This window comes from Anaeromyxobacter paludicola, from assembly GCF_023169965.1.
Taxonomy (GTDB): domain Bacteria; phylum Myxococcota; class Myxococcia; order Myxococcales; family Anaeromyxobacteraceae; genus Anaeromyxobacter_B; species Anaeromyxobacter_B paludicola.
Genome location: NZ_AP025592.1, coordinates 3,502,309 through 3,614,963, shown reverse-complemented (window position 1 = coordinate 3,614,963; position 112,655 = coordinate 3,502,309). Strand labels below are relative to the sequence as shown.

Genomic DNA, 112,655 nt, shown 5'->3' with positions numbered 1-112,655 from the left:
GGTGGCCGCGGGCATCCCGTCGATCAAGGTGAACACCGTGCTCCTGCGCGGGCTCGAGGACACGGAGCTCGACCGGCTCCTCGACTTCACCCGCCGCATGCCGGTGACGGTCCGCTTCATCGAGCTCATGCAGACCGGCGACAACGCCGACTTCTTCCGGCGCGCCCACCTCCCGGCCGACGAGGTCCGGCAGCGGCTGGCGGCGCGCGGCTGGGTGCCGCAGGAGAAGAGCCCCAGCGACGGCCCCGCCGCGATGTACCGGCACCCGGACCACCAGGGGAAGGCGGGGCTCATCGCGCCCTACTCGACCGGCTTCTGCGCCTCCTGCAACCGGCTCCGCGTCTCCTCCACCGGCGACCTGCGGCTCTGCCTCTTCGGCGAGGAGCAGGTGCCGCTGCGTCCCCTGCTCCAGCGGGACGATCAGGAGGCCGAGCTCTGGCGGACGGTGGAGCGCGCGGTGAGGGCGAAGCCGGAGTCGCACGCCCTGCGCGAAGGGCGCTGCGGCGTCGCCAGGAACCTCGCCGCCATCGGCGGCTGAGCCGCTGGGCGGCGCGCGCCGTCAGCCGCGGGGCAGCTTCTCGAGGTCGCTCGCCAGGAACGGGCCGGGGCACGACGAGAGGTACGGCTTCATCATGCACCAGGCGTTCGGGCAGAAGAGCTCCACCCCGATCGCGGCCGGCGGCGCGTCGGCGGGGGCGGTCTGCCACTCGTCGCCCGCCTCGATGCTGTCCGCCACCTCCTGCACGGTGCGATAGGTCCCGTCCGAGGTGAACACCCCCACGATGTGCTCGTGGGTCGGGTTCCCGGCCGGCGCTTCCTTGCGGATCTTCGTCACGTTGAAGGTGGCCATCGTTCGCTCACGCTCCTCTTTCCGAAAGCTCGGCGGCCTCGCGCAGCGCCCACGCCGGGAGCCGCTCCGCGAGCAGGCACATGGTCGCGCTGGGGAGGCGCACGTCGTTGCTGCCCACGAGCCCCACCACGCGCCCGTCCTGGTCGAACACCGGAGCGCCCGAGGTGCCCCGGCGGATCCGGCTGGCGTCGTCCCAGACGGTGATCGACGCGCCGCGCGCCAGCCCCTCCACCCAGCGCCGCTCGTGCGTGCAGAACGAGACCCGTTGCTCCGCGAGCGGGCTCCGCGCGAGAGGCAGGCGCTCGAGCCCCGCGACGATCCCGGCGAAGGAGGCGCCGGCGCCGGGCGGGACCGGGACGCTCTCCGGCAGGGCCCGCAGCAGCGCGAAGTCGGAGCACGGGTCGGCGGCGACCAGCGCCGCGAGCGCGACCTCTCCCGTGGCGGGATGGCGAAGCCGCACCGTCACCGGAGGCGCGCCCGGCGCGTCGGGGTCGGGCAGCACCACCTTCCCCTGGAGTCGCGGCAGGCAGTGGCAGGCCGTCGCGATCACGCCGTCGAGCAGCCGGAACCCCATCCCGGCGATCCGGTCGCCGACGAGCCCCTCGAGCACATCGACGAGCGCGCCCTCCGCCCGCTTCCGATCAAAGGCCATTGCAGGGGTCATTCTACCTCGAACGCGCGCGTCACAAGCCGCTCGTGCCGGCGGTTTCAGGCGGCGCCGGTGAGATAGGCGTGCGCCTCGCGCAGCCTGTCGGGAACCGGGATCCTCGCCGGGCAGACGGTCTCGCAGAGGCCGCACCCGCTGCACCGATCCGCGCCCAGCTCCGCGTCCAGGCAGGCCCGGCGGTACTCCTCGGCCGCGTCTTCCCTCGAGTCGAGCAGGGCGTCGTTGTAGAGCGAGAGGATCATCGGGATCAAGAGCTGGCTCGGGCAGAACTGGCAGACGCCGCAGCTCGTGCAGGGCACGCGCCGGCGGGTCGCGGGCGCGAGCTCCGGCGCTCCCGAAGACGTGCGGTCTTGCATCGACGTGGCCGTGGGCGCGGTCACGGGTTCTGGCGGGCCCCCACCTCGTCCCAGTCCATGCTCGCGAACGCCGCCGCCTCCGGGAGCCACTGGTCGGAGTAGAGGTAGACGGCGCCCGTGGTCGGGTGGACCAGCTTCTTGATGTCGGCGAACGGAGAGCCGGGCTCGCCGAGCGCGCCGAGGAAGCCCTGGATCTGGTCCGGCGAGAGGCCGAAGACCCGGTCGTCGAACACCGTGATCCTGGTCGGCGCGGGCATCACGCGCGAGCGGTCGCGCACCAGCTCGGCGATCGCCCAGCCCGGGTCGTTGGCCTTCGCGCGCATCATGATCTTGCCGTAGTTGCCGCTCAGGTAGGCGTTGGAGTGGTAGTAGACCTCGCCGCCCGGCCCGGTCACCGTCTGGATGTCGCCGAAGCGCGGATCGGCCTGCAGCTCGGCGAGGAGCGCGGCCCGCTTCTCCGGCTCCGGCCACGGGAAGAACCGCTCCAGATCGGCCGCGGGCGTGAGCGCGACGAACTGCGAGTCCCGCCGGATCTTCTCCACGATGGCGAGCCTGGCCTCCTCGACCAGGGCTTGCTCCGCCGCCTCGTTCCGGCCGAGGTGGGGCTCGGAGAAGAGGTAGATGCGGCCGGAGGGGGCCACGATCGCCTTGATGTCGGTGAAGCCGCCCTCGGCGGCCATCTCGGAGAGGAGGACGCTCAGCGCGTCCGCCGGCAGCTCCGGCGCCAGCGCCTGGATGAGGTGCTCCGGCGTGATCGCCCGCCTCGACTCGGAGTCCGACCGGACCGTGGCGGCGATCTGCGCCTTGAGCGCCGCCGGGTCGATCGGCGGCGCGTCCTGGGCGACGGCCCGGACGTCGGCGAACGGGGAAACGGTCGGGTCGAGCTCCTGCTCCGGCATGCACACCCCCACGCTCTGGAAACGCATCGGATCTTACCTCCGATGGGCGAGGCTCCAGCCAAGTAAAAGCCCCCGGGCCGGCCGTGGCCCGGGGGCTTTCGTGAAGAAGCTTCCTGTCGCCTACGCCGGGACGGTGATGCCCGCGGCGGTCATCTTCGCGATGAGGTCGCCGAGCCCGAGCTTGTTGAGCGTCTTCTGGGTCGGGAGGCCCGAGTTGAGATCCCAGCCGAGCTGCATGTAGGTCATGCTCTTGGCCACCTCGGTGTCGCCCACGGCCGGGATGTCGAGGTAGCTCGCCGCGGAGCCGCTGTTCCCGGCGGCGCCGCTGGTGGTGACGACCGTGCCACCAGCCCCGCTCACGGTGCTGTAGTTCCACGGGTAGGCGTAGTCGTGGCTCCACCGCATGTTGTTCCCGTCACCCTTCAGGCCGGTCGGCGCGAGCTGCGGCACGCCAGGGTTGGCCGGCAGCGTCGAGAGCGGGTTGTACTGGCTGTACACGGCGACGCCGCCCTCTTGGTAAGGCGAGGGCTGGAGCGTGTAGACGCTGTCGGGATTGGCCTTCTGCATCTGGATGGCGGTCAGGCAGCGCTGCAGGGTGAAGTTGCGGAGCGCCAGCGTCTCGAGGGCCATCATCGGCGTCGGGCTGTCCGGCACGCCGTCGATGATGGGGCTGTAGGCCGGCGCCCCGATGAGCGCCTGGACGAAGGCCTTCAGGTCCTTGCCGGTGACCGCCTCGAAGGTCTGCGCCTCGAGCGTCGGGTCACCGCGATACTTGCGCGTCGCGAGCGGGGAGGCCCAGACCGGGAGCGTGTAGTTGCACTGGGTGATGGCGTTGTGGAGCTCCATGTTCACCAGGGAGGCCGCCGCGAAGGCCGCGCGTCCCATGTTGAACGGGGTGTTGGTTCCGCTCTGGTCCCACCAGACGTACTTGCCCTGGGCCGATTCGTCGGGGCCGTTGAAGATCGACTGCCCCTTCGTGAAGAGCTCCTGGGCGATCGGCACCTTGAACGTCTTCTCGGGCAGGCCGTTGGTGTTGAAGTTCTGCAGCGTGTGGTTGTTGGCGTCGCGGTTGCGCTGCAGCATGTTGACCATGGCGCCGAGGCTGCCCTTGGTCTCGATGCCGTGGTGCTTGGTGTGCCCCATCTTGAAGGTGTTGAGGGCCGACTTGGTCTGCTGCGCGACCAGGAGCTCGGGCCAGCCGGGGAAGCCGGTGGTGTCGTCGCCCTGCGCCAGCCGGTGCGGCCCGATCCCGAGGTAGTAGCCGAGGGTGCCGTAGACCTGCACCCCGAAGGAGTTGGTCGCCGGATACACCGGCGTGTTCGGCGCCTTCACGGGCTCGTTGTTCACGCTGCTGATGTTCTTCGAGATGTAGGGGATGATGAACTGGATCCAGCGCGGGTCGCCGGCGTCGAGCAGGCCGAACGGGCTCTTGCCCGAGTTCCAGAGCGCCGTGGTGCGGAGCAGGGTCCACTCGGCGTCGGTCAGGTACTTCTGGAAGAGCGGGATCTTCGCGCCCGACGGGTTGGCGGCCGAGCCGAGCGGCGCCGGATTGTCCACCATCGCGGTGTAGGCCCACTTGAACGCGTAGATCCACCCCGCGTAGTCGTTCCAGAGCCCGTAGTCGTTCTCGAGGCTGTTGCCCGCGTAGATCAACATCATCGGGTTCGACGTCGGATCGTTGCCCGCCGTGTTGGTGTACGACGTGCCCACGCCCAGGTTACCGGCGCAGGTGTTCATGTTGTAGCGGGTGATGTTGTAGTTCTGCAGCTGCGGGTGGTCGGCCGCGATGTGGCAGCGGATGGGGCAGGCGTGGCAGCCGTCCATCCTCACCGTGCGCCGCATGCCCTCGTCGCCGTAGTCGTTGTAGCCCTTCTGCGTGCGCAGGCCGATCTTGTTGATCGGGCTCGGCGCGCCGTCGGTCGGGTGCTCGATGTCGGGGCAGTCGCCGAGGTCGCGGATCGGGGTGGCGGCGCCCCAGAACACGCCCTTGGCGCCGGTCCAGCGCGTGTTGGACGGCGAGTGCTCGGACCAGGGCTGCAGGCTCTTCGAGACCACGCCCTGGTTGTTGCAGCCCATCAGGCCCAGGTAGTAGTTCACGAGCGACTTCCACTTGGCCTTGTCGGCGGCGATGTTGACGGCGCCGGTGCCGCGCACGCCGATCGCCTTGAGCCGCTTCCAGCCCATGACGCTGCCGACCACGCCGGCGCGGTGGGAGCGGTCGGTGTAGACCGCGGAGAGGCGAACCAGGTTCTCGCCCGCCTGCCCGATGCAGGCCACGTGGGCCTCGGGCCCCATCTCGTTGACGATGTAGTTGTTGGAGAAGTAGATGCCCGAGCCCCAGATCATCGAGGCGTCCTCGAGCGTGGCCTTCCCGTCCTCGATGCGCAGCCAGACCGGCTTGGCCGACTGGCCCAGGATGACGACGGCGTCGAACCCGGCGTACTTGAGCTCGGGGCCCCAGTTGCCGCCCATCTGGCCGCCGTCCACCAGCTCGTTCGTGTGGATCGGGTGCAGGGTGGTGACCGAGGTACGCCCGGACGACGGGGAGCCGGAGCCGGTGATCGGGCCGACGCCGAAGATGATGCGGCACTGCTCGCTCCAGGACTTCGAGCCGACCGGGACCTCGTCGGTGAGGACCCGGTAGCCGATGCCGTGGCCGCCGAGGTAGGCGGTCATGTCGACCGTCCCCACCTGCTTCTCCTTCTTGTCCATCGGGTCCGACTCGTCCCAGAGGATCACGGGGAACGCGTTGGTCGGATAGGCCTTGCAGGTGCCCAGCGTGAGATTGACCCGGAGAATCTGTCCCGTCCAGCCGTAGCTCGTTGCCATTGTTCTACCTCGTCGGTAATTGAGTCAGATTGGTCGGAAAGGTCTCAGTGGCACTTGGAGCAGGTGGCCGCGACGTCCGGCGGCATCTGGATCGACGCGGGGACCGTCTGGCGCACCGGCGTGTAGGAGGTCTGGTCGGTCCAGGGCAGGTACTGCAGCGCGCCCGTGGTGCAGGCCGCGACGCACTCCGGCGCGCCGCCGCAGAGGTGGCACTTGTGCGCCTTGGTCCCCTTGGCGAGCGGCTCCCCGTCCAGCGAGGGCATCTGCCAGGGGCAGGCCTTCACGCAGACCCCGCAGCCCTGGCAGAGGTCGGTGTTCACCACCCGGGCGTTGACTGGTCCGACCACCTGGATCGCGCCGTGCGGACAGGCGAGCTGGCAGGGCACCGGGTGCGGGCACTGGAGGCAGGTGTTCTGGACGACGGTGAAGTTGCCGTAGAGCCCCTGGCCGGTCATGTCCTTGGCGCCGTTCACGCCGTAGAGCAGGTTCCGGTTGATCTTGATGTTGGAGATGGCCGGCTGCGCCATGGTGGAGGCGGCGGCGTCGGCGCCGGTGGGATTGGCCGGGTTGTTCCCCGGAGCCTGGTTGCCCTGGTTGAAGGCCACGCAGGCCGACTCGCAGCGGCGGCAGCCGACGCAGAGGGTGTTGTCGGCCACCACCAGCCCGTCGGCGTTCGCCACGAAGATCGGGCGCGGCGCGACGTTCTGGGTACTGGAGCTGCAGCCGTACTGGAAGGCGATGGCGCCCAGGCCGGCGATCCCCAGCGACTTGTTGAAGGTGCGGCGGCTGATGGTCGTGTGGATGAACTCACGAACCTGCTCGAGGGTCGTAAGCTCTTCCGGGATCGTCACGACTGGAAGCTGATCATTACCTGCCATTGGCTCTCTCCTCGCTGGGCTTCGAAGGCGGTCCCGTTGCGTCGTCGCTACGCAAGCTGCACTCGACGTGCCACGCCGCCGCACATCGAATGCGCGGCAGTTACGCTTGGTTGCGGGTGCGGGGCGAGGTGGGCGCGCGGCGGCTTCCGGCGCTAAGCCCAACTACCTGGGGATCTCACCATGTGCGTCGCCGCCGAGCGCGCGGCGCCGGCGAACGCTCACCGGCCGCGCGCCGGGACCCAGGAGATGACCGCCCAGTGGAACGTCCGCGGGCAGAGCTCGAGGCCGCCGGCGCGGGGCGAGAGCTCACGCGCGAGCCAGCCCCGCAGCCGCGCCAGCTCCTCGGGCGTGGGCTCGGGCACCATCCAGCGGAGCCGCTCCACCGCGTCGTCGAGCGTGTCGTACTGGCGGACCCCCTCCACCGCGATGAGCTCGACCGCGGCCTCGATGCCGAGCTGGCGCAGGAGGTTCGCGGGATAGACGTAGTCGGGGCCGGGGACGTAGCCGCGCCCCACCGCCGCGAGCACCCGCCGGTCGATGGGGCCGTCGCCCACCGGCGCGGTGACGAACACGCGATGGCGCGCGGCGGCGTCGAGCTTGAGGAGCGCGGCGCGCAGGTCGGGCACCGAGAGCGAGCGCGACGCCAGCGCCACGTCGCAGCTGCCGATCCCGAGCCCGGCCCAGTCGTCCTCCCAGGAGCCGAGCACCGGCGCGACGTTGTCGATTCCCTCTGCGGCACAGCGCTCCCGCAGGAGCTCCAGCATGCGCGGGGAGAAGTCGAGGGCGGTCACCGCGCGCACCCGGCGCGCCAGCGGCGCGGCCAGGGTCCCCGCCCCGCAGCCGACGTCGAGCACGGTCCAGGAGGGCTCGGGCCGCATCAGCTCGAGCATCCGCTCCACGTAGCCGCTCGCCGAGGCGTTCCGGGCGAAGGAGGGGGCGCGCCGGTCCCAGACCTCCTTGCCGCTCCGCTTCCCGGCCCGGAGCCGCGCGGCCTGCCAGGCCTCGTTCCAGTCGATCGGCGCGTCGTCCATCGCGGCGGACCGCCTCGCCTGGCGCACGGGGAAGGTGAAGTGATTCATTCTTCCTCCCTCGAACGGCCTAACCGGCCCCGGTTGGAGTATATTCGCTCACGCCGTACTGGGGGGAGCTCCGTTGAAGCGCAAGATCATCGTCGCATTGAGCGTATTCACGCTCGTCTTCCTCCTGGCCGGCGTCGATATCGCCCGCCGGATCGACGCGGCGACGACCGATCTCAATCACCTCATCACCCTCCACCAGGTCGAGATCCTGCGCGAGCAGTACCTGCTCCATTTGAAGCAGGTGGAGCTCGACTTCCTCCTCCGGAGCACCCAGGGCTCGCGCAACCTCGACGTGGTCATCGCCGACGTGGACGCGCTGGGCAAGCGCGTCGACTCCTGCTTCGCGTGCCACCACTCGGCCGCGGTCACCGAGCAGCTCAACGCGCTGAACGCGCAGACCGAGCTGTACAAGGGCGCCCTGCAGCGCAGCATGGCGCGCGCGCCGGGGCTCGCCTCGGTGGACGATCCGGCCTTCCCCATCGGCGAGAAGCTCATCGGCCAGGTCCGGGACATCGTCGACGTCACGACCGTGAGCCTGGAGCGGCAGACGCGCCGGACGGCCGAAGCCATCCGGCACGCGCAGCGCGTCCTCTACGCGCTCCTGGCGGTCGGCCCGGTGCTGGCGGCGCTGCTCGGCTACCTCTGCATCTCCGGCCTGACCCGGCAGCTGCGCGTCCTGCTCGCCTCGACGCGCAAGCTCAAGGGGGGCGACCTCGACCACCGCGTGGCGAGGCTCTCCGACGAGTTCCAGGAGCTCGCCGAGGCCTTCAACGACATGGCCGGCTCGCTCAAGGAGCACATGCTCCGGACGCAGCGGACCGAGCAGATGGTGGTGGTGGGCCAGCTCGCGGCGGGCCTGGCCCACGAGATCAAGAATCCCCTCGGCGGCATCAAGGCGGCCATGCAGGTGCTGGCCGACGAGGCGGAGCTCTCCAAGGAAGACCGCGACCTCGTGGGCGGGGTCTCCCGCGAGGTGGCCCGGCTCGAGTCGCTGATGAAGAACTTCCTCAACTTCGCCAAGCCGGGGAAGCCCCAGCTCACCGAGCTCGACGTCAACGCCCTCATCGACATGATCCTCGCCTTCCACGTGAAGACCCACGGCGGCGCGTCGTCCGGCGCCGCGCCGGTCACCATCACCCGGGACCTGCAGCCGGTCCCGGAGCTGCGGGCCGACCCGATGCAGCTCCAGCAGGTGCTGCTCAACCTCGTGCTGAACGCCGTGGACGCGATGCCCGAAGGCGGCACGCTCTCGGTCCGGACCTCCGCCACCGGGAGCGCCATCCAGATCGAGATCTCCGACACCGGGCGGGGGATCAGCCCCGAGCACGTGGAGAAGATCTTCCTCCCGTTCTTCACCACCAAGCCGAAGGGGACCGGGCTCGGGCTCGCCATCTGCAAGCAGCTCGTGGAGCAGCACGGGGGCGCCATCAGCGTCGCGCCCAACCCGGCGGGCGGCTCGATCTTCCGCGTGCAGCTCCCCAGCCCGGCTCCCACCCCGGTGGCGGCATGAAGGCCAAGGGGCGCATCTTCCTGCTCGACGACGACGAGCTCATCGTCTCGATCCTGGCGCGGTCGCTCAAGCACGAGGGCTACCAGGTCGAGGCGCGGTCGGATCCCGAGGGGGCGCTCGACCAGCTCCTGGCGTTCTCGCCCCACGTCGTCTTCCTCGATCTCAAGATGCCCGGCCGGAGCGGGATGGAGCTGCTGCAGGAGCTCATCGACGCCGGGGTGGGCGCGCAGGTGGTGATGCTCACCTCCGACGACAGCGCCGAGAGCGCGGTCCGGGCGATGAAGCTCGGGGCGGCCGACTACCTGACCAAGCCCTTCGACCTCGAAGAGGTGAAGCTGGTGGTCGCCTCGCTCATGGAGCGCGGGAGCCTCAAGCAGGAGGTGGGCTACCTCCGGAAGATCAGCTCCGGCCTCAACCAGCGGGAGCTCATCGGCACCTCCGACGCCCTCCGGCAGCTCAAGGAGAGCGCCGAGAAGCTGGCGCGGGCCGGCGTCCCGGCGGTGCTCATCACCGGCGAGAACGGGACCGGCAAGGAGCTCCTGGCGCGCCACGTCCACGGCCTGATGCACCGCGGAGAGGCGGACGATCGGGCACCCTTCATCGGCATCAACTGCGCGGCCCTCCCCGAGCACCTCATCGAGAGCGAGCTCTTCGGCCACGAGAAGGGGGCCTTCACCGACGCCAAGTCGGAGAAGAAGGGCATCTTCGAGCTGGCCTCGGGCGGCTCCGTGCTCCTCGACGAGATCGGCGAGATGAAGTGGGGGCTGCAGGCGAAGCTGCTGCGCGCGCTGGAGGAGTGGCGCTTCCGGCGCGTGGGCGGCCGGCACGACATCCCCATCGAGGCCACGGTGTTCGCCACCACCAACCGGAACCTCGACGAGGAGGTGCAGAGTGGCGAGTTCCGCATCGACCTCTACTACCGGCTCGCCACCTTCTGCCTGCGCCTCCCGCCCTTGCGCGAGCGCCCGGACGACATCCTGTCCATCGCGCAGCACTTCCTGGCCTTCTTCGGCAGGAAGTACGGCCGCTCCGGCCCCGCCGGCTTCTCGCCGGAGGCGAAGAGCCTGCTCCTCGCGCACGACTGGCCGGGCAACGTGCGGGAGCTGCGCAACATGGTCGAGCGCTTCGTGGTGCTGGAGAGCGGTCCGGTGATCACCCCCGAGCACCTGCCCCGCGAGATCGGCCGCCGGCAGGCTGCGCTCCCGGCTCAGGCTCCGGCTCCGGCTCAGGCGCCGGCTCAGGCGCCGGCGCCGGCAGCCGCGGCGGCCGTCGAGTTCAGCCTCCCCGATGGCGGGCTCTGCCTCGAGGACCTCGAGTCCACCCTCATCCTCCAGGCGCTCGCCAGGACCGGGCGCAACAAGGCCCAGGCGGCGAAGCTCCTCGGGATGACCTACGACTCGCTCCGCTACCAGGTGAAGAAGCTCGGGCTCGACTAGGCGATGGGGGCGGCGGCGATGCGCGGCACACTTTCGGAGAAGAGCGCCCTCGTCATCGGCGCGGGCGGGCCAGGCGGCGCGGCGGCGCTGGTGCTGGCGAGCGCCGGGGTGGGGCGTCTCACGCTGGTGGACGGCGGCGCCGTCGAGCCCTCGGACCTCACCCGGCAGCCGCTCTTCGGCGAGGCCGAGCTGGGGGAGCGGAGGACCGCGGCCGCCGCGCGCAGGCTCGGGCAGCTCTTCCCTGCCTGCCGGGTCGAGCCCCTCGACCGCCGGCTCGACGCGGCGAGCGCCGTCGAGCTCACGCGCGCCGTCGATCTCGTCGTGGACGGCGGAGGCGACGTCGCGGCCGCCTTCCTGGCGAGCGACGCGGCGGTCGCGGCGGGCCGGCCGCTGGTGCACGGCGGCGCGCTGCGCTACTCGGCGCAGCTCGTCACGGTGCTGCCCGGGACCACCGGCTGCCTGCGCTGCCTCTTCGAGGAGCCCCCGCCCGACGGCCCCGCCGGCTCGGGCGTGCTGGGGCCCCTGGCCGGGCTCGTCGGCGCGCTCCTCGGAGCGGAGGCGGTCCGCCTCCTCCAGGGCCGGCCCGGCACCTACGCCGGCAAGCTCGTGAGCTACGAGTCGCGCGGGGGGCGCGTCCGCGCCGTGCCGCTCCCGCGGCGGGAGGGCTGCCACACCTGCCGGACCGGCGCCGCTCCCCTCTCCGCCGTCGCAGGAGGCTGACCGTGCCCCTCTCCGAAGCCGAGGCCGCGCGCTACGCGCGCCACCTGAGCCTGCCCGGGTTCGTGCCGGTGACGCAGGAGTTCCTGCGCGCCGCCCGCGTCCACGTGGTGGGCGCCGGCGAGGTGGCCGGGCCGGCCCTGCTCTACCTCGCCGCCGCGGGGGTGGGCACGCTGCTCGTGGACGATCCGCAGGACCTCGGGCCCGAGGACGCCGCGAGCTGGCTGTACGGCGCGGGCCGGCCGGGCGAGCCGCGGGTCCTCGCGGCGATGGCGGCGGTGCGCGCCGGGACCTCGCTCTGCAAGGCCCGCCCGTACGCCACCGGCAGCGAGCCGACCGCGGCGCTCGTCTGCGCCGCCTCGCCGGCCATCGCCCGCGCCGCCGCCGCGCAGGCGAGGCTGGCCGGGCTGCCGCACGTGGTCGCGCTCGCCGACGGCGACGACGGCGAGGTGGTGACGGTGCCCGCCGGCGCCCCCTGCTACCAGTGCGCCACCCGGCTCGCGAGCGGGATGACGGCGCGGCCGGGCGCGTCGGCGGCGGCCCTGGGCGCGCTCGCCGCGCTCGAGCTGGTGCAGCTCCTGGCCGGCGTGGCCGACGGGCGCGCCGGCCGGCGCATCGATCTCGAGGCTGGGATGCCCCAGGTCTCCGCGACCGTCCGGGTCGCGGCCTGCGCCTGCGGGCGAACGAGGAAGTCGTGAGCTCGCCGGAGCGTCGCTCCGGACGAGACTGCCAGGATGCAGGACAGGAGGGTTCGATGAGCACGGCGACGCGCGGCGACAAGGTGAGGCTCCACTACACGGGGAGGCTCGCCGACGGGACGGTCTTCGACACCACCGAGGACGCCGGGAACACGAACTTCGCGAACTTCAAGGGCACCGGGGTCACCTTCGGGCCGACCGCCCTCGTCATCGGCGAAGGCGAGATGCCGCCCGACTTCGAGGACGCGCTCGTCGGGCTCGCGCCCGGCCAGCAGGCGACCATCACCATCAGGTCGGAGCGGGCCTTCGGGGCGCGCGACGAGGCGCGGGTGATGGTGCTGCCCATCGACGACTTCACTCCCCGGGAGCTCGGGCTGGAGCGCTTCCGCGTGGCCGAGGGGCGCCACCGCCCCAACAACTTCGATCCCAAGGTGGGCGACGTCTGGGAGGTGAGCGGCCCCGACGGCGCGAGCGTGCGGGCCCGGGTGGTCGCAAGGACCGACGAGACCATCACCCTCGACGCCAACCACCCGCTCGCCGGTCACGACCTCTTCTTCGACGTCCGGCTGGTCGAGATCCTCTGATGGTCCAGGGGACCGTCAAGTGGTTCGACCTCGAGCGGGGGTTCGGCTACCTCGCGCAGGACGCCGGCGGTGAGGACGTCTTCTGCCACTTCAGCGTGATCCTGGCGGACGGCTGCCACCGGGAGCTCGCCGAGGGGCAGAAGGTGGAGTTCGAAGTGTTCGACCGCGCCGAGGGGCTGGTAGCCGGCAACGTCCGCCGGGTCTTCGACGACACCGGCGCCCTCGTGACCGTGCTCTGCGGCGACGCCGTGCAGATCCGGGCGCTGCCCTACCGGCGGCGGAGCCTCGCCCCCATGGCCGAGCGGCTCCGCGCCTACGGCGAGGTCCGCGCCAGCGACTACCTGGTCCGCCTGCGCGCACCGCCTCACGAGCTGACCCTCTTCGACGACGGCCGCGCCATCATCAAGGGCACCAATGACGAGTCCCTGGCCCGGAGCCTCGTGGCCGAGTGGCTCGGGGTGCGCATCCCGGAGTGATCCCATGACGACGACCTTCCTCGAGGCGCGCGACCTCGTGCTCTCTCGCGCCGAGCCCCTGCCCTCCGAGTTCGTGCCGCTGCTCGACGCGGTCGGCCGCGTGGCCGCCGCCGACCTCACCACGCAGGTGGACTTCCCGCGCTTCGACAACTCGGCCATGGACGGCTGGGCCCTGCGCGCGGCGGACGCCCCCGGCCCGGTGGTCCTGCCGGTCTCGGGGTTCGTGCCCGCCGGCTCGCCCGGCACCATCCCGGTCGCGCCGGGCACCGCGGTCCGGATCATGACCGGCGCCCCCATCCCGCCCGGCGCCGACACGGTGGTGCCGCTCGAGGACGCGGAGGAGCGGGAGGGCGCGGTCCACCTGCCGCGGGCCCTCTCCGCCGGCGCCCACGTCCGCCACCGCGGCGCCGACCTGGGCGCGGGCCAGGTGGCCATCCGCGCCGGCACGGTGCTGGGCGCGCCGGAGGTGTCGTTCCTCGCCTCGGCAGGGCGGCTCACGGTGCCGGTCTTCCGCCGGCCGCGGGTCGCGATCCTCTCCACCGGGGACGAGCTGGTCGAGCCGGGCGCGCCGCTCGGCCCGGGCCAGATCCACGACTCGAACGCCATCGCGGTCGCGGCGGCGGTGCGGGAGGCGGGCGGTGTGCCGGTGGGGCTGGGGATCGCCCGCGACGAGGCCGAGCCGCTCCGCGCGCTCCTCACGCTCGGGCTGGGCGCCGACGTGCTGGTGACCACCGCCGGCGTCTCGATGGGCGACCGCGACCTGGTGCGCGAGCTGCTCGCCGAGCTGGGGGTCACGCCGATCTTCTTCACCATCGAGGTGAAGCCGGGCCACCCGACGGCGTTCGGGGCGCGCGGCGCCACCCTGGTGCTCTCGCTCCCCGGCAATCCGGTCTCGACGCTCATGATGTTCGAGCAGCTGGTGCGGCCGGCGCTCCTGCGCATGCAGGGCCACCGCCACGTGCTCCGCCCGCTCGTCTCGGCCGTCCTCGACGAGCAGCTCTCGCACCGGCCGGGCCGGGTCACCTTCTCGCGCGTGAAGCTCGAGCGGCGCAACGGCGTGCTCCACGCCCGCAGCGCCGGGAAGCAGGAGACCTCCTTCCTGCGCACCTTCCTCGACGCCGACGGGGTGGCGCTCCTGCCGCCCGGGCGCGCCGACGCGCCGGCCGGGATCACGGTGCCGGTCCAGCTCCTGCGGCCGGGGTTCGCCCCGGAGCACGGGTGAGGAGCCGCCGATGACCGTCGACGAGACGCGCGCGGCCGGGGCGGTGGTCGAGATCCTCGACGCGCTCAACGGCGACCGGCTGGTGGGGCTGGGGGTCGCGCTCCCCGGCGGCGCCGTCGCCACCTCCTGCCAGTGCCTGCCCCGGCCCACCGGGAACGCCACCCTCCCCGATCCCGACGCGCCCGGCATCCTGGTGCTGGTGCGGATCCGCCGGCCCGGCACCGACCGGCGCGCCTTCGCCATCGTCACCTACGCCGAGCCGTGCTCGGGGCTGGCGCTCCTCGGGAGCGCGACGGCGGCCGGGCTCACGGTGCCCGACGAGCTCAACCCGGCCCTGCGCGTCGAGGAGCTGCTCCAGGAGCTCGCGCCCGCCCTGCCGGAGCCGTCGCCGAGCTGGGAAGGGCCGGTCCGTCTCGGCGCGCCCGGTGGGGCCTTCGGCGCGGGGGAGCTCCGGGGCGCAACGCTCTTCGCGCCGGGGCTGGCGGAGCTGCTCCCGGGCGCCCCGGTCCTCGGGGAGAGCGGCCGCGCGATCGGGATCGTGAGCCACGGCGGCGCGTCCGCCGCGCTCTGCCGCTTCTCCGAGCACCTCCCCGCCGCGAGCCTCCTTGTGGCGACCCCGTCTTAATCACTCGTAAACGTTTGGTCCCTCGCGACCAGTGCATAGCCTCCCCTCTTACCGGCGCCTTTGCGCGCCGAGCGAGCCGGGCGCAATCGTCCGCCTTGGACGGTTCGAACGCCGTGCGAGCAAAGATCGGAGACGACGATGGCTCCCTCTGATTCCTCGCGACCGGAAGGCCTGCTCACCCTGCCCGCACAGCCCGGCGCCCCCCGTGATCCGACGGCCCTCTCCTGCCTCCGGTGTCAGCTGCTCGGACGGCGCAGGCTGCTGTGCACCCGCGTGGACGCCTGCCGCACCGTACCCCACGTCTACGCGGTCGGTCCGATCCTGCTCGCGGGCTGGCTCGTGACCCTGGCGGCCTTCCTGTTCGCGGTCTGGGGCTGAGGCCGCCGGTTCGGGCCCTCGTCTCCGGCGCTACCGCGGCCTCTCGAACGCCCGCCGCGCCCGCTCGGCGCTGGCCCGGAACGCGCAGCCGTCGAGGTGGTCGTTCACGATGCCCACCGCCTGCATGAAGGCGTAGAGGGTGGTGGGGCCGACGAAGCTCCAGCCGCGCCGGCGGAGGTCCTTCGAGAGCGCCACCGACTCGGGCGTGGTCGCCATGCCCCGGAGCGCTTCCCAGGTGAGCCGCCTCGGGCGCGAGGCCGGCTCCGGCTCGAACCGCCAGAAGTAGGCCGCGAGCGAGCCGGCCTCGTCGCGGAGGTCACAGGCGCGGCGCGCGTTGTTGATCGCCGACTCGATCTTGCCCCGGTGCCGGACGATGCCCTCGTCGGCGAGCAGGCGCGCCACGTCGCGGGCGCCGAAGCGGGCCACCTTCTCGACGTCGAACCCGGCGAAGCCGCGCCGGAACGCCTCGCGCTTGCGCAGGATGGTGAGCCAGGAGAGGCCCGCCTGGAAACCCTCGAGGCAGACCTTCTCGAAGAGCCGCACGTCGTCGGCGGTGGGCAGGCCCCATTCGCCGTCGTGATAGGGCAGGTACTCGGCGGCGGACGCTCCCCAGGAGCAGCGGAGCTTGCGGTCGGGGCCCGCGGCGAGCCCGGCTGGCGTGGTCACGGCCCCCATCCTAGCAGCGCGCCTCCTGGCGCGGGCGGGGGCGGCGGCGCCCGTCTCGAGCGCCGCGGCCGAGACCGCCGGCGCAAAGGCCGACCCGGGCGGCCGGAGCCGCCCGGGTCGGTACGGGCCCCGCGCGCGGGGGTAGTTGCTTGCGCGGTGCCGCGTTCTACGCGTCCTGCGTCGCGACGGACGCCGGACGCCGGGGAGCGCGCGTCAGAGCGCGCCGAGCACGGCGGACAGGATCCCGCCGAGCGCCAGCAGCGCCTGCAGGCCGCTCTTGAGACATCGCCGCTTCATGAGCCCCTCCTCACCCGCGCGCTCCGCCGCCGTCCGGGGCGGAGGCGGCCGCGGGCGGCGCCTCGGCCGCGCGGGTCCGCTCCCGCCAGCCGCCGCCGAGCGCCTTGTAGAGCTGCACCAGGTTCGTGAGCCGGGCCTGCTCGGCCTGGATGAGCGCCTGCTCGGTCCGGTACAGGTCCTGCTGCGCGGTGAGCACCGAGAGGTAGCTGTCGAGCCCCTGGCGATAGCGGAGCTCGGCCAGCTCGAGCCGGCGACGCTCCGCGCCCACCGCCCCCGACTGCGCCTTCACCTGCTCGCCGGCGAGGGCGCGCGTGGCGAGCCCGTCCGCCACCTCGCGGAAGGCGACCTGGATGGCCTTCTCGTACTGGGCCACCTCGAGCCGCTGCTGCGACCGCGCCGCGTCGAGGTTGGCCCTGTTCCGGCCGCCGGTGAAGATGGGGAGGTTGAGCGAGGGCGCGAAGCTCCAGGTCCCGGAGCCGCCCGAGAAGAGCCCCGAGAGCTGCGCGCTGCTCGTCCCGCCGAACGCGGTCAGGGTGATGGACGGGAAGAAGGCGGCCCGGGCGGCGCCGATGGAGGCGTTGGCCGCCACGAGCGCCTGCTCCGCCTGCAGCACGTCGGGCCGCTGCGTCAGGACCTCGGAGGGGACGCCCGCGGGGAGCTCGGCCAGGAGCCGCTGCTCCGAGAGCGGCCGCGGCGGCGGGAGGTCGTCCGGGAGGGAGCGGCCGACGAGGAGCACGAGCGCGTTCCGGGCCCGCGCGGCCTGCTCGGCCTGGCTCGCCACCGCGGCGCGCGCGGTCTCCACCTGCCCCTCGGCCGCGCGCAGGTCGAGCTCCGAGCGCCGCCCGACGTCGTGGGCGCGCCGGGTGAGCTCGCAGGTGGCCTGGACGGCCTCGAGGGTGCGCCGCGCGAGCGCGAGCTGCTCGTCCGTGGCGCGCTCGGCGAGGTACTGGGCCGCCACCTCCGAGACCACCGCGAGCTGCGCGGCCCGCCGCGCCTCCCCGGTGGCGAGGTACTGCGCCCGGGCCGCGTCGGCGAGGCTCCGCACCCGGCCGAACAGGTCGAGCTCGTACGCCGACACGCCGGCGCCCACGCTGAGCTGGCTCGAGGTGACCGCCTGGCCGGTGCCGCTCAGGTCGGCGGGGACGCGCTGGCGGGTGAAGCTGGCGCTGCCGCCCACGCTCGGGAGGAGCGGCGCGCGCTCGATGCGGTACTGCGCCCGCGCGAGCTCGACCCGCTCGACCGCGACGCGCAGATCGCGGTTCTCCTCGAGCGCCAGCGCCACCAGCGCCTGCAGCCGGGGGTCCTCGAAGAAGTCGCGCCAGCCGACGTCGGCGGCGGCGACGCCGCCCGCGGGCGCGGTCGCGCCGGGGGTCGCGGGCCAGTCGCGCGCCACCGGCGCGTCGGGCCGCTGGTAGCGGGGAGCGAGGGTGCAGCCCGCGAGCAGGAGCAGGCAGGGGACGATGCGGGACAGGGGACTAGACATCGGCGCGCCCTCCGGAGGCGGCGATCGCGGCCGGTGGGGGCGCGGCCACCGGGACCGGCCGCTCCGCCCCGGCGAGGCGGCGGATGACCACGAAGAAGACGGGGACGAGCAGGACGGCGAGGAAGGTGGCCGAGAGCATGCCGCCGATGAGGCTGATGCCGATGGCGTTCTGGCTGCCGGCGCCGGCGCCGCGGGAGAGGGCGAGCGGCAGCACGCCGAGGACGAAGGCGATCGAGGTCATGAGGATGGGGCGGAGCCGGAGCCGCGCCGCCTCCAGCGCCGCCTGCACCAGCGTGCGTCCCTCCCTCCCCTCGAGCTCCTTCGCGAACTCGACGATCAGGATGGCGTTCTTGGTGGAGAGGCCGATGGTGGTGAGCAGCGCCACCTGGAAGTAGACGTCGTTCGAGAGGCCGAAGGCCCAGGCGGCGCCGACCGCGCCGAGCACGCCGAGCGGCACCACCAGGATGACGGCCAGCGGGATCGACCAGCTCTCGTAGAGCGCGCAGAGGCAGAGGAACACCACCAGGAGCGAGATGGCGTAGAGCGCGGGCGCCTGCGAGCCAGAGAGCCGCTCCTCGAAGGAGAGGCCGGTCCACTCGTAGCCCACGCCCGGCGGCAGCTGGCGCGCGAGCCGCTCCATCGCCGCCATCGCCTCGCCGGAGCTCCGGCCCGGCGCGGGCGCGCCGAGGATCTCGAGCGAGGGCACGCCGTTGAAGCGCTCCAGCCTGGGGGAGCCGGTGGTCCACCGGCCGGTGGTGAAGGCGGAGAAGGGGGTCATCTGCCCCTGCGCGTTGCGGACGTAGAGCCGGCTCACGTCCTCGGGGCGCATCCGGTACGGCGCGTCGGCCTGCATGTAGACCTTCTTGATGCGCCCGCCGTCGAGGAAGTCGTCCACGTAGCTCGTGCCCCAGGTCGAGGCGAGCGTGGCGTTCACGTCGGCGAGCGAGACGCCGAGCGCCGAGGCCTTCTGGCGGTCCACGTCGATCTTGTACTCGGAGGTGTCCTCGAGCCCGTTCGGCCGCACGCCGGCCACCCCGGCCTCGCCGCGGACGGCGCCGAGGAGCTGGTTGCGCGCGGCCATGAGCGCCTCGTGCCCCACCCCGCCCCGGTCCTGGAGCTGCAGGTCGAAGCCGGTGGCGTTGCCGAGCTCCATCACCGCCGGGGGCGTGAAGGCGAAGGCCAGGGCGCCGCGGTACTGCGCGAACGCGCCCATGGCCCGGCCCGCCACCGCCGCGGCCTTTAGCCCCGGCGCCTTGCGCTGCGACCAGTCCTTCAGGCTCACGAAGGCGATGGCCACGTTCTGGCCGCGGCCGGCGAAGCCGAACCCGTCCACCACCAGGACCGACTGCACCGCCTCCTTCTCCTGCTGGAGGAAGTAGTCGCCCACCCGCCGCGAGACCTCGCGGGTCTGCTCGAGGGTGCTGCCGGGGGGCAGCATCACCTGGGCGAAGACCACGCCCTGGTCCTCGTCGGGCAGGAAGCCCGAGGGCAGGCGCAGCAGCAGGAAGGCCATGGCGCCGGCGAGCGCGCCGTAGACCAGCAGGGCGCGCCCGGTGCGGCGCAGCACCCGCGCCAGCACCCCCTCGTAGGACTCGCGGGCCCGGTCGTAGTTCCGGTCGAACCAGCCGAAGAAGCCGCCGGCGCGGTGCCCGCGCTCGACCGGCTTCAGGAAGGTGGCGCAGAGCGCGGGGGTGAGGATCATCGCAACCAGCACCGAGAGCACCATCGCCGAGACGAGGGTGATCGAGAACTGGCGGTAGATGACGCCGACCGACCCGCCGAAGAACGCCATCGGCACGAAGACCGCCGAGAGCACGAGCGCGATGCCCACGAGCGCGCCGGTGATCTGCCCCATCGACTTGCGGGTGGCCTCCCGCGGCGAGAGCCCCTCCTCGGCCATCACCCGCTCGACGTTCTCGACCACCACGATGGCGTCGTCCACGAGGAGACCGATGGCGAGCACCACCCCGAACATCGTGAGGGTGTTGAGGGTGAAGCCGGCGGCGGCGAGGACGCCGAAGGTGCCGAGCAGCACCACCGGCACCGCGATGGTGGGGATGAGCGTGGCGCGCAGGTTCCCGAGGAACACCAGCATCACCAGGAACACGAGCGCGATGGCCTCGAGCAGGGTCTTCACCACCTCCTCGATCGAGAGCCGGACGAAGGGGGTGGTGTCCATCGGGTACTGCACGCTCACGCCCGCCGGGAAGAAGGGGGAGAGCTCCTTCAGCCGGGCGCGCACCGCGTCGGCGGTGGCGAGGGCGTTGGCGCCGCTCGCGAGCTTCACGCCGATGCCCGCAGTGGGCCGGCCGTTGTAGCTGGTCTCGATCTCGGCGGTCTCGCCCGCGAGCTCCACCCGCGCCACGTCGCGCAGGTGCAGCTTCGAGCCGTCGGGGTTCACCCGCAGGAGCACGTCCTCGAACTCGGCCGCGGTCCGCAGGCGGGACTGGGCCGTCACGGTGGCGTTGAGCCGCTGGCCGGGCACCGCCGGCGCGCCGCCGAGCTGGCCGGCGGAGACGAGCGCGTTCTGGGCCTGGATGGCCCGGCTCACGTCGGCCGGCGTGAGCCCGTACTCGAGCAGGCGATCCGGCTTCAGCCAGACGTGCATCGAGTACTGCGAGCCGAAGAGCATCACCTCGCCCACGCCGTTCACGCGGCCGAGGGGATCGACGACCGACGCCGCCGCGTAGTCGGCGAGGTCGGCCCGGCCGAGCCGGCCGTCCTCCGACACCAGCGCCGCGATGAGCAGGAAGTTGTTGACCGCCTTCGTCACCCGCACGCCCTGCCGCTGCACCTCCTGCGGCAGGAGCGGCATGGCGAGCTGCAGCTTGTTCTGCGTCTGGACCTGGGCGATGTCCGGGTCGGTCCCGGCGTCGAAGGTGAGGGTGATGGTGGCGCTGCCGGTGGCGTCGCTGGTCGCCGACATGTAGCGGAGGTGGTCGAGCCCGTTCATCTTCTGCTCGATCACCTGCGTGACGCTGTCCTCGACCGTCTTCGAGGACGCGCCGGGGTAGGTGGCGCTGATGCTGATGGTCGGCGGCGCGATGGCCGGGTACTGCGCGATGGGGAGCCGGAGGATCGAGATCGCCCCCGCGACCATCACCACGATGGCGATGACCCAGGCGAAGACCGGCCGGTCGATGAAGAACTTGGACACCGTGTGCTCGCTTTCGAGGAGGGCTCAGGGCACCGCGGCCAGGGCGGGGGCCGCGACCGGGCGGACCTTGGCGCCCGGCCGGATCTTCTGCAGCCCCTCCACCACCACCCGCTCGCCGGGGGCGAGGCCCGCGGCCACCACCCAGCTCGCGCCCACGGTGCGGCCGAGCCGCACCTCGCGCGCCTCGATCTGATCTCCGGCGGCCACCACGAAGACCGTCGCCCGGGCGCGCGCGTCGCGCTGCACCGCCGACTGCGGCACGGTGAGGGCCTGCGGCTCGACCCCCTCCTCCACGCGGGCCCGGACGAACATGCCGGGCAGGAGCTCGCCCTTCGGGTTCGGGAAGAGGGCCCGCAGCGCCACCGAGCCCGTCCCCGGGTCCACCGTCACGTCGGAGAACTGCAGCGCGCCAGCCTGCGCGTACTCGGTCCCGTCCTCCAGCACGAGCTTCACGCGCGCGCCGCCGCCGGCCCGGCTCAGCCGCCCGGCCGCGAGCTCTCCGCGCAGGCGCGCCAGCTCCGCGCTCGACTGCGTCACGTCCACGTAGATGGGGTCGAGCTGCTGGACGGTGGCGAGGAGCGTGGCCTGGGCCTGCTGCGCGTAGGCGCCCTCGGTCACCGCGGCGCGGCCGATCCGGCCGGTGAGCGGCGAGGTCACGTCGGTGTAGCCCAGGTTGATGCGGGCGCTCTGGACCGCGGCGCGGGCCGCGGCCACGTCGGCGTCGGCCGCCTTCCGGGCCGCGAGGGCGTCGTCGCGCTCCTGGCGGCTCACCGCCTTCGCCTCCACCAGCGCGGCGGTCCGCTCGTCCTGCAGGCGCGCGGAGGCGGCGCTCGCCTCGGCGCGCGCGAGCTGCGCCCGGGCGCTGTCGAGCGCGGCCTGGTAGGGCGCGGCGTCGAGCTGGAAGAGGCGCTGCCCCGCCTTCACGTCGGCGCCCTCGGTGAAGAGGCGCCGCTGGACGATGCCGCTCACCCGCGCCCGGACCTCGGCGATCCGGTAGGGCGAGGTGCGCCCGGGGAGCTCCTGCGTCAGCGCGACCTGCGCCGGCTGGACGGTCACCACCGCGACCTCGGGGAGCCCGCCGGCCGGCGGCGGCGCCGCGCGCTTCCCGCCGCAGCCGGCGGCGGCCACGAGCGCGCCGGCGAGCGCGAGTCGCGCGCCAAGGCGGTGGACGCGCCGGGCGAGGCCTTTGCGCCGGGCCTGGAGCGGAGGGAGGTGGGTGCGCTGCTGCATCGGATCTTCTCCTTCGGAACGGGTCGCCGCCGCCCTGTGCACGGCACGTGCCGCGGGCGCGAGCCGCGCCGGGCGCCGCTGGGCGGCGCGGCGGGGGCCTTCACCTGCTCGCCGCTCCGACAGCCCTGTGCGCCATCCCGACACCGGGAGCCCGGCCGGACGCCGCCGCCGGAGCTACAATCGGGCCGGGGCGACGCCGCCCGGCCCGGGGCCGCGTGGCGCGCCTCCTGCACCGAGCCCGCCCATGCCCCCGCCGCGCCCCAGCCTCTCCGAGCCCGAGCTGCACGCCGTCGCCGAGGTCCTCGGGGACCCCGACGAGACGGTGCTGCGGCTGGTGCGCAGCCGCTTCGTCTGGCTCGTCATCTGGCCGATGTGGTTCGCCGTGCTCGGCTGCTTCGTGGCGGGCGGCTACCCGGTCGGCCGCTGCCTGGCGTTCGCCGGCGCCCTGATCTGCCAGGCGCCGCTCGCGATCCTGGCGAGCCGGCCGGGTCCCTGCGGCGAGACCCGGTGCGAGCTCGCGAGCGCCCTGCTCTGGACGTCCACCCTCCAGAACATCTTCATCGCTGGGGTGACCGGAGGCCTGCACAGCCCGATCGCGCTCGTGCTCTTCATGAACTTCACCTCGCTGTACTCGCGCTACGGCGGGTCGCGGGCCGGCCGCGCCGCCCTGACGCTCTCGTGCGGCGCGGTGCTCGGGCTGGCGCTCCTCCCGCGCGCCTGGCTCGGCCCGGTGCTGGCCGAGCCCTGGTTCACGGTGGCGGCCACCCTGGCCGCGCTCGGCACGCTCACGATCCACTCCCACTTCGTCGGGGCGCTGCGGCGGACCGCGGCGAGCGCGGTGCACGAGGCGCTCCGGGCCCGCGACGCGCTCGCCGAGCAGGCGCTGGCGCGCGCCCGCGAGCTCGAGCTCGTGGGGTCGAAGCTCTCGCACGAGCTCAAGAACCCGCTCACCGCCATCAAGGCGCTGGTCCAGATCGCCCACCGCTCCGCCCGGGACCCGCTCCTCGAGAAGCAGCTCGGGGTGGTGGAGCAGGAGGCGGAGCGGATGGCGGGGATCCTCCAGAGCCACCTGCGCTTCGCGCGGCCGCTCGAGCAGCTCGCGCCGGTGGACGTGGAGCTGGCCGAGCTCGCCGACTCGGCGCTGGCCCTGCTCGAGGGGCGGGCCCGGTCGGCCGGGGTGGCGCTCTACCGGAGCGGCCGGGCCCGCGCCACCGTGGACCCGCAGCGGCTCCGGGGCGCGCTCGTGAACCTGGTGGCGAACGCGATGGACGTCTCGCCGCGCGGAGGCCGGGTGGAGGTGCGGGTCTCCGAGGAGGCCGGGGCGGTCGCGCTCGCGGTCGTGGACGGCGGCCCCGGGATGGCGCCCGAGGTGCTGGAGCGCGTCGGCACGCCCTTCTTCACCACCCGCGAGCAGGGGACCGGGCTCGGCGTGGTGCTGGCGCGCTCGGCCTTCGAGCAGCACGGCGGGACGCTCGAGTACCGGAGCGTCCCGGGGAGCGGCACCACGGCGCTGGGGACCATCCCGCGCCCGCGGGCCGGGTGAGGAGGACGACGATGGCCCGCGTGCTGCTGGTGGACGACGAGCCGGGCGTGCTCTTCGCGCTCGAGTCCCTCCTGACCTCTCGCGGCGACGCGCCGGTGGTCGCGCGGAGCGGCGAGGAGGCGCTGGCGAGCCTCGACGGCGTGGACGCCGTGGTCTCCGACTTCGCCATGCCGGGGATGAACGGCCTCGAGCTCCTGCGCGCCATCCGGGAGCGCGACCCCGCCCTCCCCGTCATCCTCCTCACCGCCCACGGCTCGGAGCGGATCGCGGTGCAGGCCATCCGCAGCGGCGCGTACGAGTACGTGACCAAGCCCTTCGACATCGACGAGCTCTCCACGGTGCTCGACCGCGCCCTCGAGGCGCGGGCGCTGCGCGTGCAGAACCGGCAGCTCCAGATGGAGCGCTCGGTGGGGCGGCGCGTGGTGGGGCGGTCCGCGGCGATGCAGCGCCTCCTCGCGCTGATCGCGCGGCTCGCCCCCCGGGACCTCACCGTCCTCGTGCGCGGCGAGACCGGCACCGGGAAGGAGCTCGTGGCCTCGCTGCTCCACGCCGGCGGTCACCGCGCCGAGCGGCCGCTGGTGCGCTTCAACTGCGCCGCCATCCCGCCCGAGCTCGCCGAGGCCGAGCTGTTCGGGCACGCCCGCGGGGCCTTCACCGGCGCCACCCAGGCCCGGCGCGGCTTCTTCGGCAAGGCGGACGGGGGCACCCTCGTGCTCGACGAGATCGGCGAGCTCCCCGCCGGCGTGCAGGCCAAGCTCCTCCGCGTGCTGCAGGACGGCGAGATCCAGCCGGTCGGGACCGGCACCGTGGAGCGCGTGGACGTGCGGGTGGTGGCCTCGACGAATCGCGATCTCGCCGCCGAGGCCCGCGCCGGGAAGTTCCGCGAGGACCTCTACTACCGGCTCGCGGTGGTGGAGCTGGTGGTCCCGCCCCTGCGCGAGCGCCGGGAGGACATCCCCGAGCTGGCGGCCGAGTTCGCCCGGCGCTACGGCGAGCGGTTCGAGCTGCCCGGCGTGACCCTCGCGCCCGAGCTGCTCGACCGGCTCGCCCGCGCCGACTGGCCGGGCAACGTGCGCCAGCTCGAGAGCTGCGTCGCCCGCATGGTCGCGCTCGGCGGCGGCGAGGTGATCGGGCCGGAGGCGTTCGAGGCGCAGGAGGGCGCGGAGCCGGCCACCGGCGAGGGCACCCTCCACCAGCAGCTCGAGGCCCTCGAGCGGAGCATCCTCGCGCGCATGCTCTCGACGACCTCCGGCAACCAGTCGGAGGCGGCGCGCCGCCTCGGCGTCAGCCGCACCGCGCTCATCGACCGGATCAAGAAGTACGGGCTGTCGGGCTGAGCCCCGGGCCCGGAGTCGGCGAGAGCGGACGCGCGGCAGCGACGGTCGACGGGCGCGGCTCGCCCCTCCCCGGACCGCGCCGTTCGACGGGAGCCCGTACCATCCGGTACAGTCGTCCGCACCGCCTGGAACACCCGGCGGCGGTGGCGGCGCGCAAGTGCGCGAGATCACGTGGGCACGTGGCTTGCTCACGGTCCCTGCGAGCCGCACGGAGCGGCGTTCAGGAGAACGAGATGAACGTGAAGATCCTTCTGGCCGGCGCGACGCTGGCGCTGACCGCCTCTGGCCCGGCGCTCGCGCAGGACACCAGCGCGCCCGCGACGACGTCGCCCACCGCGATGCAGCAGGCGCACGACGCCATGCACCAGGCGATGATGGACCAGGCCGGCATGCCGATGCACGCGGCCACGCTCCCGGATGGCTCGAGCGCGGCGATGGCCGGGATGCCCGGGCGGATGGGCGCGCCGAGCGCGGCCGCGTCGGCGGATGCGATCGCGAAGCAGCACGCGATGCATCCCGGGATGACCACCGACCCCGCGCACGCGGCCGCCGCCAACGCCACGGTGATGGGCACCATGATGGGAACGCAGTCCACCACCGGCAGCGACCACATGCAGGGCAGCACCACCGCGGCCGGCATGATGCAGACGATGGGGCAGCACGGCGGCATGATGGGCGGCTCGACCCCGGGCGGCATGATGGGCGGCACCACCGGCACCACGGGCGGCTCGACGCCGGGCGGCATGATGGGCGGCACCACCGGCACGACCACCACCACGGGCGGCTCGACCCCCGGCGGCATGATGGGCGGCACCACCGGCACGACCACCACCACGGGCGGCTCGACCCCCGGCGGCATGATGGGCGGCACCACCTCCACCACCACGACCACCGGCTCCACCCCGACCGCCGGCGGCATGATGGGCAACGTCGCCGCGCCCCTGAAGTAAGGAAACACGCCGTGAGCTCCACCGCCCTGTCTCTCGCGCTCGCGCTGTCACTCACCGCCGGCGGAAGCGGCGCCGGCGAGCACCTGCTCGCCGGCGCGCGCCTGTTCCGCGACGGACGCTTCCCCGAGGCGCTGGTGGAGTTCCGCGTCTCCCAGAAGCTCGGGGCTCCCGAGGCCGCGCCCTACGTCGGGGCGTCGCTCGTGAAGCTGAACCGGCCGGAGGAGGCCGTCGAGGCGTTCGGCGGCGCGGAGGGCGGCTCCCGCGACGCCCTCCTCGACTACTACCTGGCCCTCGCCTGCTACGAGTCGCGGCTGTACCTCGCGGCCGACCGGATCCTGGCCGGCATCGGCGGCCGCTCGGGTCCGCGCATCGCCGAGCAGGCCGCGAAGCTGCGGTCGTCGATCGCGGGGGAGCTCGGCGGCAGGGAGCCTCCCCGGAGCGCCGTGGACTGGTACCTGGCCCGCTGCGAGGCCGCGGGCGCCCAGGGTCGCGCGGCGCTCGCGGAGGCGTATTGCCGCGAGGCGGCAGGGCTCGGAGCCCGCCGCGCCGACCGGTACGGGGCCGAGGGCCGCGGCCCGGCGCAGCCGGCCTCGGCGAAGTCGGCCTCGGCGAAGTCGGCCTCGGCGAAGGGCCGGCCGTGATCCCGGCCCTCTTCTCCGCGCTCCTGCTGTCGGCGCTCGATCCCTGCGCGGCGGTCGCGCCGGCCGACACCCGCGATCCCGCCGGCGCGCTCGTCTACCAGGAGGTCGGCGACTCCGAGCGCGCCGCCGGCTCGCGCGACGCGGCGGTCGCCGCGTATCGGGAGGCGCTGCGGCGCGACCCCGCCGGACGCGCGGCCCGCACCGCGCTCGACGCGCTCTGCCACGACGGGCCGCCCGCGCCCGCCGCCTTCCAGCAGGGGCTCGGCCTCATGCAGGCGGGTGACGTCCGCGGCGCCATCCCGCGTCTCCAGCAGGCCCGGGCGGCCGGCCCCGATCCCTCGGCGGCGCTCCTGGAGGGCATCTGCCACTACGAGCTCGGCGAGGACGCCGCGGCGCGCCCGCTGCTCCGGGAGGCCGAGTCGGCGCCCGAGCACCGGGACCTGGCCCGCTACTACCTGGGGCTCGTCGCGCTCCGCGAGGGCGCGAGCGACGAGGCCGCCCGGCTCTTCGACGCGGCCTCGGAGAACCCGGCCCTGGCGCACCTCGCCTCGGACCTGGCGCGGGTGGCGCACCGCGACGGCAAGCTCGTCCTCTCCGTGCTCGGCGAGTCGGGGTGGGACTCGAACGTGGTCCTCGCGCCGGGCGGCTTCGGCCCGAGCTCGGCGGAGGACGGCACCTGGGGCGTGAGCGCCACCGGCCTGTACCGCCCGCTCGGCGCCGCCGGCACGTACCTCCGCGGCTCCGGCTTCCTGCACCAGCAGTTCAGCCTGGGCAGCTACGATCTCGGCGGCCTGGACGGCGCCGCGGGGTGGCAGCTCGGGGGCCCGGGACGCGGCGCCCTGGCGGAGTACGACTTCGGCCACCGCACCTTCGGCGGCTCGTCCTTCCTCGACGCGCACCGCCTCCTCGCCTCCGGCTGGCTCACGGCCGCGGGCGCCACCTGGAGCGCCACCTGGTTCGGCCGCGTCGAGTCCTACGCGGGCCCGTGGGATCCGTTCAGCGGGTTCCTGCAGCGCGGCGAGGCCCGGGCGACCTTCGCGCTCGGGCGCCAGACCCTGGCCGGCCTCGCCTACGGCGTCTCGCGCGACGCCACCCGCCAGGCCGTGCTGGACTTCACCGAGCACGGCCCGAGCGCCCTCCTGCGCCTCGGCGTGGCGCGCCGGCTCAGGCTGGGCGTGGACCTGGGCCTCGCCTTCCGGCGGTACGGCGCCTACGACCCGGCCCTCTCGGCCCGCCGCGGCGACGCGTACCTCGACGCCGCCGCCTTCACCGAGTACGACCTGACCTCGCACCTCGTGGCGCGGGTGGCGCTCGCCGGGCGCAAGGCGTTCTCCAACGTCGCCGCCTTCGACTACGCCAAGCTCGCGCCCACGGTCGGGCTCGCCTGGATCGGCGGGTGGTGACCGCCCCCCGCGCGCTCGCCCCGCTCGCCGCCGGGCTGCTCGGGCTCGCCGGCGCCCTCGCGGCCACGCTCTTCCTGCACCGGGCGGCGCTCGACTCGCTCGACCGGGTCCAGGAGGAGCGGCTGCGCGGCGCGGGCGAGACCGCCGCCCAGCTCCTCGCGCACGTCGGCCCGGACGCGGCCTCGCTCCGCCGCGTCATGGCCGCGAACCGGCTCGAGGGCGCCTACGTCCTCTCGCCGGCGCTGACGCTGCTCGCCGACGCCGCCGGCGGGAGCGGGCCGGCCGACCTCCTCCGCGTCGACGAGGGCCGGGCTCGCCGCGCCCTCGGCGGCGAGCGCTCGGTCGCCTTCGGCTACGCGGTGGGGGACGCGCCGGTGGCGACCGGATACTTCCCGCTCACGCGCCCGGACGGCGCCACCTGGGCCGTGCTGGTGCTCGAGGCCGGCGCCTCGTACGCGGCCGGCCGGACGAGCATCCACCGGGCGCTCCTCGCCAGCGTCGGGCTCTCCGCGCTGGTGGCGCTGGTGCTCGCCGCGGCGGCCCAGCGGTGGGCGCGGGCGGAGGCGCGGCAGCGCCGGGAGGCGGAGCGGGCCAGCCGGGGCGACGCCGTGGCGCGCATGGCCGCCATGGTGGCCCACGAGATCCGCAACCCGCTCGGCGTGATCCGCGGGGCGGTGGAGCTGGTGCGCGCCCGGTCCGGCGCGCAGCTCGGCCCGCGAGACCAGGCGGCGCTCGACGACGTGCTCGGGGAGGTGGAGCGGCTGCGGGGCCTGACCGAGGACTTCCTCGACCTCGCCCGCGAGCCGGCCATCGAGACGGCCCCGGTCGATCTCGCCGAGCTGGCGGCCGAGGCCGGGAGGGGGCTCCAGGCCTCGCACCCGGCCGTCGCGCTGCGCCTCGACGAGCTGGGGCCGCTCCCCGTCGAGGTGGACCGCCGCCGGATGGCGCAGGTGCTCTTGAACCTCCTCCTCAACTCCGCCCAGGCCGGGGCCCGGACGATCCGGCTGCGGGGCGCGCGCGAGGCGGGCGGGGCGCGCCTGGTGCTGGAGGACGACGGGCCCGGGATCGCCCCGGCGCTCGAGGCGCGGCTCTTCGAGCCGTTCGTCACCGGGCGCGCCGAGGGCACCGGGCTCGGGCTCGCCATCTCGCGGCGCATCGTCGAGCGGCACGGGGGGTCGCTGCGGCTCCTCCCCACCGGCCGCCCCGGCGCCGCCTTCGAGCTGCGGCTGCCGGCCGCGGAGTAGGATGTGAGCATGGCGCGGGTGCTGGTGGTGGACGACGAGCCGAAGCTGGGCCGCTTCGTCTGCGAGATGCTGGAGCTCGACGGGCACGACGCCGCGCGCGCCGGGGGCGGCCGCGAGGCGCTGGTGCTGCTCGCGCAGCGCCCCTTCGACGTGGTGATCACCGACCTGCGCATGCCGGAGGTGGACGGGCTGGCCGTGCTGCGCGCCGCCAGGGCGCTGCCCTCCCCGCCCGAGGTGGTGATGATGACCGCCCACGGCACCGCCGAGAGCGCGGTCGCCGCCATGAAGGACGGCGCGGCCGACTACCTCGTGAAGCCGTTCGCCATGGACGAGCTGCGGCTGCGGATCTCGCGGCTGGCCGCCCAGCGCGGCGCCGAGGCACGGAGCGCGGCGCTCCTGGCGCGGCTCACGCCCGACCTCGTGGCGGAGAGCCCCGCCATGCAGGCGGTGCTCGCGGCGGCGCGCCAGGTGGCGCCCACCGACGCCTCGGTGCTGCTCACCGGCGAGAGCGGCACCGGCAAGAGCCAGCTCGCGCGCTACATCCACTACCTGGGCCGGCGCGCCGCCGGGCCGATCGTGGAGGTCCACTGCGCGGCGCTCCCCGAGACGCTGCTGGAGAGCGAGCTCTTCGGGCACGAGAAGGGGGCCTTCACCGGCGCCAGCCAGCGCAAGGCCGGGCACCTCGCCGCGGCGCACGGCGGCACGCTCTTCCTCGACGAGATCGGGGAGGTGACGCCGTCCACCCAGGTGAAGCTCCTCCGGTTCCTGCAGGAGCGCACCTTCGTGCCCCTCGGGGCCACCGAGCCGCGCACGGTGGACGTGCGGGTGATCTCCGCCACCAACCGGGACCTCGCCGAGGCGGTCCGGACGGGCGCCTTCCGCGAGGACTTCCTCTACCGGCTCGACGTCTTCGGCATCCGCGTGCCGCCGCTGCGCGAGCGCCGGGAGGACATCCTGCCGCTCGCCGCGCGCTTCCTCCGGGAGCGCGGCCTCCCCGAGGATCGCCTCTCGCCCGCCGCGCGCGCGGCGCTCGAGGCGCACGCCTGGCCCGGCAACGTGCGCGAGCTCGAGAACGCGCTCGAGCGCGCCCTGATCCTGTCCGGCGGCCGCGAGCTCCTGCCCGCGCACCTGCCCGGCCAGCCGGCGCGGACCGGGGCCCCGCCCGCGCAGGAGCGCGCCGGCGCGCTCCTCGGCGAGGGGTTCTCGCTCGACGCCTTCGAGCTCGAGCTCCTGCACGCCGCGCTGGAGCGCGCCGGGGGCAACAAGACCCACGCGGCGAAGCTCCTCGGCGTCAGCCGGCGGCGGCTCTACTCGCTCCTCGCGAGCCACGAGGAGGGCGAGGCCGACTAGTCGCCCCTCCTCCCCGCGCGGCGCACGAGGAGGTAGCCGCCGGCCACGAGCAGCGTGGCGACCGCGGTGGTGCAGGCGCGGGCCTTGCCTTCCCAGAGGCTCGCCACCCGGTCGTTCAGCTCGCTCGTCAGGACCACCGCCTTGCCGCCGATCTGCTCCAGCTGGCGCTGGTACCTCTTCGAGCGCTCCCAGGCGAGGACGTCCTCGTCCTCCTCGACCGGCGGCGCGGTCGCGTACAGCGCCACGGCGATGGCGAACCCGACGAGGAGGATGCCGGCCACGACGCGCCGCTCGCGACCGCTGGAATGGCCCTCCCTCGCACCGGCGTCCGGCATCCGCTCACGCTCCTGGCGTCCAGGTGCGCCCCGCCGGGGCGGCGGGCGCACCGGGAGCATTCCCTGGGAAGAGCCTAACCCCGCGGAGCGCCCGGGCCTATCTTCGGGGTGGGAGCCGCCGCCATGAAGCTCGTCCTGCCCGCCACGGCTGCCGTCGCGTTCGCCTCGATGGCCGGCTGCGTGACCACCCGGCCGGCGCCGGTCGTGTACCCGGAGTCGTACCCGTACTGCGGTCCGGGCGAGCAGTGCCAGGCGCCCTACGAGTGCCCGCCGGGGCAGCCCTGCCCACCCTACGAGTATGCGCCGGAGGAGTACCTGGGCCCCGTCGCCCCCTACGGGACGCCGGAAGAGTACGGGCGCGGGCCGCGCGGAGAGGACGAGGAGCGCTGGGAGCACCGCGAGGGCGCGCGCGACGACCCCCGGGCGCGCCCGGCGCCTCCGCGCGCCGACCGCGATCACCGGGAGCGCGGCGAGCCGGCCGGCGAGCCTGGCAGGGGTCGCGAGGACCGCGAGGAGCGCTCCGGCCGGTGAGCGCGTCCGGGGCCGGCACAGCACCGCCGGGCACCGCGCCTCGGCAGGCATCGTCTATATTCCGCGCGACATGCGCCCGCGCCTAGAGCTCAGCGTCCGTCACGCCCGCGCGCTCCACCTCGCGGCCCAGGGGCTGCTCGCGCCGCCCCGGCGGCGGGCCACGCCCGAGGACGTCCGGGACGCCGTCGCGCGCATGGAGCTCCTGCAGCTCGACACCATCCACGTGGTGGCGCGCAGCCCGTACCTGGTCCTCTTCTCCCGGCTCGGCGCCTACGAGCCCCGCTGGCTCGACGAGCTGCTGGCGTCCGGCCGGCTCTTCGAGTGCTGGGCGCACGAGGCCTGCCTCGCGCCCATCGAGGAGTACGCGCTGCACCGGCGGTTCCTCGAGACGCGGGACCACTGGTTCGTGAACCGGGCGCGCCGCCTCTTCCGCGAGGAGCGCGAGGCGATGGGGGCGCTCCTCGCCCACGTGGCCGAGCACGGACCGGTGAAGGCGGCCGACTTCAAGGGCCCGGAGCCGGCGCGCTCCGGCTGGTGGGGCTGGAAGAAGGAGAAGACGCTCCTCGAGGCCTGGTTCGCCCTGGGCGAGCTCATGGTCGCGCGGCGGGTGAACTTCCACCGCGTCTACGATCTGCGGCGCCGCGTCTACCCGGCCGCGGACGCGCTGGAGCTGCCCTCGGCCTCGGCGGCGCGGCGCGCGATGGTGGAGCGGGCGGTCCGCGCGCTCGGCGTCACGCAGCCGCGCTGGATCCACGACTACTTCCGGACGCGGCCTCGCCTCGGGATGAAGGAGCTCGCGCCGCTCCTCGAGGACGGCACGCTCCTCCCGGTGGAGGTGGAGGGCTGGGCGGTCCCCGGCGTCGTCCACCGCGATCACCTCGCCGCGGCGGAGCGGATCGCGGCCGGCGAGCGCGCGGCCACGCACACCACCCTCCTCTCCCCGTTCGACCCGGTGGTCTGGGATCGCGAGCGGGTCGCGGCCCTGTTCGGCTTCGACTACCGCCTCGAGTGCTACCTGCCGGCGCCGAAGCGCCGCTACGGCTACTACGTCCTGCCCATCCTCCGGCGCGGGGCGCTCGTGGGCCGGCTCGACGCGAAGGCGCACCGCGCGGAGGGCGTCTTCGAGGTGAAGGCGCTGCAGCTCGAGCCTTCGGTGCGCCCGAGCGACGCGCTCGCCCGGGACGTCGCCGGGGCCATCGCCGCCTGCGCGCGCTGGCACGGGACGCCCGAGGTCCGCCTCCGCGAGACCGTGCCGGCGGCCGCACGCGCCCGCCTGGCGGCGGCGCTCCGCGCGCGGCGCCGGACCGGGTGATCGCGTCCCGCCGCGCCGCTCAGAACCAGAGCGGCTCCGCCTCCGGCTCGGGCTCGAACAGCCAGGTCGAGAGGTAGCGCTCGCCCGTGTCGGGCAGGAGGGTCACGATCCGGCGCCCCTCGTTCTCCGGCCGGCGCGCCACCTCCAGCGCGGCCCAGACCGCCCCGCCGCCCGAGATGCCGGCCAGGATCCCCTCCTCCCGGCACAGCCGGCGCGCGGTGCGCGCCGCGTCCCCCGCGGCGACCCCCAGGACCTCGTCCAGCAGCTCGGTCCGGAGCACCTTGGGGACGAAGCCGGGCCCCCAGCCCTGGATCCGGTGGGGCCCGGGCTTGCCGCCCGCCAGGACCGGCGAGTCCTTCGGCTCGGCCCCCACGATCCGGATGCCGGGCCTCCTCTCCTTCAGCGCCTCCGCGACCCCGGTGATGGTCCCGCCGGTGCCGATGCCGGCCACGAAGAAGTCGAGCCGCCCCTCGGTGTCCCGCCAGATCTCCTCGCCGGTGGTCCGCCGGTGGATCCCGGGGTTCGCCGGGTTGTCGAACTGCTGCAGGAGGAGGTACCTCGGATCCTCCTCCGCCATCCGGCGCGCCGCCCGGATGGCGCCGCCCATGCCCTCGTCCCGCGGGGTGAGCACCAGCTGCGCGCCGAGGGCCTGCAGGAGCTTGCGCCGCTCCAAGCTCATGTCCTCCGGCATGGTGAGCGCGAGCCGGTAGCCCCGCGCGGCCGCCGCGAAGGCGAGCCCGATGCCGGTGTTGCCGCTCGTCGGCTCGAGCAGGATCGTCCCCGGGCCGATCCGCCCGGCCGCCTCCGCGGCCTCGATCATCGACACGGCGACCCGATCCTTGACCGACGCCGCCGGGTTGAAGGACTCGAGCTTCAGCACCACCTCGGCCCTCAGCCCGCGCGAGAGCCGGTTGAGCCTGACGAGCGGCGTGTTCCCGACGAGCCTGGTGACGTCCGCGGCGATGCGCATGTGCTCCCCTCGGTTGCCGCGCGGCCGTCAGCGGCCGGGCGGAGGCGCCGGCCGGAGCCACGCCTCGCGCCAGAGGATCGGCATGGCCCGCGCGCAGCCCAGGTAGCGGCGGCAGCTCACGCGCTCCAGGATCACGGTCCCGCGCACGGTCCGCAGCCGTCCCGTCGCCTCCTCGATGATCCGCTCCACCCGCGCGCCGACGCGGGCCCTGACCCCGCAGTAGTCCTCCATGTCTCCGCCGAACGCGAGCCCCTGCAGCTTGCCGTGCTCGTCCAGGGTCGCGAAGATCTCCTCGCGGCCGCGCACCTGCACCCAGTCGCCGACGCGCAGCGGCGCCGCCGAGGGCGCGGGAGCGGGCGGGGACGAGGCCCGGCGCCGCAGCACCTTCCGGACCCGCCGCATGCCGCCGGCCAGCAGCATCTCGACCACCTGCCGGGCCGTGAAGGTCCGGACCTCGACCATCCGGACGTACTGACCCGGGCTCCAGAGCGGCTCGCCGCGCGAGGTCGCCGCCGGCAGCGCGGTGCCCTGGCACTGCCAGCGGTCGGGGGCGCCGCGCGGGTGGACCGGCAGGTTCGCGAGGTCCGCCGACGCCGCCGGGCCCGCCGGGACCGCCGGCGCGGAGGGCCCGGTCACGGGCCTGAGCCAGCACTCCTTCCAGAACAGGGCGCAGCCGAGCTGGCACCCCGCGTGCGAGGCCCCGTCGCAGCGAAGGCCCTCGAGCGTCACGGCGTTACGCAGCCGCCGCAGCCTCCCCTCGGGCGGATGGACGCAGGTGTGCTCCGCCCGGAGCGCCACGCGGAGGCGCTGCCCGCACCAGGGCACCATCTCCGGCATGAAAGGGAGCCCCTCGACGGCGCCGTCGCCGTCCAGGGTGGAGGCGATCTCGGCCGGCGAGCGGACCTCGACCCAATCCCCGGGGCGCAGGCTCCCCTCGGCCGCCGGGGCGCGCGCTCCGCAAGGGGCGTCCGGCGAGACCTCGCCCCGGCACGCATCCGCCAGCTGGTCCCGCATGAGGCCCCCTCGGCGGCGCGACGCTCCCCTACCGCGGGAGAGCGGGCAGCCAGCCCGGTGACCCTATGCACGCGCGCCGCACTTTCAAGCGGGGTGGCCCCGCAGGGAGCGAGCGCTCCCCGAGGGTGACCGCCGGTCAGCCCGCGCGCGGCCGGGCCTCCGCCGCCACCTCGCGCGCGACGTCCACGAAGGCCCGCAGGGCGGGCGAGACCTGGGCGCGGCTCGGGAAGTAGAGGAAGAAGCCCGGGACGGCCGCCGCGTACGGCTCGAGCACCACGCGCAGCCGCCCGCTGCGCAGGTCGTCGGCGATGACCGGCTCGAAGGCGTAGAGGAGCCCCACCCCGGACACCGCCAGCAGCCGCATGAGCTCGGAGTCGTTGGTCGTGACCGGGCCGCGGACCGGCACGCGCCACGAGCGCTTGCCGCGCTCGAGCTCCCACGCGTAGCGCGCGCCAGCCGGGGTGGAGCGGATGCAGATGCAGTCGTGCTGCAGGAGGTCCAGGGGCCGCTCGGGCTCGCCGCGGCGCGCGAGGTACGCCGGCGCCGCGGTGACGACGAACCGGCCGGGGCCCATGAGCCGCAGCTGGACCATGTCGCGCTCGATCGCCTCCGAGAGCCGCATCCCGGCGTCGTAACCCTCGGCGACGATGTTCACGAACCGGTTCTCGGACTGGACCTCCACCTCCACCCTCGGGTGGCGCTCGAGGAATCGCGGCAGGATCCGCGCCATCACGAGCGGCACCGCCATCGACGGGACCGACAGCCGGACGCGGCCCGTGACCTCGCCGGGCCTGGCCGAGACCGTCTTGAGCGACTCCAGCGCCTGATCCACCGCCGCGCCGGCGTTCTCGAGCAGGCGCTGCCCCGCGTCCGTGAGGGCGACCGTGCGCGAGGTCCGGGTGAGCAGGGTCACCCCGAGGCGCGCCTCGAGCTGCCGGACCGACTGGCTCAGCGCCGAGGTGGACACGCCGAGGTGGCGCGCCGCGGCCGCGAAGCTGCGCTGGCGGGCGACCGCCAGGAACGAGTTCAGGGCGTTGAGCGGGGTGAAGGCCACCGTGAAGCTTTCCTACAGGAGGCGGCGGCCGGGCGCCAGGGGCGCGCCGGCGCGTCCCGGTGGCGCTCCGGCCCGCTCGCGGCAGGGTCAGCGGCCGGTGAGCTGCTCCAGGTGCTCCGGGTACCGGGCCCCTTGCAGCGGGATCTCCGCCGCGGCGCGGTCGATGTCGCGGAGGTCGTCGGGCGTGAGCTCGACCGCGGCCGCGCCGAGGTTCTCGTCGAGCCGGCCCGGCTTCGTGGTGCCGGGGATCGGCACGATCCACGGCCGCTGGGCCAGGAGCCACGCGAGGGCGATCTGGGCCGGGGTCGCCTTCTTCCGCGCCGCGAGCTGGCCGAGCAGCCCGAGCAGGCCCTGGTTCGCCTTGCGCGCCTCCGGCGTGAAGCGCGGGAGCGAGTTCCGGAAGTCGGTGCTCGCGAACGTGGTGGTCTCGTCGATCTTGCCGGTGAGGTAGCCCTTGCCGAGCGGGCTGTAGGGCACGAACCCGATCCCGAGCTCCTCGAGCGCCGGCAGCACCTCCGCCTCGGGGCGCCTCCACCAGAGCGAGTACTCGCTCTGGACGGCGGCGACGGGCTGGACGGCGTGCGCGCGGCGGATGGTCTGGACCCCCGCCTCGGACAGGCCGAAGTGCTTCACCTTGCCCTCCCAGATCAGCTCCTTCACCGCTCCCGCCACGTCCTCGATCGGCACCTCGGGATCGACGCGGTGCTGGTAGAAGAGGTCGATCGCCTCGATCCGGAGCCGCTGCAGCGAGGCCTCGGCGACCTGGCGGATGTGCTCGGGGCGGCTGTTCAGGCCGACCCAGCGCGGTCCGCCGTTCCGGTCGAGCTCGAAGCCGAACTTGGTGGCGATCACCACCTGCCGGCGGACGGGAGCGAGGGCCTCGCCCACCAGCTCCTCGTTCGTGAACGGGCCGTAGACCTCCGCGGTGTCGAAGAAGGTGACGCCCCGCTCGACCGCCGACCGGAGCAGCCGGATCATCTCCTGCCGGTCCGGCGGCGGGCCGTAGGAGAAGCTCATCCCCATGCAGCCGAGCCCGAGGGCCGAGACCTCCAGGCCGCCGCTTCCGAGTTTCCGCTTCTGCATCTCTCGCCTCCGTTCGTGGGTCACGTCGCGTCCCGTCCGGCCTGCGCGGCCCGGACGCGAGACAACCTACGCGCGCGGGCCCGTACCCGAAACCGGCGCGAAGTGCATGGGCCGTGAAGGCTCCCTTCACGATCCGCGGCCGGGAGCGGCCCACGGGCGGGGTCTGGCCCGGCCACCGCCGGCGCGGTTAGGTCCAGAGCCGGCGCGAGGCCGGAGGAGCCGTCGATGCAGCTCGGGATGGTCGGACTGGGGCGGATGGGCGGCAACATGGCGCGGCGGCTCCTGCGGGGCGGCCACCAGGTGGTGGGCTGGGACCGCGCGCCCGCGGCGGCGCGGGCCCTCGAGGCGGCGGGCGGGAGCGCCGCGGCGACGCTGGAGGCCCTGGTGGCGGCCCTCGCGCCGCCGCGCGCCGTCTGGCTCATGGTCCCGGCGGGCGCCGCCACCGAGGAGGCGACGCTCGCGCTGCGCGGGCTGCTCTCGCCCGGCGACGCCGTCGTGGACGGCGGGAACACCTTCTTCAAGGACGACGTCCGGCGCGCGCGCCTCCTCGCAGAGCGCGGGATCCGGCACCTCGACGCCGGGACGAGCGGCGGGGTCTTCGGGCTGGAGCGCGGCTACTGCCTCATGGTGGGCGGGGACCGGGACGCCTTCGAGCGGCTCGAGCCCGCCCTGCGCACCCTCGCGCCCGGGCGCGCCGCGGCGCCGCCCACGGCGGCCCGCGCGGCGGGCGGGACGGCGGAGGAGGGCTACCTGCACTGCGGCCCGCACGGCGCCGGCCACTTCGTGAAGATGGTGCACAACGGGATCGAGTACGGCCTCATGCAGGCCTACGCCGAGGGGTTCGAGGTCCTGCGCGGCGCCGCCCAGGAGGGGCTCGCCGCGGAGCACCGCTACGCGCTCGACCTCCGGGAGATCGCGGAGCTGTGGCGGCGCGGGAGCGTGGTCACCTCGTGGCTCCTCGACCTCACGGCCGCGGCGCTCGCGCAGGACCCCGGCCTCGAAGGCTTCACCGGCGCGGTGGACGACTCGGGCGAGGGGCGCTGGACGGTCGAGGCCGCGGTGGAGGAGGCGATCCCGGCGCCGGTGCTCTCCGCCGCGCTCTTCGCGCGCTTCCGCTCGCGCCAGGCGGGCACCTTCGGCGAGAAGCTCCTCTCGGCGATGCGGCGGCAGTTCGGCGGGCACGCCGAGGCGAAGCCCGGCGGAGGCGCGCCGTGACCAGCCCCGCGAGGCGGCTCCGGCCCGGCGAGCCCTGCGCCTTCGTGGCCTTCGGGGCGATGGGCGACCTCACGCGGCGCAAGCTCCTCCCGGCGCTCTACAACCTGCAGGCGAACCAGCTCCTCCCGCGCGAGCTGGCGTTCATCGGGGTGGCGAGGCGCGCGCTCGACGACGCCGGGTTCCGCGCCTACGCGGAGGCCGCGGCGCGGGCCGGGGCGGCGCGCCCGGCCGGCGCCCCGCCCGCCGCGGACTTCACGACCTGCGTCCACTACGTGCAGGGCGACTTCGAGGACCCGGCCACCTACGCCCGGCTCTCCGACGCGCTCGCCCACGCCGCCAAGGAGCACGGCACCTCGGGGAACGCGCTCTTCTACCTCGCCACGCCGCCGGGCGAGTTCTCCGCGATCGTGCGCGGGCTGGCGGGCGCCGGCCTGACGCGCCAGGACGCCGGCTGGCGCCGGGTGGTGGTGGAGAAGCCCTTCGGCCGGGACCTCGACTCGGCCCGCGCCCTCAACCGCGAGCTCACCCAGGCCCTCGACGAGGGCCAGGTCTTCCGCATCGACCACTACCTCGGGAAGGAGACGGTCCAGAACCTGATGGTGTTCCGGTTCGCGAACGGGATGTTCGAGCCGATCTGGAACCGGCGCTACGTCGACCACGTGCAGATCACCGTGGCCGAGGAGCTCGGGGTGGAGGGGCGCGGCGGGTACTACGAGCAGGCCGGGCTCGTCCGGGACATCGTCCAGAACCACATGCTGCAGCTCCTCGCGCTCGTCGCCATGGAGCCGCCCTCCACGCTCGCCCCCGAGGCGGTGCGGAACGAGAAGGTGAAGGTGCTCGAGGCGATCCGCCCGATGGAGCCGGAGCAGGTGCTCCGCGACTGCGTGCGCGGCCAGTACGGCGCCGGGATCGTCGGCGGGGCGCGGGTGCCGGGGTACCGCGAGGAGCCCGGCGTCTCTCCGGAGTCGCGGACCGAGACCTTCGCCGCGCTCCGGCTCCAGGTGGAGAACTGGCGCTGGGCCGGCGTCCCCTTCTACCTGCGCTCCGGGAAGCGGCTCGCGCGCCGCGACACCCAGATCTCCATCCAGTTCCGGCGCCCGCCCCTGCTCCTCTTCGAGGAGGCCGGGGTCGAGCAGATCGACCCGAACCGGCTCGACATCCTCATCCAGCCGGAGGAGGCGATCTGCATCTCGATGAAGGCCAAGCGGCCCGGCCCGGGCATCGTGCTCGAGCAGGTGAAGCTCGACTTCAGCTACGCGCAGTTCGGCCCGCTCCCGCCGGCGACCGGCTACGAGCGGCTGCTCCACGACGTGATGATCGGCGACGCCGAGCTCTTCCACCGGGCCGATCTGGTCGAGGCGAGCTGGCGGATCGTCACCCCGGTGCTGGACGTCTGGGCCTCGCTGCCGGCGCGCGACTTCCCCAACTACGAGGCCGGCGCCTGGGGCCCCGCCGCGTCGGCGGAGCTCCTCGCCCGCGACGGGCGACGGTGGGCGGGCCCGGGATGAGCCGGGGCAAGGACGCGCCGGCCGCGCCCCCCGGCCCCGCGCGCGGCGCGGAGCCGCTCCCATGACGCCGCCCCGGCTCCGCCGGGTGCGAGACGCCGAGGCGGTGGCGCGCGCCGCCGCGGAGGAGCTCGTCCTCGCCGCCGCGCGCGCCGTCGCCGCGCGCGGCGCCTTCACGCTGGCGCTCGCGGGCGGCACCACGCCGCGGCGGCTCTACGCCCTGCTCGCCGCCGAGCCCTTCCGCGGGCGCGTCCCGTGGGACCGGACCCAGGTCTTCTTCGGCGACGAGCGGCCGGTCCCGCCGGACCACCCGGACAGCAACTACCGGATGGCGCGCGAGGCGCTGCTCGACCACGTCCCGGTCGCGGGCGTCCACCGGATCCGGGGCGAGGACCCCGCGGCGGCGGAGCGCTACGAGGAGGAGCTGCGGCGCTGGTTCGGGATCCCGCCGGGCGGCGCGCCCCCGCGCCTCGACCTCGCGCTGCTCGGGCTCGGCGCGGACGGCCACACCGCCTCGCTCTTCCCCGGCTCGCTCGCCCTCGACGAGCGCGTCCGCTGGGTGGTGTCGCCGTTCGTGGCCCGGCTCGGGAGCCGGCGCACGACGCTCACCCTGCCGGTCCTGGACCGGGCGCGCGCGGTGATCTTCCTCGTGAGCGGCGGCGAGAAGGCGCCGGCGCTCGCCCGTGCGCTCGCGCCCGCGCCGGGCGACGAGCCGCTCCCGGCCGCGCGGGTCCAGCCGGCGGGCGGGGCCCTCTGGATCGCGGACCACGCGGCCGCGGCCGGGCCGGGTGGCCCCTGGCCGGCGTGAAGGCGCTCGCGCGCCCGCCCGTCCTCGTTCGTGACTGAGCGTGCATACCAAACGAGCGCTTACCGCACGTCGGCACCGTCTGGGGTCTCTCCCCTCGAACGGACTAGGGCTAGGCTCCGCCCCGTGCAGCTGGCGGACCTGCTCGATCTCGGGATGCTCCAGAAGCTCGCCGAAGCGAACTTCGCGGCGAGCGGCATGCCCATCGGCATCATCGACGCCGCCGACGGCTCGGTCCTCGTCGGCGTGGGCTGGCAGGACATCTGCGTGATGTACCACCGGGCGCACCCCGAGACGGCGCGCCGCTGCCGCGAGAGCGACGATCACATCAAGCTCCACGCGCAGGACGGCGCGCCGTGCGAGTACACCTGCCACAACGGGCTGCGGGACATCGGCCTGCCCATTCGCGTGGAGGGCCAGCACCTCGCCACCCTGTTCCTCGGCCAGTTCCTGTACGAGGACGAGCGGCCGGACCGGGCCTTCTTCGTGCAGCAGGCCCGCCAGTTCGGGTTCGACGAGGGCGCCTACCTCGCCGCCCTGGACCGGGTCCCGGTCTTCAGCCGCGCGGCGGTCGCCAACATCCTCGCCTACGACGCGGCGCTCGCCGCGTTCGTCTCCGATCTCGCGGAGGCGGCCGTGCGCCGCCGCCGGGCCGACGCCGACCGCGAGCGGCTGGAGCAGGAGCTCCGGGACGCGAGCCGCGCCAAGGACGAGTTCCTGGCGATGCTCTCGCACGAGCTGCGGAACCCGCTCGCCGCCATCCAGAACGCGCTCTACCTGCTCGAGCACGCGGAGCCCGCCGGCCAGCAGGCGCTGCTCGCGAAGCAGGTGGCCGGGCGGCAGCTGCGCCACCTCAAGCGGATGGTGGACGACCTGCTCGACGTCACGCGCATCGCCAAGGGCAAGGTGGAGCTCCGCCGGACCCGGCTCGACCTCGCCGACCTGGCGCGGCGGGCCGGCGAGGACCACCGGGCCCAGGCCGAGCAGCGGGGGCTCGCGCTCGAGGTCCGGACCCCGGACGCCCCGGTGATCGTGATGGGCGACGAGACCCGGCTGGCGCAGGCCATCGGGAACCTCCTCCAGAACGCGGCCAAGTTCACCCCGGCCGGCGGCCGCGTGACGCTCGAGGTCCGGACCGCGCCGGGGGAGGCGACGGTGCTCGTGCGCGACACCGGCGCGGGGATCCCCCCGGAGCTGCTCGAGCGCGTCTTCGACCCGTTCGTCCAGGCGGGCCAGTCGCTCGCGCGGAGCGAGGGCGGCCTCGGGCTCGGGCTCTCGCTCGTGAAGGCGATGGTCGAGCTGCACGGCGGCAGCGTCCGCGTGTCGAGCCCCGGCGCGGGGCGGGGCACCGAGGTCGCGTTCCGGCTGCCGCTCGCCGACGAGCCGTCCAGCTAGCCGGGCCGGTCGCGGCCGGGCCGCCCCGGGTCGCCCTCGCGCGCGATCCGGGCCGCGGCGCGATCGCCGACGGACCGCGCGAACGGCCCGAGGTGCAGGTAGAGCGCCGAGAGCGACACGGCGATCTTGAGCGCGGCCGGGTTGTGGAGGGCGCAGTCGGCGACGGTGCGCCAGAACTCGCGCCGCGCGCTCCGGTCGGCCCAGCCGAGGCGGCGCGCGATCCGCCCGAACGCCCGGAGGTCGCGGACGCGGTGCCGCCAGGCGAGCGCGACCCGGTGCCCGGAGACGTCGAGCTCCCGGCACGCCCGCCGCACGCGCCCGAAGTAGGCGGCCGGCGCGTAGATCTCCCGCAGCACCTCCCGGTAGTCGCGCAGCACCGCCGCGGCCGGGCGCCGCGTCGCGAAGTTGAGCCCCGAGGTGCACTGGTCGGCGTCGCCGTCGTCGACCGCGTACGCGCCGGCGCCGAGCCGCCCCTCCGCCTCCAGGCGCCGCGCGAGCCGGGTGCCGGGCAGCGCGTAGAGCAGGCCGACCATGCAGACCGGGACGCTGGCCCGCTCGACGAGGGCGATCATCTCGCCGGCCGCGCCGTCGCCCTCGGCGTCGAAGCCGAGGATGAAGCCGGCGTTCACGAACATGCCGGCCGCCAGGATCCGCCGGACGCTCTCGGCCAGGTCCCGCCGCGTGTTCTGCAGCTTGTGGGACTGGACCAGCGAGGCGACGTCGGGGGTCTCGATCCCCACGAAGAGGGCGAAGAAGTTGGCGGCCCGCAGCAGCGACAGGAGCTGCGGGTCGTCGGCGAGGTCGATGCTGGCCTCGGTGGAGAACTCGAAGGGGTGGCCGCGCTCCGAAAGCCAGCCGGCGAGCGCGGCGAGCAGCGCCTTCGCCGCCTTCCGGCCGCCGATGAGGTTGTCGTCCACGAAGTCCACGTGGCCCCGGTAGCCGAGGGCGTAGAGCGCGTCGAGCTCCCGGAGCACCTGCGCCACCCCCTTGGTCCGGGGGGTGCGGCCGTTCAGCTCGACCACGTTGCAGAACTCGCAGCCGAACGGGCAGCCGCGCGAGAACTGCACGCCGATGTTCAGGTACTTCCCGAGGTCGAGGAGATCGAACCTCGGGACGGGGGAGCGGGAGAGGTCGGGGAACCGCTTCGCCTCGTAGGTGCCGCGCCGCGCGCCCGCCTCCAGGTCGGCGGCGAAGGCGCCGAGGAGCTCCTCGGCCTCGCCGCGCACCTGGAAGTCGGCGGCGGCGTAGACCGCGGGAGAGGCCGAGACGTCGGCGCCGCCGACGACCGAGAGCTTGCCGGCCGCCGCGGCGAGCGCGACGATCGCCAGGGTGTCGGGCTGCTGCGGCAGCATGCCCCCGGTCATCACCACGTCGGCCCAGGCGAGGTCCTCGTCCCGGAGCTCCTGCACGTTCCGATCGACGAGGCGCAGCTCCCAGCGCGCCGGCAGGAGCGCGGCGACGGTGATGAGGCCGAGGGGAGACGCGGGATAGCGCGCGCCGACCGCGTCGCACGTCGCCTGGTAGTTCCAGAAGGACGCGGCGGAGAAGCGGGGGTGCACCAGCAGCGCGTGGACGGGAATCGGGAGCTGCCTTTCCGTGGCCACGGGGCGCCCCGGGCCGAGGCGGTCGGGCCGCCTGCTGGCTTACTACGTTAGCGCGGGGAGGAGCCCGGGCGCGGAGCGATTTTTCGGGGCGCCCCGCGCCGCGCTCAGCGCGCGTTCGCCGCCACCCGCGACAGCACCACCGCGAAGCGCTCCGGGACGAACGGCTTGCAGACGAAGGCGTCCGCCTCGGCCGGGGCGTTCCGCACCGGCTCGGCGGTGAGGACCAGCACCCGGCAGGGCGCGAGCCGGGGATCGGCGCGCAGGCGGGCCAGGAAGGTCCAGCCGTCCATCCCCGGCATGGCCAGGTCGAGCACGATCACGTCCACGCACGGGCCCTGGGCGAGGAGCTGCAGCGCGCGCTCCCCGTCCTCCGCCTCCTCGACCGCGTAGCCCCGCCCGCGCAACCACTCGGCGAGCAGCTCCCGGCCGGCCGCGTCGTCGTCCACCACGAGCACGGAGACGCAGCCTCCGCTCGCCCGGCGCTCCGCGTGTACCGCCTCGCCGCCCGATTCCATGTCCCCCTCGCTCGAGACCCGTACTTCGGAGGGTACGTATGGAAGAGGGTTGCCGCCACGGGGGGAAAGCGGCGGCCGAGCGCCTCCCCGGAGCGCCGCGGGGAGCACGGAGCGGGATGCCCCGGCGGCTCGAAACCTCAGCGCACGCCGGCGGTGCGGCCCAGGAGCTCCGCCCTCTCCACCGCCGCCTTGAGCGTGGAGGAAGGCTCGCGAGAACGAGCCGAGCTGCGCAGGAGCCGCTTCGCCTGGCTCACCGCGCGCGCACAGTCCAGGTTCTGCAGGATCCGGCCATCCTCCGACTCGAGCCACGTGCTCAGCTTGCGGAGGCGAACCTTCAGGTCACCCAGGTTCTCGTTCATGTGGGGGGTATACCTCCCCTGGGTCGGTCGCGCCCCGGACAATGGGAGCGCACCGCCCGAGCCCGAGCGCGCGACGGGCGCCGGCGCCGCCGCCGGGGTGGTGGACCGAGCGGTCGCTTCGCGAGGGCGTGCGGCGCGCCGATGCGCCGCCCGGCCGCGCCCGTTATCTCTCTAGACCGTCACGACCGCAGCCTGCGCACGGAGCGCTCCGCTCCCTCACCGGCCGCCTCCGAGGGAGCCCACATGGAATCGCTCACGCCCGTCTCGCTGGTCCACTTCTACGATGTCCGCTCCCGGCGGATCGCCTGCGGGGTGCGCGGCGCGGACCTCCGCTCCAGCAAGCACCCGCGGCAGGTGACCTGCGAGCCGTGCGTCGCCCTCATCGGCGAGCGGCCCCAGCTCGGGGCGGTGCCCGACGAGGCCGGCTCCGCGGCCGGCGCCGCCCCGTAGCGGCGGCGCGCGCCGGTCAGCCCAGCTCCGGGAAGTCCTCCTGCCAGTACTCGCCCTCGACGCGCCCGCCCTCCGCGCGTCGCGCCGACTCGACGCCGCGCAGGGCGATGCGCCGGATCTTGCCGGAGATGGTCTTGGGGAGGTCTCCGAACTCGATCCGGCGGACGCGCTTGTACGGCGCGAGCCGCTCCCGCACGAAGCGGAAGACGTCGAGCGCGAGCGCGCGGGTCGGCTCGGCGCCGGGGCGCAGCACGAGGAAGGCCTTCGGCACGGTGCCGCGGACCGGGTCCGGGCTCGGGACGACGGCCGCCTCGGCCACCGCGGCGTGCTCGACGAGCGCGCTCTCGAGCTCGAAGGGGCTGATCCGGTAGTCGGAGCTCTTGAAGAGGTCGTCGGCGCGGCCGACGTAGGTCACGTACCCGTTCGCGTCCCGGCGCGCGACGTCGCCGGTCCGGTAGAAGCCGCCGCGCGTGGCGTTGGCCGTCAGCTCGGGATCGTCCAGGTAGCCGGCCATGACGCCGGCGGGGCGCGGCGAGAGCGCCACCGCGATCTCCCCCTCCTCCGCCTCGGCCCCGGCGCCGTCGAGGAGCGCCACCCGGAACCCGGGGAGCGGACGGCCCATCGAGCCGGGGACGATCGGCTGGCCCGGGCTGTTCCCGACGAGCGCCGTGGTCTCGGTCTGGCCGTAGCCGTCGCGGATGGTGAGGCCCCAGGCCTGCCGGACCCGCTCGATCACCTCCGGGTTGAGCGGCTCGCCCGCGCTGAGCGCCTCGCGCAGCCGGACCGGGTGGCGCGCCAGATCCTCGAGGATGAGGAGCCGCCAGACGGTCGGCGGCGCGCAGAGCGTCGTCACCTCGTGCCGCGCCAGCACCTCCAGCGTGGCCGCGGCGCTGAAGCGGGTGTAGTCGTGCACGAAGGCCGTCGCGCCGGCCGTGAACGGGACGAAGAAGCTCGACCAGGCGTGCTTCCCCCAGCCCGGAGAGCTGACGTTCATGTGGACGTCGCCCTCGCGCGAGCCGATCCAGTAGAGCGTGGAGAGGTGGCCCGCGGCGTAGCTCTGCTGCGTGTGGGCGACGAGCTTGGGGCGGGCGGTGGTGCCGGAGGTGAAGTAGATCAGCACCGGGTCGCTGCCGCGGGTCACGACCGGGCGGCCGAGGTCGGCGCGCTCGTCGTACGCGTCCTCGTACCGGACCCAGCCTGGGACCGGCGCGCCGACGGCGATCCGCGTCACGCCCTCGGCGAGGCCGTGGAGCTTCGCCGTCCCGGCGGCGTGGGTGACCACGTGGCGCACGCCGCCGCGCGAGAGCCGGTCCCGCAGGTCGTCGGGCGTGAGCAGCGTGCTCGCCGGGATGACCGCCGCCCCGAGCTTCATGGCGCCGAGCATGAGCTCCCAGATGGCGGCGCAGTTCGGGAGCATCATGAGGATGCGGTCGCCCTGCCCGCAGCCGTGCCGGCGCAGGAAGGCCGCGACGCGCGTGGACCGCTCCGAGAGCTCCTCGTACGTCAGCGCGACCGAGCGGCCGTCGTCCCCGACCAGGTGGATGGCGAGCCGGCGGTTCCCTCGGGCCACGGCGTCGAACCAGTCCGTCGCGTAGTTGAACGCGTCGAGCGCGGGCCAGCGGAAGTCGCGGTAGGCCCGGTCGTAGTCGAGGCGGTGCTCGACGAGGAAGTCGCGTGCGGCGCGGAAGGCATCGGTCGGGTGGTTCAAGGGGATCCTCTCGTGGATCTGGCATCATCGCACGCGGGCGGCGCGCGCGAGGCGCCCCGTGCGCCTGCTTCGCGAAAAAGTCCGCTTTCGGCGGCGGGGCGCGTGGCCGCGTCTGTCCCATCCCCGTCCTCTCCTGGCCTCGCGGCGGGGCCCGGGCGAAGGCAAGCTGCTGGGTAATGGGGCCGCTCCCGGCCCCCACCGGAGCCCCGATGAACACCGCCCTGCTCGTGATCGACGTCCAGCAGTCCTTCCTGCACCGCCCCTACTGGCGCGACGAGGAGGCCGCCGCCTTCCGCGACCGGCTCCTCGCGCTCGTCGCCGGGTGCCGCGCCCGCGGCGTGCCGGTGGTCCACGTGCTCCATGAAGAGCCGGGGAGCGGCGGCCCGTTCGACCCCGCCAGCGGCCACGTCCGCGAGCTCGACTGGCTCGACGGCGAGCCCGACGCCCGCTTCCGCAAGCGGGTCCACAGCGCCATGGTCGGGACCGGCCTCCCCGAGTGGCTGCGCGCCCGCGGCCTCGGCCACCTGGTGGTGAGCGGCATCCGGACCGAGCAGTGCTGCGAGACCACCACCCGGAACGCCTCCGACCTGGGCTTCGAGGTAACCTACGTCACCGAGGCCACCCTCACCTTCCCCATGACCCACTCCTCCGGCCGGACCTACAGCGCCGCCGAGCTCCGCGAGCGGACCGAGCTCGTCCTCGACGGCCGCTTCGCCCGGATCGCCACCGTGGCCGAGGCGCTGGCCGGGCTCGACGCGGAGGAGCGCCCGGCCGCGCCATGACCACGCCCGTCTGGCTCGTCGCCACCTCCAACGTCCTGCTGCTCGACCTCGCCGGGCCGGCCGAGACCTTCCGGCTGGCGCGGCGGGCCGGCGCGCCGCTCTCCCTCCACCTCGCCGGGCCGCGCCCGGAGGTGCGGACCTCGGTCGGGCTGTCGCTCGGGGCGCTCGAGCCGCTCCCCGCGTCGCTCCCGGAGGGCGCGGTGGTGATGGTGGCCGGGTGCGAGGACTCGGCCCGCCACTACGCCGGCCCGGAGGCCGCCGAGCTCGTGGCCTGGCTGCGGCGCCTGCCCGCCGGGACCCGGCTCGCGAGCGTCTGCTCGGCGGCGCTCCTGCTCGGGCGCGCGGGGCGCTTCGACGGGCGGGCCTGCACCACCCACCACACCCTGGCGGAGCGGCTGCGCCGGGAGGCGCCCCGGGCCCGCGTGCTCGAGGACCGGATCTTCGTCGAGGACGGGCCGGCGATGTCGAGCGCCGGCATCACCGCCGGCATCGACCTCGCCCTCCACCTCGTGGAGGGGATCGGCGGCCCGCAGGTGGCGCAGGCGGTGGCCCGGGAGATGGTGGTGTTCCTGCGGCGGAGCGGCGACGACCCGCAGCTCTCGCCCTGGCTCGCGCACCGCAACCACGTCCACCCGGCGGTGCACCGGGTGCAGGACGCCATCGCGCGCGAGCCGCAGCGGCGCTGGTCGCGCGCCGAGCTCGCCGGGGTGGGCCACGTGAGCGAGCGCCACCTGTCGCGCCTCTTCCAGGCGCACGCGGGCGTCTCGGTCGCCGACTACCGGCGCGCGCTCTGCGTCGCCCGGGCGCGGCGGCTCCTCGCCGACGAGCGCGTCACCGTGGAGCGCGCCGCCGAGCTCGCCGGCTTCGGCTCGGCGCGAGAGCTCCGGCGCGCCTGGCGCCGGCACGCCGGCGGGACCCCCACCGGGCGGCGCTGAGCCGTCCCGGGACGCGCCCCTACTGCACCGACACCGTCACCTGCACCGCGTGGGTGAGCGCGGGCGTGCCGGCCGCGGTGGCGGTGACGGTGACGGTGCTCGAGCCGAGCGGCGTCGCCGCGGCGCCGCTCGGGCTCGCGCCGCCCCCCGAGCCGCAGCCCAGCGCGAGCAGCCCGGCCAGCGCCAGGGCGGCCCGGAGGCGGCGCCGCCGCAGGGCGGGCAGCGCGGACGCGGGCAGGAGCAGCGCCAGGAAGGTCCCGGACCCGCCGCCCGACCCGGAGCGGGCGGCCGTCGCCACGCCGGTGGTCTGGATGGTGACCGACGCGTGGACGGGGCCGGCGCTCGGGGTCACGCTCGACGGCGAGAAGGCGCACTGCGCGCCCGCCGGCAGCCCGGCGCAGGAGAAGGTCACGGCGCGCGAGAGCCCGGCGAGCGGCACCGGGGTGACGGTCAGGTCGAGCGCGGCCGCCTGCCCCCGCGCCACGCTCACGCTGCTCGACGAGGCGCTGAGGCCGAAGTCGCCCGTCCCCTGCGCGGCGGGCCACCCCTGGGCCAGGGCCCAGACGTCCGGGGTGCCGAGGCCGGTGACGAGGTCGTAGCCCGCGCCGGCGCCGTAGCCGAGCTGGAGCGTCGCCGGGCAGCCCGCGCTGCCGGCGGTGCAGGGGACGGCGTTGCTCCCCGCCTGCACGTCGTGGAGCGACGCCGGCGCGCTCGCCGCGAGCGCGTAGAGGGTGGCGTTCACGTTCCCGAGCGCGCTCGCCCCGGCGGCCTGCTCGAGCAGCACCAGCATCCCCGCGAACGAGGGGGCCGCGGCCGAGGTGCCGCCGAACACCGTGAGCCCGTTCTTCGCGTCGCGGTAGCCGTTGACGCAGCTCCCCTGGGTGCAGACGAGGTAGCCGTCGTGGTCCGCGGAGGCGGCGAGCGAGAGGTCGGGGACGTCGCGCATCCCGTCGGCGGGGACGCCCGAGGCGGCCTGCCACGCCGGCTTCTGGAACAGGGCGCTCACACCGCCGCCGCTCGCCGAGAGCACGCCGTCGGCGACGGTGTCGTTCCAGGCCGCCTCGGGGATGTACTGGAGCGCCGAGCCGGAGCGCGCGTCGTTGGAGGCGCTCCAGTAGGCGGCCGGCTGCGTGAGGTCGCCCGCGAAGGAGGTCCCGCCCATCCCGGTCACCTCGGGGGCGCTCGCCGGGAGGTCCACCGCGAGCCCGGTGGTGGCCGACTTCGCGCCCGCCACCTCGCAGTCGGCGGCCCCCTCGTCGCCGGAGGCGGCGATCACGGTCTGCCCCTGGGCGTTGGCCTGCTGCAGCACCTGCCGCAGGGACTGCACCTCGGCCGCGCTGAAGTGCGGCTCGCAGTCGCCGTAGCTGATGCTGACGACCGGCGCGAGGTCCTGATCCACCGCGTACGTGAGCGCGTCGAGGACGCCGTAGCTGGTGTTGCCGCCGGTGTAGACGTAGACCACCTGCGCGTCCCGCGCGACGGCCCCCGCCCACTCGACGTCGAGGTGCGCCTCGTCGAGGTCGGCGGCGACGGCGGTCGAGGCGCCCGACCCCGGCACGAGCACGGTCTGCGGCGGGTTCGCCGGCAGGCCGGAGGCGGCGCGGAAGGCGGCCACGTCGGCGAGCGAGATCGAGGTCTGGCCGACCACCGCCACCTTCCGGCCGGAGCCGGTGAACCCGGCCGCGTAGAGCGGCTGCAGGTCGTAGAGGGTGGCGAGGTCGTCGGGCGCGAGGAAGTGCGCGCCGGAGATGCTCGAGGTGAACCGCGCGACGGCGCGCGACGCCCGCGGGCGGGGCGCGAGCCGGAAGTCGTCGAGGTGGCGCACCCCCACCACGATCCCGGCGAGCGACGCCGGCAGGGTGAGCTCGGTCGCGTTGGCGAAGTGGCGCTGCCCGTCCACGAGGTAGCCGTGGAGCTCGGTCCCGAAGGCCGCCTCGACGGCCGAGACCGGCCCGGAGAAGTGGAGCCGGGTGCGGCTGCGGGAGGCGTCGTCCACCGTGAGCCCCTGCGACCGCAGCCAGGCCGCGGCCGCTCCGAGCGCCGCCTCGCCCGGCGCGAAGCGCGCCGCGTACGCCTCGGGCGTGAGGAAGCGGCGGTACTCGGGCGAGGCCGGATCCTGCTGCGCGCCGAGGAGCGCCTCGAGCGCGGCCTGCTGCGCCGCCGAGGGGGCGAGCACCAGCGTGGCGCCGGAGATCACCGCGTCACCGGCGAGGCGGCCCGCGTCCGCTCCGCCGCGGACCAGGGGGTGAACCGTCCCGCGCAGCGCCACGCGGGCGCTGTCGCCGGACGAGGAGGCCGCGGCGCGCCCGTCCGACGGCCCGAGCGAGAGCGCGAGGGCGGCGAGCGCCGCCAGCCCGCGCCTCACTGCCTCCCCCAGCGCGCGAGGACCCGGGAGACGGTCTGCGCCGCCCAGCGGCCGCCGCGCTTGGTCCGCCGCCCCTCGGCCTCCAGGGCGTCGCAGATCTGCCGGAGCGAGAGCCCCGCCTCGCGCAGCCTCACCATCCGCTCCTCGGTCCGGCGCTCCTCCTCGACGCGCACGAACCCGCCGAGGACGCGCCCCCGGTCCCCCGGCACCCAGCGCCGCCAGCCGAGCGGCGGGCTCCCCCGGCGCGGGGCGTGCGAGCCGTCGGTGGGAGATTCGTGCTTGCTCATCGGATTCCTCGGCGGAAGTGGAGGCGCCTGCCTGCCCCGGCTCCGGAGGGAGCCCGCCGGGCCGGGGGTAGAACACGCGCCGACGCTCGAAGTAAAGCCGCCGCCCGCCCGCGTCCATTCCACGCCAGCGTGGCGGCCCGCCGTGACCGCGGAATGATCCGATGATGACGAAACGTTCGGGGGGCGTAGCGAGGGGCCGGGCGCCCGCCAGGAACACCCTCGCGGGTGACAGGATCGGCGCGGTCATGCGACAAGGTGGCACGAGAGGTCACCGGAATGACGACGCTCGACCCGCCGCGGCACTTCGACCGGCTCCCGCCGGACCACCGCCAGCCCCTCCCGGCGCTGCGCCGGGCGGAGCCCGACCGGCTGAAGCGCGAGATCGACTCCATCAGCCGCAGCCCGGTGGTTACCGCCGTCCTCGAGGTGGCCGACGCGGCGCTCCTGGTCCTCAACCCCGAGCGGCAGATCGTCGGCTTCAACAGCCGCCTGCGCGAGCTGCGCGGGCCGGAGGACGTGCTGGGGCGCCGCGCGGGAGAGGCCCTCGGGTGCGTGAACGCGCGCGGCCCCGGCGGCTGCGGCAGCCTGCCGGCCTGCGAGACCTGCGGCGCCCTCGGCGCGATCCTCGGCTGCCAGGCCCGCGATCGTCCGGTGGAGTCGGAGTGCCTCATCCGCACCGACCGGGCGGATCGGGCGCTCGAGCTCAACGTCCGCGCCACCCCGGTGCGGGTGGAGGGGGCGCCGTTCACCGTCGTCTCGCTCCGGGACATCTCCAGCGAGAAGCGACGGGAGGTGCTGGAGCAGGTCTTCTTCCACGACGTGCTCAACACCATCGGCGGCCTGCAGGGCTGGGCCCGCCTGCTCCAGCGCGGCGGCGACGTGGCCAAGGCGAGCGACCGGCTCGTCTTCCTCTCGGACCACGTCGCGCAGGAGATCCGGGACCACCGGAGCCTGCTCCTGGCGGAGAGCGGCCGGCTCCTGCCGGAGGAGCTCCCGCTGCGCGCCAACGACCTCCTGCGGGACGTGGAGAAGGTCTCCTCCGGCCACTCGGCGGCGCGCGGCCGGCGGATCGAGGTCGCCCCGGCGCCCGGAGAGCCCGAGCTCGCCACCGACCGCTCGCTGCTCGCGCGGGTCCTCGTGAACATGGTCCGCAACGCGCTCGAGGCGAGCCCGGAGGCCGGCGTGGTCGGCCTCGCCTGCGACAGCGAGCCCGACGGCGTGCGCTTCAGCGTCCGCAACGAGGGCGTCATCCCGCCCCACGTGCAGGCCCGGGTCTTCCAGCGCTCGTTCAGCACCAAGGGGCAGCGCGGACGGGGGCTCGGCACCTACTCGATGAAGCTCTTCGGGGAGCGCTACCTGGGCGGGGAGGTCTCCTTCTCGTCGTCGCCACAGGACGGGACCGTCTTCTGGATCCGGCTGCCCCGCCGACCCCGGGGCCCCTCGGCGTAGACGGCGCGGCCAGCCGCGGAGCGGCGCCGGCGGGGCCGCCGTGTGCGCCCCGGGTTGCGGGATTGTGCCCGAAGTTTCGCGGCGGCGGTTCCCGGCGCGGGCGGGCCTAGGATGCGCCCCGCATGCTCCGCCTCGAAGCCGCCCCCCCGCCGCCGCGCCCCGTCGCGCCCCCTGCGCGCCGCCGGCGCCTCGCAGTCGTGGCCCTCGCCCTCTCGCTGGCCGCGGCCGGGGCCTTCGTCGCGCTGCGCGCCCGCGGCCCGGGACCGCGCCCGGCCGTCATCACCGCCCCCGTGACCCGGGCCGACGTCGAGTCCACGGTGCTCGCCACCGGCACGCTCGAGCCGGCCAAGGTGGTGAGCGTGGGCGCGCAGGTCTCCGGGCAGGTGAAGTCGCTCCTCGTCAAGCTGGGCGACCAGGTGAAGCAGGGCCAGCTCGTGGCCGAGATCGACGCCGTGCCGCAGGAGAACACGCTGCGCAACGCCGAGGCGGCCCGCGCCACCGTCGAGGCGCAGCGGCGGGCCAGGAAGGCGGCGCTCAAGCAGGCCGAGCTCGCCTTCGCGCGGCAGGAGAAGCTCCTCCCCTCCGAGGCCGGCACGCGCGCCGACTACGAGGCGGCCGAGGCGACCCTCGCCACCACGCGGGCGGAGCTCTCGCAGCTCGACGCCCAGCTCGAGCAGGCGCGGATCGCGGTGGACACGGCGCGGGTGAACCTCGGCTACACCCGCATCACCTCCCCGATGGACGGCGTGGTGGTGGCGGTCGTCGCCGAGCAGGGGCAGACGGTCAACGCGGTCCAGACCGCGCCGACCATCGTGAAGGTGGCGAAGCTCGACACCATCACGGTGAAGGCGCAGATCTCGGAGGCCGACGTCCCGCGGGTGAAGCCCGGGCTGCCGGTCTTCTTCACCATCCTCGGCCAGCCCGACCTCCGGCGCGAGGCCACGCTCCGGGCGGTGGAGCCGGCGCCCACCTCCTACGCCACCGAGTCCACCACCACGTCCTCCTCGAGCGCGAGCTCGACGAGCACCGCCATCTACTACAACGGCCTCTGCGACGCGCCCAACGCGGACGGCGCGCTGCGCATCTCCATGACCGCGCAGGTCACCATCGTGCTGGCGCGCGCCCGCCAGGCGCTCACCGTCCCCGCGGGCGCGGTGGGCCACGGCCCGGACGGCGGCGCCACGGTCCGGGTGCAGCGCCCCGACGGCGCGGTGGTCTCCCGCCGCGTGCGCCTGGGGCTCGACGACCGGGTCCAGGTCGAGGTGCTCGAGGGGCTCGCCGAGGGCGAGCGGGTGGTCGTGAGCGAGGCCGCCGCGGCGCAGGGGCCGGGGATGCCGCGCCCGCCGGGGATGTTCTAGCCATGGCGGCCCTCCTGGAGCTGCGCGGGGTCTGGCGGGAGTACGGCGCCGGCGACGGCGGCGTCGCCGCGCTCCGCGACGTGGACCTGCGCATCGACTCAGGCGAGCTCGTGGCCATCATCGGCCCGTCGGGCTCGGGCAAGTCCACCCTGATGAACGTGCTCGGCTGCCTCGACCGGCCCACCCGCGGGAGCTACGCCGTGGCCGGCCAGGAGACCGCCGCCCTCCCTCCCGACGACCTCGCGAGGCTGCGGCGCGAGCACTTCGGCTTCATCTTCCAGCGCTACCACCTGCTCGGCGACCTCGACGCCCTCGGGAACGTGGAGATCCCGTCCGTCTACGGCGGCGCGGCGCGGGCCGACCGGCGCCGGCGCGCCGCGGCGCTGCTCGACCGGCTCGGGATGGCCGATCGGGCGCACCACCGGCCCGGCCAGCTCTCGGGCGGCCAGCAGCAGCGGGTGAGCATCGCGCGGGCGCTCATGAACGGCGGCCCGGTCATCCTGGCCGACGAGCCGACCGGCGCGCTCGACCGGGCGAGCGGCGAGGAGGTGATGGCCATCCTCCGCGAGCTGAACGCCGACGGGCACACGGTGATCCTCGTGACCCACGACGCGCGCGTCGCCGCGCACGCCCGGCGCATCGTCGAGATCTCCGATGGCCGCGTCGTCTCCGATCGCCCGAACCCGGCGCCGCTCGGGCCCCCGCCCGCCCGGGGCGCCGCGCCCGCGGCCGCCCTGCCCGCCGGCGGGTCGCGCTGGGCCGGCCACTGGGGCCGGCTCTCGGAGGCCACCCACATGGCGGTGCGGGCCCTGGCCACCCACCGGCTGCGGACCCTCCTCACCATGCTCGGCATCATCATCGGCATCGCCTCGGTGGTGTCGATGGTCGCCCTGGGAGAGGGGTCGCGGCAGCGGATCCTGACCGAGCTCAGCGGCATGGGGACGAACACCATCGACGTGTTCCCGGGCAAGGACTTCGGCGACCGGCGCGCGGGCGCGATCGAGACCCTCCGGGTCGCCGACGCCGACGCGCTGGCCCGGCTCTCCTACGTGGACAGCGTCACGCCAGGCGTGTCCACGAGCGTGACCCTCCGCCGCGGCAACGTGGCGGTGACCGGCACCGTCAACGGCGTGGGCGAGCAGTTCTTCCGGGTGCGCGGCTACACCCTCGCGCAGGGCCGCGGCCTCGACCGCGAGGGCGTGCGGCGGCTCGCCCAGGAGGCGGTGATCGACCCGAACACCCGCAAGGCGCTCTTCCCCGACGGCGAGGACCCGGTGGGCCAGGTGATCCTGCTCGGCGCGCTGCCGGTGCGGGTGGTCGGCGTCACCGCCAAGCGGCAGAGCGCCTTCGGCAACGACCAGAACCTCAACGCCTGGGTCCCCTACACCACCTGCATGAGCCGGCTCCTCGGCCAGTCCACGCTGCGGAGCCTCACCGTCCGGGTGAGCGACGCGGCGCCCACCGACGCGGCCGAGGCGGGCATCGTGCAGACGCTGACGCGCCGGCACGGCACCAAGGACTTCTTCGTCATGAACACCGACGCCATCCGCCAGATGTTCGAGAAGACCACCGAGACCATGACGCTCCTGCTCTCCGCCATCGCGCTCATCTCGCTCGCGGTGGGCGGCATCGGCGTGATGAACATCATGCTGGTGTCGGTCACCGAGCGGACGCAGGAGATCGGCGTCCGCATGGCCGTCGGCGCCCGCCAGGGCGACATCCTGCGCCAGTTCCTCGTCGAGGCCCTGCTGGTCTGCCTCGCGGGCGGGGTCCTCGGGGTGCTGCTCGCGCTCGGGATGGGGGTGGTCTTCGCCCAGGCCGGCGCCAGCTTCCGGATGGTCTACTCGGGCGCGTCGATCGCCGGCGCGTTCGGCTGCTCCTCCTTCGTCGGCATCCTCTTCGGCTTCTGGCCGGCGCGGAACGCGGCCCGGCTCGACCCGGTGGAGGCGCTCTCCCGGTGACCTCCCGCGCGCTCCTCCCCGCCGCCCTCGCCCTCGGGCTCTGCGCCTGCGCCGCCTCGCGCGCGCACGAGCGGCCCCAGGCCGACGTCCCGCCCACCTGGAACCGGCAGGCGGAGGCCTCCGGCGCGCCCGCCGCGGACTCGCGCTGGTGGTCCCGCTTCGGCGACCCCGCCCTCGACCGCCTGGTGGCGGAGGCGCTCCGCCGCAACAACGACCTCGCCGCCGCGGCGCTCAAGGTGCGCCGGGCCCGGCTCGAGGCCGGGCTCGCGGCCGGCGCGCAGCTCCCCTCGGTCGCCGCCGGCCCGAGCGCCGCGGTGGCGCGGAGCTTCGGCCCGGGGGCGGGCACCTCGGCCACCTACGGCCTCTCCGGCACGGTCACCTGGGAGGCCGACCTCTGGGGCCGGCTCGCGAGCCAGCGGAGCGCCGCGGAGTGGGAGGCGAGCGCCACCGAGCTCGACCGCGAGAGCGCGGCGCTGGCACTCACCGGCACCACCGCCACCCTCTACTGGAAGGTGGCGTACCTGAAGCAGCGGCTGGCCCTGAGCGCGCAGAGCGTGGCCGCGGCGAAGCGGGCGCTCGAGATCGCGCGGGCCCTGAAGGACGCGGGCGGCGGCTCGGGGCTCGACGTGGCCCAGGCGGAGCAGACCACGGCGAGCCAGGAGGCCGCCCACACGCAGCTCGAGCAGCAGCTCGTCGAGGCGCGCAACGCGCTCGCCATCCTCTTCGACCGCGCGCCGGGCGCCGTCGCCGACGAGCCGGAGACCCTCCCGGCGGCGCTCCCCGACGTGGCGGCGGGCCTGCCGGCCGAGCTCCTGTCGCGCCGGCCCGACGTGCGCGCCGCCGAGCTCCGGGTCCGTGCCGCCTGGGCCACCGCCGACGCGACCCGCGCGAGCTTCTACCCCACCCTCACCCTCACCGGCAGCCTCGGCGTCACGAGCGACGCGCTGTCGCGCCTCGTCCAGAACCCGATCGGCACCCTCGGCGCCGCCCTGGCCCTGCCCTTCCTCCAGTACCGAGACGCCCAGCGCAAGACCGGGATCGCCGAGGTGGAGGCCGAGGGCACCGTCCTCACCTTCCGGCAGACCCTCTACAAGGCGCTCGCCGACGTCGAGGACGCGCTGTCGGCGCGGACGCAGTACCGGCTGCAGGCGGAGCGGCTCGACCGATCGCTTTCCGCCGCGCGTCGCGCGGAGTCGCTCTCCGAGATCCGCTACCGGGCCGGCGCGGTGCTGCTCAAGGTCTGGCTCGACGCCCAGGAGGCGCGGCGCCAGGCCGAGGTGGCCGCGCTCCAGAACCGGCTCGACCAGCTCCAGGCCCACGTGACGCTGACCGAGGCGCTCGGGGGGGACACGCTGCCGCTGTGAACGACCGGCGGGGCCGGCGCCGGGCTACGCCTCTCCCCGCTCCGCCGCCTGCGCCGCCACCGCCAGCCCCTGCACCACCGAGTGGAAGTTCTTGAACTGCTCCATGCGGGCCGACGGGAGCCGCGCCCGGAGCTCCGCCGCGATGCGCGGCACCTTGGCGGTGCCGCCGGTGCAGCAGACGGTGGTGATCTCCTCGAGCGGCACGCCCGCCGCCCGGACCGTCTCCTCGAGGCAGGCCACGATCGCGTCCACCTCGCGACGGCTCGCCGCCTCGAAGCCGGCCCGCGTCACCCGCTCGCGCACCTCGATGCCCGGGTACGAGAAGCGGACCTCCGCCTGCTGCGCCTCGGAGAGCCGGCGCTTGGCCTGCTCGATGGCCTCGAAGAGCTGGAAGCCCTGCCCGTCGTCCACGAGCACGGTGAGCTGGTCCATGCGGGCCCGGTCGTCCTCGGAGAGGGACCAGCGGCGCACGTCCGCCAGGAAGGACGCGACGTCGCGGCGCTGCAGCATGGAGAGGTGCGCCGGCGAGCAGAGCAGCGAGATCACGCCCTGCGGCATCTGCAGCACGTTCGCGCCGAAGGGCGCCCGGTAGCGGACCTCCGCGCCGAAGTGGCGGGCCACCTGCGACCGCATCAGCGCCGCGTCGAGGGCGTCGCCCGCCACCGCCACGCCGCCCACCGCGAGCACGTCGCTCCGCTCGAGCGGCCGCGGCCCGACGCGCAGGACGGTGTAGTCCGAGGTGCCGCCGCCGAAGTCGCCGATGAGCGCGAGCTCCTCCCGGCGGGCCGCCGCCCCGAAGGTGCGCGCCGCCGCCACCGGCTCTGGCAGGAACAGGACGTCCTCGAAGCCGGCCAGCTCCGCCGCCTTGCGGAGCCGGGCCTCGGCGAAGGCGTCGTCCTCGCCGTCGAAGTGGACCGGGCGCCCGAGGAGCGCGCGCCGGACCTCCACCCCGAAGTGCGCGTCGGCCCGCTCCCGGACCTGCCGCAGGAAGGCCCCCACCAGCTCCTCCGGGGTGACCAGCCGGTTGCGGATGAGCGTGCCCCGGAAGGAGCGCGCGCCCAGGTGGCGCTTGATCGAGCGGAGGAGCCGCGCCTCGCCCTGGCTGTCCCGGAAGGCCTGGAGCGCCGCCTCGCCCACGAAGAGGCCGCCGGCGTCGGGGAAGGCGAGGATGCTGCGGAGGACGGTCGGATCGCCGGCCAGCGGATCGAGCGGCACCGGGTCGAAGACGCGGTCCGCGGAGGCGGCCGCGAGGAGCGAGTTGCTCGTGCCGAAGTCGATGGCGTAGCGGGTCGGGTTGTCGTGGGGCATCGCGGGCTCTTCCGCCCCGCGCGCCGCGGCCGGGGCCGGGACGGGTGCGGGGGAGGGCCCGCTGAGATGGCAGAATCCGGGCCCGTCCGCAACCGGCGCCGCAGATCGCGCCGGTGCCCCCTCCCCGGCCCTCCCCGCCAGGCGGGGAGGGAGAGCTTCCCTTCGCCTCTCCGCGCAGCAGGAAGGGAGGCTTCTGCTGCTCGCGCGATAGGAAGGGAGGCTTCTGCTGCTCGCGCAGCAGGAAGGGAACTCTTCCCCTCTCCCGCGGAGCGGGGGAGGGAAAGGGAGGGGGTGAGACGTGAGGCTAGGGCTGGCCGGGCGGCGGCGGCGGGGCGTAGTCGGGCGCGGGCGGGTAGGCCTCGCCGGGAGGCGCCGAGGTGGGCGGCGGGGGCGTCGCGGCGCTCCGCGGCCGCGTGAGCGCGAGCCCGGCGGGCGTCCAGACCACCGCGTCGCCGGGGCGGAAGGGGCAGTGGTTCCGGTAGAGGTAGACCCGCTGGTCGCCATCCTCGAAGCGGACCGCGACCTGGTAGGAGCGGAGCTCGGGGCCGTCCTGGCTGGCCGCCGCGCCGACCGCCGCCCCACCCACGGCGCCGAACAGCGTGCCGCCGGAGTGGCCGAAGATGCCGTGCCCGAGGAGGCCGCCGATCACCGCGCCGGCCGCGGCGCCGCCCGCCGGGTTGCCCTGCTGCTGCTCGACCGTCTCTCGGACCCAGGCCACCTGGCCGCGCCGGGGCGGGGGCGCCTCGCCGTAGTAGGTGCGGGTGGTGCGCGTGGTGGTCGCGCAGGCGCCGAGGAGGAGCAGGAGGGCCGCCGCTGGAAGGTATCGTTTGCTCATGATGGACTCGCCTCTCCAGGGTAGGCCGGCGGGCACACGTCGGGCCCGACGGCCCAGCTGCAGGACCCGTGGCCCGCCGAGACGTTAAGGGAGGTGGCCCCGCCCGGGCAACCGCCCGGCGGGGCGTCCGCCGCCTCGCGGAGCGGCGAGCGCAGGAGCCCGGAAGCGAGCGCGCGCCGGCCGGGAGCCCGGTCGGCGCGCGCCTCTCACGCGAGGGGATCGCTCCCGCTCAGAACAGCTTCTCGAAAGGCTCGCTCTCGAGCGGGATGACCTCCTCGGGGTTCACCGGGATGCTCGACGGCGCGAGCGGCTTCTTCCAGGGATCGACGTTGGGCTGCGGCTCGGAGGCGCGCGGCGGGACGGCCCGGGGCGCAGCCGCCGCCAGGGAGCGGGCGGGCGCGGCGCGGCGCACCGGCGCCACGGCGTAGTGGGCCTGCAGCCCGGTCAGCCGGAACGCGCCCACCATGGCCGCGAGCTCCTCCGACTGGCCGGAGAGCTCGCTCGCCGCCGAGGACGACTCCTCGGAGCTGGCCGCGTTCTGCTGCGTCACCTTGTCCATCTCCGACACGGCCTTGTTGAGCTGCTCGATCCCGCTCGACTGCTCCTTCGCCGCCGCCGTGATCTCCGCGACGATCTCGGTCACCTTCCCGATCGACCCCACGATCTCCGAGAGCTTCGCCGCCACGTGCTTCGACGTCTGCGCCCCCTCCGCCGCCTGCTTCACCGACTGCTGGATGAGCGCCTCCGTCTTCTGCGCCGCGTCCTTGCTCCGCATCGCCAGGCTCCGCACCTCCTCCGCCACCACCGCGAAGCCCCGCCCCGCCTCGCCCGCCCGCGCCGCCTCCACCGCCGCGTTCAGCGCCAGCAGGTTGGTCTGGAAGGCGATCTCGTTGATGTCCCGGATGATGGCGCTCGTGCCCTCCGCCGACGACCGGATCTTCTCCATCGCCCCCTGCATCTGCTCCATCGCCGCCGCGCCCTCCACCGCCGACCCCTTCGCCCCCTGCGCCAGCGCGTCCGCCTGGATGGCGTGCTCCGCCGACGACCGCGCCATCGACGCCACCGACTCCAGGCTCGACGACGTCTCCTCCAGGCTCGCCGCCTGCTCCGACGCCCCGCTCGCCACCGCCTGCGACGACGACGCGATCTGGCTCGCCGCCGAGGACACCTGCCCCACCGACGCCGACACCTGCCCGAGCGCTTCGTCGAGCGCCTGCGCCGTGCCGTTGAGCGCGTCCTTGATGCGGGCGTGGTCGCCCTGGTAGGCGCCCTGCACCCGCGCCGTCAGGTTCCGCTCCGCCAGCTGGTCCAGGACCGCCGCGGCCTCCTGGATCGGCTTCAGCACCGCGTCGAGCGTCGCGTTCACGCCCTCCACGATCTTCCGGAAGTCGCCCAGGTGCCGCTGCGCGTCGGCCCGGTACTTCAGGTCGCCCGCCACCGCCTTCTCCACGAGACCGTTCGCGTCGGCGATGAGCGCCTTCAGGTTCGACCGCACCTGCTCGATGGTCTCGTTGATGAACGCCTTCTTGCCCGGGAACTTCTCGAGCGGCGCCTCGAAGTTCCCCTTCCCGAACTCCGCCACGCACCCCATCGCGCTCTTGTTCAGGGCGACGTGCCCCGCCACCATCCCGTTCACGCCCTCCGCCATCTTCCGGTAGTCGCCCTGGAACTTCTCCGCCGGGATGAAGACGTCGATGTCGCCCCGGTCGTGCTCCGCGCTCATCCGGTTCATCTCGGCGATGAAGCCCTGGATGTTCCGCCGCACCTCCTCGACGGTGTCGTTGATGAACGCCTTCTTGCCCGGGAACTTCTCCAGCGGCGCGGCGAAGTTCCCCTTCCCGAACTCGGCCACGCAGGCCATCGCCTTCTTGTTCAATGCGAGGTGCCCGAAGGCCATCCCGTTCACGCCGTCCGCCATCTTCCGGTAGTCGCCCTGGAACTTCTCCACCGGGATGGCGGTGTCGATCTCGCCCCGGTCGTGGTCGGCGCTCATCCGGTTCATCTCGCCGATGAAGGCCTGGATGTTCCGGCGCACCTCCTCGATGGTGTCGTTGATGAACGCCTTCTTGCCCGGGAACTTCTCGAGCGGCGCCTCGAAGTTCCCCTTCCCGAACTCCGCCACGCAGGCCATCGCCTTCTTCTTCACCGCGATGTGGCCGAAGACCATCCCGTTCACGCCCTCCGCCATCTTCCGGTAGGCGCCCTGGAACCGCTCCGCCGGGAGGGCCGCGTCGATCTCGCCCCGGTCGTGGTCGGCGCTCATCCGGTTCATCTCGCCGATGAGCGCGGAGAGGTTCTCGATGCAGCCGTTGAGCGCCTCCTTGATGGCCCCGAAGTCGCCCCGGTACTCGTCGGTGATCCTGGGCGGCAGGTCGCCCTGCGCGATCCGGGTGACGTAGTCCTCGGTCACGCCGATCGGCTTCGCGAAGGCGTCCATGGTCGAGTTCATGCCCTCCACGATGGGACGGAACTCGAAGCTGACCCGGGAGAGGTCGCCGCGGACCGCGAGGTCGCCCTGCGCCACCGCCTCGGTGAGCTTCCGCGACTCCCCGGAGAGCGCGGCGAGGATGCGGGAGATGCCGCGGGAGAGCAGGACGCCGAGGAGCGCCAGCACCCCCGCGGAGACGAGGAGCGAGACCCCGAGGGTCACGTTCTGGGCGCGCGCCGAGCCCATCGCCTCGTCCTCCCGCGTCTTCACGTCGGCCTTGGTCTGGTCGATGACGGCGTTGATGGCGTCGGTGGCCGGGTCGAAGGCCGCGAGCTGCCGCAGCAGGCACTCGACGCTCTTGCGGTCGAGCTCGAGGACGCGCGGGTCCTCCACCGCGGCGCCGCCGGAGAGGAGCCCGTCCTTCTGGTGCGCCAGGGCGGCGACCTGCTCCGCCGCGGCGCGCCACTCGGCCCAGGGCTTCGCCATCGCCTTCCACTTCTCCAGCGCCTTCGGCCCGTGGGGGAGGGCCTCGTAGTCCTTGAAGCCCGCGTCCAACCGCTTCTGGGCCGCCTCGAAGTCCTTGTAGAATCGGCCGCGGAACTGCGGATCCATGAGGCGCCGGGAGACGAGCCCGTTGGCCGCGCCCGCCATGGCGGTCTGGGCCTCGTTGATCACCTGCAGGGCGTCGATGCTCGGCACCTTGTGGCTCGCGATGTCGTCGAGCTGGAAGGCCACCTCCGAGGAGCAGCGGTAGCTCACCGCCGCGGTCACCGCGGCGAGGACCACCGCGAGGGCAAAGCCGAGGCCGATCTTCTGTCCGATCCGGAGCGTCGCGAACATGCGTCAGCGTTCCTTTCGCGAGGCCGCGCGACCCCCCGTGGGCCGGCCAGAGCTGGCGTCGCTGAGGGATGGCACCGCACGTGTCGTGCCACGGACGATCCGTCCGGGTCGCACGGCCGCGGCGCCTGGACCGGGAGCATCGGAGCGCGAGTGGAGAGACGGATGGCGCGCCCTCGTTGATGGACGTCAACCGTCACCCGCGGTCGATTTGGACGAATGGTCGCGACCGGCCGCCTTGACGCTGGGTCCAGGCGCCGGCCCCGGGTAGGGGCGAACCCCTACTTCCGGGAGCGGCGGGTCAGGCCGGTCGCCGGGTGTCGCCGGCCCCGGTCAGCCAGTCCCGGGCGCGCGCGCAGGCGCTCCGGCGATCCGCGAGGTCGAGGTCCTCGGGCCACGCGCCCAGGCCGAGGACCGCCGCCGGGACCCCGCGCGCCTCGCCCAGCGCCGCCAGGCCGGCTGTGAACGCGTCCGCCTCGTCCGGGGCGCAGCCGGCGCCCGGCACCGACGCGATCGCGCTGGCGGGCTCGCGGTCCAGCTCGGCCGCGAGGTCGGCGAGGGACGCGCACCCGGCGAAGCGCACCCGCCAGCCCGCCTCGCGGGCGCACAGCTCGAGGAAGCGCAGCGGCGCGAGCCCGACCGCGCCGGGCGCGGAGGACAGCAGCAGGCCGCGCGCCCCCGGCGCCGGCGCGATGAGCTCCGCGAGCCCACCGGCGGCGCGTCCGAGCCGGTCGAAGGCGGCGAGGAGCTGGACCCGCGTCCACGCCCCCTCGCGCCACCGCTCGCCGAGCCGCTCCAGGGTGGGCTGCAGCCCGAGCCACACGTCCCACCAGCTCGCGCTGCGCGCCCGCTCGGCGAGGAGCTCCTGCTGGAGGGCCAGCGTCCCCTCGGCCGCGAGCAGCGCCTCGAGGCGGGGTGGGGCCTGCCGCTCCGGCGAGCAGCGCGCGCCGAAGCGCTCCACGTCGGCGCGGCGGAAGCGGCGATGACCGCCGTTGGTGCGCCCCGAGCCGATCAGCTCGTCGTCGGCCCAGCGCTTGAGGGTGGTGACCGACACCCCGAGGAGCCGGGCCGCCTCGGAGCTCGAGACCCAACGCTCGCCCGCCAGGGCCGGAACCTCGCCGCAGGGCGGGCCGCCGAAGCCGGCCTGCCCGATCGCCTCGCCCCTCTCCAGCAGCACGCGCGCCAAGACGACCCCCCGTCAGTCCGAGCCCTGAGATCTATCATCCTCGCCGACCGGGGAGGGAGGGGCCCCGCCCGACGCAGCGCGGCGGGGGCGGTCCGGAATCGACGCGCGCTGGGGCGCGCACGTCGACCTGGGTGCTACCCTGGGCGCCCGGGGCCGCCGCCCCGGCCGAGAAGGCCGAGCGATCGGGCCTCGAGCTCGGAGAGAGAGGAGCACCCTGGCCAGGACGGGAGGACCGACGGCGACGACAGGCCCGGCCACCGGATCCGGCCGCACCTCGGCCAAGCTGGCGGCCCGCCTGGCCGTGACGCTGGCGCTGCTCCTCGCGGTCTGCTGGCGGCTCGACCTGGGCGCCCTGGCGCGCAAGGCGGCGCGCCTCGATCCGGGCTGGGCCGCCGCGGCCCTCCTCGCCGTGCTTGCCGCGGTGGCCCTCTCGGCGTGGAAGTGGGGGCTCCTCCTCGCCGCCCGCGGGCGGCACCTCCCGTACGCGCGCCTCTTCCGCCACTACCTCGTCGGCCTCTTCTTCAACAACGTCCTGCCCACGACCGTGGGCGGGGACGCGGTCCGGGCCTGGGAGACCGCGCGCGACACCGGCGAGGTGCCGGACGCCGTCGGCTCCGTGCTCTCGGAGCGGCTCGTGGCCGGCGCGGCGCTGGGCTTCACCGCCCTGCTCGGCCTCCCCTTCGCCGACCCCACCCCGCGGCTCGCCGGGCTGGTGCTGCTGTTCCTCGTCCTGAACCTGTCGCTGCTCGGCGCGTTCCTCGTGCCGCGGGTGGCGGAGCGGGTGGCGGCCTCGGTGCTCCCGGCCCGGCTCACCGGGGCCCGCGCCACCGTGCAGTCGACGCTCGCGAGCGTGCGCGAGAGCCTCCGGTCGCGGCCGCTCGCGGCGCGCGTCTTCCTCGCCTCGATCGCGTTCCAGGTCCTCGTCGCGGCGGTGAACGCCTGCCTCTTCGCGGGGCTGGGCGCGCCGGTGTCGCTGGCGCGCTGCGTCGTCTACACGCCCATGATCTTCACGGTCACGATGCTCCCGGTGTCGCTCTCGGGCTTCGGCGTGCGGGAGGCGGCCTACGCCTGGTTCTTCGCCCGGGCCGGCGTGTCGCGGGCCGACGCGGTGACGGCGTCGCTCCTCTTCTTCCTGGTGGTGGCGCTGGCGAGCCTGCCGGGCGCGCCGCTCTTCGCGCTGGGGCGCCGGCGCCGCCGGGTCGCCGGCGCGCCCGGGACCTGACCCGCCGGGGCTCCGGCGGAGGCGCCCGGCCGTCCTTCAGGTCGGGTTGACTCGGCCACCCCCGCCGGGCATCTTTCAGCCCGTGGCCCGCTCCGGCTTCACCTGACGACGGCCCGCGACCAGCGCGTCGCGCCGGTGAAGTGCGTCCACTTCCCAACCAGAACCGTCTTCGCGGCTCGCGCGCGGCGCGCGCCGCCCGACCACCGTCCCAAACCGGAGCTTCGAACCATGGATCGTCGCGACTTCCTTCGCCTCACCGGCGCCGTGACCGCCGGCCTCGCCCTCCCCAACCCCCTCTCCGCCGCGCGCGCGGAGGCGCCCGCCGGCCCCGCGCCGCGCCCGTCCGCCCCGCCCCGCTGGCGCACCTTCGAGGTCACCACCCGCGTCGAGGTGCTGAAGGCGGCCGGCGCGACCCGCGTCTGGCTCCCCACCCCGCTCACCCGCGACACCCCGTTCCAGCGGTCGCTCGGGAACGCCTGGAAGGCCGAGGGCGGGACCGTGGCGCAGTGGATCGACCCGGTCTACGGCGCCGGCGTGGTCTGGGCCGAGTTCCCCGCGGGCGCGCAGCCGGTGGTCGAGCTCACGAGCCGCTTCGCCACCCGCGACGTGGCGGTGGACCTCTCGCGGCCGGGCAGCGCGCCCGCCGAGAGCCCGGCGACCCTGGCCCGCTTCACCGCGGCGACCGAGCTCCTGCCCACCGACGGCGTGGTGAAGTCCACCGCGGCCGAGATCGTGAAGGGGGCGCGGGGCGACCTCGAGAAGGCGCGGGCCATCTACGCGTGGGTGGTCGAGAACGGCTACCGCGATCCGAAGACCCGCGGCTGCGGCGTGGGCGACGTGAAGTTCATGCTCGAGAACCACGCCATGGGCGGCAAGTGCGCCGACCTCAACGCGCTCTTCGTGGCGCTCGCCCGGGCCGAGGGCATCCCGGCGCGCGACGTGTACGGCGTGCGGGTGGCCCCCTCGGCGCTCGGCTACGCCAGCCTGGGAAAGGCCGGCGGCGTCATCACCCAGGCGCAGCACTGCCGGGCCGAGTTCTACCTGCCGACGCACGGGTGGGTGCCGGTCGATCCGGCCGACGTGCGCAAGGTGATCCTCGAAGAGGGCGGCGGGAAGACGCCGGACGACCCGATGGTGGTCGCCGCCCGCCAGCGGCTGTTCGGCTCGTGGGAGATGAACTGGCTCGCGCTCAACTACGCCCACGACCTCGCGCTGCCGGGCGCGACCTGCGGCAAGGTGGGCTTCCTCATGTACCCGCAGGCGGAGACCGGCGAGGCCCGGCTCGACAGCCTCGACCCGGCGAACTTCCGGTACGCCATCAGCGCCAGGGAGCTCGCGTGACGGGAGCGGTGGGCGCCCTGGCGGCCCTGGCGCTCGCCGCCGCCTCGCCCGGCGCGCCCGCCCCGCCCGCCGCGGGCGACGGGGGCGCCGCGCCGCTCCGCCCGTGGACCCGCGGCGACACCCCGCCCCTCGCCGGCGCCGACCTCGCCGGGCGGCCGGTGTCGCTCGAGGCGCTCCGGGGCCGGGTGGTGCTGGTCGCCTTCTGGGCCAGCTGGTGCGAGCCGTGCGAGGCGGAGCTCGAGGAGCTGGCGCGCCTCCGCGCGGCCCTCGCCGCGAGGCCGTTCGCGCTCGTGACCGTGAACTTCGGCGAGGGGCCGGCGCGGGTGGAGCAGTTCCTCGCGGCGCACCGGCTCGAGCTGCCGGTGGTCCTCGATCGCGACCAGCGGGTCGCGAAGGCCTGGGGCGTGGGCGGGGTGCCGATGGCCTTCCTGGTGGACGCGGGCGGCCAGGTGCGCGCCTCGGCCTTCGGCGAGCGCGACTGGCGCGCCGGCGAGCCGGGCGCCGCCCTGGAGCGGCTCCTCGGCGAGGCGGAGCGGGCGGCGCGAGCCCCGCGCGGCGAGCGGCGAGCGGAGGCCGGCCGGCCCCCGGCCCGGAGCCAGCCGTGAGCGCGAGCGAGATCCGGGCCGACCGCCCCTTCCCGCCGCTCCGGCGCGAGCGGGTCGAGACCCTCCAGGTCAACCTCGGCTACCGCTGCAACCAGGCCTGCCTGCACTGCCACGTCTCGGCCGGGCCGAGCCGGACCGAAGAGATGCCGGCGGAGGTGGTGGAGGACGTGCTCCAGTTCCTCGAGGTCCGGCGGGTGCCGGTGCTCGACGTGACCGGCGGCGCGCCGGAGCTGCACCCCGGCTTCCGCGCCCTCGTGGCGCGGGCCCGGGCGCTCGGCGCCGAGGTGATCGACCGCTGCAACCTGACGGTGCTCGAGGAGCCGGGGCAGGAGGAGCTCGCCGCGTTCCTCGCCGCCCACCGGGTCCGCGTGGTCGCCTCGCTCCCCTGCTACTCGGAGGAGAACGTGGACCGGCAGCGCGGGCGCGGCGCCTACGCGCGGTCGATCCGGGCGCTCCGCGCGCTGAACCGGCTCGGCTACGGCGACCGGCAGAGCGGGCTCGCGCTCGACCTCGTCTACAACCCGCTCGGCCCGAGCCTCCCGCCGCCGCAGGCGGCGCTGCAGCGGGACTACGAGCGGGAGCTCCGGGCGCGGCACGGGATCGTCTTCGACCGGCTCCTCACGCTCGCCAACATGCCGGTGGGGCGCTTTCGCCGGGCGCTCGAGGCGGAGGGTCGGCTCGCGCCCTACCTCGCGCTCCTGCGCGCGGCGCACCGCGACGAGAACCTCGACCAGGTGATGTGCCGGCGGCTCCTCAGCGTGGACTGGCAGGGGTTCGTCCACGACTGCGACTTCAACCAGCTGCTCGGGATCCCCAGCGCCGCCGGCGGGCGGGCGCGCCCCCGGCTCGGCGACCTCCTCGTCGCGCCGCTCGAGGGCGACGAGATCCAGGTCGGCGAGCACTGCTTCGGCTGCACCGCCGGGCAGGGCAGCAGCTGCTCCGGCGCCCTCGCCGCGCCTCCGGGCCCGCCGGCCGCCGCGCCGGGGTCGGCCCGGTGAGGCTCGGCGGCGGACGCGCCGGGGCGGCCGCGGCCCTCGGGGTGCTCGCGCTCGGGGCGGGCGCCTACCTCGTCCCGCCGGTGCGGGCGGCGGTGGACGAGGCGGTCCGCGCCCTCTCCCTCCCGGACGCGCGGCGCGCCGTGGAGGCCGCCCGGACCTGGCTGCGCGGGTTCGGTCCCTGGGCCCCCGTCGCCTCGGCCGCCCTGATGGTGCTGCAGGCGGTCGTCGCGCCGCTGCCGGCCTTCGTCATCACCTTCGCGAACGGGCTCCTCTTCGGGTGGGCCTGGGGCGCGCTCCTCTCCTGGTCGAGCGCCCTCGCCGGCGCGGCGCTCTGCTTCTGGCTCTCGCGCGCGCTCGGGCGGCCGGCGGTGGAGCGGCTCGCCGGCGGGGCCGCGGCGCTGGAGCGGGCCGATCGGTTCTTCGCGCGGCACGGGCGGTGGGCGGTGCTCCTGGCGCGGCTCCTGCCCTTCGTGCCGTTCGACCTCGTGAGCTACGGCGCCGGGCTCACCGCCATCGGCTTCTGGCCGTTCCTCGCGGCGACCGGGCTCGGGCAGCTTCCGGCCACGCTCCTCTACTCGTACCTGGGCGAGAGCCTCACCGGCTCGGTCCGGGTGCTGTGCTGGGGCTTCTCGCTCGCGACCGCGCTCCTGGCGCTCTACTGGCTCGCGGGCCGCCGGGCGCTCCGGGGCGCCGCCGAGGCCCGGGCCGCCCCGCTCCCGGGCGCGGGCCGCGGCGGGGGCCGGTGATGGCGCCGGTCCTCTCCATCGTCGTCCCGACGCTCGACGAGGCGGCCGGGATCGCCGCCCACCTGGCGCCGCTCCAGCCGCTGCGGGCGGAGGGGTGCGAGGTGATCGTGGTGGACGGCGGCAGCCGCGACGGCACCCCCGCGCTCGCCCGGCCGCTCGCCGACGCGGTGCTCTCGGCGCCGCGGGGCCGCGGGCCGCAGCTCAACGCCGGGGCGGCGGCGGCGCGGGCCGACCTGCTCCTCTTCCTGCACGCCGACACCCGGCTCCCGCCCGGCGCGGTGGCCGCCGTCCGCGCCGCGCTCGCCGGCGGCCGCCGCGACTGGGGGCGGTTCGACCTCGCGATCGCCGGGCGCCACCCGCTCCTGCCGCTCGTGGCGCGGCTCGTGAGCTGGCGCTCGCGCTTCACCGGGATCGCCACCGGCGACCAGGCCATCTTCGTGCGGCGGGCCCGGTTCGAGGCCGCCGGGCGCTTCCCCGAGATCCCGCTCATGGAGGATCTGGCGCTCTCGGCGGCGCTGCGCCGCGCCGGGCGCCCGGCCTGCCTGCGCGAGCGGGTCGTCACCTCGGGCCGCCGCTGGGAGTCGCGCGGCGTGCTCCGCACCGTCCTGCTCATGTGGTGGCTGCGGTTCCTCTTCTGGGCCGGGCGCGACCCGGCCGACCTGGCGCGGCGCTATGGCTGAGCCACCCGCCACGGCGCGCCGCGCGACGGCGGCGATCCTGGCGAAGGCGCCCATCCCGGGCTTCGCCAAGACCCGGCTCATCCCGCGCCTCGGCCCCGAGGGCGCGGCCGCGCTGCACGCGCTCCTGCTCGAGCGCACGGCCCGGGCCGTCCTCGCCGCCGGCTTCGACGAGGCGGCGCTCTGGTGCGCGCCGGACCGTCACGCGCCGGGGCTCGACGCCGTGCGCCGCCTGCCCGGGCTCGCGCTCCGCGACCAGCCCGAGGGCGACCTCGGCGCGCGGATGCGGGCCGCGTTCGAGGCGCACCTCGCCGCCGGTCCGGTGGTGCTGGTGGGGACCGACTGCCCGGCGCTCGGCCCGGCGGAGCTGGCCGCCGCGCGCGGGGCCCTGTGGGACGGCGCCGAGGTGGTCCTCGTGCCGGCCGAGGACGGCGGCTACGCGGCCATCGGGCTCTCGCGGCTCCACCCGTCGCTCTTCGACGGCGTGCCCTGGGGCAGCTCGGCGGTGCTCGCCGAGACCCGCGCCCGCATCGCCCGCCTCGGCTGGCGCTGCCGCGAGCTTCCCCCGGAGCGGGACGTGGACCTCCCCGAGGACCTCGAGTGGCTGCTCGCGAGCGGGCGGCTCACGGCCGAGGAGCGGGCGCGGCTGGCGCGGCATCTCTGAGGGGCGGCGCCGCGGTTTCCGGTTGGACTCGCCCGCCGGGGGGCGTTACTCCTGCTCCCATGCGGATCCGACCCCAGACCACGCGGCTGGCGCTCCTCACCCTCTCCCTGCTGGCCGGCTCCGCCCGCGCCGCGGCTCCGGCGCAGGGGCCGGTGGCCGGCGTCGCGCCCGGGCTCGTGGACGGCCCGACCGCGCACCGGCTCGTCGCGAGCGGGGTAAAGGTGGTGGACGTGCGGACGCCGGCCGAGTACGCGGCCGGGCACGTGCCGGGCGCGCTCAACATCCCGCACGACCAGATGGCGGCGCGCCACGCCGAGATCGGCCCGCCCTCCACGCCGGTGCTGCTCTACTGCCGGACCGGCCACCGCACCCGCATCGCCGCCGAGGCCCTGCGCGAGAAGGGCTTCACGACCCTCTACGACCTGCAGGCCTACGATCGCTGGACCGCGTCCGAGCCGAAGCGCTAGGTCCACTCCATGACCGAGCCCACCCGCGCCCACGCCTGGGCGCTCCTCTGCGAGTTCACGAAGACCCAGCCGCTCCGGCGCCACGCCCTGTCGGTCGAGGCCAGCATGCGCGCCCTCGCCCGCCGCGCCGGGGTGGGCGATCCCGCGGAGCTCGAGGCCTGGGGCGTGGTCGGGATGATCCACGACTTCGACTACGAGCGGTTCCCCACCGCCGCCGACCACGTCTGGCGGGGGATGGAGATCCTGCGGGAGCGCGGCTGGCCGGAGCGGATCGTCCGCGGCGTGGGGGCGCACGCGAGCTACAGCGACGTCGTCCCCGAGTCGCCGCTCGAGCGCGCCATCGTGGCGGCCGACGAGCTCTCCGGCTTCGTCGGGGCCTGCGCGCTGGTGCGGCCGTCGCGGAGCGTCCGCGACCTGCCGCCCGAGTCGGTGCTGAAGAAGATGAAGGACAAGGCCTTTGCCCGCGCGGTGGACCGGGGCGAGCTGAAGCGCGGGGCCGAGCTGGTGGGGCTGCCGCTCCCGGAGCTGGTCACGCTGGTGATCGCGGCCCAGGCGCCCATCGCCGACCTCCTCGGCGTGGGGGGCGCGCCCGCGCCCGACCTCGAGGACGCGCCGGTGCCGCCGGAGCCGCCCGCGCCCTGACGCGGGAGCCTCCCGCCCGCGCCGCCGCGGGCGCGGGCTCGCCCCCTACGGCGCCGCGATCCGCCCCTCCGCGTTCCCCTGCGGCGGCAGCGCGTGGCAGGCGTTGCAGGCGCCGTGGGGCGACGGGCTCTCCATGCAGCGGACCGCGCCGCCGCGCGCCACGCAGACGCGGATGGGGAAGGCCACCGTCTCGGCCGAGTAGAAGTTGCCGACCAGGTTGGAGGTGAGCGTGAACGCGAAGCCGTTCGCGTCGGTCACCTGCACCGCGGCCCCCTCGATCCCGGCGCTCGCGTCGGCCCCCGGCGCGGCGTAGACCGTGCCGGCGAGGCTCCACGGCGTCGCGCGCTCCTCCTCCCCGCCCCCGCTGGCCGGGCTGCCGCCGTGACACCTCAGGCAGTCCTCGCCCGGGCGCATGGTGGGCCCGTTCTCCGGCGTGCAGGCCGCGAGGGCGGCGAGCGCCAGGGTCGCCCGGAGGGCCCGGCCGCTCACCGCCCACCCCGCATGCGCAGGTCGAGCTCGACGCGGCAGCCGTCCTCGATCTTCACGAAGAGCAGCGACGGGCGCTGCACGTGGTGCGCGTCGAGGCTCACCTCGAACGCGCCGGTGGCGCGGACGCTCCCGTCGGGCTGCGGCGCGAGCGTGAGCGGCACCTGGAGCGGCGTCGTCACCCCGTGCAGCTCGACCTCGCCCTCGAACGGCACCGGTCCCGCCGGCAGCTCGCGCGAGGGGCCGAGGTGCGCGATCCCCTTGAACACGACGAAGGGGAACTTGCCCGCCTCCATCGCCTCCAGCATGTGCTCGTCGCGGTTGCCGTCCCCGGAGCGGAAGGAGACCACCGGCACGCGCGCCATGGCCTGGACGGTGCCGTCCTCCTTCACCACCGCCCGGGCCTCCGCCTCGCGCGAGACGCCGTGGACCTGGTGGAGCTTGTGGACGATGGTGTAGCGGACCTCGCTCGCCGGGGCGTCCACCGAGAAGGAGCCGGCCGGCAGGGCGGCGGCGAGGAGCAGGGACAGGAGCGCGCCGGGCATCACATGGACCTCGTTGTCAGAACACGAGCGCGCTCACGCCGGCCGCGACCGCGGCGAGCGTCACGTAGCCGATGGCGAGGTGCGCCGTCCCGATCGACTGCTGGTTCAGGTAGCCCTCGCGCGACTGCGTCCAGACGCCGAGCACGCCCTGCGCGACCATGCCCACCGTGGCCACCAGCATGGCGTACTTGTGGAGCGACACCCGATCGAAGCCCTCGTCGCGCCGGACCGGCGAGGGGGCGAAGAGCGCCAGGGCGCCGGTCGCGGCGAAGGCCGCGAGGGTGCCGGCCGCGAGGATGGCGTGGGGCTGGACGTACTTGCCGGTGTTGTCGCCCCCGAACTTGTCGCCGTAGTTGAGCTGGCCCACCGCGGTCGTGGCGAGCTGCAGCGCGAACATCCCGAGCCCCACCCCCTGGTGCCAGGTGAGCAGGGTGCGCCGCAGGCGGAGGGCGTGCTCGTCCACCTTCTCGCGCTGCTGCGGCGCGCCGAGGAGGTCGAAGTCGAGCGTGCCCGGAGCCGGACGGGCGCCCGGCGGCCGCGGCGGCGGGGACGGCGGCTTGGCGCCCTCGCCCGGGGCGCCCTGCTCACCCGAGCCCCCGGCGCCGCCCTGCGGCGGCTCCGCCTCGGAGACCCGGAGCAGCAGCGGCGAGCCGCCCGGGGCGGGCGCCGAGAGCGCGAGCAGGACGGGAGGGCGCAGCGGGCCGTCGAGGAGGTGGGGCTCCGGGCCCGAGGGGAACTGTGCCACGAGCATCGCGGCGGCAAAGCTGGCGGCGATCATCGGCCTCCCTCCCGGGATGGACGCCCCGGCCCACGGCCGGGTGCCGGAGGGGAGTATCGGCTGCTCGCCTGCCCGCCGCCGCGGGCCGTTGGGGGTGGTTCGACCGGTCGTCTCCGTGGGAGTCCCTCCGCGACAGGAACGCGTCGGGACGGACCCGGTTCCGGTCATGGATGGGGCGCTCCCGCCGTGGCCCGGCACGACCTCGCGCACGACGAAGAGCCCGAGCCCAGCCCTCGCCCTCCGGCCGCTCGGCGTCGCCGCGCCGGAAGGGATCGAAGAGGTGCGGCGCGCGCTCGGGCGGGATCGGCGCGCCGCCCTCCCGCCTGCGCTATCCTCTCCCGCCTCTCCCGGAGGGCTCATGCGCACGCGTCACCAGATCGCGGTCATCCCCGGCGACGGCATCGGCCGCGAGGTGGTGCCGGCCGCCATCTCGGTCCTGGAGGCGGCCGGGCGCCGGCACGGCTTCGAGCTGGCCTGGAAGGAGTACGACTGGAGCTGCGAGCGGTACGCGCGGACCGGCCAGATGATGCCCGAGGACGGCCTCGACCAGCTCCGCCCCTCCGACGCCATCTTCCTCGGCGCGGTCGGCTACCCCGGGGTGCCCGACCACGTCTCGCTCTGGGGGCTGCTGCTGCCCATCCGGCGCGGCTTCGCGCAGTACGCCTGCGTCCGGCCCCTCAAGCTGCTCCCGGGCGTGACCACCCCGCTCGCGGGGCGCGCGGCGAAGGACATCGACCTCGTGGTGGTGCGCGAGAACAACGAGGGCGAGTACTCGAAGATGGGCGGGCGGATCTACGAGGGGACCGACGACGAGCTGGTGATCCAGGAGGCGGTGTTCACCCGCCGCGGCGTGGACCGGATCCTGGCCTACGCCTTCGAGCTGGCGGGGCGCCGGCGCGGGCACGTCACCTCCGCCACCAAGTCGAACGGCATCTTCCACTCCATGCCGTTCTGGGACGAGCGCTTCGCGCTCATGGCGGCGCGCCACCCCGGCGTGCGGACGGCGCAGTACCACATCGACATCCTGAGCGCGCACTTCGTCCAGCACCCGGACTGGTTCGACGTGGTGGTCGCGAGCAACCTCTTCGGCGACATCCTCTCCGACCTCGGCGCCGCCATCGCCGGCAGCATCGGCGTGGCCGCCTCCGGCAACGTGAACCCCGAGCGGACCGCGCCCTCGATGTTCGAGCCGACGCACGGCTCGGCCCCCGACATCGCCGGCAAGGGGATCGCCAATCCGGTGGCGCAGGTCTGGTCGGGCGCCATGATGCTCGAGCACCTGGGCCACCCGGAGGCGGCCCGGGACGTGGAGCGCGCGATCGAGGCCGTCCTCTCGGATCCGGCGACGCGGACCCGCGATCTGGGCGGGCGCGCCACCACCCGGGAGGTCGCGGACGCCCTCGCCCAGGCGCTCCGCTGACCGGCCGCGCCATTTTTCCGGCGCAATCGTCGAGCCAATGCCGGCGGCCCCGAATGCCCGCGGGCCGCGTTCGGCTTGCCTGGCGCACAATGTCGCGGTAAATCGCCGGCCCCCCACCGGACAATCCGGCCCTTTCGTCGAGGAGCGCCACGTGCCCCGTCCCACCACCGCCCAGACCCTCGAGCAGATCATCCAGACCGCCGCGGCCGAGGTCGTCGCCCAGGTCTCCTCCGCGATCGCCCGCTCGGTCGCCGACATCGCCGCCCGCGAGCTCGAGAAGAGCCTCTCGCCCGGCGCGGCCGCCTCCGCGCCGGCCGGCCTGGCCCGCCGCGGCCGCTCGCGCCCCCGGGTCGAGGTGACGAGGTGGGTGGCCGACAAGCGGGCCCGCCGCGTGCCCAACTTCGTCATCCAGGCCACCGGCCTCGACACGAAGAAGGCCATCGTGGCCAGGTTCGGCGACGGCGCCGCCTTCGAGAAGGGCAAGCCGGCGCCGAAGCCGCTGAAGTAGCCGCCCCCGCCCCTCAGGGCGCCACGTCGAGCAGGTAGGCATCGTCCCCGCTCGACGTGGCCAGCCCGGCGCCGAAGTCGAAGCTCCCGAGCCAGGTGCCGCCCATGAGGACGTCGCCGGCCCGGATGGCGAGCCCGCCCAGGCGCGGCGGCAGCGGCCGCGTCCAGTGCAGGGCGCCGGCGAGATCGTAGTAGCGGAGGGTGGCCGAGGCCCCGGCCGGCGTCCCGCCGGGCCAGTGCGCCGCCTCGGTGCAGACCGCCGCCCGCCCCGCCGGATCCACGGCCAGCTCGAGCGCCGGATCGTCGAGCTGCCGGGCCCACCGCGGCGCTCCGTTCGCCTCGATGGTCGCGAGGAACCCGGCGAAGGCCCCGCCGGAGCGGTCGAGGTCGTCCGTGCCGAAGCGGGCCTTGCCCGTGAAGGCGCCCGCGGCCACCACCGTGCCCAGCGCGCTCGTGCCGAGGCCGGTGACGAGGCCGGTGACCCCGAGCGCCTGCCGCCAGAGGACGCGGCCGGCGAGGTCGAGCTTCGCCACCGCGGGGTGGCCCGCGAAGGTGGCCTGGCCCACCAGCCCGGGCATGACCGCCGCGCCGTTGGCGGTGATGCCGCCGCACACGGGGTTGCCGTCGGGCCCGAACGCCGCCGCCCAGCAGCCCATGTCGGCGAGCGGTCCCGTGATGGCGCCGAGCGAGTTGGCGAAGAGCGGGAGGCGGGCCCCGTCGGCCCGGATCAGGTCGGTCTCGAGCTGGAAGGCGCCCGACATGGCGACGACCACGTCGCCCCGGGCGCTCACCGCGAGGACGTGGCGCTCGCAGTCGAGGCCGCAGCGGTCCACCACGCTCGCGAAGCGGCCGTCGAGGCCGAAGCGGGCGATCTGCGACACGCCCTGCGGGCCACCGCCGAGGTCGATGACGTAGGGGTACGGCGTCTCCTGCCCGGTGGCGCCGAGGTAGAGCGCCTCGTCCGGACCGACGTCGAGCTCGGCGCTCTGCAGCTTGGCCGCGTTGAAGCTCCCGAGGAGCGTGGTCGTGCTCGCGGAGGCGCGCCCGAGCCGCAGCGCCCCCGCGGCGCCGTCGAACCAGAGCAGGAAGGCCTCGCCGGCGCGGTCCGCGCCCACGCCCCAGACCCGGTCGTCTCCGGAGGTCGAGAGCACCTGGACCCAGCGGGTGGCGCCGGAGAGGAGGCCGCCGCTGGTCGGCGTCGGGCTCGGCGTGGGCAGGGGGGTCGGCACGGGGGTCGGCGTCGCGGTCGGCGCCGGCGTGGGCGGCGGGGTGGGAGCGGGCGTCGGGGTCGGCGCCGGGGTCGCCGTGGGGGCAGGCGTCGTCGTCGGCGAGGGCGTGGGGGTCGGCGGGGGGCTCGGGGTCGCGGTCGGTCCCGGCGCCGGCGTGGGCGAGGACGTGGGTGACGGCGTGGGCGTGGGGGAAGGTGGCGTGCTCAGGCCGGTGACGCCTCCGCCGCCTCCGCAGGCGAGCACCATGCCAGCGAGCGCGACGACGCACCTGGTCTGGACTCCGCGCATGGGACCCCCCTGCTGGTTCTTGCACCTCTACAGAGTTCCTCCCCGGCCCGGCGCGCAAGAGGCGTGCGCTGGGGTCCCGGGCGCGCATCCTGGCGGCGGGTCGCGGGCACGCGCGGAGTTGGCGAGCGCGGAGCGCTGGCCGTAGAGTGGCCGGACCGGGCGGGGCACCCGCTCCCCGCCGGCGAGCGAGCCATGTCCGAACGCGTCCCAGCCCCCGAGCCGTCCCGCGCCGCGGCCTGGCTCGGACGGACGCCGTTCGCGGCGCGGCTCGGGCTGTTCGCCGTGACGAGCTACGCCCTGTGCCGGCTCGGGCTGGCGCTCACCCCCGGGGCCTCCCGGGTCGCGCTCTTCTGGCCGGCCGCCGGCCTGCTGGTGGCCGGGCTGCTCCTCGCCGAGCGCCGGCGGTCGTGGCTCCCCCTCCTCCTCGCCGGCAGCCTGCCCATCGCGCTCTTCAACTACCTCGCCGGGCAGGGGCTCGCGCTGGTCGCGACCTTCGCCGTGAGCAACGTCCTGCTCGCGGCCTCGAGCGCCTGGCTCACGCTGCGCGCCTGCGAGGGGCCGCCGCGCCTCGAGCGCACCGGGCACGTGCTCGCGTTCGTCGCCGCCGGCCCGGTGCTCGCGACCGGGCTCCTCGAGGTCGGCCCGGCCGCCCTGCTCGCCGGGGGCGGCGGGCCCACCTTCACCCGGTTCTGGCTCGAGCTCTGGGCCGGCTCCGGGCTGGGGCAGGTCGCGGTGGGCGGGCTCCTCCTCGCCTGGGCGGGGCCGCGCGAGCGGCCCGGCCTCCCGGCGCGACGGCCGCTGGAGCGCGCCGGCCTCCTCACCGCCTTCGCCGCCGCGGCCTGGATCGTCTTCCTGGCGCCGCCCTCCGGGGCGCACCGCACCGAGGTGCTGCTCATCCCGGTGCTGGTCTGGGCGGCCCTGCGCTTCGGGCTGCGGGGCGCCACCGGCCTCGGCTTCCTCGTCATCCTGGCGGCGCTCGCGGCCACCGTGACCGGCCACGGCGTGTTCGCGCTGGAGGCGGTGGCCCACGCGCCGTCGCAGGGGGCGCTCGCGGCCCAGCTCTTCTGCGGGGTGGTCTTCCTCACCGTGATGGTGCTCGCGAGCGTGGTGGAGGACCGGCAGCGGGCGGCCGCGGCGCTGCGCGAGAGCGAGGAGGACTACCGGCTCCTGGTCGAGAACCAGACCGACCTCGTGGTCAAGGTGGACGTCGCCGGCCGGTTCCTCTTCGCGAGCCCGAGCTACTGCCGCACCTTCGGCAAGACCGAGGCGGAGCTGCTCGGCCGCGGCTTCATGCCGCTCGTCCACGAGGACGACCGCGTGCCCACCGCGCGCGCCATGGAGGCGCTCTTCCGTCCGCCGTGGGCCGCCTACATGGAGCAGCGGGCGCTCACGGTGAGCGGCTGGCGCTGGCTCGCCTGGGCCGACACCGCCATCCGCGACGCCGAGGGGCGCGTGGTGGAGATCGTCGGCGTGGGGCGCGACGTGACCGAGCGGCGGGAGATGGAGGAGCGGCTCCGGCAATCGGAGAAGCTCGAGGCCATCGGCCGGCTCGCGGGCGGGGTGGCCCACGACTTCAACAACCAGCTCACCGGCATCGTGAACGGCGCCGAGCACCTCCGGGCCGCGCTCGCCGGCCAGGGGGAGCTCCGCGCCGTGGCCGACCGGATCCGCGACGCGGCGCTCCGCTCGGCCGGCCTCACCCGCCAGCTCCTCAACTTCGCGCGCAAGGAGCCGCCGCGCGCGGTGGCGGTGGACGTGAACCAGATGGTGGAGGACGTCCTCGGGCTGCTGCCGCACGCGGTGGACAAGCGGATCGCGGTGCGGAGCGCGCTCGCGGACGGGCCGGCGCGGGTCACCGGGGATCCCGACCGGCTCCACGCCGCGCTGCTCAACCTCGCGCTCAACGCCCGCGACGCCATGCCGCAGGGCGGCGACCTGACGGTCGAGACCCGGCGGGTGGACCTCGACGCGGCCGCGTGCGCCGCCCTCCCGTTCGACCTCGAGCCGGGCCCGCACGTGCAGGTGCGGGTCTGCGACACCGGCGTGGGCATGAGCCCGGAGGAGCGGGCCCACCTCTTCGAGCCGTTCTTCACGACCAAGCCGGTGGGCCAGGGCTCCGGGCTCGGCCTCGCGGAGGTGTACGGCACAGTGCAGGCGCACCGCGGGGCGGTGACGGTCGAGAGCGCGGTGGGGCGGGGCACCTGCGTGGCGCTCCTCCTGCCGCTCGCCGCCGAGCAGGCCGCCGCAGCCGCCGCAGCCCCGGCGCGCGCCGCGGCCCCCGAGCCCTCCCCGGCGCTCCGGGTGCTGCTCGCCGACGACGAGCTCAACGTGCGCCGGTCGCTCGGGCTGCTGCTCCGGAGCTGCGGCCACGAGGTGGTGGAGTGCGCCGGGGGCGCCGAGGCGGTGGAGCGGTTCCGCGCCGACCAGGGCGCGCTCGACCTCGCCATCGTGGACATGATGATGCCCGACATGACCGGCCGCGAGGTGGTGGCGCGGCTGCGCGAGATCCGCCCCGGCTTCCCGGTGGTGGTCTCCTCCGGCCTCGGCGCCGGCGCCGAGCACGACGCGCTGCGGACCGAGCCGGGCGTCTGGTTCCTGCCGAAGCCCTACACCTCGGAGGAGCTCGAGAGCACGCTCCTCGAGGCGGCCGGGCGCCGCGCCGCGTCCTGAGCCGCGGGCGGCGCCGGAGCGGGCTCCGCCGGCGCACCCTCCCGAGGTGCCTTCCCCTCCGGCGTGATCACGCCCTCCCCCGGCGCTCCCGGGCCGCCGTTCTCGAGCTTGCGCGCCTCCTCGGCGACGTCGCGCCGCAGCCGCGTGAGCAGGCCGGGCTTGCGCGCCCAGTCCACCGGGACGGCGTACCGCGGCGCCTCGCCCTGGAACTGGCGCGCGAACTCCTCCCGCTCCTTCTGCTTGCGCTCGAGGATGCGCCGGAAGTCGGAGGCGTCGCGGATGACGTAGGGCGTGAGGAAGAGGAGCAGGTTGGTCTTCGCCTTGGTGGTGACGGTGTCGCGGAAGAGCCAGCCGAGGAGCGGCACGTCGCCGAGCACCGGCACCTTGTGCACCGACTGGAGCGTGCGCTCCTGGATGAGCCCGCCGATGACCACCGTGGACTGGTCCTTCACCACGATCTTGGTCTTCACGCTCCGCTTGGAGGTGGTGGGACCCAGGGTCGCGTCCTTGGAGGCGATCTCCTCGGTCTGCTCCTCGAGGTCGAGCCGGACCATGTCGCCCTCGCTGATCTGCGGCTTGAGCTTGAGCTTCAGCTCCACGTTCTGCCGCTGGATGGGGGCGTAGCTGCTCGCGAGCAGGCTGGTGAGGGTGGAGCTGGTGCTGGTGCTCGAGGAGGTCGAGGCCGCCGAGTAGCCGGACTGGAAGGGCACGTTCTGGCCCACCGAGATCTCCGACTCCTCGTTGTCGGAGGCGAGCAGGTGCGGCGTCGAGAGCACGTTCACGTCGGACGAGGTCTGGAGCGCCTGCACCAGGATGGCGGCGCTCGAGTACGGGAAGATGCTCTTCAGCTCCGACGAGACCGGCGCCACCACGCCGGTGAGGAAGCCGCCCAGCGAGAGCAGGCTGGCGGTGTCGAGCGAGCTCACCCGGCCGGTCTCCGAGCCGAGCGGGATGTACCCGGTGCCGCTCGAGGTCTGGTACGGGCTCACCCCGTGCATCGACACGCCGAACTGGTTCTCGTGGTTGAGGTTCACCTCCATGATGACCGCCTCGACGAACACCTGCCGGCGCGGCCGATCGAGCTCGTCGATGAGCCGGGTCATCACCGCGAAGTCGCTGCCGCTCGCCATGACGACGAGGGCGTTCTGCGCCTTGTCGGCCGTGACCTTCACCTCGCCGCTCAGGAGCTCGGCGGCGGCGGCGCGGGCCGCCGACGCGGGGACCGGCTGCGGGGCCGCCGCCCCGGGCTGCGCCGCCCCCGGCGCCGCGGTCCCCTGCGCCTTGCGGGCCGAGGCGGACCCCTGCGCCAGCGCCTGGAGCGTCTGCGCCAGGTCCTCGGCGCTGGCGTTCTTGAGGAACACCACGTGGATCCCGCCCGTGCCGCCCGCCGGCAGGTCGAGCTGCTTCACGAGGTCGAGGATGCGCTGGAAGCTCTTGTCGTCGGCGATGACGATGAGCTTGTTGGTCCGGTCGTCGGCGAGCACCTTCGAGACCGAGACCTCGGCCGGCTCGCTCCCGGCCGCCGGCGCCGCCGCGGGAGCGCCCGGGGCCGAGGCGGTCACGCCGCCGAGCAGCGCGCGCCTCCCGCCGCCCTTCGCGGACGCGCCGGAGCCGCCGCCCTGCTGGAAGACCTGGTTCACCTTGTCGGCGAGGTCCTTCGCCGAGGCGTACTGCACCTGGACCACGCGGATGAGGTCGCCGCCGCCCGGCCGGTCCACCGCCTCCACCAGCCGCTCGATGCGCCGCAGGTTGAGCCCGACGTCGGTGACGATGAGCAGGTCCGGGGAGACCACCTGGACGTCGGCGCCCTGCGGGGAGGTGAAGTTGCCGAGCAGCCCCCGGAGCTGGTCGGGGTCGGCGTAGCGCAGCCGGATGAGCTTCGTCACCGGCTGCTCGGTGGCGGGCGTCTCGCCGCCCTCGCCCACGGTCGGGATGGGCGCCTTGCGGGCGTCGGCGCTCCGGACCAGCTTCTCGTAGCGGCCGGAGGAGTAGAGGGCGAGGTTGTTGGCCGAGAGCGCCGCCAGGAAGGCGGCCCAGGCCTCCTCGGCCGTCACCGGCGTCCGCGAGACGAGCGTGATGCGCCCGCGCGCCACCTCGTCGGTGTATGCGAAGTTCCGGCAGGTCCAGCGGCTCGCCTGCTCGAGCACGTCCACGATCTCGGCCTTGTTGAAGGCGAGCAGGAACTTGCCCTCCATCGGACGGCACCTCGCGCCGTCAGGCCCGTCCGCGGTCAGGGCGGCCTCGGAGCGGCCGGGCGCGGGGCTCCCGTCGCGCTCGGGCGCGGGCGGCGCGGCGGCGGCGCCCGGCCGCGCGGACGAAGGCGCCGGGACCGGCGGGCGGGGCGGCGGCGCGGCGGCGGCGAGGAGGAGCAGCAGCAGCGGCGGGAGCCTCATGTGCGGCCGAACCCGAGCCCGGCCACGCGCCACTCCTGATCGTCGTCGAGCCGGAGGCGCACCTCCTCGACCACGCGCCCCGCCTCCACCTGGCTCTCGAACCGCACCAGCATCTCGCTCCCGGGGATGGGCGCCCGCGCGCTCGCGACGTAGCGGTAGAAGAGCGGGTGGCGCCCCTTGGCCACGCCGCGCCGGGCCACGAGATCGAGGAGCTGGTTCTCGAACGTGGCGCGGCTCGTGACCGCCTTCACGACCGCCGAGGTGGCGGCCCAGGCGGCGTCGATCTCGACGTGGTCCACGTCGTCCACGAACTTCTCCGCCGCCGCCGCGCCGGCCCGCTCGGCCTCGGCGGCCCGCTCCACCTCGAGCGGCAGGGGCGGCAGGCGGGCCGCGGCGAGCTGCTCGAGCGCGCCCTGCTCCCACCGCGCGCCCTGGCGGGTGAAGCGGAGGTGCGCGACCGTCCCCGGCGCCCCGGTCCGGCCGAAGACCGCGCTCACGGTCACGGCCCGGTGCCCGTCGGCCTCCGCCTGCGAGCGGAAGGCCTCGAAGAGCGCCTGGGCGGCGGAGGCGAGCCGAGCGGCGGCGCCGGGGTCGGCGGGGGGCGCGGGGTCGCTCGCGGCGAGGTAGCTGAGCGAGAGCTCCGGCTCGCCCTGGGAGCCGGCGATCGGCGCGGCGCCGAGGAGGAGGAAGGCGCGGCCGCTCGCGAGCACGAGCAGCGTGGCCGCCGGCTCCACCGCGTAGCGGGGCGCCTCGGTCGCGGCGGGGGCGGCCGGGCCTGGCGCGCTCGCGGCGGCGGGCGGGGCCTCGGCGGCGGCCGGGGCCGCGGAGGCCGGCCGCCGGGCGGTGGCGCAGCCGGCCACGGCGGCCAGGAGGGCGAGCAGCGCGGTTCGGGTCGGAGGGTGGGTCATGTCGGCAGGGTTCGGAGGAGGCGCGGGCCCGGCGGCAGGGAGGGGAGCCGCCGAGCCCGTGCCTCGCGGTCCGGGCTCCTTTCGAGCGGCACCGTCGCAGGGCGGCCTCGCGCCGCTGTGACCGCCGGTTGCCGGAATGTTCGCGGAGCGCCGCCCGGGGCCGGCCCGGCTAGAATCCGCCGCGTGACCGGACAGGACCCCGAGAGCTTCCGCGTGCTCTTCGTCGAGGACGACGAGCGGCTCGCCTCACTCACCACCCGCTACCTCGAGGGGCACGGGCTGCAGGTGACCTGGGTCGGCGACGGCCGGCAGGGGCTCGTCGAGGCGCTCAAGGGGCGGCACGACGTGGTCATCCTCGACGTGATGCTGCCCGGCCTCTCCGGCATCGAGATCTGCCGCGAGCTGCGCGCCCGCGCCGCCGTGCCGGTGATCATGCTCACCGCGCTCGGCGAGGAGGCCGACCGCGTGCTCGGGCTCGAGACCGGCGCCGACGACTACCTCCCGAAGCCCTTCTCCTCGCGCGAGCTCCTGGCCCGGCTGCGCGGCCTGGTGCGGCGCGGCCGCGGCGCGCTCGGCCCCTCGCGGGAGCGGCTCCGGGTGGGCGAGCTCGAGCTCTCGCCGCGCGACTACGGGGCCACGCTCCGCGGCCGGCCGCTCGCGCTCACCACCTCCGAGTTCGTCCTCCTGCGCGTCCTCGCCGAGCGTGCCGGGCGCGTGCTCACCCGCGAGCAGCTCCTCGACCTCACCAAGGGGAGCGCCGACGAGGCCTTCGACCGCTCCATCGACGCCCACATCTCGCGGCTGCGGCAGAAGCTCGGGGACGACCCGCGCCACCCCCGCCTGCTCCGGACGGTGCGCGGCGCGGGTTACCTGCTCGCGGCCGACCCGGAGGAGCCGGCGTGAGCGGGTCGGGACCCGTGAGCGCCCGACCGGTGCGGGGCCGCCAGCGGCTCGCGATCCGCATCTACCTCGTGACCGCCGCCGCGCTCCTCGCGGTGGTGCTCGCCCTCGTCGCGGTCGCGAGCGCCCTCTGGCGCCCGCCGCGCCACGGCGGCCCCTTCGCCGACGTGGCCCGGTTCACGGCGGGGGAGCTCGCGGTCCGCTGGGGCTCGCAGGACGCGGTCTCGGCCGAGGTGGGCGCCGCCGCCATCCAGCTCCAGGTCGCCATCAGCGCCTGGCTGCCGGACGGCACGCTGGTCGCGTCCACGAGGCAGCCGCCGCTCCCGGCGCCCACCGCCGGGGAGCGCGAGGCGCTCGGCCGGGCCGAGCTGGTGGAGCGGGGCGGCCCCTGCCTGCCGGACCGCTGCCAGCTCGTCTTCGAGGTGCCGGGCGACGACGGCCCGGCCGGCTACCTCGTGATGGAGAGCGCGCACCCGCACCCCCAGAAGCCGCCCCTCGAGCTGCTCGGCTTCGCGCTCCTGCTGGTCGCGCTGGGGGTCGCCGCGGCGCTGCTCGGCCGGTCGCTGGCGCGGCCCATGGAGCGGCTCGCGCAGACCGCCCACGCGCTCGGCGCCGGCGACCTGCGCGCCCGGACCGGCCTCGCGCGCAGCGACGAGCTCGGCGCCGTGGCCCACGCCTTCGACGACATGGCGGACCGGGTGGAGCAGCTCGTCCGCTCGCAGACCGAGCTCGTGGCCAACGTGGCCCACGAGCTGCGCACCCCGCTGGCGCGGATCCGCGTCGCGCTCGACCTGGCGGAGTCGGGCGACCCGGCGGTGGCGCGCGAGTCGCTCGCCGAGATCGCCCAGGACCTCTCCGAGCTCGAGCAGCTCGTGACCGACATCCTCGCGGCCGCTCGCCTCGACCTCTCGCGCAGCAGCGCCCTCACCGGCGCGCCGCCCCTGCGCCGGGCGCGGCTGGAGGTGGCCCGCGTGGTGGGCGAGGCGGCGGAGCGGCTGCGGCAGCGCCACCCGGAGCGGCCGCTCGCGGTCGAGGTCGAGCCGGGGCTCCCGGGGATCGACGGGGACGGCCCGCTCCTGCGGCGCGCGGTGGACAACCTGCTCGACAACGCCCGGAAGTACTCGCGCGCCGGCGCCCCCATCACGCTGCGGGCGTCGCGGCGGGGGAGCGGGGTCGCCATCGAGGTCATCGACTCCGGCGACGGGATCCCGCCCGAGGACCTGCCCCGGCTCGGCACCCCCTTCTTCCGGGGCGACAAGAGCCGCGCGCGCGCCACCGGCGGCGTGGGGCTGGGGCTCTCGCTCACCCGTCGCATCGCCGAGGCGCACGGCGGCAGCCTCGTCCCGGCGAGCACGCTCGGCGTGGGCACCACCATGACGCTCCTGCTCCCGGCGGCCCCGGAGGAGCCGGCGGCGGAGGCGGGCCCGCTGGGCCGCCCGGCCTGAGCGGGCCCACGGGCGCCCGGCGCGCGGCAGGCGCTCACCCGCCGCGCGGCAGGCAGAACGAGAAGGCGGTGCCCTCCTCGGCGCCCGACGCGACCTCGATGTGGCCGCCGTGCGCGCGCAGGATCTCCCTCACGATGAACAGGCCGAGCCCGATGCTGCGGCCCGCCCGCTCGAGCGAGGGGCCGCGGTGGAGCGGCTCGAAGAGCCTGGGCAGGAGCTCCGCCGAGATGGGCGGCCCCCGGTTGCGGACCTCGCAGCAGACCTGGCGCTCCTCCCCGCGCAGCGTGATCACCACCGGCGCCGCCGCGTCGCCGTACTTGAAGGCGTTGGTGACGAGGTTCCCGAGCACCTGGCTCAGCCGGTCGGGATCCCACTCGCCCGCGAGGTCGCCCTCGCGGCGGAGCTCGACCGGCCGATCGGGGTAGGCGACCGAGAGCTCGCGCAGCATCTCCTCCGCGAGCTCCCCGAGATCGATGCGCCGCGGATGCACCGCGATCCCCTCGCCGAGGCGCGCCTGGGTGAGGTCGAGCAGGTCGGCGATCATCCGCGTGGCCCGCTCCGCGGCGGAGATGATGCGCGCCACCACGGCGGTGGCCGCGTCGCCGAGGTCCTCGCGCCGGAGCAGCGACTTGGCCCCGAGCTGCACGGCGCTCAGGGGATTGCGCAGGTCGTGGGAGACGATCCCGAGCAGCTGCTGGGCGAAGCGCCGGGCCTGCTCGAGCCGCCCCTCGGTCTCCTTGCGCTCGGTGACGTCGCGGAAGAAGACGGCGAGGCCGGCGCCGTCCACCGGGTACGCCGTCACCTCGGTCCACATCCGGAGCGGCGCGAAGAACTCCTCGAACTGGACCGGCACCCGGTCGCGCATGGCGCGCTCGTACTCGCGCAGGTAGCGGGAGGGCGGGTCCACGAGCTCCGGCCAGACCTCGTGGAAGCGCCGCCCCACCGTCTGCGAGCGGGGCTTCCGCGAGAGCCGCTCCTGGTTCGCGTTCACGCGCAGGATGCGGAAGTCGCGGTCGAGCTCGAGGAAGGCGTCGCCCAGCTCGAGCAGCCGCGCCGCCCGGGCCGACTCCCGCTCCCGCTGCGCCAGCGCCGCGTCCCGCTCGCGCACGTACCGGCTCACCGCCACCGCGACGCCGCCGTCCACCACGTCCGAGAGGATCCGCAGCTCGTCCAGCCGGACCGCGCCCCCTGCCCGCTCCAGCTCGGCGTAGAGCACCTGCCGGAGCAGCCAGTACTCCCGCAGGATCTGCTCCAGCGACACCCCCACCTGCTGCCGCTCCGCGCCGTGGGTGCTGGACGCCTGCGCCGCCGCGTCGCATGGCTCGCCGCGGAGGGCGCGCTCGAGCCCCTCGAGGAAGCGCGGCATGTTGTCGATGAGCGCCGGCCGGGGGAGCTGCTCGCCGAGGCTGGCGGACGCCCGCTCGGCCCAGGCCTCGAGGATGGCGTCCCGGCGCGCCGCCAGGATGCCCGCGAGCGAGCCTGGCGCGGTCCGGCCCCCGGGATCCACCCGCGTACGATGGGACTCTCTCCGCGGGCCCGCAGCGCGTCCCTCAGATGGGTCGTGGGGAAAGGGTCCCCCTCGGGCGGCGGTTCACCCACACGCCACCCCCGAGTACGAGGTCTCGCGTGAACAAGCTCCTCTGGATCCTCACCGCCCTCCTCGCCGTCCTCGCGCTGCCGACGGCCGCCGCAGAGCCGGGCGCCAGCCTGGTCGGCACGGGCGAGGCCGGCCCGCTCGCGCTCCTCGGCGTCGGCGCGGCGGCCGCCTGCCAGCTCTACTCGGGGCGGCGGGCCATCGCCGAGCGGCTGCGCCGGCTCGCCGAGCACCTGCACGGCCTCCACCTCGGCGAGCGGCTCGCCTTCGGCCACCACGGCCGCCCGTCGCGCCGCCACTGAAGAGCCTTGAAGAGCTCCCCTCCCGCCGCCGCGGCGAGCGCCAAGCATCGCGCTCGCCGGGTTGCGGGCCGCCCGCGGCGGCGCTAGTTGAGCGATGCCCGGCCGCAGCCCCCGCCGCCGGGCGGAGGTGCGCCCTGTCGCCCGAAGCCCCGCCCCCTCGCCGGCGCTCGCAGGTCTCGCTGCGGACCGCCTTCACCGTCTGCTTCGCGGTGCTGCTCATGGGGGCGCTGGTGCTGTTCCTCCTGCGCACCCGCGTCTCGCTCATGCTCACGCTCGGGAGCGCCCTCGTCGCGGTCGCGCTCGACCACGCCGTCCGCGCCCTGGAGCGGAGACGGCTGCGGCGCGGCCTCGCCATCGCGGTGGTGCTGGCGGCCGTCCTCCTGGTCTTCGCCGGGCTGCTGCTGCTCCTCGTCCCCCCCGTGGTGAGCCAGGGGCGCGCCTTCGTGGATCAGGCGCCGGAGCTGTGGCGCAAGCTGCAGCACACGCCGGCCTTCTCCGCGCTCGACCGTCAGCTCGACTTCCGCAGCCAGCTCGAGAAGGCCGGGAGCTCGGCGAGCGGCGCGGTCTCGCCGGTGCTGACGGCCATCGGCGGCGTGGTCTCGGCGGCGGGCGGGCTGCTCGCCTTCATCTTCCTCGCGGTCTTCATGCTGGTGTTCGGGCGCGACCTGGTCGCGGCGGCGCTCGACACCACGCCCGCGGAGGACCGGGAGCGCTACCGGCGCATCTCGGACAAGATCTACCGGGCCATCGGCGGGTACCTGGGGGGGCTCGCCGGCATCTGCGCCGTCAACGCCACGCTCACCACCACCGCGCTCGCCATCGCCGGCCTGCCGTTCTTCCTGCCGCTCGGCATCCTGAGCGGCACCTCCAGCCTCGTGCCGTACGCCGGGCCGCTGGTGGCCGGCGCGACCATCACCCTCGTCGCCCTCGCGACCGCCGGCGCCTGGAAGGCGCTCGCGGTCGCCGCGTACTTCGTGCTTTATGGACAGCTCGAGGGGAACGTCCTCGCGCCGCTGGTCTTCCGGCGCACGGTCCACGTGAACCCGCTCATCACGCTGCTCGCCATCCTGTTCCTCGCCGAGCTGATGGGGGTGATGGGGGCGATCGTCGCCGTGCCGGCGGCGGCCGCGGCGCAGATCGTGGTGCGCGAGCTGCTCGAGACGCGCCGCGAGGCGCGCGAGGCGCTGGTGCGCCCCGGGCCGGCCGGCGCCGCCCCGCCCTGAGCGCCTGGGAGGGAGGTCCTCTCCTTCACGGGCTCGGAGCGGCGCCGCTCAGAACGGCCCGGCCGGATCGAGCTCGAGCTGCTCCACCTGGAAGCGCGCGTAGGGGCGCTCGCGGCCGTCCACGATCCAGGCCGCCTCCATCCGGAAGGGCACCTTCAGCCCGTCCACCTCGCGGTAGTCGGCGCAGGCGCCGACGAAGGGGGTGAGGACGCCCTCGCCCTTCACGTCGCGGTAGCGCTCGGCGGTGAAGCGCGCCGGCAGCCCGTCGGGCCCGAAGTGGAAGGTGGCCGTGACGGTGCGCCCCCCGACGCCGAGCGTGGCGCGGGCGCTCGCCGCGTCGAGCGGTTCCCAGCGGACGTAGCGGGCGTCGCGCAGCGCCGTCGGGAGCCAGACCAGCTCGCCGAGGAGCCGGAGCAGGGCGCCCTGGTCGAGCGTCGGGCCGCGGGCGTCCTGCAGGGTGAAGGTGGAGGAGACGAGGACGTGCATGTTCCCCTCGCCGCCCACCGAGCGATCGCGGGCGCCGACGGAGATCCCCGGCGCCACCCGGACCCGGCCCCACCAGACGAAGCCGGGCGCGTCGGCCGAGAAGTACTGCACGCCGGAGATCGGCAGCCAGGCCTCGCCGCCCGGGCGGAAGGTGCCGCCGTGGCGCAGCCGCACGCCGCGGAGGGGCGCGCGCGACGCGGCGCCCGAGACCTCCAGGTAGCGCCGCACCGGCGGCGGCAGCGCCTCGAGCGGGGTGAGCGCCGGCGCGCCCGCGGCGCCCGGCGCGGCCCAGAGCGCGCGGGCCTCGCGGGCCACCCGCCGCTCGAAGCGGAGCCCCTGCACCGAGACCAGGAGCCCGAGCCCGCCGACGACGCAGACGAGCGCCCAGAGGAGGATCCAGAGCACGCGGGCCGCCTTTCCGTTCACCGTGGGTGTCCCCCGGGCGCCGCCGGGTGGCGCGCCGGGAGCAGCTTCCCAGAACCGGAGCGGAAGGTCACGCCGGCAGCGCTGCGCCTGCTGGCCGCCCCTCCCCTGCCCTCCCCGCCCGAGCGGGGAGGGAGTGCAGCGAGGCGCTCCGGGGCGGCGCGCCGCGAGGTGACCTCCTCCCCTCTCCCGCGGAGCGGGGGAGTGCAGCGAGGCGCCACGGGGCAGCGCGCCGCGAGGTGACCTCCTCCCCTCTCCCGCGGAGCGGGGGAGGGACAGGGAGGGGGCGCGACGCGAGGCGGGACCGATGCTACGTCCGCGGCGGCAGCGTGAGCGGCACCGCCGCGGCGAGCGGCCGGCGCGTGGCCGCGGTGGCGGGGTCGGGGGGCGCGGTGCGCAGGGTCCGGGCGGCGATGAGCGCGGCCTGGCTGTCCACCCGCGGCTCCCCCGGCGCCGGCGCGAGCCGCTCGTAGCTCGCGTCGGGCCGCATCTGGCGGGCCCGCGCGTTGTCGCGCAGGTAGGTCTCGAGGATGCCGTCCCGGACCTGCCGCACCAGCCCCGGGTCGATCACCGGGAAGAGGACCTCCACGCGCCGGTCGAGGTTGCGCGGCATGAGGTCGGCGCTCCCCAGGTAGACCTCCTCCTGCCCGCCGTTCTGGAACCAGTAGGCGCGGCTGTGCTCGAGGAAGCGGCCCACGATGCTGACCACGCGGATCCGCTCGCTCACCCCCGGCACGCCCGGGCGCAGGCAGCAGATGCCGCGCACGAGCAGGTCCACCCGCACGCCGGCCCGGCTCGCCGCGACGAGGAGGTCGATCATCTCCCGGTCCACGAGCGCGTTCATCTTGAAGATGAGCCGCGCCTCGCGCCCCGCCCGCGCGTGGCCGATCTCGCGCTGGATGAGCGCGGTGAGCCGCTCGCGCAGGTTCACCGGCGCGACCAGCAGCCGGCGCCAGTCGTGCTGGCGCGAGTAGCCGGTCAGGTAGTTGAAGAGCTCGGTCGCGTCCTCGCCGATCCGCTCGTCGGCGGTGAACAGCCCGAGGTCGGTGTAGAGCTGCGCCGTGACCGCGTTGTAGTTGCCGGTCGAGAGGTGGACGTAGCGCACGAGGCGCCCGCCCTCGCGCCGGATGACGAGGGCGATCTTGGAGTGGGTCTTGAAGCCGAGGAGGCCGTAGATGACGTGCACGCCCTCGCCCTCGAGCGCGCGCGCCCACCCGAGGTTGCTCTCCTCGTCGAAGCGGGCCTTCACCTCCACCAGCACCGCGACCTGCTTCTTGTTCTGGCTCGCCTCGAGCAGCGCCTCGACCACCGGCGAGTTGCGCCCCACCCGGTAGAGCGTCTGCTTGATGGCGACCACGTTCGGATCGCGGGCCGCCTGCCGCAGGAGCTCGACCACCGGGTCGAAGCTGTCGAAGGGGTGGTGCAGCAGCACGTCCTGCCGGCGGATGGCCGCGAAGAGGTCCTCGTCCTCGAGCCCCTGCAGCCGGGGCGGCGTGCCGGGGACGAAGGAGGGGAACTTGAGGTCCGGCCGATCCACCCCGCCGAGGGCCGAGAGCCCGGAGAGCGCCAGGGGCGGATCGACGGCGTAGATGTCGTGCGGGCCGATCTCCAGGTTGTCGGCGAGCAGCTCCCGCAGCCGCGCCGGGGTGGAGGGCGTCACCTCGAGCCGCACCACCGAGCCGAAGCGCCGGTCCCGCACGCTCTGCTGGACCGTCTCGCGCAGGTCGGCCGCCTCCATCTCCTGCAGCGCGATCTCGGCGCTGCGGGTGACGTGGAACGGGTGGACCTCGAGCACCTTGATGCCCGGGAAGAGCCGCTCGGCGTTGGCGGCGATGAGCTGCTCCAGCCAGACGAAGCCCTGGTGGTGCGGGGTCGCGCCGTCCATCTTGAGCATCGCCGAGCCGCGGCTCACCGGCACGAGCCGCGGGAGCGTGTCCGGGACCTTGATCCGGGCGAACCGCTCCTCGCCGTCGGGCCCGGCCACCAGCACCGCCAGGTTGAGGCTCAGGTTGGAGATGTGCGGGAACGGCCGGCCCGGGTCGAAGGCCAGCGGCGTCAGCACCGGGAAGACCATCTCCTCGAAGTAGGCGCGGGCCTGCGCCGCCTCCTTCTCGGTGAGCGCGGGGTAGTCGAGGAGCTGGATGCCGGCCTGGGCGAGCTGCGGCACGAGCTCGTTGTGCAGGCAGTCGCTCATCGCCCGCCCGAGCGCCAGCGCCTCGCGCCGGATCTCGGCCAGCTGCTGCGCCGGGGTGAGCCCGTCGGCAGTCGGCTCGGCGAAGCCGGCGGCGAGCTGCTGCTTCAGCCCGGCCACCCGGATCATGAAGAGCTCGTCGAGGTTGGAGGCGACGATGGCGAGGAACTTCACCCGCTCGAGCAGCGGGTTCTGCGGATCGCGCGCCTCCTCGAACACCCGGTGCTGGAAGCGGAGCAGGCTGAGCTCGCGGTTCACGTACAGCGGCGGCGGCGAGGGCGGCTCCGGCGCCGCCGGGCTCCCCTCCGGAAGGGTCTCTGCCTGGCTCACCCCCGGGATCTAACCGTCGGATCGAGCGACCGTCCAGCTTGCGGCCGGCGCGTGGGCGCGGGCTCCTCCTCCCCGGCATGGCCGGCCCGAGCTTCCAGGCCGCCCTGGACGCGCTCGCCGCGCGCCCCCGGCCCGGATGCGGCCGTCCGGTCCGACGGGGGCCGCGCCGACCCGGACGCCGGGTAGCAGCGCCCCTCGCCTGGGTGGCGAAGGCGCCCGGTCGAGATGGCCCAACCGTGGGGGATCTGCCCCAGGCCAAGCCCTTGAAACGCGGGACGTATGCGACCGTTTCGGCCGGATCCGGGCCGGCCCGGAGCGTGCAGAAGGAGGGAGGCATGAAACAAGCGCTCAACGCCATCTCCAAGGAGCTTGCCCTCGAGTTCCACCTCGACGAGGGCGCGGTGCGCCGCAGCATGCGCAAGGCGCTCGTCCGGAGCGCCGCCCGCGATCAGGACGAGGCCGAGCTGCAGGCCTACGCCCGCCAGTTCTGCGCCAGCGACGAGGACGCGCAGCTCTTCGTGCTGAGCGTGAAGAAGGGCGACTGCTTCGACGCCTGACCCCTGCCGGGCGAGCAGGCGGCTGCGCCCCCGCGAGCGTCGATTGACATCCCCCCGCCCCGCGGGTCAGGAATGTCGGATGCGCAGCGACACGATCAAGAAGGGGTTCGAGCGGGCCCCCCACCGCAGCCTGCTCCGGGCCACCGGGCTCGGCGACGCCGACTTCGGCAAGCCCTTCATCGGCATCGCCAACAGCCAGATCGACATCATCCCCGGGCACATCCACCTGCGCGAGTACGGGCGCATCGCCAAGGAGGAGATCCGCAAGGCCGGGGGCATCCCCTTCGAGTTCAACACCATCGGCGTGGACGACGGCATCGCCATGGGCCACGAGGGCATGCGCTACAGCCTGCCCAGCCGCGAGCTCATCGCCGACTCCATCGAGACGGTGATGAACGCCCACAGCCTCGACGCGCTCCTCTGCATCCCGAACTGCGACAAGATCGTGCCCGGCATGATCATGGGCGCGGCGCGGGTGGACGTGCCCACCGTGTTCGTCTCCGGCGGCCCGATGAAGGCCGGCAAGAAGAAGGACGGCACCGCCATCGACCTCACCACCGCCTTCGAGGCGGTCGGGATGCGGGCGCGCGGCCAGATGACCGACGAGGAGCTCTACGAGATCGAGTGCGGCGCCTGCCCCGGCGCCGGCTCCTGCTCCGGCATGTTCACCGCCAACTCGATGAACGTGCTCTGCGAGGCCATGGGCATCGCCCTGCCCGGCAACGGCACCGCCCCGGCGCTCACCCCGGAGCGCGAGGCGCTGGTGCGGCGCGCCGCGCGGCGGGTGGTGGAGATCGCCCTCGACGAGCGGTTCCGCTTCCGGCGCATCCTGAACGACGACGCGGTCCACAACGCCTTCGTGGTGGACATGGCGATGGGCGGCTCCACCAACACCGTGCTCCACATGCTCGCCATCGCGCGCGAGGCGGGCGTCGCGCTCGACCTCCGGCAGATCGACCAGGTGGCCCGCAAGGTGGCCCACATCGCCAAGATCGCCCCCTCGCTCTCGACGGTGCACATCGAGGACGTCCACGACGCCGGCGGCGTGCCGGCGGTGCTGGCCGAGGTGGCGCGCCGCGGCGACGTGGTCCGCACCGGGGCCCTCACCGTCACCGGCGAGACCGTGGGCGAGCGGATCGCCGGGGCGCGCATCAAGAACCCCGAGGTGATCCACTCCCTCGAGAACGCGTACTCCGACGTGGGCGGGCTGGCGGTGCTCTTCGGCAACCTGGCCGAGGACGGCGCGGTGGTGAAGACCGCCGGCATCCAGCCCTCGATGCGCCGCTTCACCGGCAAGGCGGTCTGCTTCGACTCGCAGGACGACGCCGTGGCCGGGATCATGGCCGGCAAGGTGACGCCCGGCTCGGTGGTGGTGATCCGCTACGAGGGGCCGAAGGGCGGGCCGGGCATGCAGGAGATGCTCTCGCCCACCAGCCTCATCATGGGCATGGGGCTCGGGGAGAGCGTGGGGCTCGTCACCGACGGCCGCTTCTCCGGCGCCACCCGCGGCGCCTGCGTGGGCCACGTCTCGCCCGAGGCGGCGGAGGGCGGCGCCATCGCCCTCGTGGTGGACGGCGACCCCATCACCATCGACGTGGAGGAGCGGGTGCTCGTCCTCGGCGTGGACGAGGCCGAGCTGGCGCGACGGCGCGCCGCGTTCCAGCCGAGGAAGCGGGAGGTCCGGTCGAAGTGGCTGCGCCGCTACGCGGCGCAGGTCACCAACGCGGCCAGCGGGGCGGTGCTCGAGGCGGAGTAGCGGGGCGGCGCGGGCTCCCTCCCGGAAGTGTGCCGCCCCAAGCGCGGAGTCGCGGCGGGACGGGGGCGTGTCCACCGTCCAGGGCTCCCGAGCCCCCATGCCCCTCGTCGACCTCCCCGGCGGCACCGATCCCGCGACGGCGCAGCACGCGCCGGACCCGGCCTGGACGCGCTTCGTCCACGCGTTCGTGAACGTCTCCTCGCGGTTCCGCGCCGAGCGGCCCGAGGTGGCCGCCTCGATCGAGCGGCAGGGCGCGCTCGCGTGGGTCCTCTACGTCTGCGCGGCGAACCGCCCGCGGCTCAGCGTGCCGGTGGCCGGGCTGCCCGAGTTCCGCCGCTCCGGCATCGAGGGGCTGCTCGGGACGGGCGAGCTCGTGGCCTGCTCCTCCCCGCGCGGCAGCGCCTTCGTCTCCCCGGCCATCCTGCTCGACGCCGCCCGGCAGCTCCCGCGCGAGTGGCAGGAGCGGCTCCTCACCGGCGACCCGGTGGCCTCGGTCTTCGGCGCCTGGCGGGAGCGGGCCCCGGCGCCGCGGCCGCTCACCGCGGTGGCGGTGGACCTCCTCGCGGCGGCGGGGGACCCCGAGGCGGCGGCCCGGCTCGCCGGGATCGCGGCGGCGATGGGGCTCGAGGACGTGGCCGCGCTCGCCCGGGGGGCGGTGCGCGGCGCGCGGGGGGTGGAGCGCGGCGGGGGCGTCGGGGCCGGCGCGCCGGCCCCGTAGCGCACCGGGCTACCGCGCCCTACGTGCGGTTGCCGTTGTGCTTCGCGCGGTAGATCTGGCGCGAGGTGCGGTTCTCCTCGCGGTTGATCCTGGCCTTCTCGGCCGGGGTGAGCTTCCCGCCGTTCTGGGCCCGGTCGCGCCGGATCTCACGGCGGATCCTGGCCTCCTTGCGCTCCAGCCGCGCGGTCTCCCGCGGCGTGAGCTGGCCAGACTCCACCCCCTCGGCGATGCGGCGCTGCTGGTTCTCCTGGCGCGCGTCCACCTCTGCGGCGAGGGCGGGGACGGAGAGGGAAGCGACGAGGGCGGCGGCGGCGAGCTTCGCGGCGAGGGTCTTCACGGGGCGTCTCCCTTCGAGATGGGGGGCTGCTGCGAGAGGGACGCAGCGGGCCCCTGCCGCATTCAACCCCTCGCGGCCGCCCCGGTTGCGGCGCGCGAGCGCCCAGGGTCGCGAGCCCTAGGACCGCTTCGTCGCGCTCCGGAGCCCCGGCGCCTCGTGGCCGCTGCGGGCCACGTACTCGCGGTAGCCGCCGCCGTAGGGGATGGCCCCCTCCGGCGTGAGCTCCAGCACCCGGTTCGACAGCGCCGAGAGGAAGCGCCGGTCGTGGGAGACGAAGAGCATCGTCCCCTCGTAGCCCTGGAGCGCCCGCACCAGCATGTCCTTCGTGGCGGCGTCGAGGTGGTTGGTCGGCTCGTCGAGCACGAGGAAGTTGGGCGGGTCGTAGAGCATCTGCGCCAGCACCAGCCGCGCCTTCTCGCCGCCGGAGAGCACCCGGCACTGCTTCTCGATCTCGTCGCCCGAGAAGCCGAAGCAGCCGGCGAGGGTGCGCAGCGAGCCGATCGACGACTTGGGGAAGGCGTCCTGGAGCGTCTCCCAGACCGTCTTCTCCGGCGAGAGCAGCTCCATGGCGTGCTGGGCGAAGTAGCCCATCTTCACGCTCGCGCCGACCGTGACGGCGCCCTGGTCGGGCTGCGACTCGCCGGCCACCAGCTTGAGGAGCGTGGACTTGCCGGCGCCGTTCGCGCCCATCACCGCCCAGCGCTCGCCCCGGCGGACGAGGAAGTCGAAGCCCTCGTAGATCTTGCGCGCGCCGTAGCCCTTGGTGACGCCGGCGAGCTTGGCCACGTCCTCGCCGGAGCGGGGCGCCTGGCGGAACTCGAACTCGACCGTCTTGCGCACCTTGGGCGGCTCGACCTTCTCGATCTTGTCGAGCTTCTTCACCCGGCTCTGCACCTGGGCGGCGTGGGAGGCCCGCGCCTTGAAGCGCTCGATGAAGGCCAGCTCCTTCTTGAGCATCGCCTGCTGCCGGTCGAACTGCGCCTGCTGGTGGGCGTCGGCGATCGCCCGCTCCTTCTCGTAGAAGTCGTAGTCGCCCGAGTAGCTGTTGAGCTCGCCGCCGTCGATCTCGATCACCTTCGAGATGATCCGGTTCATGAACTCGCGGTCGTGCGAGGTCATGAGGAGCGCGCCCGGGTAGCCCTTCAGGAACTCCTCGAGCCAGATGATCGACTCGAGGTCGAGGTGGTTGGTCGGCTCGTCGAGCAGCATGGCGTCCGGCCGCATGAGGAGGATGCGCGCCAGCGCGACGCGCATCTTCCAGCCGCCGGAGAGCGCGCCGACGTCGCCGTCCATCATGGCGTCGCTGAACCCGAGGCCGGCCAGGATCTCGCGGGCGCGCGCCTCGAGCCCGTAGCCGCCGAGCTCGTCGAAGCGGGCCTGCACGTGGCCGAACCGCTCGACCAGCGCCTCGAGCTCGTCGGCCCGCGCCGGGTCGGCGAGGGCGTGCTCGAGCTCGGCCAGCTCGGCGGCGACGGCGGAGACCGGGCCGGCGCCGTCCATGGTCTCGGCCACGGCGGAGCGCCCCTTCATCTCGCCCACGTCCTGGCTGAAGTGGCCCACGGTGACGCCGCGGTCGATGGAGACCTGGCCCTCGTCGGGCTCCTCCTCGCGCGTGACCAGCCGGAAGAGCGTGGACTTGCCGGCGCCGTTCGGGCCGACGAGCCCCACCTTCTCGCCGCGCTGGACGACGGCGGAGGCCTCGAGGAACAGGATCTGGTGGCCGTGCTGCTTGGCGATGGAGTCGAAGCGGATCAAGGCCGGCGCTTCGTAGCACGCCGCGGCGCCTGCGCGCCACCCGCGCCGCCCCGGGGCGCGACCGGCCGCCCGGCCGCCTTCTTGGCCACGAACACCACGTGCTTCTGTCCGCCGCCCTGGCGCGCCGGCACCACCTCGGCGCGGGCGTCGAAGCCGGCGCGGGTGAGCCGGGCCAGGTAGGCCTCGTCGGGCCCGGCCGACCAGACCGCCAGCACGCCGCCGCCGCGCAGGGCGTCGCGGCAGGCCTCGATGCCCTTGCGCAGGTAGAGCTTCTGGTTGCCGGCGTGGGCGAGCGCGGAGGGGCCGTTGTCCACGTCGAGGACGATGGCGTCGTAGGCCCCCTTCGCCTCGGCGATCCGGCCGAGCACGTCCCCGACCTGCAGCCGCGCCCGGGCGTCGTCGAGCGGCCGGCCGGCGAGGTGCGCGACGTGGTCGCGGTTCCAGCCGGCGAGCTCGGGGGAGAGCTCGGTCACCACCACCTTGGCGTCCGGCGGCAGCCGGTCGAGCAGCGCCCGCAGCGTGAAGCCGAGGCCGAGCCCGCCGAGCAGCACGGCCCGCGGGCGATCGACCCGGCGCAGCGCCAGCGCGGCGAGCGCCTCCTCCGAGCCGTGCACGCGCGACGACATGAGCACGTGCCCGCCGGCCCGCACCACCCACTCCTCCCCCCGCCGGGCGAGCACGAGCTCCGTCCCGTCGGGCGCGCGCGCGCGATCCACCGTCTCCCAGGGCTGCATGGCGCGGGTTCTACCACGCGGCTGGCGGAAGGGTGCGGGGCCGTGCCATGATCCCGGCCCACCCCGGGGAACAAGACCATGACCCTCGGTCCCGACTTCTGGCGCCTCGCCGACCGCTTCCTCGAGTTCCTCCGGGCCGAGACCGGCTTCCCCCTCATCATCTGCGACGAGACCGGCACCATCGTGAAGGCGGTGGACCGGAGCCGCATCGGCCAGAAGCACGCCGGGGCGCAGCGCATCCTCCGCGGCGAGGTGGACGAGGCGGCGGTCACCGCCGAGGAGGCGGCCGCGAACCCGCTGGTGCGGGAGGGCTACAGCTGCCCGGTGGTGGTGGACGGCCGGCGCGCCGGGACCTTCGGCATCACCGGCCCGCTCGCGCTGTCGAAGCCGCTCGCCCGGGTGGCCGCGACCGTGCTCGCCGCCTGGGTGGAGGAGCTCGACCAGCAGCGCCGGCTGCAGGACGCCGCGAGCAAGGTGTCGGGCGGGGTGCAGGGGCTCGTGGCGCGGCTCGGGACGCTCGCCCGCGAGTCGTCGGAGCTGGTCGAGGGCATGGAGAAGGCGGCCGGCGCCGCCCGCGAGCGGCTCGCCGCCACGGACGACGTGGTGAGCGGGGTCCAGCAGATCGCGCTCCAGAGCCGGATCCTGAGCATCAACGGGGCGGTGGAGGCGTCGCGCGCCGGGGAGCGGGGCCGGGCCTTCGCCGTCATCTCGAAGGACATGCTCCGGCTCGCCGAGGACGCCCGCGGCGCGGCGGGCGACGTGCAGAAGACCCTCTCCGACGCGCGCGAGGCGATCGGCAGCCTCGACGGCGCCATCGCCCGCGCCGCCGCGGGCACGAAGGAGCAGCTCGCGAGCCTGGCCGAGGTGGGCCAGCTCATCGGCGGGCTGCGGGCGGCGGTGGACGGGCTCGCCGCCTCGCTCCGGCAGGACGGGGCGCCCGGCGCGCCGCGCCGTTGACCGGGCGGGCCGGCCGGGGGTAGAGGCTCCGCATGTACTCCACCGCCCTCACCTTCCAGAGCGCCGCCGCGCACCGCGCCTGGCTCGAGACCCAGTCCCGGCTGCCGAAGGGCTTCCGCACCGGCACCGCCTCCCTCGAGTTCGCGCCGGTGGAGGTCCCGTCGAAGCGGGCCCGCATGAACCTCTCGCTCGTCGCCCTGGAGCGCCCGAGCGCGGCCTTCGCCGCGGCGTTCACGCGGAACGCCTTCCCGGGCGCGCCGGTCCTGGTGGGCCGCCGGCGGCTCGCCGAGCCCCGGCTCGGGGCGCTCGTCGTCAACAACAAGGTCTCGAACGTCTGCGCCCCCGGCGGCGAGGCGGCGGCGGAGCGGATCTGCGCCGAGGCGGCCCGGCTCCTGGGGATGGCGCCCACCGAGGTGCTCCCCTCCTCCACCGGCGTCATCGGCTGGCGGCTGCCGGTCGAGGCCATGCTCGCGGCGCTGCCGGCCGCGGCCGGCGCGCTGCAGGGCGAGAGCGCGCTGCCGCTCGCCGAGGCGATCATGACCACCGACCTCTACCCCAAGGTCCGCCGCGCCGAGCTGCCCGGCGGCGCGAGCCTGGTCGGGGTGGCCAAGGGGGCCGGGATGATCGAGCCCGACCTCGCCACCATGCTGGTCTTCCTCCTCACCGACGCCGACCTGCCGCGCGAGGAGCTGCGCGCCGCGCTCGCCGAGGCGAACGAGGCGAGCTTCAACTGCATCTCCATCGACTCCGACACCAGCACCTCCGACACCGTGGCGCTGGTCTCCTCCGCCGCCGGGCCGAAGGTGGACGCCGCCGCCTTCCGGGCCGCGCTCCGCCAGGTCTGCCGCGACCTCGCCGAGGACGTGGTCCGCAACGGCGAGGGGGTCCACCACGTCATCCGGGCGCGGCTCGAGGGCGCGCCCGACGCCCGGGCGGCCCGCGCGCTCGGCAAGTCGCTCGTGAACTCGCCCCTGCTCCAGTGCGCCGTGGCCGGCAACGACCCGAACCTCGGCCGGATCCTCTGCGCCATCGGCAAGCTGGCCGGGCGCGAGGGGATGCCGCTCGACCCGGCCCGCGTCCGCATCGCGGTGGGCGGCGAGGTGGTCTTCGAGGGCGGCGCGATGCGGCTCGACCCGGAGAAGGAGCAGCGGCTCGTGGCCCACCTCAAGGCCGCGGAGATGTACGCGAGCGCGCCGCCGCCGGACGGGCTCACCTTCCAGCCGCCGCACCGGCACCCGCCGCACGAGCGCTGCGTCGAGATCGCGGTGGCGCTCGGGATGGGCGACGGCGCCTGCGAGGTGCTGGGCGCCGACCGCACCCACGAGTACGTGACCGAGAACGCGGACTACCGGAGCTAGCCCAGCAGCTCCGCCGCCAGCGCGAGCTCGTCCCCGCGCCGCTCGGCGCCCGGCGGCGCGTCCTCGGGCGGGTGTGCGAGCCAGCTCGCCACGATCCGCCCCAGGTACGAGGCGAGCGGCTCGTGCCGGAAGCCGAGCGCGTCGCGGGCGCGCGAGGGATCGAGGAAGCTCATCCAGGCGCCGCTGAAGGGCGAGAGGAGGAGCGGGTCGAGCCCGCGCGCGCGGAGGAGCTCGGCCGGCGCGGCTGCGAGCGGCGACGCCGAGCCGAGGAGGTCGCGGAGCGCGGCCACGAGCTCGCGCAGGGTCGGGGTCTCCTCCTGGGCCAGGTTGTAGGCCTGCCCGAAGGTCTCCGGCCGCCCGGCGGCGAGCGCCAGGAACCGGGCCACCTCGCCGCCGTAGACGTGGCGCGTGGCGTGCCCGCCGCCGTCGGGGAGGAGCACCGGGCCGCCCTGCCCGAGCCGCCAGAGGTAGCGCTCGATGCGCCGGTAGTAGTCGCGCTCGCCGTTCACCATGGGGATGCGCACCACCGTGACCGGGAAGCCGCGCGCCGCGTGGGCGGCCCGGAGCGCGTCCTCGTAGCCGCGCTTGCCGACGCCGTACTCCCACTCGGCGAGCTCCTCCGCCTCGGCGGGGCGGGCCATCACCGGCCCGTCGTAGTCGGCCTCCCGCGCCGGCCGCGGCGCCCCCTCGCGCACCAGGTAGACCTGCCCGGTGGAGACGGCGAGGTAGTGGCCCACCCGGCCGTCGAGCAGCTCCGCCGCGCGCCGCCCGTCCTCGGCGGTGTAGCCCGCGAAGTCGAAGACGGCGTCGAAGCTCCGGCCCCGGAGCGCCTCGCCGAGGGCGGGCCCGGTCCGGTCGGCGCGGAGCTTCTCCACCTCGGGGCCGAAGGGGTCGGCGAGGGTGCCGCGGTTGAGCACCGTCACCTCGTGACCGCCGGCGAGGAGCCGGCGCGCCAGGAGGTAGCCGACGAAGCGGGTCCCGCCGATGAGGAGCGCGCGCATGGGGGGCGAGTGTAGCGGAAGGCGGCGCGGCGCGGCCGCCCCCGAGGCCCCAACGTCCTTGACCAGCCGGCCCGCCAGGCATACGAGTGTCGTTCTCGTGCTACGGCTCCCGCCGCGGCCGCCCGACCGACCATGCACATGGCCGACGCCCTGCTCTCGCCCTCCGTGGGCCTCGCGTTCGACGCGGCGGCCGGGCTGCTCGTGGCGGGCGCGGCGCGCCGGCTCTCGCGCGAGCCCGACCAGGCCCGCCGGGTGCCGCTCATGGGCGTGCTCGGGGCGTTCGTCTTCGCCGCCCAGATGGTGAACTTCGCCATCCCGGGGACCGGCTCCTCCGGCCACCTCGCCGGCGGGCTCCTCCTCTCGGTCCTGCTCGGGCCGAGCGCGGCGCTGGTGGTGATGGCCTCGGTGCTGCTGGTGCAGGCGCTCTTCTTCGCCGACGGCGGCCTGCTGGCCCTCGGCTGCAACCTCTTCAACATGGGCGTCTGGCCGGCCCTCCTCGGGCTCCCGCTGCAGCGCAGGCTCGCGGGGGACGCCCCCGGCCCGGCGCGGCTCACCCTCGCCTGCCTCGCCCCGGCCCTGCTCGCCGCCGAGCTCGGCGCGCTCGGCGTGATGGTGGAGACGCAGCTCTCCGGCCGCGCCGACCTCCCCTTCTCCCGCTTCGCCGCGCTCATGCTCGGCGTCCACCTGCCCATCGGCGCCGTCGAGGGACTGGTCACCGCCGGCATGATCCGCTTCGCCTCGCGCCTCGGCGCGACCGGCCCGGCGCCGGCCCCGGCCGCGGGGCGGCTGCCGCTCGCGCCCACCGTCCTCGCCCTCGCGGTGTTCACGGGGTGCGTGGGCGCCTGGTTCGCCTCGGCGCGGCCCGACGGGCTCGAGTGGGCGCTGGCGCGCTCCGGGGCCGCGGTGCGCGAGGACGGCGCGGCGCACGCGGCGCTGCGGGCGGTGCAGGCCCGCACCGCGCTCCTCCCCGACTACGCCCTGCCCGCGCGCGCGCCCGGCTCGGCGCGGCTCGGCACCTCGCTCGCCGGCGGGCTCGGGCTCCTCGCCACCCTGGGCCTGGTGGGCGGCGCCGCCGCGCTCCTGCGCCGCGGGCGCGCCGGCCGGAGCGACGCCCGGTGAGCCGGGTCGCCGCGCGCGAGCTCGATCGCCTCGGATACGCCGACAGCCCCGTCCACCGGCTCGACGCGCGCGCCAAGCTCCTCGTCGCCGCCGCGCTGGTGCTCGCGGTGAGCTCCTTCCCGCGCTACGAGGTGGCGGGGCTCCTGCCCTTCTTCGCGGTGCCGGTGGCGCTCGGGCTCGGCGGCCGGGTGGCGCCGCGCCCGGTGCTGCGGCTCGTGCTGGCGGCGAGCCCGTTCGCGCTGCTGGTCGGGCTCGCGAACCCCTTCCTCGACACCGCGCCGGCGGCGCACGTCGCCGGCGTGGCGGTGCGCGGGGGCGTGCTGTCGCTGCTCTCGATCCTGCTCCGGTTCGCCCTCTGCACGAGCACGCTCCTCCTCCTCGTCGCCACCACCTCCATGCCGCGGCTGGTGCGCGGGCTCCGGCTCCTCGGGACCCCGGCGGCGCTCACCACCCAGCTCCAGTTCCTCTACCGCTACCTCTTCCTCCTGGTCGCCGAGGGGGAGCGGCTCCAGGCGGCGCGGCTCCTGCGCGAGCCCCGGCGAAGGCTGCCCCGGCTCGCCACCGCCCGCGGCATGCTCTTCACCCTGCTCCGCCGGACCTGGGATCGCGGCGAGCGCGTCTACCGCTGCATGCAGGTGCGCGGCTTCCAAGGCGAGCTCCCCTCGCTCGCGACCGAGCGGTTCCGGGCCCGCGACGCCGCGTTCCTCGCGCTCGGGGTCACCTTCTGCGCCGCCGCCCGGCTCCTGCCGCTCTCGCGCTGGGCCGGCGAGGCGCTCCTCTCGAGGCTCTCGTGACCGGTCCCGCTCCCGCCCCCGGCGCCCGCCCCGCCGAGCTCGTCGCGCTCGAGGGCGTCGCCTTCCGCTACCCCGACGGCACCGAGGCGCTGCGCGGCGTGGACCTCCGGCTCGGCGAGGGGGAGCGGCTCGGCCTGGTGGGGCCGAACGGCGCCGGCAAGACCACCCTCATCTCGCTCCTCGCCGGGCTGGTGGAGCCCTCCGCCGGGACGGCGCGGGTGGCCGGGCTGCCGCTCGCGCCGGCGTCGCTCCCCGAGATCCGGGCCCGCACCGGCTTCCTCTTCAACGACCCCGACGACCAGCTCTTCATGCCCACGGTGCTCGAGGACGTGGCCTTCGCGCCGCTCGCCGCCGGGGTGCCGCCCGCCGAGGCCGAGGCGCGCGCGCGGGCCGCGCTCGAGGAGATGGGGGCGGGCCGCCTCGCCGGCCGCTTCCCGGGGCACCTCTCCTCGGGCGAGAAGCGGGCGGTGACGCTCGCCGGCGCGCTCGTCACCGGGCCCCGGCTCCTCGTGCTCGACGAGCCGACCGCCTTCCTCGACCCCTACGCCCGCCGCCAGCTCCTGGGGCGGCTCTCGCGGCTCGAGCAGGGGCTGCTCGTGGTGACGCACGACCTGGAGCTCGTGGTGGAGCTCTGCCCGCGGGTGGCGGTGCTCGACGGCGGCCGGGTGGTGGCCGACGGCCCGACCGCCGCGGTGCTCGGGGACGAGCGGCTCATGGCGGCGCACCGGCTCGAGACGCCGCACATCCTCAAGCACCGCCACCCGCACGGGGGCGCGCTGCGCGGCGGCTGAGCGAAGGCGCGGCGCCTCGCGTCAGCGCCCCAGCCCCGCCTTCACCGCCGCCGCGAGCGAGGTGGTGGGGCGGCCGATGAGGCGACGCAGCTCGCCCGTCCGGTCGTCGAGCTCGCCGCGGGAGGCGCCCAGGTCGGAGTCGACGAGCAGCTCCACGAACGGGCCGGGCAGCCCGGCCGCGGTGAGCACCTTGCGGTACTCCTCCGGCGGCAGGTCGGCGTAGGCGATGGTCCGGCCGAGCTGGCGCGAGACCTCGGCCGCGAGCTCGGCCAGCGTGAAGGGGGCGTCGCCGGCGAGCTCGTAGGCCTTCCCCTCGTGGCCCGCGCCGGTGAGCACCTCGACCGCGGCGGCCGCGTAGTCGGCCCGGGAGGCGGCGGCGATGCGGCCCTGCCCGGCGCAGCCGGCGATGGCCCCGTGCGCCAGCGCCGGCCCGAGGTTCTCGGTGTAGTTCTCGAGGTACCAGCCGTTGCGCAGGAAGACGAACGGCAGGCCGGAGGCGCGGACGAGCTCCTCGGTGCCCTTGTGCTCCGGGGCGAGCCCGAGGGTGGAGCGGTCGGCCCGGAGCAGGCTCGTGTAGGCGAGGAGCGCCACCCCGGCCTTCCGCGCCGCCTCCACCACCGCCCGGTGCTGCGGCAGCCGCTCGCCGACGGCGCTCGACGAGATGAAGAGCACCTTGTCGCCGGCCTGGAAGGCCGCCTGCAGGGTGCCGGGGCGGGTGTAGTCGGCCTCTCGCACCTGCACGCCGCGGGCGGCGAGGTCGGCCGCCTTCTCGGGGTGGCGCACGGCCGCCGCGATCTCGCGGGCGGGCACCTTCTGGAGCAGCGCCTCGACCGCGTGGCGGCCCAGCTTTCCGGTGGCTGCGGTGACGACGAACATGGGGTCTCTCTCCTTGCAAGGGGTTGGTCTGGAGCGGAACCTAACGCTGACACTCACTTTGCGAAAGTACCTACCTTTTGGTAAGTTACTGACATGATCGAGACGAGGCGCAGCGGCCACCTGGCCCGGGCGATGAACCGGAACGCATTGCCTCGCCGCGGCGATCTCTACGCGCCCGCCTGCCCGTCGCGGGGGGTGCTCGACCACGTGACCAGCCGCTGGGGCGTGCTGGTGCTGGTGGCGCTGCTCGAGTCCACGCACCGCTTCAGCGAGCTCCGGCGCAAGGTGGCGGGCGTGAGCGAGAAGATGCTCGCCCAGACGCTCCAGGCGCTCGAGCGCGACGGCTTCGTCCTCCGGGAGGTCTACCCGGTCATCCCGCCCCGGGTGGACTACAGCCTGACGCCGCTCGGGCGCGAGGTGGCCGGGCACGTGGAGGCGCTGACCGACTGGATCGAGGAGCGCCTCCCGCGCATCCTGGAGCACCGTGCGCGGCACGAGGAGCACCGTGCGCGGCACGAGGAGCACCGCGCGCGGCAGGAGGACGCCCGCGCCGGGCACGAGGCGCCGCGGCCCCGGCCCGCGCGGCGGGCCTAGCGGCGGGCTACTTCAGCTCCTGCCCCGTCGTCGCCGGGACCACCTTCCCGTAGCGCACGCCCTTGGTGCTCACCAGGCTCTCGCCCATCCGCAGGATCTCCTTGGCCTTGCCGCGGAGCACCAGCACCTCGAGGCAGTTGTGGTGGTCCATGTGGACGTGGAGCGCCGAGACCACCGCGAGGTGGTTCTCATGCTGGATGTGGGTGAGCTTCTGCGCCAGGCTCGACGAGTCGTGGTCGTAGACCAGCGTGACCACCGCCACCCGCTCCTCGTCGCCCCGCGCCTCCGACCAGCCGCGCGCCACGAGCTGCTCGCGGATGAGGTCGCGGATCGCCTCGGAGCGGTTCTCGTAGCCCTTCTCCTCGATGAGCCGGTCGAACTGCGCGAGCAGGTCGTGCTCCAGCGAGATGCCGATGCGCTCCAGCATGCAGGTGCCTCCGCGAAGATGCCTACCAGCGCCTCCGATCGGGCGCAACCGCGCGCCGGCTAGAAGAGCACCGCCACCGTGGCCCGGGCGCTCCGCGGCTCGGCGGGGTGGAAGTGGACGTCGGCCACGCCGGCGGCCGGCTCCCCCTTCGAGCGCGAGACGTAGAAGTAGGCGATGTCGTCCACCCGGCTGTCGAGCAGGTTGAAGACGTCGAGGGTGAGCCGGACGTGCTCCCCGAGCCGGTAGGCGAGCTGCGCGTTCACGGTGGTCGAGGCCGAGGAGCGCACGCGGTCGTCCTCGACGAGCGGGCGCGGGCCGAAGTGGCGCAGGAAGGCGCTCGCCGACCAGGGGCCGAGCGCGTGGACGGTCGCGCCGGCGGAGACCGCGGTCTCGATGGAGCCGGGGACGTGGTCGCCGGCCGGATCGGGGTCGGTGAAGCGGGCGCGCGACCAGGCGAGGTCGAGGTCGAAGAGGAGCCAGCGCAGGGGCTCGTAGCGCACGCTCCACTCGAGCCCCTGCCGGCGCGAGGGGCGCGAGGGCTCGGTGGTGCCGGCGTCGCCGGTGAAGAGGAGTTCCGAGTCGAGGTCGAGCCGCCAGAGCGAGAGCGAGGTCTGCATGCGCGGCACGAGCTCCGTCCGGATCCCCAATTCGCCGCCGCGCGTCTGCACGAGCGGGGTCACCGGCTGAACCCGCTCGCCGGTGGCGGGATCGACGGTGGTGGTGACGCCGCGGGCATCGTTGGAGTGGAAGCCGTACCCGAAGTTGGCGAAGAGCTCGGTCTGTGCCCAGGGGCCGAGCACCAGGGACGCCTTGGGCGACGCGCGGCCAGCGCTGGCGTGCCCGCCGTTGCGAGGATCGCTGCTCGCGACGTCGAAGAGGTAGCCGTCGTAGCGCGCGCCCACGATCGCCCGCAGCCAGGGCGTGAAGGCGGCGTCGAGCGACCCGTAGAGCGCCCCGCTCGCCTCCCAGACCCGGTCCTCGCGCGTGGTCTCGAGCCGGACGCGCGCCGCCGTGTGATAGAGCCCCACCGGCGCGATCCGCTCGAGCCGCCCCTCCCAGCCGAGCTCCGCCTGCAGCCGCGCGCCGGCGAGCGCGCCGAGCCACCGCCAGCTCCCGGAGGTGCCGTAATACCAGCGGTCGTCGCGCTGCTCGAACTGGTCCCCGTGCACGGGATCGTCGAGGAAGTAGGTGAAGTCGGAGAAGAGGTCGAGATCGTACTTCACCGCGTAGGCGTTGGCGCGCAGCACGCCGCCGAGGAGCGGCTCCTCCAGGCTCGCGGAGAGGCCGTACCGGTGTGAGCTGCCGCCGCTCGTCGGATCGACCGCGCCGTAGCGGTCGAGCGCGCCCGAGACCACGGCGCGCAGCGGGATCTGGTCGGTGGCGTCCCAGGTGCCGGCGTAGGCGGTCGCCTCGACCGAGACCTTCCCCGCGCCGAGCGGATGGGTGTAGCGCAGCACGCCGCTCACGCGCCGGTAGTCGTCGGGGTGCACCCAGGGCCCGTCCTCGTGGGCGTACTCGAACCCGTAGAGGAGCCGGCCGCCCGCGAGCTCCGGCGAGCCGGCGGCGACCGCCCGCCGGTAGCCGAGCGTGCCGAGGGTGGCCTGGAAGAGCGTCTCCGGGAGCGCCTCGGCGTAGTGGAGGTCGGCCGCCCCCGCGGAGGCGAAGTCGCCCTTCGAGGCGAAGTAGGGGCCCTTGAAGTAATCGACGTGATCGACGAGCTCGGGGATGAGCGGGTTCAAGTCGGTGTAGCCCTGGCCGTGCGCGTGGGTGCGCAGGTTGAGCGGCACGCCGTCCAGGGTGGTCGCGAAGTCGGTGCCGTGGTCGAGGTTGAAGCCGCGCAGGAAGTACTGGTTGGCCTTGCCGGCGCCGCTGTGCTGGGTGATGACCAGCCCGGGCACGAGCTCGAGCACCTCGCCCGGGCGCAGGATGGGCCGGTCCTCCACCAGCTGCTGGGTCACCGTCCCGGCGCTGGCGGCGTCGGAGCTGCCGATCCTGTCCTCGTAGTGCAGCACCACCACCGCCTCCGGCAGCTCGATCGGCTCACCCGAGACTTCGAGCGCCCGCGCCGGAACCGAGACGAGCGCCGCGGCCGCGAGGAAGAACAGTTCGGCATACGACTTCATGAATCGTGCTACTAACACGAAGCCGGGCGCCGGCTTCCATGGAATCCGCCCCCGCGATGCGCTCCCGTACCTACGGTCAATTTGTCCTTCCTCTCTCCCTCACCGGCCGGTACAAGGCGGCGAAGGGGGGAGTCTCATGCGCGCTGCGCTTCTCGTCGGGCTCGGCCTGGGCTGCTGCCTCGCGGGCTGTGGCGGCTCCAGCTCGAACGTTCCGGACGACGTCCTGGACCACGACGCATCCGGCCCGTTCGTCGGCCGCTGGATTGGCACCATGCATTCGGGCGCCAGCAGCGGGTCCGCAGCGCTGGACGTCTCGACCACGGGGCGGAACGCGCTCACCTTCCCGGGGTTCTGCCGGGACGGCAAGGGGCCGGCCGCGCGCGTGACCTCCGACACCGCCATCACCGTCGGCGCCCATACCTGCACGATTCCCGGCAGGAACTGCACGTACACCTGGGAGATCCACAGCGGCTACGGCAGCCTGACCGATGGGAGCTTCTCCGTCACGTTCGACGGTTCCATCGGGGGCTGCGGCATCACGACGCAGGTGGCGACCCTCACGTTCACGGGGCGGCAGGACGGCCCTCCGACAGCTCAGGTCGCAAACGCGAGCGTGACCACGCCGCCGGGCGCGCCGGTGACCCTCGACGCCAGCGCCAGCTCCGACCCCTACGGCCGTTCGCTCTCCTTCTCCTGGAACCTGACCCAGCAGCCCATGGGCGGCGATGGCGCGATCATCGGCGCCGCGACCGCCAAGCCCTCCTTCAGCGCCACCGTCACGGGGAGCTACACGCTCCAGGTGACGGTCACCGCTGACGACCACCAGAGCGCCACCGCCTCGGTGACGGTCATCGTCGGGCCGGCCGGGCAGAGGATGACCGCCCTCTCGCACGGGGTGCTGCTCGCCGAGTACAGCCGCGCCCTCGATCGCCTGGTGATGGCCGACGCGGCCTCTCGGGCGCTCTACGTCCAGGACCCGGCGACCGGGGCGGAGAAGAGCGTCGCGCTGCCGCTCGCGCCGCAGTGCCTGAGCCTGAGCCCGGACGGCCTTCATGCCGTCATCGGGCACGACGCCTGGCTCTCGTATGTGGATCTCTCGGGACCCGCGCTCCTGAACACGATCCCGGTCACCACCGACGTCGGCACCTGCGTGCTGGCCGGCAACGGATGGGCCTACCTCTTCCCGCGCAGCGACACCTCGGCCGGGATCCGCGCGATCGAGCTGGCCACCGGCGCCGAGACGAAGATCGGCGCGTACCTGACCGACCCGCCCGCCAGCGCGCGCCTCCACCGCGACGGGGACCGGATGTACGTCGGGATCAGCGGCGGGGTCCAGCGCTGGAACGTCTCCACCAGCACGGTGACGCACGTCTGGGACTCGAGCTGGGGGAACTTCTGGGCCCCCGCCAGGATCTGGATGAGCGGGGATGGCAACCGGATCTACACCTCCTCCTCCACGACGCTGCGCGCCGATGAGACCCAGTCCCTGGATCTTGCCTACGGGGGCGCGCTGCCAGGGCTCAGCGCGGTGACCCACCTCGACGACTGCGCCTCCGAGCTCGCGGCCATCCCGGCCAGCCCCTCCTACGGATCTTGGGCCCTCGACGGCACAGTCGAGCTCCTGAACGCCACCTACCTCGGCCCCACCCGGAGCATCACGCTGCCGTACTGGAACGTGGGCGCCAACTCGTTCCCGACGCACGGCCGCTTCGTCTTCTACGGAGCGGGCTGCTCGAAGAAGTACGTGGTCGTCCAGGCCGACCCGGCGGCCGGCCTGAGCCAGGACACGGCGGTGCTCACCTACTGAGCGCCGTCGCCGGCTACCGGATCCGGTGCGGCACGAACCGGCTCCGGTCGTCGGTGATGGGGCCGTCGCCCTCGCGGATCCCGATCCCGGCCGCCTCGCCCTGCACGAGCCAGCTCCCCACGACCGGCCACTTGCCGTCGTGCGGCTCGAGCCGGGCTCGCGCCTGGTAGACGAACCCCTCGCGCGAGAAGGCGGCCCGCTCGCCGCCGGCCACCGCGCGCCCGCCCTCGAAGAGCGTCACCTCGGCCCCCTCGCGGCCGTAGAGCGCCTTGCGCGCGTAGCGGTCCATGCCGTGCGGCTCGAAGAAGGCCGGGAGCAGGTTCGGGTGATCGGGGAAGAGCTCCCAGAGCACCGCCAGGATCCCCTTGCCGCTCAGGATCATCTTCCAGGGCGGCTCGACGAAGGTGGTCGCCGCCTCCGGGAGGTGGGCGCCGAAGGGCTCGGCGAAGAGCCACTCCCACGGGTAGAGCTTGAAGAGCGACGCGATCGGCGCGCCCTCGAGGTCCACGAAGGTGCGGCGGCGGGCGTCCCAGCCGAGGTCGCGGACCTCGATGAAGCGCGTCTCGAGGCCAGCCTGGGCGGCGGTATCCTGGAGGTAGCTCGCGGTGAGGACGTCCTCCGGGAGGTCGAGCGCCGAGAAGTGGAGGGGCCCGGGCAGGTAGGGGGCGAGGTCCTTCCAGCCGGCCACCAGCCGCTCGTGGATCGAGTCGAGCTGGTCGGCGCCGGGCGAGGTCTCCTCGAGCCAGCGCCACTGCAGCACCGCCGCCTCGATGAGGGCGGTGGGGGTGTCGGCGTTGTACTCGAGGAGCTTGGGCGGCCCCTCGCCGACCGCGAGGTCCATGCGGCCGTAGATGGAGGGCGCCCCCTGGCCGTCGAGCGCGTTCCAGGAGCGCTCGATGAGCGGCACCGCCAGCTCGGGGATCCCGAGCTTCGGGTAGAGCCGCTCGCCGATGACGTGCTCCACCGCCTCGAGGCAGCGGGCGTGCAGCTCGTTGGTGGCCGCCTCGAGCGCGTCGGCCTCGGCGGGCTCGAGCTCGTAGCAGGCCGACTCGTCCCAGTACGGGCCGTCGGGCGTGTGGATGGGAAAGCCGTCCCCCTCCAGCCGCGCCTGCCAGCCTGGGCGCGGCGCCACCTCCACCCGCCTCACGCGCCCGCCCCGTGCCCGGCGGCCCCCCCGTGGCCGGCGCCGGCGGCGTGCGCCGCGCCGGTGCCGCCGAAGCCGCCGCGCGACACGCCCCCCTCGCCCGCGTGGAAGCCGGCCGGCGCCGGCCCGCCGTACCCGCCGCCGCCCCAGCCGAAGCCCCACCCGTACCAGGGGCGCGGGTAGTAGACCCAGTGATAGCCGCCTCCCGCGGCCACCGGCGCGCCCGCGTCGGCGCCGTTCGAGGCGGTCCAGTCGTCGCTCGCGCCCGGGTGCTCGCAGCGCGCGTCGTCGGCGCGCCGCCCCTCGCCGTCCACGCAGGCCCGCCGCTGCGAGGGCCCGCAGCCGACGGCCGCGGCCGCGGCGAGGAGCAGCGAGAGCTCGAGGCGGGCGGTCCGGCGCCTCATGGATCGCAGACCAGCATGCCGTTCTCGCGGCGGCACTTCGGGTCCGGCGGGCGGTCCGCCGAGGGGCGGCCGGTCGCGAGGTCCACGGCGCGCTGGTAGTGGCTCTTCTCGGGCCCCTTGTCGGGCGCCGCCTCCGCGGGCTTCGCGGCGCGCTCGGCCGGCGCCGCGGCCGGCCCGGCGGCTCCGCTGCCGGCGGCGCTTGCCGCGGCGGCGGGCGGCGCCGCCGGCTCGACCGAGACGCTCCCCACCTCCGCGTCCACCGGCCGGGCGCGCTTCCGGAGCGCGGCGGGAACCTCGAACAGGTGGCCGTAGTGCACGCCGTCGGCGTCCTCCCACCGGTAGACGACGCCCTCGTCCGGATCGCCGGCGAGCCCCTTCGCCGGGGGCGCCGCGGCCGGCTTCGCGGCCGGCGCGAGCGGCTCGGGCGCGGCCGCCTCGGCCCGGGGCTCGCCGGGCGCCGCGGCGGGAGCGGGCGCGGCCAGGGCCGGCTCGGGGGCGGCCGCGGCGCCGGGCGGCGCAGCGTCGGGGGCGCTCGCGGCAGGCGCTGCGTCCGGGGCGGGCTGGGGTGAGACCGCGGCGGGGGCGGGCCTCTCGGCGCGGCGGCAGCCGGTGGCGCCGAGCCCCGCGAGCGCACAGAGGAGGAGGACGGGTCGGGTGGTCATCGGCCCCGCATCGTAGCAGCCCTACCCCATTTCCACCGCTCCGCCCGCCTCGCTGCGGGGCGGGCCGGTGGTTAGCTTCACCGACGAGCCGGGGGGCGGAGGAGCAGGGTGAGGGCGCTGGCGCACGTGTCGGACCTCCACATCGGTCGCGACGAGGCCACCGACGAGGCCGCCCGCCAGCTCTGCGCCGCGCTGCTCGCGGCGGATCTCGACGCCGTGCTGCTGACCGGCGACGTGACGCACCGCGGCCGGACCGCGGAGCTGCGCCGCTTCCGCGAGCTCTTCCGCCCGCTGCTCGCCACCGGCCGGGTGCTGCTCGTCCCCGGCAACCACGATCGGATGGGCGACGACGTGCGCCGGGCCTTCATGGACGGCGAGCGGGTGGCGGTGGCGCGCCTGCCGGGGCTCCACGCGATCCGCGTGGACTCGACCGCGCCCCACAACCGGAGCCTCGTCACCGGCCACGGCCGGCTCACCGCCGGCGACCTCGCGCGGGTGGAGCGCGCGGTGGCCGAGGCCGCTCCGGGCGCGCTCGTGGCGGTGATGCTCCACCACCACGTCATGCCGCTCCCCGAGGAGGACCTGGCGGAGCGGCTCGCCAGCTTCTTCGGCTGGCCGTTCGCCGACGAGCTGCGGCTCGGGGCGGCGCTCCTCGCCCGGCTGCGCGGCCGGTGCGACCTCGTGCTCCACGGCCACCGGCACGTCGCGAGCGGCGCCGCGATCGGCGAGGCGCGGCGGCCGCTGCGCGTGCTGAACGCCGGCAGCAGCACCGCCCTGCGGCAGGTCCGGGTCCTCGAGCACGAGGCGGGAGAGGTGGTGAGGGTGCAGTGGCTGGCGCTGCCCGGCGAGCACGCGCCGGCGCTCGCCCCCGCGGTGGCGTAGGCTGCCCCGGAGGCGGGGTCCCCGAGAGGTCCTTGGCCTGCGGCCCCCTGCCCGCCAGGTTACCCCCATGACGGCCGTGGGCGACCACTTCCGCTGGAAGCAGCGCTTCGCGATCGGCGACGACCGGATCGACACCGAGCACCGCTACTTCTTCCACCTCCTCGAGGAGCTCGACCTCGCCATGCGGGCGCGGCGGGGGGACGAGGTGCTCGGCGCGCTCTACACGGCCCTCCGGGAGTACGCGCGGATCCACTTCCGCGACGAGGAGCGGTACCTCGCGCAGGCCGGCTACCCCGAGCTCGACCAGCAGATCCGCGAGCACGGCCGGTTCCTGCACCACCTGAAGGAGCTCGAGGTGAACGGGCCGGGCGCGGCGGCGGCCCTCGCCTTCGTGCGCAACTGGCTCGTCGAGCACATCCTCGGGACGGACCAGCAGTTCGTGCGCTGGCGCGGGCGGCGCGAGGCGCATCACCCGGCGCGGAGCTGAGGCTCCCCCGGCCCGCGCGGCCGGGCGATCGGCGACCCCCGGCGGGGCGCCCTAGACCGGCCGCCCGAGCGCGCCCGCGATGACCCGCACCTGCGCCATGAGCCGCCCGAACTCTTCGGGCGTGAGCGACTGGTGGCCGTCGGAGAGCGCCTTCTCGGGCCGCGGGTGGACCTCGACGATGAGCCCGTCGGCCCCGGCGGCCACCCCGGCGCGAGCCATGGCCGGCACGTGCGCGCGCAGCCCGATGCCGTGCGAGGGATCGACCACCACCGGCAGGTGCGTGAGCTGCTTCAGCACCGGGACGGCGTTCAGGTCGAGGGTGTTGCGGGTCATGCTCTCGAAGGTGCGGATGCCGCGCTCGCAGAGCGCCACCTGGTAGTTGCCGCCGGCGAGCAGGTACTCCGCCGCCATGAGCCACTCCTTGATGGTGGCCGAGG

102 protein-coding genes and 1 pseudogene (2 of these 103 only partly in view) are annotated in these 112,655 nt (G+C 75.2%); 57 read left to right on the top strand and 46 right to left on the bottom strand.

What is annotated here, in order from left to right:
- Positions 1-538 carry the 3' portion of a GTP 3',8-cyclase MoaA gene (moaA, locus tag AMPC_RS16245; RefSeq protein ID WP_248342462.1) on the top strand. 449 nt of this gene lie to the left of the window's left edge, so the window shows 538 of its 987 coding nt (coding positions 450-987); its start codon lies beyond the left edge, outside the window; it ends in the stop codon at positions 536-538.
- Between the two features lie 21 nt (positions 539-559).
- Here the strand turns inward: moaA and AMPC_RS16240 are convergent, their stop codons facing one another.
- The 7 genes from AMPC_RS16240 to AMPC_RS16210 form a co-directional block, all read right to left on the bottom strand.
- Complete coding sequence (locus AMPC_RS16240) at positions 560-850, bottom strand: hypothetical protein (protein ID WP_248342461.1); 291 nt, start codon at positions 848-850, stop codon at positions 560-562.
- A 7-nt stretch (positions 851-857) separates the two neighbouring features.
- Positions 858-1,502, bottom strand: coding sequence for a S1 family peptidase (locus AMPC_RS16235; RefSeq protein WP_248342460.1), 645 nt, complete (start codon positions 1,500-1,502; stop codon positions 858-860).
- Between the two features lie 56 nt (positions 1,503-1,558).
- Positions 1,559-1,897 (bottom strand): 4Fe-4S dicluster domain-containing protein, encoded by a 339-nt coding sequence (locus AMPC_RS16230; RefSeq protein ID WP_248342459.1) that lies wholly within the window; start codon positions 1,895-1,897, stop codon positions 1,559-1,561.
- On the bottom strand, positions 1,894-2,799 hold the full coding sequence (locus tag AMPC_RS16225; RefSeq protein ID WP_248342458.1) for a hypothetical protein: 906 nt from the start codon (positions 2,797-2,799) through the stop codon (positions 1,894-1,896). Before AMPC_RS16225 ends, AMPC_RS16230 begins: the two co-directional genes overlap by 4 nt.
- 93 nt (positions 2,800-2,892) lie before the next feature.
- Positions 2,893-5,601, bottom strand: coding sequence for an aldehyde ferredoxin oxidoreductase N-terminal domain-containing protein (locus AMPC_RS16220; RefSeq protein WP_248342457.1), 2,709 nt, complete (start codon positions 5,599-5,601; stop codon positions 2,893-2,895).
- A 44-nt stretch (positions 5,602-5,645) separates the two neighbouring features.
- Complete coding sequence (locus AMPC_RS16215) at positions 5,646-6,452, bottom strand: 4Fe-4S dicluster domain-containing protein (protein WP_248342456.1); 807 nt, start codon at positions 6,450-6,452, stop codon at positions 5,646-5,648.
- A gap of 245 nt (positions 6,453-6,697) precedes the next feature.
- Positions 6,698-7,558 (bottom strand): class I SAM-dependent methyltransferase, encoded by an 861-nt coding sequence (locus tag AMPC_RS16210; RefSeq protein WP_248342455.1) that lies wholly within the window; start codon positions 7,556-7,558, stop codon positions 6,698-6,700.
- 73 nt (positions 7,559-7,631) lie between these two features.
- On the opposite strand from AMPC_RS16210, the gene AMPC_RS16205 reads away from it, so the two are divergent.
- The 8 genes and pseudogenes from AMPC_RS16205 (at position 7,632) to AMPC_RS16170 (ending at position 14,826) form a co-directional block, all read left to right on the top strand.
- Positions 7,632-9,068: a HAMP domain-containing sensor histidine kinase gene (locus tag AMPC_RS16205; RefSeq protein ID WP_248342454.1), complete on the top strand. Its 1,437-nt coding sequence runs from the start codon at positions 7,632-7,634 to the stop codon at positions 9,066-9,068.
- Positions 9,065-10,504, top strand: coding sequence for a sigma-54-dependent transcriptional regulator (locus AMPC_RS16200; protein ID WP_248342453.1), 1,440 nt, complete (start codon positions 9,065-9,067; stop codon positions 10,502-10,504). The genes AMPC_RS16205 and AMPC_RS16200 overlap by 4 nt, the downstream gene beginning before the upstream one ends.
- 18 nt (positions 10,505-10,522) lie before the next feature.
- Entirely contained in the window at positions 10,523-11,224 is a 702-nt protein-coding gene (locus tag AMPC_RS16195) for a HesA/MoeB/ThiF family protein (protein ID WP_248342452.1), read from the top strand.
- Positions 11,225-11,226: 2 nt separating this feature from the next.
- The gene (locus AMPC_RS16190) at positions 11,227-11,919 is read left to right on the top strand and encodes a HesA/MoeB/ThiF family protein (RefSeq protein WP_248342451.1); all 693 of its coding nucleotides are present in this window, start codon (positions 11,227-11,229) and stop codon (positions 11,917-11,919) included.
- 56 nt (positions 11,920-11,975) lie between these two features.
- A complete protein-coding gene (locus tag AMPC_RS16185) occupies positions 11,976-12,503 on the top strand; it encodes an FKBP-type peptidyl-prolyl cis-trans isomerase (protein ID WP_248342450.1) in 528 nt (175 codons plus the stop codon).
- Positions 12,503-12,706: pseudogene (locus tag AMPC_RS16180) on the top strand (cold-shock protein); the annotation flags it as partial. The gene AMPC_RS16185 and the pseudogene AMPC_RS16180, both read left to right, overlap by 1 nt.
- A 277-nt stretch (positions 12,707-12,983) precedes the next feature.
- Positions 12,984-14,201: a molybdopterin molybdotransferase MoeA gene (locus AMPC_RS16175; RefSeq protein WP_248342449.1), complete on the top strand. Its 1,218-nt coding sequence runs from the start codon at positions 12,984-12,986 to the stop codon at positions 14,199-14,201.
- Between the two features lie 10 nt (positions 14,202-14,211).
- Positions 14,212-14,826: a hypothetical protein gene (locus AMPC_RS16170; protein WP_248342448.1), complete on the top strand. Its 615-nt coding sequence runs from the start codon at positions 14,212-14,214 to the stop codon at positions 14,824-14,826.
- A 408-nt stretch (positions 14,827-15,234) separates the two neighbouring features.
- Here the strand turns inward: AMPC_RS16170 and AMPC_RS16165 are convergent, their stop codons facing one another.
- From AMPC_RS16165 to AMPC_RS16150, 4 genes are all read right to left on the bottom strand, one after another.
- Complete coding sequence (locus AMPC_RS16165; RefSeq protein ID WP_248342447.1) at positions 15,235-15,870, bottom strand: DNA-3-methyladenine glycosylase I; 636 nt, start codon at positions 15,868-15,870, stop codon at positions 15,235-15,237.
- 307 nt (positions 15,871-16,177) lie between these two features.
- A complete protein-coding gene (locus tag AMPC_RS16160) occupies positions 16,178-17,650 on the bottom strand; it encodes an efflux transporter outer membrane subunit (RefSeq protein WP_248342446.1) in 1,473 nt (490 codons plus the stop codon).
- Complete coding sequence (locus tag AMPC_RS16155) at positions 17,643-20,807, bottom strand: efflux RND transporter permease subunit (protein WP_248342445.1); 3,165 nt, start codon at positions 20,805-20,807, stop codon at positions 17,643-17,645. The genes AMPC_RS16160 and AMPC_RS16155 overlap by 8 nt, the downstream gene beginning before the upstream one ends.
- A 24-nt stretch (positions 20,808-20,831) precedes the next feature.
- Entirely contained in the window at positions 20,832-22,037 is a 1,206-nt protein-coding gene (locus AMPC_RS16150; RefSeq protein WP_248342444.1) for an efflux RND transporter periplasmic adaptor subunit, read from the bottom strand.
- A gap of 244 nt (positions 22,038-22,281) precedes the next feature.
- Between AMPC_RS16150 and AMPC_RS16145 the strand changes: the two genes are divergently transcribed.
- From AMPC_RS16145 to AMPC_RS16115, 7 genes are all read left to right on the top strand, one after another.
- Complete coding sequence (locus tag AMPC_RS16145) at positions 22,282-23,580, top strand: sensor histidine kinase (protein WP_248342443.1); 1,299 nt, start codon at positions 22,282-22,284, stop codon at positions 23,578-23,580.
- An 11-nt stretch (positions 23,581-23,591) separates the two neighbouring features.
- Positions 23,592-24,917 (top strand): sigma-54-dependent transcriptional regulator, encoded by a 1,326-nt coding sequence (locus tag AMPC_RS16140; protein ID WP_248342442.1) that lies wholly within the window; start codon positions 23,592-23,594, stop codon positions 24,915-24,917.
- 239 nt (positions 24,918-25,156) lie between these two features.
- On the top strand, positions 25,157-25,867 hold the full coding sequence (locus tag AMPC_RS16135; protein WP_248342441.1) for a hypothetical protein: 711 nt from the start codon (positions 25,157-25,159) through the stop codon (positions 25,865-25,867).
- Between the two features lie 11 nt (positions 25,868-25,878).
- Positions 25,879-26,508 (top strand): hypothetical protein, encoded by a 630-nt coding sequence (locus AMPC_RS16130; protein WP_248342440.1) that lies wholly within the window; start codon positions 25,879-25,881, stop codon positions 26,506-26,508.
- Positions 26,505-27,911 (top strand): tetratricopeptide repeat protein, encoded by a 1,407-nt coding sequence (locus AMPC_RS16125; protein ID WP_248342439.1) that lies wholly within the window; start codon positions 26,505-26,507, stop codon positions 27,909-27,911. Before AMPC_RS16130 ends, AMPC_RS16125 begins: the two co-directional genes overlap by 4 nt.
- Positions 27,908-29,155, top strand: a complete 1,248-nt coding sequence (locus AMPC_RS16120; RefSeq protein WP_248342438.1) for an ATP-binding protein — start codon at positions 27,908-27,910, stop codon at positions 29,153-29,155. The genes AMPC_RS16125 and AMPC_RS16120 overlap by 4 nt, the downstream gene beginning before the upstream one ends.
- A gap of 9 nt (positions 29,156-29,164) precedes the next feature.
- On the top strand, positions 29,165-30,505 hold the full coding sequence (locus tag AMPC_RS16115) for a sigma-54-dependent transcriptional regulator (protein WP_248342437.1): 1,341 nt from the start codon (positions 29,165-29,167) through the stop codon (positions 30,503-30,505).
- Here AMPC_RS16115 and AMPC_RS16110 read toward each other — a convergent pair.
- Positions 30,502-30,786 carry a hypothetical protein gene (locus tag AMPC_RS16110; RefSeq protein WP_248342436.1) on the bottom strand — a complete coding sequence of 95 codons (285 nt, stop codon included), beginning with the start codon at positions 30,784-30,786 and terminating at the stop codon, positions 30,502-30,504. The two genes, AMPC_RS16115 and AMPC_RS16110, sit on opposite strands and share 4 nt — an antisense overlap.
- A gap of 177 nt (positions 30,787-30,963) precedes the next feature.
- Between AMPC_RS16110 and AMPC_RS16105 the strand changes: the two genes are divergently transcribed.
- On the top strand, positions 30,964-31,371 hold the full coding sequence (locus AMPC_RS16105) for a hypothetical protein (protein ID WP_248342435.1): 408 nt from the start codon (positions 30,964-30,966) through the stop codon (positions 31,369-31,371).
- Between the two features lie 70 nt (positions 31,372-31,441).
- The gene (locus AMPC_RS16100; RefSeq protein ID WP_248342434.1) at positions 31,442-32,683 is read left to right on the top strand and encodes a winged helix-turn-helix domain-containing protein; all 1,242 of its coding nucleotides are present in this window, start codon (positions 31,442-31,444) and stop codon (positions 32,681-32,683) included.
- Positions 32,684-32,702: 19 nt separating this feature from the next.
- On the opposite strand, the gene cysK is transcribed toward AMPC_RS16100, so the two are convergent.
- From cysK to AMPC_RS16080, 4 genes are all read right to left on the bottom strand, one after another.
- Positions 32,703-33,653 carry a cysteine synthase A gene (gene cysK, locus AMPC_RS16095; protein ID WP_248342433.1) on the bottom strand — a complete coding sequence of 317 codons (951 nt, stop codon included), beginning with the start codon at positions 33,651-33,653 and terminating at the stop codon, positions 32,703-32,705.
- A 27-nt stretch (positions 33,654-33,680) separates the two neighbouring features.
- Entirely contained in the window at positions 33,681-34,667 is a 987-nt protein-coding gene (locus AMPC_RS16090; RefSeq protein WP_248342432.1) for a hypothetical protein, read from the bottom strand.
- Positions 34,668-34,803: 136 nt separating this feature from the next.
- Positions 34,804-35,721 (bottom strand): LysR family transcriptional regulator, encoded by a 918-nt coding sequence (locus AMPC_RS16085; protein ID WP_248342431.1) that lies wholly within the window; start codon positions 35,719-35,721, stop codon positions 34,804-34,806.
- A gap of 87 nt (positions 35,722-35,808) precedes the next feature.
- Positions 35,809-36,804 (bottom strand): aldo/keto reductase, encoded by a 996-nt coding sequence (locus tag AMPC_RS16080; protein ID WP_248342430.1) that lies wholly within the window; start codon positions 36,802-36,804, stop codon positions 35,809-35,811.
- 225 nt (positions 36,805-37,029) lie between these two features.
- Here AMPC_RS16080 and gnd point away from each other — a divergent pair, with 225 nt between their 5' ends.
- The 4 genes from gnd to AMPC_RS16060 all read left to right on the top strand — a co-directional run bounded on the left by gnd (position 37,030) and on the right by AMPC_RS16060 (position 41,724).
- Complete coding sequence (gene gnd / locus AMPC_RS16075; protein ID WP_248342429.1) at positions 37,030-38,019, top strand: phosphogluconate dehydrogenase (NAD(+)-dependent, decarboxylating); 990 nt, start codon at positions 37,030-37,032, stop codon at positions 38,017-38,019.
- A complete protein-coding gene (gene zwf / locus AMPC_RS16070; protein ID WP_248342428.1) occupies positions 38,016-39,527 on the top strand; it encodes a glucose-6-phosphate dehydrogenase in 1,512 nt (503 codons plus the stop codon). The genes gnd and zwf overlap by 4 nt, the downstream gene beginning before the upstream one ends.
- Positions 39,528-39,588: 61 nt before the next feature.
- Positions 39,589-40,332: a 6-phosphogluconolactonase gene (gene pgl / locus AMPC_RS16065; protein WP_248342427.1), complete on the top strand. Its 744-nt coding sequence runs from the start codon at positions 39,589-39,591 to the stop codon at positions 40,330-40,332.
- A 123-nt stretch (positions 40,333-40,455) separates the two neighbouring features.
- A complete protein-coding gene (locus AMPC_RS16060) occupies positions 40,456-41,724 on the top strand; it encodes a PocR ligand-binding domain-containing protein (RefSeq protein WP_248342426.1) in 1,269 nt (422 codons plus the stop codon).
- Here AMPC_RS16060 and AMPC_RS16055 read toward each other — a convergent pair.
- The 3 genes from AMPC_RS16055 to AMPC_RS16045 all read right to left on the bottom strand — a co-directional run bounded on the left by AMPC_RS16055 (position 41,721) and on the right by AMPC_RS16045 (position 44,202).
- Positions 41,721-43,328, bottom strand: coding sequence for a B12-binding domain-containing radical SAM protein (locus AMPC_RS16055; RefSeq protein ID WP_248342425.1), 1,608 nt, complete (start codon positions 43,326-43,328; stop codon positions 41,721-41,723). The genes AMPC_RS16060 and AMPC_RS16055 overlap by 4 nt on opposite strands.
- A gap of 104 nt (positions 43,329-43,432) precedes the next feature.
- Entirely contained in the window at positions 43,433-43,843 is a 411-nt protein-coding gene (locus AMPC_RS16050; RefSeq protein WP_248342424.1) for a response regulator, read from the bottom strand.
- Between the two features lie 137 nt (positions 43,844-43,980).
- On the bottom strand, positions 43,981-44,202 hold the full coding sequence (locus AMPC_RS16045) for a hypothetical protein (RefSeq protein ID WP_248342423.1): 222 nt from the start codon (positions 44,200-44,202) through the stop codon (positions 43,981-43,983).
- Positions 44,203-44,445: 243 nt separating this feature from the next.
- Between AMPC_RS16045 and AMPC_RS16040 the strand changes: the two genes are divergently transcribed.
- The gene (locus AMPC_RS16040) at positions 44,446-44,652 is read left to right on the top strand and encodes a hypothetical protein (RefSeq protein ID WP_248342422.1); all 207 of its coding nucleotides are present in this window, start codon (positions 44,446-44,448) and stop codon (positions 44,650-44,652) included.
- 16 nt (positions 44,653-44,668) lie between these two features.
- On the opposite strand, the gene AMPC_RS16035 is transcribed toward AMPC_RS16040, so the two are convergent.
- On the bottom strand, positions 44,669-46,360 hold the full coding sequence (locus AMPC_RS16035; protein WP_248342421.1) for an AMP-binding protein: 1,692 nt from the start codon (positions 46,358-46,360) through the stop codon (positions 44,669-44,671).
- 209 nt (positions 46,361-46,569) lie between these two features.
- Between AMPC_RS16035 and AMPC_RS16030 the strand changes: the two genes are divergently transcribed.
- Both AMPC_RS16030 and AMPC_RS20510 read left to right on the top strand, forming a co-directional pair.
- Entirely contained in the window at positions 46,570-47,142 is a 573-nt protein-coding gene (locus AMPC_RS16030; RefSeq protein WP_248342420.1) for an isochorismatase family protein, read from the top strand.
- Entirely contained in the window at positions 47,139-48,077 is a 939-nt protein-coding gene (locus AMPC_RS20510) for a GlxA family transcriptional regulator (protein ID WP_263009622.1), read from the top strand. Before AMPC_RS16030 ends, AMPC_RS20510 begins: the two co-directional genes overlap by 4 nt.
- Before the next feature lie 19 nt (positions 48,078-48,096).
- Here the strand turns inward: AMPC_RS20510 and AMPC_RS16010 are convergent, their stop codons facing one another.
- Together AMPC_RS16010 and AMPC_RS16005 are read right to left on the bottom strand one after the other, a co-directional pair.
- Complete coding sequence (locus AMPC_RS16010; RefSeq protein ID WP_248342419.1) at positions 48,097-50,442, bottom strand: S53 family peptidase; 2,346 nt, start codon at positions 50,440-50,442, stop codon at positions 48,097-48,099.
- On the bottom strand, positions 50,439-50,729 hold the full coding sequence (locus tag AMPC_RS16005; protein WP_248342418.1) for a recombinase family protein: 291 nt from the start codon (positions 50,727-50,729) through the stop codon (positions 50,439-50,441). Before AMPC_RS16005 ends, AMPC_RS16010 begins: the two co-directional genes overlap by 4 nt.
- Positions 50,730-51,005: 276 nt before the next feature.
- On the opposite strand from AMPC_RS16005, the gene AMPC_RS16000 reads away from it, so the two are divergent.
- The 4 genes from AMPC_RS16000 (at position 51,006) to AMPC_RS15985 (ending at position 56,861) form a co-directional block, all read left to right on the top strand.
- Positions 51,006-52,178, top strand: coding sequence for a sensor histidine kinase (locus AMPC_RS16000; protein ID WP_248342417.1), 1,173 nt, complete (start codon positions 51,006-51,008; stop codon positions 52,176-52,178).
- Between the two features lie 122 nt (positions 52,179-52,300).
- Entirely contained in the window at positions 52,301-53,536 is a 1,236-nt protein-coding gene (locus tag AMPC_RS15995) for an efflux RND transporter periplasmic adaptor subunit (RefSeq protein WP_248342416.1), read from the top strand.
- A gap of 2 nt (positions 53,537-53,538) precedes the next feature.
- Positions 53,539-55,497 carry a MacB family efflux pump subunit gene (locus tag AMPC_RS15990; RefSeq protein WP_248342415.1) on the top strand — a complete coding sequence of 653 codons (1,959 nt, stop codon included), beginning with the start codon at positions 53,539-53,541 and terminating at the stop codon, positions 55,495-55,497.
- Positions 55,494-56,861: an efflux transporter outer membrane subunit gene (locus AMPC_RS15985; protein WP_248342414.1), complete on the top strand. Its 1,368-nt coding sequence runs from the start codon at positions 55,494-55,496 to the stop codon at positions 56,859-56,861. The genes AMPC_RS15990 and AMPC_RS15985 overlap by 4 nt, the downstream gene beginning before the upstream one ends.
- Positions 56,862-56,885: 24 nt before the next feature.
- Here AMPC_RS15985 and AMPC_RS15980 read toward each other — a convergent pair whose 3' ends face one another.
- The 4 genes from AMPC_RS15980 to AMPC_RS15965 all read right to left on the bottom strand — a co-directional run bounded on the left by AMPC_RS15980 (position 56,886) and on the right by AMPC_RS15965 (position 63,446).
- Complete coding sequence (locus tag AMPC_RS15980) at positions 56,886-58,169, bottom strand: Hsp70 family protein (protein ID WP_248342413.1); 1,284 nt, start codon at positions 58,167-58,169, stop codon at positions 56,886-56,888.
- A gap of 304 nt (positions 58,170-58,473) precedes the next feature.
- Positions 58,474-59,004, bottom strand: coding sequence for a hypothetical protein (locus AMPC_RS15975; protein ID WP_248342412.1), 531 nt, complete (start codon positions 59,002-59,004; stop codon positions 58,474-58,476).
- Positions 59,005-59,233: 229 nt separating this feature from the next.
- Positions 59,234-62,272, bottom strand: coding sequence for a methyl-accepting chemotaxis protein (locus AMPC_RS15970; protein WP_248342411.1), 3,039 nt, complete (start codon positions 62,270-62,272; stop codon positions 59,234-59,236).
- Positions 62,273-62,570: 298 nt separating this feature from the next.
- On the bottom strand, positions 62,571-63,446 hold the full coding sequence (locus tag AMPC_RS15965; RefSeq protein WP_248342410.1) for a MerR family transcriptional regulator: 876 nt from the start codon (positions 63,444-63,446) through the stop codon (positions 62,571-62,573).
- Between the two features lie 310 nt (positions 63,447-63,756).
- Here AMPC_RS15965 and AMPC_RS15960 point away from each other — a divergent pair, with 310 nt between their 5' ends.
- From AMPC_RS15960 to AMPC_RS15920, 9 genes are all read left to right on the top strand, one after another.
- Positions 63,757-64,677, top strand: coding sequence for a lysylphosphatidylglycerol synthase transmembrane domain-containing protein (locus AMPC_RS15960; RefSeq protein ID WP_248342409.1), 921 nt, complete (start codon positions 63,757-63,759; stop codon positions 64,675-64,677).
- 228 nt (positions 64,678-64,905) lie between these two features.
- Positions 64,906-66,018, top strand: coding sequence for a transglutaminase-like domain-containing protein (locus AMPC_RS15955; protein WP_248342408.1), 1,113 nt, complete (start codon positions 64,906-64,908; stop codon positions 66,016-66,018).
- Positions 66,015-66,623, top strand: coding sequence for a TlpA family protein disulfide reductase (locus tag AMPC_RS15950; RefSeq protein ID WP_248342407.1), 609 nt, complete (start codon positions 66,015-66,017; stop codon positions 66,621-66,623). Before AMPC_RS15955 ends, AMPC_RS15950 begins: the two co-directional genes overlap by 4 nt.
- Entirely contained in the window at positions 66,620-67,621 is a 1,002-nt protein-coding gene (arsS, locus tag AMPC_RS15945) for an arsenosugar biosynthesis radical SAM (seleno)protein ArsS (protein WP_248342406.1), read from the top strand. The genes AMPC_RS15950 and arsS overlap by 4 nt, the downstream gene beginning before the upstream one ends.
- Complete coding sequence (locus tag AMPC_RS15940; protein WP_248342405.1) at positions 67,618-68,367, top strand: TVP38/TMEM64 family protein; 750 nt, start codon at positions 67,618-67,620, stop codon at positions 68,365-68,367. The genes arsS and AMPC_RS15940 overlap by 4 nt, the downstream gene beginning before the upstream one ends.
- The gene (locus AMPC_RS15935) at positions 68,367-69,047 is read left to right on the top strand and encodes a TIGR04283 family arsenosugar biosynthesis glycosyltransferase (RefSeq protein WP_248342404.1); all 681 of its coding nucleotides are present in this window, start codon (positions 68,367-68,369) and stop codon (positions 69,045-69,047) included. The genes AMPC_RS15940 and AMPC_RS15935 overlap by 1 nt, the downstream gene beginning before the upstream one ends.
- Entirely contained in the window at positions 69,040-69,708 is a 669-nt protein-coding gene (locus AMPC_RS15930) for a TIGR04282 family arsenosugar biosynthesis glycosyltransferase (RefSeq protein WP_248342403.1), read from the top strand. Before AMPC_RS15935 ends, AMPC_RS15930 begins: the two co-directional genes overlap by 8 nt.
- A gap of 59 nt (positions 69,709-69,767) precedes the next feature.
- Complete coding sequence (locus AMPC_RS15925) at positions 69,768-70,175, top strand: rhodanese-like domain-containing protein (RefSeq protein ID WP_248342402.1); 408 nt, start codon at positions 69,768-69,770, stop codon at positions 70,173-70,175.
- A gap of 9 nt (positions 70,176-70,184) precedes the next feature.
- Positions 70,185-70,817 (top strand): HAD family hydrolase, encoded by a 633-nt coding sequence (locus AMPC_RS15920; protein WP_248342401.1) that lies wholly within the window; start codon positions 70,185-70,187, stop codon positions 70,815-70,817.
- A 45-nt stretch (positions 70,818-70,862) separates the two neighbouring features.
- On the opposite strand, the gene AMPC_RS15915 is transcribed toward AMPC_RS15920, so the two are convergent.
- The 3 genes from AMPC_RS15915 to AMPC_RS15905 are packed head-to-tail and all read right to left on the bottom strand — an operon-like array spanning position 70,863 to position 72,626.
- Positions 70,863-71,306 carry a hypothetical protein gene (locus tag AMPC_RS15915; RefSeq protein ID WP_248342400.1) on the bottom strand — a complete coding sequence of 148 codons (444 nt, stop codon included), beginning with the start codon at positions 71,304-71,306 and terminating at the stop codon, positions 70,863-70,865.
- Positions 71,303-71,848, bottom strand: a complete 546-nt coding sequence (locus AMPC_RS15910; RefSeq protein ID WP_248342399.1) for a YceI family protein — start codon at positions 71,846-71,848, stop codon at positions 71,303-71,305. Before AMPC_RS15910 ends, AMPC_RS15915 begins: the two co-directional genes overlap by 4 nt.
- Positions 71,849-71,864: 16 nt before the next feature.
- Positions 71,865-72,626, bottom strand: coding sequence for a hypothetical protein (locus AMPC_RS15905; protein WP_248342398.1), 762 nt, complete (start codon positions 72,624-72,626; stop codon positions 71,865-71,867).
- 358 nt (positions 72,627-72,984) lie between these two features.
- Here AMPC_RS15905 and AMPC_RS15900 point away from each other — a divergent pair, with 358 nt between their 5' ends.
- Together AMPC_RS15900 and AMPC_RS15895 are read left to right on the top strand one after the other, a co-directional pair.
- Entirely contained in the window at positions 72,985-74,046 is a 1,062-nt protein-coding gene (locus AMPC_RS15900; protein WP_248342397.1) for a tartrate dehydrogenase, read from the top strand.
- Positions 74,047-74,197: 151 nt separating this feature from the next.
- The gene (locus tag AMPC_RS15895) at positions 74,198-74,554 is read left to right on the top strand and encodes a hypothetical protein (RefSeq protein WP_248342396.1); all 357 of its coding nucleotides are present in this window, start codon (positions 74,198-74,200) and stop codon (positions 74,552-74,554) included.
- A gap of 13 nt (positions 74,555-74,567) precedes the next feature.
- On the opposite strand, the gene AMPC_RS15890 is transcribed toward AMPC_RS15895, so the two are convergent.
- A complete protein-coding gene (locus tag AMPC_RS15890; protein WP_248342395.1) occupies positions 74,568-75,782 on the bottom strand; it encodes a hypothetical protein in 1,215 nt (404 codons plus the stop codon).
- A 480-nt stretch (positions 75,783-76,262) separates the two neighbouring features.
- On the opposite strand from AMPC_RS15890, the gene AMPC_RS15885 reads away from it, so the two are divergent.
- A complete protein-coding gene (locus AMPC_RS15885; RefSeq protein ID WP_248342394.1) occupies positions 76,263-78,740 on the top strand; it encodes a hybrid sensor histidine kinase/response regulator in 2,478 nt (825 codons plus the stop codon).
- On the opposite strand, the gene gspD is transcribed toward AMPC_RS15885, so the two are convergent.
- Both gspD and AMPC_RS15875 read right to left on the bottom strand, forming a co-directional pair.
- Positions 78,677-81,133: a type II secretion system secretin GspD gene (gene gspD, locus AMPC_RS15880; RefSeq protein WP_248342393.1), complete on the bottom strand. Its 2,457-nt coding sequence runs from the start codon at positions 81,131-81,133 to the stop codon at positions 78,677-78,679. The two genes, AMPC_RS15885 and gspD, sit on opposite strands and share 64 nt — an antisense overlap.
- Positions 81,130-82,041, bottom strand: coding sequence for a DUF4019 domain-containing protein (locus AMPC_RS15875; RefSeq protein WP_248342392.1), 912 nt, complete (start codon positions 82,039-82,041; stop codon positions 81,130-81,132). Before AMPC_RS15875 ends, gspD begins: the two co-directional genes overlap by 4 nt.
- Before the next feature lie 183 nt (positions 82,042-82,224).
- On the opposite strand from AMPC_RS15875, the gene AMPC_RS15870 reads away from it, so the two are divergent.
- Both AMPC_RS15870 and AMPC_RS15865 read left to right on the top strand, forming a co-directional pair.
- Positions 82,225-82,944, top strand: coding sequence for a response regulator transcription factor (locus AMPC_RS15870; protein WP_248342391.1), 720 nt, complete (start codon positions 82,225-82,227; stop codon positions 82,942-82,944).
- 14 nt (positions 82,945-82,958) lie between these two features.
- On the top strand, positions 82,959-84,386 hold the full coding sequence (locus tag AMPC_RS15865; RefSeq protein ID WP_248342390.1) for a sensor histidine kinase: 1,428 nt from the start codon (positions 82,959-82,961) through the stop codon (positions 84,384-84,386).
- Positions 84,387-84,420: 34 nt separating this feature from the next.
- Here the strand turns inward: AMPC_RS15865 and AMPC_RS15860 are convergent, their stop codons facing one another.
- Entirely contained in the window at positions 84,421-85,893 is a 1,473-nt protein-coding gene (locus AMPC_RS15860; RefSeq protein ID WP_248342389.1) for a sensor histidine kinase, read from the bottom strand.
- Positions 85,894-86,012: 119 nt separating this feature from the next.
- Between AMPC_RS15860 and AMPC_RS15855 the strand changes: the two genes are divergently transcribed.
- Positions 86,013-86,282 (top strand): hypothetical protein, encoded by a 270-nt coding sequence (locus tag AMPC_RS15855; RefSeq protein WP_248342388.1) that lies wholly within the window; start codon positions 86,013-86,015, stop codon positions 86,280-86,282.
- A gap of 218 nt (positions 86,283-86,500) precedes the next feature.
- Positions 86,501-87,505: an AI-2E family transporter gene (locus tag AMPC_RS15850; RefSeq protein WP_248346344.1), complete on the top strand. Its 1,005-nt coding sequence runs from the start codon at positions 86,501-86,503 to the stop codon at positions 87,503-87,505.
- A gap of 48 nt (positions 87,506-87,553) precedes the next feature.
- Here the strand turns inward: AMPC_RS15850 and AMPC_RS15845 are convergent, their stop codons facing one another.
- Both AMPC_RS15845 and ppk1 read right to left on the bottom strand, forming a co-directional pair.
- Positions 87,554-88,396, bottom strand: a complete 843-nt coding sequence (locus AMPC_RS15845) for a DUF6544 family protein (protein ID WP_248342387.1) — start codon at positions 88,394-88,396, stop codon at positions 87,554-87,556.
- Positions 88,397-88,724: 328 nt separating this feature from the next.
- On the bottom strand, positions 88,725-90,935 hold the full coding sequence (ppk1, locus tag AMPC_RS15840) for a polyphosphate kinase 1 (protein WP_248342386.1): 2,211 nt from the start codon (positions 90,933-90,935) through the stop codon (positions 88,725-88,727).
- A 335-nt stretch (positions 90,936-91,270) separates the two neighbouring features.
- On the opposite strand from ppk1, the gene AMPC_RS15835 reads away from it, so the two are divergent.
- From AMPC_RS15835 to AMPC_RS15825, 3 genes are all read left to right on the top strand, one after another.
- Positions 91,271-91,492, top strand: a complete 222-nt coding sequence (locus AMPC_RS15835; RefSeq protein WP_248342385.1) for a hypothetical protein — start codon at positions 91,271-91,273, stop codon at positions 91,490-91,492.
- Positions 91,493-91,571: 79 nt separating this feature from the next.
- Positions 91,572-93,248 carry a dihydroxy-acid dehydratase gene (gene ilvD, locus AMPC_RS15830; protein WP_248342384.1) on the top strand — a complete coding sequence of 559 codons (1,677 nt, stop codon included), beginning with the start codon at positions 91,572-91,574 and terminating at the stop codon, positions 93,246-93,248.
- Between the two features lie 97 nt (positions 93,249-93,345).
- On the top strand, positions 93,346-93,966 hold the full coding sequence (locus AMPC_RS15825; protein WP_248342383.1) for a hypothetical protein: 621 nt from the start codon (positions 93,346-93,348) through the stop codon (positions 93,964-93,966).
- Between the two features lie 19 nt (positions 93,967-93,985).
- On the opposite strand, the gene AMPC_RS15820 is transcribed toward AMPC_RS15825, so the two are convergent.
- From AMPC_RS15820 to AMPC_RS15810, 3 genes are all read right to left on the bottom strand, one after another.
- Positions 93,986-94,303 (bottom strand): hypothetical protein, encoded by a 318-nt coding sequence (locus tag AMPC_RS15820; RefSeq protein WP_248342382.1) that lies wholly within the window; start codon positions 94,301-94,303, stop codon positions 93,986-93,988.
- Between the two features lie 117 nt (positions 94,304-94,420).
- Positions 94,421-96,058 (bottom strand): ABC-F family ATP-binding cassette domain-containing protein, encoded by a 1,638-nt coding sequence (locus tag AMPC_RS15815; protein WP_248342381.1) that lies wholly within the window; start codon positions 96,056-96,058, stop codon positions 94,421-94,423.
- Positions 96,055-96,792: a spermine/spermidine synthase domain-containing protein gene (locus AMPC_RS15810; RefSeq protein WP_248342380.1), complete on the bottom strand. Its 738-nt coding sequence runs from the start codon at positions 96,790-96,792 to the stop codon at positions 96,055-96,057. Before AMPC_RS15810 ends, AMPC_RS15815 begins: the two co-directional genes overlap by 4 nt.
- Before the next feature lie 78 nt (positions 96,793-96,870).
- On the opposite strand from AMPC_RS15810, the gene AMPC_RS15805 reads away from it, so the two are divergent.
- Together AMPC_RS15805 and AMPC_RS15800 are read left to right on the top strand one after the other, a co-directional pair.
- Positions 96,871-97,749, top strand: coding sequence for a sugar diacid recognition domain-containing protein (locus AMPC_RS15805; protein ID WP_248342379.1), 879 nt, complete (start codon positions 96,871-96,873; stop codon positions 97,747-97,749).
- A gap of 32 nt (positions 97,750-97,781) precedes the next feature.
- A complete protein-coding gene (locus AMPC_RS15800) occupies positions 97,782-99,107 on the top strand; it encodes a bifunctional ornithine acetyltransferase/N-acetylglutamate synthase (protein ID WP_248342378.1) in 1,326 nt (441 codons plus the stop codon).
- Here AMPC_RS15800 and AMPC_RS15795 read toward each other — a convergent pair.
- Positions 99,104-100,108, bottom strand: coding sequence for an NAD-dependent epimerase/dehydratase family protein (locus AMPC_RS15795; protein WP_248342377.1), 1,005 nt, complete (start codon positions 100,106-100,108; stop codon positions 99,104-99,106). The two genes, AMPC_RS15800 and AMPC_RS15795, sit on opposite strands and share 4 nt — an antisense overlap.
- A 138-nt stretch (positions 100,109-100,246) precedes the next feature.
- On the opposite strand from AMPC_RS15795, the gene AMPC_RS15790 reads away from it, so the two are divergent.
- The 3 genes from AMPC_RS15790 to AMPC_RS15780 are packed head-to-tail and all read left to right on the top strand — an operon-like array spanning position 100,247 to position 102,812.
- A complete protein-coding gene (locus AMPC_RS15790) occupies positions 100,247-101,227 on the top strand; it encodes an energy-coupling factor ABC transporter permease (protein ID WP_248342376.1) in 981 nt (326 codons plus the stop codon).
- Positions 101,224-102,021: an energy-coupling factor transporter transmembrane component T family protein gene (locus AMPC_RS15785; RefSeq protein ID WP_248342375.1), complete on the top strand. Its 798-nt coding sequence runs from the start codon at positions 101,224-101,226 to the stop codon at positions 102,019-102,021. Before AMPC_RS15790 ends, AMPC_RS15785 begins: the two co-directional genes overlap by 4 nt.
- Entirely contained in the window at positions 102,018-102,812 is a 795-nt protein-coding gene (locus tag AMPC_RS15780; protein ID WP_248342374.1) for an energy-coupling factor ABC transporter ATP-binding protein, read from the top strand. Before AMPC_RS15785 ends, AMPC_RS15780 begins: the two co-directional genes overlap by 4 nt.
- 21 nt (positions 102,813-102,833) lie before the next feature.
- On the opposite strand, the gene AMPC_RS15775 is transcribed toward AMPC_RS15780, so the two are convergent.
- A complete protein-coding gene (locus AMPC_RS15775) occupies positions 102,834-103,688 on the bottom strand; it encodes an SDR family oxidoreductase (RefSeq protein ID WP_248342373.1) in 855 nt (284 codons plus the stop codon).
- Between the two features lie 93 nt (positions 103,689-103,781).
- Between AMPC_RS15775 and AMPC_RS15770 the strand changes: the two genes are divergently transcribed.
- A complete protein-coding gene (locus AMPC_RS15770) occupies positions 103,782-104,282 on the top strand; it encodes a winged helix-turn-helix transcriptional regulator (protein ID WP_256466065.1) in 501 nt (166 codons plus the stop codon).
- Positions 104,283-104,289: 7 nt separating this feature from the next.
- On the opposite strand, the gene nikR is transcribed toward AMPC_RS15770, so the two are convergent.
- Positions 104,290-104,709 (bottom strand): nickel-responsive transcriptional regulator NikR, encoded by a 420-nt coding sequence (gene nikR, locus AMPC_RS15765; protein WP_248342372.1) that lies wholly within the window; start codon positions 104,707-104,709, stop codon positions 104,290-104,292.
- 59 nt (positions 104,710-104,768) lie between these two features.
- Positions 104,769-106,832, bottom strand: a complete 2,064-nt coding sequence (locus AMPC_RS15760; protein WP_248342371.1) for a TonB-dependent receptor — start codon at positions 106,830-106,832, stop codon at positions 104,769-104,771.
- Positions 106,833-106,968: 136 nt separating this feature from the next.
- Between AMPC_RS15760 and AMPC_RS15755 the strand changes: the two genes are divergently transcribed.
- The gene (locus AMPC_RS15755; RefSeq protein WP_248342370.1) at positions 106,969-108,639 is read left to right on the top strand and encodes a YncE family protein; all 1,671 of its coding nucleotides are present in this window, start codon (positions 106,969-106,971) and stop codon (positions 108,637-108,639) included.
- Between the two features lie 13 nt (positions 108,640-108,652).
- Here AMPC_RS15755 and AMPC_RS15750 read toward each other — a convergent pair whose 3' ends face one another.
- From AMPC_RS15750 to AMPC_RS15740, 3 genes are read right to left on the bottom strand one after another with little or no spacing between them, the layout of a single operon-like run.
- Positions 108,653-109,771: a glutathionylspermidine synthase family protein gene (locus AMPC_RS15750; protein WP_248342369.1), complete on the bottom strand. Its 1,119-nt coding sequence runs from the start codon at positions 109,769-109,771 to the stop codon at positions 108,653-108,655.
- An 11-nt stretch (positions 109,772-109,782) separates the two neighbouring features.
- A complete protein-coding gene (locus AMPC_RS15745; RefSeq protein WP_248342368.1) occupies positions 109,783-110,187 on the bottom strand; it encodes a hypothetical protein in 405 nt (134 codons plus the stop codon).
- Positions 110,184-110,849 (bottom strand): hypothetical protein, encoded by a 666-nt coding sequence (locus tag AMPC_RS15740; protein WP_248342367.1) that lies wholly within the window; start codon positions 110,847-110,849, stop codon positions 110,184-110,186. Before AMPC_RS15740 ends, AMPC_RS15745 begins: the two co-directional genes overlap by 4 nt.
- 108 nt (positions 110,850-110,957) lie before the next feature.
- On the opposite strand from AMPC_RS15740, the gene AMPC_RS15735 reads away from it, so the two are divergent.
- Positions 110,958-111,731 (top strand): metallophosphoesterase family protein, encoded by a 774-nt coding sequence (locus AMPC_RS15735; protein WP_248342366.1) that lies wholly within the window; start codon positions 110,958-110,960, stop codon positions 111,729-111,731.
- 67 nt (positions 111,732-111,798) lie between these two features.
- A complete protein-coding gene (locus tag AMPC_RS15730) occupies positions 111,799-112,218 on the top strand; it encodes a bacteriohemerythrin (protein WP_248342365.1) in 420 nt (139 codons plus the stop codon).
- 51 nt (positions 112,219-112,269) lie between these two features.
- Here AMPC_RS15730 and aroF read toward each other — a convergent pair whose 3' ends face one another.
- A protein-coding gene (gene aroF / locus AMPC_RS15725; RefSeq protein WP_248342364.1) for a 3-deoxy-7-phosphoheptulonate synthase crosses the window boundary here: on the bottom strand, positions 112,270-112,655 show its final stretch. The gene runs 631 nt beyond the window's last position; the window shows 386 of its 1,017 coding nt (coding positions 632-1,017); its start codon lies off the right edge, out of view; the stop codon is at positions 112,270-112,272.

Coding starts and splice junctions, on each gene's coding strand:
- AMPC_RS15995 (WP_248342416.1), top strand. CDS start 52,301: ATGCTCCGCCTCGAAGCCGCCCCCCCGCCGCCGCGCCCCGTCGCGCCC.
- ilvD (WP_248342384.1), top strand. CDS start 91,572: ATGCGCAGCGACACGATCAAGAAGGGGTTCGAGCGGGCCCCCCACCGC.
- AMPC_RS16100 (WP_248342434.1), top strand. CDS start 31,442: ATGCGCCCGCGCCTAGAGCTCAGCGTCCGTCACGCCCGCGCGCTCCAC.
- AMPC_RS15875 (WP_248342392.1), bottom strand. CDS start 82,041: ATGACCCACCCTCCGACCCGAACCGCGCTGCTCGCCCTCCTGGCCGCC.
- AMPC_RS15775 (WP_248342373.1), bottom strand. CDS start 103,688: ATGTTCGTCGTCACCGCAGCCACCGGAAAGCTGGGCCGCCACGCGGTC.
- AMPC_RS20510 (WP_263009622.1), top strand. CDS start 47,139: ATGACCACGCCCGTCTGGCTCGTCGCCACCTCCAACGTCCTGCTGCTC.
- AMPC_RS15825 (WP_248342383.1), top strand. CDS start 93,346: ATGCCCCTCGTCGACCTCCCCGGCGGCACCGATCCCGCGACGGCGCAG.
- AMPC_RS15970 (WP_248342411.1), bottom strand. CDS start 62,272: ATGTTCGCGACGCTCCGGATCGGACAGAAGATCGGCCTCGGCTTTGCC.
- AMPC_RS15745 (WP_248342368.1), bottom strand. CDS start 110,187: ATGAGGCGCCGGACCGCCCGCCTCGAGCTCTCGCTGCTCCTCGCCGCG.
- AMPC_RS15800 (WP_248342378.1), top strand. CDS start 97,782: ATGTACTCCACCGCCCTCACCTTCCAGAGCGCCGCCGCGCACCGCGCC.
- AMPC_RS16140 (WP_248342442.1), top strand. CDS start 23,592: ATGGCCCGCGTGCTGCTGGTGGACGACGAGCCGGGCGTGCTCTTCGCG.
- AMPC_RS15795 (WP_248342377.1), bottom strand. CDS start 100,108: ATGCGCGCGCTCCTCATCGGCGGGACCCGCTTCGTCGGCTACCTCCTG.
- AMPC_RS16005 (WP_248342418.1), bottom strand. CDS start 50,729: ATGAGCAAGCACGAATCTCCCACCGACGGCTCGCACGCCCCGCGCCGG.
- gnd (WP_248342429.1), top strand. CDS start 37,030: ATGCAGCTCGGGATGGTCGGACTGGGGCGGATGGGCGGCAACATGGCG.
- AMPC_RS15850 (WP_248346344.1), top strand. CDS start 86,501: ATGGGGGCGCTGGTGCTGTTCCTCCTGCGCACCCGCGTCTCGCTCATG.
- AMPC_RS16200 (WP_248342453.1), top strand. CDS start 9,065: ATGAAGGCCAAGGGGCGCATCTTCCTGCTCGACGACGACGAGCTCATC.
- AMPC_RS16000 (WP_248342417.1), top strand. CDS start 51,006: ATGACGACGCTCGACCCGCCGCGGCACTTCGACCGGCTCCCGCCGGAC.
- AMPC_RS16030 (WP_248342420.1), top strand. CDS start 46,570: ATGAACACCGCCCTGCTCGTGATCGACGTCCAGCAGTCCTTCCTGCAC.
- AMPC_RS16160 (WP_248342446.1), bottom strand. CDS start 17,650: ATGTCTAGTCCCCTGTCCCGCATCGTCCCCTGCCTGCTCCTGCTCGCG.
- AMPC_RS16175 (WP_248342449.1), top strand. CDS start 12,984: ATGACGACGACCTTCCTCGAGGCGCGCGACCTCGTGCTCTCTCGCGCC.
- AMPC_RS16040 (WP_248342422.1), top strand. CDS start 44,446: ATGGAATCGCTCACGCCCGTCTCGCTGGTCCACTTCTACGATGTCCGC.
- AMPC_RS15980 (WP_248342413.1), bottom strand. CDS start 58,169: ATGCCCCACGACAACCCGACCCGCTACGCCATCGACTTCGGCACGAGC.
- AMPC_RS15935 (WP_248342404.1), top strand. CDS start 68,367: ATGGCGCCGGTCCTCTCCATCGTCGTCCCGACGCTCGACGAGGCGGCC.
- AMPC_RS16210 (WP_248342455.1), bottom strand. CDS start 7,558: ATGAATCACTTCACCTTCCCCGTGCGCCAGGCGAGGCGGTCCGCCGCG.
- AMPC_RS16170 (WP_248342448.1), top strand. CDS start 14,212: ATGACCGTCGACGAGACGCGCGCGGCCGGGGCGGTGGTCGAGATCCTC.
- AMPC_RS15740 (WP_248342367.1), bottom strand. CDS start 110,849: ATGACCACCCGACCCGTCCTCCTCCTCTGTGCGCTCGCGGGGCTCGGC.
- AMPC_RS16090 (WP_248342432.1), bottom strand. CDS start 34,667: ATGCGGGACCAGCTGGCGGATGCGTGCCGGGGCGAGGTCTCGCCGGAC.
- pgl (WP_248342427.1), top strand. CDS start 39,589: ATGACGCCGCCCCGGCTCCGCCGGGTGCGAGACGCCGAGGCGGTGGCG.
- AMPC_RS16195 (WP_248342452.1), top strand. CDS start 10,523: ATGCGCGGCACACTTTCGGAGAAGAGCGCCCTCGTCATCGGCGCGGGC.
- AMPC_RS15790 (WP_248342376.1), top strand. CDS start 100,247: ATGGCCGACGCCCTGCTCTCGCCCTCCGTGGGCCTCGCGTTCGACGCG.
- AMPC_RS16145 (WP_248342443.1), top strand. CDS start 22,282: ATGCCCCCGCCGCGCCCCAGCCTCTCCGAGCCCGAGCTGCACGCCGTC.
- AMPC_RS16240 (WP_248342461.1), bottom strand. CDS start 850: ATGGCCACCTTCAACGTGACGAAGATCCGCAAGGAAGCGCCGGCCGGG.
- AMPC_RS15805 (WP_248342379.1), top strand. CDS start 96,871: ATGACCCTCGGTCCCGACTTCTGGCGCCTCGCCGACCGCTTCCTCGAG.
- AMPC_RS16150 (WP_248342444.1), bottom strand. CDS start 22,037: ATGCAGCAGCGCACCCACCTCCCTCCGCTCCAGGCCCGGCGCAAAGGC.
- AMPC_RS16220 (WP_248342457.1), bottom strand. CDS start 5,601: ATGGCAACGAGCTACGGCTGGACGGGACAGATTCTCCGGGTCAATCTC.
- AMPC_RS16235 (WP_248342460.1), bottom strand. CDS start 1,502: ATGGCCTTTGATCGGAAGCGGGCGGAGGGCGCGCTCGTCGATGTGCTC.
- AMPC_RS16080 (WP_248342430.1), bottom strand. CDS start 36,804: ATGCAGAAGCGGAAACTCGGAAGCGGCGGCCTGGAGGTCTCGGCCCTC.
- AMPC_RS15990 (WP_248342415.1), top strand. CDS start 53,539: ATGGCGGCCCTCCTGGAGCTGCGCGGGGTCTGGCGGGAGTACGGCGCC.
- gspD (WP_248342393.1), bottom strand. CDS start 81,133: ATGAGGCTCCCGCCGCTGCTGCTGCTCCTCCTCGCCGCCGCCGCGCCG.
- AMPC_RS16225 (WP_248342458.1), bottom strand. CDS start 2,799: ATGCGTTTCCAGAGCGTGGGGGTGTGCATGCCGGAGCAGGAGCTCGAC.
- AMPC_RS15770 (WP_256466065.1), top strand. CDS start 103,782: ATGATCGAGACGAGGCGCAGCGGCCACCTGGCCCGGGCGATGAACCGG.
- AMPC_RS15920 (WP_248342401.1), top strand. CDS start 70,185: ATGACCGAGCCCACCCGCGCCCACGCCTGGGCGCTCCTCTGCGAGTTC.
- AMPC_RS16185 (WP_248342450.1), top strand. CDS start 11,976: ATGAGCACGGCGACGCGCGGCGACAAGGTGAGGCTCCACTACACGGGG.
- AMPC_RS15900 (WP_248342397.1), top strand. CDS start 72,985: ATGCGCACGCGTCACCAGATCGCGGTCATCCCCGGCGACGGCATCGGC.
- AMPC_RS15730 (WP_248342365.1), top strand. CDS start 111,799: ATGACGGCCGTGGGCGACCACTTCCGCTGGAAGCAGCGCTTCGCGATC.
- AMPC_RS15905 (WP_248342398.1), bottom strand. CDS start 72,626: ATGATCGCCGCCAGCTTTGCCGCCGCGATGCTCGTGGCACAGTTCCCC.
- AMPC_RS15930 (WP_248342403.1), top strand. CDS start 69,040: ATGGCTGAGCCACCCGCCACGGCGCGCCGCGCGACGGCGGCGATCCTG.
- nikR (WP_248342372.1), bottom strand. CDS start 104,709: ATGCTGGAGCGCATCGGCATCTCGCTGGAGCACGACCTGCTCGCGCAG.
- AMPC_RS15885 (WP_248342394.1), top strand. CDS start 76,263: ATGTCCGAACGCGTCCCAGCCCCCGAGCCGTCCCGCGCCGCGGCCTGG.
- AMPC_RS15755 (WP_248342370.1), top strand. CDS start 106,969: ATGCGCGCTGCGCTTCTCGTCGGGCTCGGCCTGGGCTGCTGCCTCGCG.
- AMPC_RS15925 (WP_248342402.1), top strand. CDS start 69,768: ATGCGGATCCGACCCCAGACCACGCGGCTGGCGCTCCTCACCCTCTCC.
- AMPC_RS15975 (WP_248342412.1), bottom strand. CDS start 59,004: ATGAGCAAACGATACCTTCCAGCGGCGGCCCTCCTGCTCCTCCTCGGC.
- AMPC_RS15910 (WP_248342399.1), bottom strand. CDS start 71,848: ATGCCCGGCGCGCTCCTGTCCCTGCTCCTCGCCGCCGCCCTGCCGGCC.
- AMPC_RS16115 (WP_248342437.1), top strand. CDS start 29,165: ATGGCGCGGGTGCTGGTGGTGGACGACGAGCCGAAGCTGGGCCGCTTC.
- AMPC_RS15835 (WP_248342385.1), top strand. CDS start 91,271: ATGAAACAAGCGCTCAACGCCATCTCCAAGGAGCTTGCCCTCGAGTTC.
- AMPC_RS16050 (WP_248342424.1), bottom strand. CDS start 43,843: ATGGAATCGGGCGGCGAGGCGGTACACGCGGAGCGCCGGGCGAGCGGA.
- AMPC_RS15810 (WP_248342380.1), bottom strand. CDS start 96,792: ATGCAGCCCTGGGAGACGGTGGATCGCGCGCGCGCGCCCGACGGGACG.
- AMPC_RS15955 (WP_248342408.1), top strand. CDS start 64,906: ATGGATCGTCGCGACTTCCTTCGCCTCACCGGCGCCGTGACCGCCGGC.
- AMPC_RS16105 (WP_248342435.1), top strand. CDS start 30,964: ATGAAGCTCGTCCTGCCCGCCACGGCTGCCGTCGCGTTCGCCTCGATG.
- cysK (WP_248342433.1), bottom strand. CDS start 33,653: ATGCGCATCGCCGCGGACGTCACCAGGCTCGTCGGGAACACGCCGCTC.
- AMPC_RS16045 (WP_248342423.1), bottom strand. CDS start 44,202: ATGAACGAGAACCTGGGTGACCTGAAGGTTCGCCTCCGCAAGCTGAGC.
- AMPC_RS15760 (WP_248342371.1), bottom strand. CDS start 106,832: ATGAAGTCGTATGCCGAACTGTTCTTCCTCGCGGCCGCGGCGCTCGTC.